The organism is Mesorhizobium sp. CNPSo 4671, assembly GCF_057784245.1.
The window spans coordinates 1-86,059 of record NZ_JBWLUW010000025.1 but is presented as its reverse complement, the minus strand read 5'-3'; the positions used below and the strand labels follow the sequence as shown (position 1 = coordinate 86,059).

Genomic DNA, 86,059 nt, shown 5'->3' with positions numbered 1-86,059 from the left:
TGTCAAACGCCATCCGGAACTGCCCCCTTTGCGTCATGAAGAACTGCCCCCACCATCGGGTTCATGATGTCGGTTGAAGGTTGGTTCCGCCGGTGACGGGCCGGAGGGAGGCGGAGCCGACCGGAGGCCTGTCACCGGCGGGCGGCCTGATGAGGCCGCTGTTTCGCTTGGCGCGGAGCCGGTAGCTGTCGCCGCGGATGGTCAGCACGTGGCTGTGGTGCAAGAGCCGGTCGAGGATCGCGGTCGCGACCACCGGATCGGCGAACACGGTGCCCCATTCGGCAACGCTGCGGTTCGACGTGATCAGCATGGCGCCGGTTTCATAGCGCCGGCTGACCAGCTGGAAGAACAGGTGCGCCGCGTCGGGCTCCAGCGGCAAGTAGCCGAGCTCGTCGACGATCAGCAGCTTTGGTTTCGACAGCGCCAGCAGTTTCTCGTCTAGGCGCCGCTCGCCGTGCGCCTTGGCGAGGCCAGCGACCAGCGTCGTCGCCGTCGTGAACTGCGCTGTATATCCAGCCAGGATCGCCTCTCGCCCGAGCGCGATCGCCAAGTGCGTCTTGCCGACGCCCGGCGGGCCAAGCAGCAGCACGTTCTCGCCGTTGGCGATCCAGCGGGACGCGGCCAGGTCGCGGATCTGCTTGGGATCGATCGACGGCTGTGCCTCGAAGTCGAAGCCCGCAAGCTCCTTCACGGCCGGGAAGTGTGCGAGCTTCAGCGCCATCTCGATGCGGCGGTGATCCTTGCGCGCGATCTCACGCTCACACAGCAGGATCAGCGTCTCGCGCGTCGACAGGTTCGCGCGCGCCGCCTCGTCGAGCAAGCTGTCGAGCTGATCGCGGATGCCGAAGAGCTGCAATCGCGCCAGCATAGCGTCGAGCGGATCGATCGGTGCTTCGGTTGCTTTGTTTGTGCGCGCCATCAGAAGCCCCCTCCGATCGCTGCTTCGTATTCGGCAAGAGGACGCAACAACGAGGGCGCTTGCGACGACGCCGGCACCGCCGATGCCGCAATCTCCGCTCGGCAGACAGCGCCATTGCGACCGGCAACCCCGTCGAGGTGGGTGGCATCGACAATCCGCAGACGGCGGCCCTGCGATTGCCTGTGGACCGCAACCTCGCGCATGCCATGGCGGATGCGCACCTCGCCAGCCGCGACCGTCACTGCGACGCGCTCGCCGATCAACCGCCACGGCACCGAGTAGCTGTTGGTATCGACCTCGACGGCGCAATCGTTGCCGACGATGCGGCTCAGTTCGCGCAACAATCCGAACGACGGCCGCCCGCTGAGCGGCTTCAGACGGTGCGCCTCGTCACGCTCGAAGCGAGCCATCGGCGCCTCGCCGGTCGTGCCGTGGATACGCGCGTTCGCCACCTCGCGCTCCCACTTGGCAAGATGCGCCTCGAATGCCTCCCAGCTTGTGAAGGAATGACCCGCGATCGCGTTCTTCTTCACATAGCCGACGCCGCTCTCGGTCTTGCCCTTCGTGCGCGCCCGATACGGCGCGCAGGCGCGAGGACGGAAGCCCCAATGCTTTGCGAACGCGATGAGCTTGTCGTTGAACTCAACCGACCGGCTCGCCGCGTCGTGGCGCACGACGAGCGCGCGCGGATTGTCCATCAGAACTTCCTCCGGCACGCCGCCGAAGGTCGTGAACGCGCTCTCGATCCCGGCGAACCAGTGCTCCTGCTTCTCGGCCCGGAACGCACGCACATGCAGCCGTCGCGAATGCCCGAGCGTCGCCACGAACACGAATGCCTTGACCTTCGCGCCGCCGATCTCGACCAGACGCTCGCCGAAGTCGATCTGCAGCTGTCGCCCCGGCGGCGTCTCGAACCGCGTTGTCGCCAGCGCCTCGGCCCTCAGCGCCTGACGATAGGGCTGCACGGCGCGTTGCAGTGTTCGCCGGCTGACCGCCACGCCCTTCTCGGCCAGCAGGTCCTGGCGCACCACATCCGCATTGCCGCGATGCCGAATGAACCGCTCGCGCAGCCAACCCTCAAGGCCATCGAGCCGTTTCGGCCGCTCCGGCGACTTGAACGGCTTCACGCCGTCCGCCGCCACGTAGACCTTAACCGTGTGATGGCTCCGGCGTCTTCATCACCTGCCCCCGTGGATCAATCCACGACGGGCTTTCCGTGATTCGTTGTTCGTTCATTTGCTCTCTCCTCAGCTATCCACTGAGGGGGCAATTCCTCGTGGCGCCGAGGGGGCAATTTTCCATGACGCGCGACACGCCCCTCTATCTATTCTACCGATGCTTGTGGCACCCAAACTCTCCATGATCCGTTGATGGTTTCACGCGGAAGCTCAACAAGCAGGTTCGAATCATGGCTATTTATCGGATAGCCAATCTCTAATTTATTGTCCTTAAGTGAACGTTGATTCACAACCAAATGTTCAGCGCCGGTAGTGGTATCCACAGAAACCACTACCTCACTAGGGTGCGTAGCAGGACCCACGTGCCTAACCCGAACCTTCATTGATTTAACCTCCTCAGCCAGGCTGCATATGATTTTTGAACCCAAGTTGAGCTAGGGCGGCTGATTTGCCCTATCCATCGCACTTGTTTTCAACAGTTTCCCTGCATCAGGCTTGCGCCGGAACAAAGCGAGAACAACATGCCAGTTTTTGGCCAACTGGTCGAATCACGTTTTGTTCTGAGTGTCGAAGGACGGGCGTTAACAACCCGTTGACCCAATGCGAACGGCCCACCTTGTGGAGGGGCGGGCCGCTCTTGGGTTCTATGTTTTCAGCTTGTTTTCTATGGAGTGCCAATGTCTCTATGAGACTACATGTTGACCCGATATCGGTGTCAGGCACAAGCGCTACGCCCGTTCGTCGGGTTTGTCAAATATAGTCGCCCCCGGCTGGGAGCCGTCGCGAGGGCTGCGGCCGGAAATTAACGCGCAAGTATTCTGCACTGTTTTTCCCACTCGTTAAGGCCCGCTACGAGGGCGCCAAGATTCTCACTTCAAAATCGCGGCTTTCCCTGGGGCGAGGTCTTCGGCGCACTTATCGTCGCAACCCCACTTCTCGATCTGCTGCTTCGCCACGTGGTTGTCGTCCAGATCGAAGGATCGAGCTATCGCTCCGCCATCGAGCCGAGTTCATGACCCAACACCTGCGATAAAAAGCTTCCATCAGCTGCCGACAATAAATCCACGATCGCGGCCGTGCAGGTTCTAGGTCAGGCTTACGTCAGGTGCAGGGGGTATTTTTGGTGTCGAAGCGCGCAATGCTGTGGTTACGGCGGACTGGTTCCTCGCCGGCGCAGCTGAGGAGTTCCGCCCTGCTGTGTCGAAACAAAGCGGTTTCGGCCGTCGCGGCGGGACCGTGTGTGCCAAGCGTTGTAACCGGCATTGTCGCCTACAGAGGAGACGAATCTTGACGGGAGTTGGCCGACGTTTGAATGCGCCCAGCGGATCAGGCGCGCACTGGTCCCGTGCTGAATCAGATCGGGGCAGTGGAAGGGATGGCTCGGCGTTCGGTTCTGTCGTGCAGGGCTTGCGCCCCCACGATAGAGAGTCAGGATCGTCCTCCGCTCAACGGCCGCCTTCGGCCACCGATGTCGGGCGCCGCACGTCAGCCGATTCTTCCGTTAGCGCGCGTGATGGCCGGCCAGTCGACTTGCCGCAACGGGACGCGACAAGTCGGGAAGAAAGTTCGGCGCGTTGGAGTGCCGAGGGCCGCAGTGCCGACCCGTCTAGGAGTTCACAACTACGTGTTCCTTCGTCGCGCAGGCAACCCGTATCCGGCCTGGAGCGCAGACCTAAACGGCGGCGCCTGGATGATGTCGCCATGCAGGGCGAGCAAACTGCAATCTCAGAGGCACAATCTAACGAAGCTCTGCACGCGATTTACTACGCTCACGACATCGTGGGATTCTCATGCGCAGTGGTGGAGCATGACAGACGGCTGCAGGACGCGGGCGACGAGATCCATGCAGCCTTCCTGCAAAAGGCCGCCGCACAGTTCAGAAATCAATTCGTCCCTCGCTTCGACGATGATATCCGCCGCGGGAAATCGTGGGGCTACGCCACCGCATGCAACGCGGTGAGTCGCGAGACCGGAGGTCAGGAAGGTATCGAAGCTTGCAAGGCGATGGCAGCTCGGGTGTCGCAGCTTCGCAATGCATCATTACGTGAAGTCGACCCCAAGGCCCTTTCGCTCTTGGCGGCATCATTTAGTCGGAATCCGCAGTCGAGAACATGCCGCAACGGGACAATCAGAATCGCCGAATTTTGCCGCGATGATGGCAGGGCACTAGGCGCGCTGAATAGTCAAAGTCTATCGTTGCTGGTGAACGGTTTCAGCAAGTGGCCGGAATGTCCGGAAACTCGTGCCGGCACTGAAGCTGTGGCCGGTGAGGTCCGTCGCCGCACCGACCGGCGTTTCCGGCTCGCTGATTTTAAGCAGCAGCATCTTGCGAACCTCGTGAACGGTTTTAGCAAGTGGCCGGAAGAGGAGTGGTCTCGCCAGGCCTCCGGAGCGATTGCCGGTGAGGTTGTTCGCCGCACTCGCGATGACTTCGGGCTCTCTGCTTTTAATCACCAGGACTTGGCGAACCTCGTGAACGGTTTCGGCAAGTGCCCTGAACAGGAGGTCTTTTGTAAAGCCACAGTTGACATCGCGGGCGAGGTTCTTCGCCGCGACCGCCGTGCCGGGCTCTCTGAATTCACCAACCAGGAACTGGCGAACCTGGTGCAGGGTTTCAGCAAGTGGCCAGAAGAGGCGGCTTCTCGCCAAGCCGCAGGCGCGATAGCCGGCGATGTCCTGCGTCGTGACCACCGTGCCCGGCTGTCTGATTTTACTCCGCAGCATCTTGCGCTCTTTGTGAACGGTTTCAGCAAGTGGCCGGAAGAGCAGTGGTCTCGCCAAGCCATCGGAGCGATCGCCGGTGAGGTCGGCCGCGCCGCCGCCCAAGGCGGGTCCGGGCTCTCTGCCTTTAATCACCAGGACCTGGCGAACCTGGTGAACGGTTTTAGCAAATGGCCGGAAGGGGATGTCTATCGCCAAGCCACAGTCGCAATCTCTACAGAACTCTCTCGCCGCGCCGGCGGGCAAGGGCTCTCGCATTTTACCCCACAGGAGCTGGCCAACCTGGTGAACGGGTTCAGCAAAATCCCGCACGATGCGGACTATCGCCAAGCCACAGCCGCGATCGCCAGTGAGGTTGTTCGCCGCGCCGTCCAAATTTCTGATTTTAATCACCACGACTTGACCAACCTGGTGAACGGTTTCAGCAAGTGGCCACAACAGGCGGACTGTCGCGATGCAACACGCGCGATCGCAAGTGACGTGTTTCGCCGCGCCGACCAGTTGCCTCATCTTACTCAGCAGGCGCTGGCGACATTCGTGAACGGGTTCAGCAAGTGGCCGGAAGAGGCGGCGTCTCGCCAAGCCGCAGTCGCGATCGCCGGCGAGGTCAGTCGCCGCGCCGCGCGCGGGGAGTTCGCGCTCTCTGAGTCTGATCCCCAGGACCTGGTGCATCTGGTGAACGGCTTCAGCAAATGGCCGCAAGAGGCGGGCTGTGGCAGCGCCACTGCGGCAATCGCCGGTGAGGTCCGTCGCCGCCCCGACCGGCTCTCTGCTTTTGATCATCAGGGTCTGGCAAATCTTGTGAACGGCTTCAGCAAGTGGCCGCAAGAGGCGGCATCTCGCCGAGCCACCAGCGCGATCGCCGGCGAGGTCCTTCGCCGCGGCGCCCGACTCCGTGACTTTGCCCACCAGCACCTGGCAAATCTGGTCAATGGTTTCAGCAAGTGGCCGGAGCGGGCGGACTGTCGCGATGCAATGCGCGCGATCGCCGGTGAGGTCTTTCGCCGCGCCGACCAGTTCCCTCATCTTGCTCAGCAGGCGCTGGCGACATTGGTGAATGGTTTCAGCAAGTGGCCGGAAGAGGCCGCCTCTCGCCATGCCACAGTCGCGATCGCCGGCGAGGTTAGTCGTCGCGCCGCGCGCGGCGACGTCAGACTCGCTGATTTTAATCGCCAGGACTTGGTGCACCTGGCGAACGGTTTCAGCAAATGGCCGCAAGAGGCGGGCAATCAGCAAGCAACGGACGCGATAGCGCATGAGGTCCTTGCCCGCCGCGCCCGACTCTCTGATTCTACGCGCTCGCACCTGGCTAGTCTGGTGAACGCTTTCAGCAAGTGGCCGAACGGGGCGTATTGTCGCGAGGCGACAGCCGCAATCGCGGAGGAAATCCGCCAACACCAGGTCTCCGATTTTGCTCCGCACGAGCTGGCCAACCTAGTCAACGGTTTCAGCAAGTTGCCGGAAGTGGCGGCATCTCGCCAAGCCACTGCCGCGATCGCAAGCGAGGTCCTTCGCAGTCCCCGGCTAAGGGACTTTAATCAACAAGATCTGGCTAATTTGGTGAACGGTTTCAGCAAATGGCGGGAAGAGCCGAACTGTCGCGACGCCACGGTTGCGGTCGCCAACGAGGTCCGCCGCCGCCAGCTCTTTGACTTTGCTCCCCAGGGGCTAACGAACCTGGTGAACGGTTTCAGCAAATGGCCGGAGGCGCCGGACTGTCGGGATGCCACGGTCGCGGTCGCCAATGAGCTTGTTCGCCGCGGCGCCCAGCTCTCTGATTTTACCCATCAGCACTTGGCTAATCTGGCGAATGGATTCAGCAAATGGCCGGAGGCACCCGACTGTCGCGACGCCACCGTCGCAATCGGACGAGAAGTTCTTGACCGTGATATCCGGCTTTCTCCTTCGCAGGAGCTAGCGAACCTGGTGAACGCGTTCAGCAAGTGGCCAGATCAGGCGGAGTGCCAGCAAGCCACGATCGCGATCGCTCATGAGGTCTTTCTCCGCGGCTCTTTGTTCTCTGGGGTTGATCCACTGGAGTTGGCAAATCTGGTAAATGGCTTCAGCAAATGGCCTGAAGCGCCGGAATGCCGCGATGCCACGTTTGCGATTGCGGGTGAACTCCTTCGCCGCGGCGCCCAACTTTCCAATTTTGCCCACCAGCACTTGGCTAATCTGGTGAATGGTTTCAGTAAGTGGCCGGACGGGGCGAACTGTCGCGAAGCAACACGCGCGATTGCCGGCGAGGTCTCTCGCCGAGCCGAACTCTCTGATTTTTCCCCCCTGGGCCTGGCGAACCTGTTGAACGGCTTCAGCAAGTGGCCGGATGAAGAGGGCTGTCGCAAAGCCGCGATCGTGATCGCCGGGGAAGCGCGTAAGCGCCAGTTCGCCGATTTCGCTCCTCAGGTCGTGGCGACCTTGATGAACGGATTCACCAAGTGGCCGGAAGAGGAGGCGTGCCGGCAGTCCACGACGGACATTGCCCGCGCATTGGGCACGCGAGGGCAACGTTTCGGTGTGTTCACCACCCCCCAACTGACTATTCTCGCCAATGCTCTATCACGAATGATCATGAGGGCAGAGGACAGCGGGGACATTCCGGACGCTGCTCTGCCGAAGGATCGGTTACACAAGCTCGCCCACCACCTGCACTACGACAGTGATCGCCTGGCACAGGCTGGCGTTCTGCACATCACAACCATTTTCAAGGCGCTGGGTAAGGCTCGGCTGTCTGATGATTTCGGTTTGCTCGCACCGACAGGCTTGAACCGGCTCGCGGAATTGCGTCAAGCCCCTGAATTTACGGTCCAGAACGATCTGGAAACCATGGGTAATCTGTGTGCGGCTCTGCTGCCGCTGGCGCGCAGCCCACAAAAGGCGCTGCGCTGGCACCGCACGCAGGCTCTCAATCTGCTCAACGACCTCCAACCGGTGGTCGAGCAGAAGATCGAGGCGCATCTGAACGCAAGCGACGCGGAACGGACCCGCGGGCCGCTCGCCAGCAGATGCCCCGCCCTGTCGATCTATCAGACGCTCAAGGCCCGGGCGGTCCTGGAGAGATTGTTCAGGCCACCGTATGTCGAGGGCAAGAAGTCCGATTTGCGGGTGAGGCAGCAAGAGCTTGAGTTCAAGACCAAAGAGATCCTGGACAGCACGCGCGGCCTCATAGAAGGCGACCTTTCCAGCATGAGCTGGAACCTGATCGCGCAGATCGAGGCGGAAAGTCCAGTTGACGCGCTCGACTTGTTCATGGAGCAGGATGCGGCGGCGATCCAGGCCCAACATCCTGCGTCGGTGTTCGACGTGCATCAGGTCTTGCGAAGCATGGATCACGATCCCAGACCGCCGCGGGGTGAGGCGGGACTGATGCAGCTGCCGGTGGTGGACATGCAGGGCCGGCCTCTGGCCACGGACCCGGAGAAACGGTATTCGATTTTTCATCGCCTGACCTCGGGAGCTTTGCCGGTCGTTGCGGTGCAGCTGCCAGGAACCCCGAGCGCCTTCATGCTGGCGCGCACGGTGAACGTCAACGGTGTGCCATACCGCATGGACCTGTTCGGCGGCAGCAAGCTAAAGCCACCGCGATTGACCGTGTCTCAGATCGCAGCACGTGCTCCAGGCGACGCAGCAAAGCCTTCCGGGGGAAAGCTGCTGGCCATTCCCTATGCCGATACCGCACCGGGCACGGCCTTCGAACAGCTGTCGCGTGCCTGGGCTCCTTTCAAGGAGGCATATTATTACACTCAGCGCAGGGGTTTTGCCGCGCCGCCGGCAATCAAGGGCCTGGGGGTTCACGATTACGCGCTGGAAGGCGCCTTCAAACTGTCGCTGCTGCCGGATCGCCCCGCCAACCAGGAGCATCCCTTCAGGCTGACTGGGCCGGAGGGCCCGATCGCCTTGCGGCCGCATGACGGCTGCGGCTTCATCAGGGCCTCGCTGGCCGAGCGTATGCCGGCTGTTCGTCGTGCCGGCGAGCAGGAAGGTCCTGATCGCGTGCCTGCCTATGGTGAGGGAAGGAAATCATGCCTGCCAGTCTCGGCGCTGCAACATTATCCGCGCGGCGAGCAAGTGGCGGATGAGGCGCGAGAAAAAGCCCTGACCTGGCTCGAGAGCCGACAAGGCCAAGAGCTGTCGGCCGAAGATCTGTTTCGCACAGTGACCGCCGGACATATCGACGGTCCCGGTGCGGTTGCCGTACCCTCCAGTGATGAGAGTCTCCATGTGCCGACGCTCAAGAGCGACATGTTGGCGGGGACGAGCGGCGTGCTGATCGGGCGCTCGCCCTATGACAAGCCGAACCTGCGCCCGTTTGCGGCCGAAGGAGTCAAGTCGGCCGTCGAAGGGGATCCGACCGCTGTATTTCTCGACAACTGTACGGCCATCCAATACAGCTTCAACGTCGCTCAGAAGCAGGGGCACGAACTGGCGGCTGACGATCCGACCTTTTTTGCCAAAGGCATCCTGATCGTTGTGCCGGATAAGATGTGGCCGGCAGCCTACGCTGACCGTGGGCTGATCCTGTCCGCCGAGGACGTCAAGTGCCATTCGAGCTGGACCTCGGGCAAGGACCGCGTCAAGGAGGACACCCCGCTTGAGTGCCTCGGCATCCTGCAGGCGACCGAGGTGTTTGCCCCGGGCTCGCTCATTGCCGTGCCGACCGGTGAACAGAAAAAACTTGACGGTGACTTCGACGGAGACAGCCTCATCATCGTCGGCGAACGGCCGCAGCTTTACGAGCATGTCAGGCAATTCGACGAAGAGGAGCAGGCTCGCGGACTGCGCTCTCTCAAGCCGCCAAAGTCGCACACCCCGGCGATTGAAGACGGTCGCTACAAGTTCGGTCGCGCCAGCCAGATCCTGGCCGCCACGCGCAATGTTCTGGAAATCTATACCGGCCTGCAGCGAAACTTCCTGGCTCAATCGCATGAAGGCCGACACTGGTTTGCCGAGCGTGCCATATTCGGCACCTACGAAGGTCTTCACCAAGAACTCAAGCGCGACATCCGGGGCCTGTTGGAGCAGGAACAGGTCAGTGCTGAGGATCTCCAGGACAAGCTCGAGAGGGCGCAGCACGAGATAGAGGTGGCAGACCATCCAGTCGCACGCGAGATGGCCGAGTTGCTCCTCGCCGAGCTGGAGGCGTGGGCCGCGAAGCTGGATGAGCAAGTCGGCCCCGCGACAGCCGCCAGCGTGAGCGAACCACAGCTCGAAATGAGCCAATCGCTCTGCGAGCTGTTCCCGGAGCTGGCGGAGACCTATTCTGCAACACCTCGTCCCCGAGACCGCATCCAGCTCCTCGTCGACCGTTACCCTGCGCGCATCGACCCGCGGCCCGATGGTTACAATCCGCGTGACCTCGTGCAAAGCGCAAACAATCTCATGAGCCTGGGTATCAAGGTCGGAACTGACGCCTATAAGTCCGACACTGGCGCGCACATCTTTATGTTTAAGAGCAGGTACCTTGGGCGCCTGCTGCAACAGATACCAGGGTTGAAACCAGTGCCTTACACCAAGAGCATTGCGGCTGCCCTCAACCAGGGCCGGTTCGATGTCGACGCGACATTGCAGGATCTGAAGGACAATCCGACGCTGGCGGCTTCCGTCATGCAAGCCTCGATCCAACTTGTTTCCCAGCGAGGCATACTGCCTGAACCCTCGCGCCGGGGACTTGTTGGCGATGATTCCGTCATGACAATGACCTTGACTCGCGAGCAGGCCGTACTGCGTGCCCAAATGGAGGCTTCCCGCGCTCAAGCCGAAGAGAAAGACATCACCCCGACGGCAATCGCGGTTGCCGAGGCACTCAGGAGCGCCGATATCCCGGTGGAGATGCCCCACCTTGCTCAGCGTTTGAGATCGGAAAGCTCGATGACCGACCAACTCGTCGGCATGGAGGCCTCGTTTGAGACTGGCGCCCAGCTGATCAGCAACGCTGTACGCCACGTCTTCGAATTCCCTGATAAGGATTTTACACGTGCCTTCAAGAAGGCCATTTTGGCCTTCGACGAGAGCGGCTATGCCGAAGTCAGCACGACCAACTGGTTCAGGTCGCGATCGCCCACCTTCGTCGGCATCAAGACTGTTTTCGCCACGCCGGGCGGCTACCGGTTCGAGGTGGAGTTCCATACGGCAGACAGCTACAAGGCCAAAATCGACAATCACGACACCTACAAGGAGCTGCAGAAGCTGCAGGAGCTGCAGCGAGAAAGCCATGAGCCCCTGGATCAGTCTGTAGCCGAGCAACTCTTGGAGCGCGTGCGACAGGCCTGCAACAAGGTCGTCATCCCCGACGGAGCCCTAGCGATCCCTCACTGGGACGCCGACGCGGATAGCACAGTTGGTGCAAGCCTGGCTCGTCGGTTGCACGTAGCCCCGCAACGACGCGCGGACCACTCCCCGCTCGCAAAAGAGATTCTTGGCGCCCTGGATGCGCGATCGATCGTGCTCGTCGGCATGAAGGGCGCCGGGAAATCCAGTGTGGGCCGTGCACTCGCCAAACGACTAGGGCTGAGGTTTGTCGATTCCGATAGAGAAATCGAAGCGAAGACCGGCAAGTCCATAGCCAAGATTGTCGCTGAGGATGGCGAGGCGCATTTCAGAAATCTTGAGGTGAACCAGATCAGGCAGTCGCTCGAACAAGGGCCGGCTGTGCTCGCAACCGGTGGTGAAGCATTCATGGTCGACGAAATCCGGCATCATGTTGGCGAGAAGGCGGTCTCGATCTGGCTCAATACCAGCGAGGACGTGATCAAGCGGAACCTAAGACGCAAGGGTCCGAAGGTGCAAACCGCCGACCAAGACCAGACCATCACAAACCTGATGCACGCGAGCAATCCCGTCTATAAGCTCGCTGACCTCACGATTGCCCCGCAGCACCAGCGGGATCTCAAGAGCGCGAATTCTTGCCTGACCGCGCTCCACGCCCATCTTTGCGGTGAGGGCAGGCAGGCCCAACCTCGTTCCGGCTTGGAGGAAGCGGCACCATGATGGCCAGCCACTCGGTGCCGTTCAGCTTCTCCATCTCCTGCATCTGGCCGAATGACCGGATGCGATAAGGGCCGGTCCTGTCAGTGCGTCGCCTCGACGTCCTCTTGCAACGCCTCCCGCGAACTGATGTCAGTGCGCGAGCGGCCCGGAACCCCGTCGCTCGGCTTTGATATCATCGTCGAGAACGATGGGGATGAAGCAACGGCATCCCGGAACGGCATGCCGGTCAGATAGATGAGTGGACAGGATTGAGCGAGCCGCTCGGCTCCGTTTCAGAGCTCCTTTACAGCAGGCTGTTCGTCAGCGTCTCGACAGCTAGCCAGAGTAGCAGAAAGGCGCCGTGCATACCTGATTGTGAACGTAAGAGGCTTAACGTGGACCCGAGTCACTTCAATCCATTCAGTCCGATTGCTCCGCGACTTTGCTCGAAAGCTCTTCCCGGGCAAGAGGGGACCAAAAAGCGGTTGAGCATGCTTGAGCGCTGGCGTCAGAGCCAGGCGCAGGGTACTTGGCGAGCCAACAGAGCCAACTCTGGCCAGCCAGTGTATCAGCCGGCTGCGTCGCCAAAATCGAGTTTCGATCAAGACGAGATTTTGCGATTGCATGACGCGGAACAACCCGCCGCTGCGCCGCACAATGCCAAGGGACTTTGGGCAGGGGTGGATCAGAGGGCGCAGTTGTCGGCCGATAGTTGGAATACGGCGAACTTTCGGCGGGGCCTGGTTCACCCGCTCATTCGCCAGCGTCAACCGTCAATCAACCCAGCCGCATCCCCCTTCAAGCAAGCGCCTTGGGGATCGTTGTTGGGTCAGCCGGATCCACCAGCATACGCCCCGGAACTGGAATCGCGGCGACCGACGGACGTCCGTGGAGCTCATGCGCGGAATGGAGTGGCAGAACGTAGTGCCCAGCGTATCCACGGCCGCAGACAAATCTCACCGTCGAGGGCGTTCCCTACACGGCGGTGTTGGCGCGAAGGGCAGGCAAGATGCATGCAAGCCTACCGAGCCTGAACAGGTGGTTGCCGACCGGTATCGGGATACATCGAACGATCTGCGGTCGCGCCCACGATACGTTTCGCTGTCGCGGCTGCCGCCATGTTTTCCATCCGCGGGCTGCGTTCCTGCAGCCCTCGCCTCGTGACGCAACGCAAAGGATTTCCTAGCATGGGTACTCGAAATTTCATCGCAGCAGCGGCCTCCCTCGCCCTTATGGTGACGGTTTCGTCACCCTGCGAGGCCCGCGGCCCCTTTACCAACGACACGGCCTCGCGCACCGAGGCGCTGGCCCTTTTGGAAACCCTCAACGCTGACCTGCTCAGCCATCCCAGCGCCACGCTCACGCTGGAACGATGGTGTGGTGACCACGGGCTGGCGCCGGAAGCGAAGATCGTCGCCCGTCGCGTTAAGAGCGATGACAAACTGCTGCCGGAAAATGGCCGTGAGGCATTGGGCATTAGCGCCGACGAACCGGTTCGGTACCGCCATGTGCAGCTCGCCTGTGGCGCGGTAGTGCTCTCCGAAGCCGATAACTGGTACGTCCCGTCGCGGCTCACACCGCAGATGAACCAGATACTCGACACCACTGAACAGCCCTTCGGCAAGGTGGTCCAGCCGCTGCACTTTCGCCGACAGACCATTAGCGCCGAGCTGCTATGGTCGCCGCTGCCCAAGGGATGGGAGATGGAGGCGCCGCTGCCGGCGGAAGGGGAGGGCGTGCTGGCCATTCCCCACGAGGTGCTTCGGCACCGGGCCATCCTCTATAGCGGGGCGAACCAGCCCTTCAGCCTAGTGGTGGAGACCTACACAGCCGAAGTTCTGGCCTTCGGCCGCCGCTTGAAATTCACGAATTTTCACTTGCGGGCTGGTTGCCACTTATCCGAATCAGAACAGCAAGACGGCAGGGTGCGGTAGCTGCATCGCAAGGAGTGTTTGTGATGGAAATATCCGGCGCGGCCCAGGCGCCGAAACCATTTCGGCAGCGACGATAACGATCAAATCTATGCTGTGGGCAGTGACCCAGCCTTCGGCGGCGCGGGCCATGACTACGTCGACGGAGCCTTGCACTACTTTGGCAGTTTTTTAGTTCTGGGAGCGTTTTGAGGATTCCCAAGAGCGGTTTTGCTTGATTCATGAGAGGTCGGCTGTTGGAGGGGCCGACCATGAACAGGGATTGGCAACTCGATCTGGAGCGGTGGCTTGAGCCGTTCGTCTCGGCGTTGCGGCACAAGACGCGTACGCGGATGTGTCCGGCCTATATTGCTGGGCTGATTGGCCTTGGGGATCGCAAGAGCGTCCAACCGATGGCGGCGCGCGACGCAGGCGTCAACTATGACCAGCTGCACCACTTCATCGCGAGCGGCGTGTGGGATGCTGCGCCGCTGGAGAAGGGCTGCTGGCGGAGGCTGACAGACAAGTTGGCGGGAACGATGCGTGACTGATCGTGGACGACACCGCGCTCCCCAAGAAGGGGCGCCACTCGGTCGGCGTCGCGCCGCAATATGCCTCGGCGCTTGGCAAGAACGCCAACTGCCAGACGCTAGTGTCGCTGACGCTGGCCTCTGGCGAAGTGCCGCTCATGCTGGGGTTGCGGCTGTTTCTGCCCGAAAGCTGGACTTCCGATCCCGCCCGGCTCGACCGTGCCGGTGTGCCAGAGGACCATCGTGCTTACAGGACCAAGCCCGAAATCGCGCTGGCCGAGATCGACCGGGCTCGTGCAGCCGGCTTACGCTTTGGCTGCGTGCTCGCCGATGCCGGATATGGCTTGAGCGCGCCCTTCCGGCAGGCACTCACCGAGCGCGGTCTCGCCTGGGCGGTCGGCATCCCGTTCAAGCAGAAGGTCTATGCCGCCGACGTGGCGATGATCTTCCCCGTTGCCGGACGCGGCCGCCCGCGCCGCCGGCATATCCCCGATGTGAAGTCGATGACCGCGCAGGCGGCCTCTCGGCGCGCTTCGCCGCTGTCCGTGTCCGGGTTGCGGATGGCCACCCCAGCGCATCCGCGACATGGGCGCTCAACATCTGCCCGGCGAGGAGGTCTGGGTGATCGGCGAGCACCGCTCGACCGGCGAGCTCAAATACTACCTCTCCAACTTGCCCGCCGACACCCCGCTCGAGCAGATCGCAGGCGCCATCAAGGCGCGCTGGGTCTGCGAACAGGCGCATCAGCAGCTCAAGGAGGAACTTGGCCTCGACCACTTCGAGGGGCGCTCATGGACGGGCCTGCACCGCCACGCGCTGATGACGATGATCGCCTACGCCTTCCTGCAATCTCGCCGCCTCAAACAAGCGGGAGGGGGAAAAAGCATCCTCGGCCCGCCGCCTCAACCGAGCCTACCCGCCGTCAGGCAAGCCATCCTCACCGCGCTCGCGCAGCCGCCCCCAATCCGTTGTCCCCCCTGCCACAGAACCCTCTCCGCTAAAAAACTGCCAAAGTAGTGCTAGGTCAACGACACGTATCATCGTGGGACAATGACACGCTCCACGGCGGCTCGGCAACAATGTCCTCCACGTGGGTGACGGCAGGGACTGCTGGTCGGCGACGAAGACAATTACACTTTCGTGCTCCCGTCCCATAATCCAACGCCTGCGCCAGCTAACGAATTCCCGGCGACCTGAGGGCATTGCCGACGGACATGACCGGTATCCAGGATTTCGATCCGAAGCCTCTCGCCTTCGATGCTGCGCAAGGTCAGTTTCAACTTCGACTTCGTCAACAATGGTAGCAAACAACCTGGCTCCCGGCGTCTACAACTGTGCGGCTTCGGCTGCGAAGGCGAGCACGCTATGGTGATCACTGGCCAATCTTTCACCTCTGCCTCCGCCGCCGCGAGCGCGATCTGCGGCGAGACCCCCCGCAACATAATCGTATATTACGACACCCCCACCAAACTCGCGGGTTTGGCCTATGTCACCCAAAAGAACCACGCGCAGCACTTCATCTACCTGAACTAGCGTGGGTGCCCTGCGCCTCCCGCGTCGGACTTCACCTCGCCTGAACCGGAAAACCCATACAGACCAACACCCCGCCGCCAGCGCCTATTCCGCCACTTATGGGGCGCGTCAACGATGTGCCGATTCAAGCCGGACGCGGCAATTTTTCGCTTTTGCCTAGTCTAACACCGAAGTATTGGTATCAAGTCGGCCTGACCTATGGCCTGTCAATGTTGCAATTGTTACAAAGGAATACGCATATGGCGACTGGAACAGTGAAGTGGTTCAACAGCACCAAGGGGTTTGGATTTATCCAGCCCGACAATGGCGGTCAGGATGTTTTCGTCCACATTTCCGCCGTCGAACGCGCGGGACTTTCGACCCTCACCGACGGCCAGAAGATCAATTATGAGATCGAACAGGACCGTCGCACCGGCAAGTCCTCCGCTGGCAACCTCAGCAAAGTTGGGTGACTCCTCTCCAGCGGCCGGCAGGAACCTGCCGGACGCGCCACACCCCGGATGCGAACGAGACACGGGCTCGACCGCAGACCGGGGTAGCAGATTGTTGCCAGCCGCCGCGAATTATTGTGAGCCAAGGATGTTTGCGAGTGAAGCCGAGCTTGTCCCAGGCTGAACGAAAGCGCGAACTACATTTTGCCGATCCCTCTCAAAGCCAGCCCTCGGAGAAGAAGTGTGATCGCGACCGGGCGGTCCTCACCCGACATTGAGGAAACGCGCCGTTTCGCGCGCTGTCGAGAAGGGCAAAGTCCAGACAAAGGATCTACCGATATCGGTGTTTCTCGCAGTGCCTCGCCAGCTGGGGAGAAGGTTTGCTCCCCTCGGAAACCGACAGCTCAAGCTTGCCCACTCGGGCGACAAGGGAGCAGCCGTAAGAGCCTGAGTTTAGCCGAGCCGCTTAGGTTTGCGCCCGGTCTTCGAAGCGCACGCCTCGTCCATCTCGGCGTCGAGCACCTCCTGTATCGCCACACGATCAGTGCTTGAGGTCGACGCCTGGCAACTGCTGGCGCAAGTACGTCGCCACCGCGACCGTTATTAGGCACCGCTATTGATCAGCCCCGTGCTCTAGGCGTAACGCCGAGGCCGGAGCCATGGACCTTGGCCTCGTTCAAGGCTCAAGCCGCGATAAGCGAAATGATCCGTCGGGGACGGCAATCAAGGAAATGGACATGCCACGCTGCGGCACCAGCTCACGAACAAAGCGGCTTGCTGGGTACGCTGGCACTCCAAGCGCGAGCGCTCTCATTTCCCGGCATCATTGGTTCTGCTCATGATGCTTAGCTGCCAATGCCGCTTCCAAACTCGCGCCAGCAACCTGGTGGTGTAATGTCCCGAGGCTGGGCCCCCGACGAATGGCCGGGCGGTCGTCTCAGTCTAAGCCTGCCTCGACAGGCCTGCATGGAAGATGCAAACCGGCCTCTCGCTCAGATCGAAGTGGATGCGGCGGACATCATGATCGCATGCGAGTCTTCTGATTCGACTGTGGCGACAGTGTTGTCTTGCGTAGGCTCGGCGCAAGAGCTTGGCTCGCCTCCATGTTGACGCTCGGTGCGAAACTCGGCGCAGGTAAGGCTGCAACGCTGGCTTAGGCTTGTGTCCAGCTGTTGCAAAGGCATGCTTGGATCTAGTGCGACTGCCGGCCCCAGGCCCTGTTTCCAGACGAGATAAAGCACTGCCAACGAATATGCGACCTGCATGAGCAAAAAGCACAGACCGGCTTGCACAAACACGGCGATGAACGAGCCGGTCAGGCAATACGTCGCGATGGCAAAAACGGCCAACGTGCCGACCATGCCGCTAACAAACCGGGCTGCTGCCATTTGCTCAATCCCGTCTTTCGCTTGCCGAACCCTCGGCCGGTTCAGCGGCGTGTTTAAAGAGTACGAACAAATAGTCCCAGCTGGGGGCATTGCCCTGACATCGCAGGCGCAGCAGCTGAGACAGCTTCGGGTTCAACGTGGCTGTCGCGGGCTCGGCATTGGCGAAACGGCCCCGGTGTGGGCGCTTTGAATCGCGCCGCGATCCGGAAACCAGATGACCGTCCGGAGCAAACACGCGAACCAGATTTTCGATCGCTGTTCGCAGTTCCGCTCTGCACGGGACATGGCAAAGCACGTCGCCCAGGACGATGAGGTCGAACAACTCCCTGCCTGAGCTGCGTTGGTCGTCGTAGACCACCCGACCGATGCGCGAAAAATCCTGCACGCGCAGGCGCGTCAGGGAAAGCATTTGCGGCTCACGTCCATGACCGTGAGCCATTCGCAATGCGTCGCCAGCTGCTCCGTTAAAGCCTTGGTCCCCCACCCGGCCTGAAGCCGAGCGCTAGGGGACCTTCGCAAGATGCTACCCGCAACAACTGCCTGGTGGCATTGGCGCTCGAAGGCGCTGGCGTTGATCTGCCAGGGATTGCTTTCTGGCAATTCCAAACACAAGAGTTGATGATCGTCGTGCGACAATGATGAGCCCTTCGCCATTCTCAGAGACTTGTTCTCCAGATTGTCTTTTGCGGGGAGGAAGAGGCTGGATGGCCAAAAGATGGCCTGCGAGCCAGGGGTTTTGTCGGGCAGTGCGAACCGGAAGCGGAGTGCGCATTGTCCAATGGCGAGAGGAAGAGGAGCGAGATCTGCCCTGCCGCCCAGACGTCCTAATCCATCGCGCCTCAGAGCGCACGAACAGATCTCCTACGGCCACTTCCTGAAGCACGGGGTACGCTCTTTCGCTTGCCATCGATTGATCAGCAGATAATTGTAGCCGTCCCTAATTTATAACTGTCGATCGGAACAATGGATTGTTTGGATGCAACACATCGAAGCGGTAGATGTCTGAGCGGACTTGGATGACCAGCTCGCGATGGGCATTATCTCGTTTGAGCGAGCATTTCGGGGAGTTCACGCAAGGCCACGTAGCCATCCCACTTCGGAATCATGAGATTTCGGCTTCCGTGGCCCAACGGTCGCTAAAGCCGAGCTATGCCATGAGGCCCGCTCTCCGACGGTTGCGGCATCGTGGAGCCTCCGTGACCCGCAAACTTGCGGATCGCTCCGATGCGCAGCTCCTGCAAACCTTGTGCCGCCATGTCCCTCACGTACTCCAGATTGAACCTTCTGGGCCAATTCGCGACAAAGCCTGGTCCGAGTCATGCGCGCCTAGATATCTTCATAGCGGACCGCGTCTGTCGACGAACGAGTACGGCTCGGGACCTCACCACAGCAGTATCCCGAGTGACGACTTGTTCAGCTTCTTGCCCGCGGCTTTGTCGGCCTCAGTTCTGCGGCCATTGTTTCCCGGTGGTCAAATCGCGCAGGGCCTCGGGCCGGCAAGTCGGCGCTTTACCAGCGCCATCTCAGCACTTGCCGCGCGCAATCGTATTCGCCTGTGCTTCAGCAGATGCAGGCGATGCTGACGAGTGCCGCCAAGCCATCTCCATGAGGACACCGGCGACGGCACTCGCACCCCGCTCGCAGACGACCGGTTCGATGCCGCTCAAGTCTTCGCCCTTTAGCAATGACCAATCGTCATGCATGCTCTGCGGTGCGGCGGCCGGCCATGTCGACGGCCGGAGTTTCGCCCGCAAGGCAACGCGAGGATGCGGATCGCACCCATCCTCTGGCAAAATGGGGCAGGGACAGCTCTCGCGCGCTCGCGGTCGTTAGTCAGATTGTGGGCAACACGACAGTCTCAGCTCGAAACACGACAGTATCAGCTCCGCAACGAGCACGTCGGAAGCGAATGGTGCTGTTTTTCAATCTTCTTGCGGTTGGCACGACAAATGCGACGCTGCTGGCGAAGCTTCCGGAGAGCGCTGATGAACAATCGTCGCGCGCGCAAATGACGAAGCTACGGCGGTGTCAGACATCAGGAGAGAACATGATGACAAAAGTGCGGATGGCTGCGGCGCAGGTCGCTACAGCGTTCATCGTCCTTATGGCAATGAGCCAGCAGGCCTTGGCGGCAGACCCTGTGCAACCTTACATCGCAAAGGACCAAGGGCCGGTTGAGACGCCGAGTCCATGGCAGATCCGCGTCCGCGCGTTGGGAGTGAAGACCAACGATTCAGGTTACGTCGGCATGATTGCCGGTTCCAATCTCTCCTATTCAGACACCATAACCCCGGAATTCGACATCTCCTATTTCTTCACAGAAAACATCGCTGCCGAACTCATACTCGCCACCACCTCCGCCAAGGTCGACGGCGCCGGAGCGATCGGCGCGCTGGGGAACGTCGGCAAAGTCTGGGTGCTGCCACCCACACTCACGCTGCAGTATCATATTACCGAGTTCGGGACCTTCCGACCCTATGTTGGGGCCGGCCTGAACTACACCGTCTTCTACAATCAGAGTGTCGGCAGCGCCGATGCTCTTTATGTGAAGAACACCTTTGGCGCCGCGCTGCAGGTCGGCTTCGATTACATGCTGGACCCGCACTGGGGGGTCAACTTCGACGTCAAGAAGCTTTTCCTGGAACCAGATTTTACCGTCAAAGTGGCTGGCACCGATCTGAAGGGCAAGGCCAAGCTTGATCCGTGGCTAATTGGTGCGGGCCTCACATACCGCTTCTAATGGGTCGCCATGTGAATCTTCGGCACCGTTTTCGGACAGGTGAAAACACCCCGATGATGGAGCTGCGACGCTGACATTCTGGCGCTCTGGCGTGGGGACATGTCGCCAGCAAACGAGCCTATATGCAACCTTTTCAATGAGGCACCAAGTGCAAAGCCCTACGATGAATACCGATGTTTTCACGGCTTATGAATCTAACGTCAGAAGATTATCTCTCGAAATCGCGGCTATCACGGCTCCGGGCTCGTAACCGGCAGCCTGACTGGCCTTCCGTTCTTTCATCAATTTTTCGACCTTCCGCTCAATCTGGTGCGTCATACGACAACGCCGCACCACTATCGCCAAGCCCGGGACGGCGAAAGCGAGGAAGCGTTCTCCAAGCGCTGTGCCGATGACCTCGAAGCCTTGGTCCTCGCCGAGGGCCCTGAGACGGTTGCGGCCTTCATTGGGGAGCCGGTACTCGGAACTGGCGGCATCGTTCCGCCTCCTAAGGGGTATTGGGCCGCTATTCAAGCGGTGCTCGACAAATATGACATCTTGCTTATCGCGGATGAGGTCGTCTGCGGCTTCGCGCGGACAGGCGAGAAATTCGGCTCTCACCTCTATGGCATGCGGCCGGACTTCGTGACGATCGCCAAGGGTGTGAGTTCAGCCTACCTGCCCATCTTCGGTTCGATCATCGGCGATCGTGTCTGGTCGGTTTTGGAAGAAGGAACGGAAAAGCACGGTCCGCTGGGCCATGGCTGGACATATTCTGGACACACGCTCTGCGCGGCGGCCGCCCTTGCCAACATTCAGGTGCTTAAGCAAAGAAACATCTTGGAGCATGTCCAGGATGTCGGCCCCTACTGGCTTTCGCGCATGAAAGCGGAACTGGAGGGACATCCTATTGTCGGCGAAGTTCGCGGAGTTGGAATTCTGTCCGCCGTGGAGTTGATGCGAGATCCCAAGGCGCGCGTGCCGTTCGAGCCCGAACTTCAGGTCGGCGTGCGGGCCGCTGCTGCCCTGCTCGAGAATGGTGTTAGCGGCCGTGCTATGCCGCATGCGGATATCCTTGGATACGCGCCACCTCTCATCATCACCAGGGAAGAGGCGGACATCATCGTCGACGCGACGGCGAAATCGATCGAAACTACCTACCGAGCGCTCAAAACTGAGGGCGCAATATGATCCTGGCGGTAGCCGTCACGCCAGCAATGGCGAAGACCACGAGAGCAAAGCCCTAGGCTCAATAGATACCGGCGTCGATTTCCGGCCGACAGGTGAGGGTCGGCGACTAACGTTTTTTCGCAGCTCTGCCGCGGCGGTGCGGATCTCCCTGGATCGCTCTCTTTCCGCGCACGCCCTGCCGGTTTCCTCCCAACCGGCAGGGCGCCTTGTGTCGGCGTCGCCATGCCGGCGTGTTTGTCTCATTCCAATCGACGCGATGTCGGAAGGGGAGCCAGGGCGAAATTTGGAAATGCAGGAAGTTTTCGAGACATTCCTGGAGCGGCTGTCTGAAAGCGTGGATGAACCGAGAAAGCCGGCCGTCCGCGCCGTTATGCTTCCCAAGCGCCGCCAAACCGATTTCTACCTGTATGACTTCACAGCCTGTTTAGACCTCTCCAATGGCAGGGTCATTCTTCTCGACGAGGTCCACATGATCCTGCTTCTGATTGCACCCGAACGGTACGACGATTTCACCGATCACCTGCATGCCATGCACCGTCTGCGGCATCGCGTCTTCCAGGAGCGGCTCGACTGGGACGTGCGGACCAACGGTACGAGACCGATCGCTTCGATGCTCTGAAGCCCATTATCTATTGCTGCGAGGCGATGGCGTAAACGGCTGCGTTCGCCTGTTGCCGTCGACCGGACCGACCATGATTCGTGACGCGTTTCCGGTTCTGCTGGACGGGCAGCGGCGCCTCAAGATCCTCGTGTTTGGGAAAGCAGCCGCCTCGCGCTGGCCAGCCGCCGACCGCGCCAAAGCGGGCGAGCGGAATTGCCGTCGCCACGTACATGCTCTTCGCCGGCATGATCGAGTTCGGATAGTCGCGGCGCCTTCGCCAGATTGTCACCGTCACGGATTTGCGCATGGAGCGTGTCGCTTTTACTTCCCGATTTCAATTGAAACGCTAAGGTAAAGATCTTGCAATCTCCGACCGTGCCGTTGCGGCTTCATTTGGGGGTAGGGGCTTTCTCAGAGCCCCGTCGCCATGGTGAGGTTGGTGCGGAATCGATCGCGCCTCCGTTGATATTTGCGGGTCGTCTCGGCCGAGGCATGGCCAAGCTGCTGCTGGACGTAACGTCCTCGATGTCGGCCCAGGAGGCGGAGGCCGGCGCGCAGCGAGTGACCTGAGAACAGCAGCGCCCGTTTCCCTTACGGAAGATCGGAGCGGACGCCGGCGGCGAGCGCGGTCTGCTTGACCAGGCGGGCGACATGCTTGTCGCAGAGCCGTTCGACGTCGACGGTGTTGTTGTCCTTGAAGATGCGGCGGAAGAGCGGCCACGCGCGATGCGGCCGAAGCGGATCAGGCTCTCAAGGGCGGCGAGCGGCCAGGTCTGATCGGAAGCGCCGCGGCCGACCTCGACCTCGCGCCAGCCCGTCTTGCCGCGCAGCGTCACCGACGCGCCCTTGACCGGAAATTTCTCGATCCAGCCCTGGCCATCGCGCACGACGTCCGGACGACGATCTCGGAGCGCCGTAGGCCGCCGGCAAAGCCGAGCAGTAAGATCGCCCGGTCGCGCAAGCCCCGCAGATCACGGCCAAGCGTGTTGACCATGGCCTTGATGTCGTCGCCAAGCACGGCTTCCTTCTGCCGCGGCTTGCGCGGTCCGTAGGCCGGAGCCTCGAGCCTGCGCTCAATGTATTTGCGCACCGTCTTGCGGTCGATCCCGCTCTCCTTAGTGATCGCCGACACCGACAGGCCCTGGCGTCTCGCGTGTTTTCGGAATTGGCGTAGCCTGTGGCGGTCTCGACCAGGGCTTCCAGGCGCGACGGCGCCCATTGCCAGGACCAGGTCGACGATGTCCGGCAGCTCACCATCGAGGTGGTCTGCGAGCGGGAGGTCGATTTTCGCGGGTTTCGATGGGGAGCAGGCTATCGCATTCGTCCGATAAGGCAAGCTTACCGGACATAAAACAACACCGACAGGCGCGGCGGTTTGTCCCTGTGTTTGTTGCCAAAACCGCCGCAGGGATTCATCCTGCTCGCGATGATTCTGCGCCCCAAAATCCTCTCCGCGCCACCAGGCGCCGACCCTCGGAGCCACCGTGTCCGTCCCGGCAGTCGCGCTGCCGCGCTAGCTGCGTCGCGCCGTTCCTATCGCGCAAAGCCCTGCCGCTGAAGGGCTTGGGTCCAAATGCGCTTGAAGACATCGCGATCGCCGGCGGGCGCCGCCATCGGGGCGCTCGACGCGGTGGTCCGCCGGACAGGAGCGGCGGGCCGGCGCGTGGCGGCAGCGGTTGGCGCTCGGCGCGGCCGCAGTGACGACCAGACAGGCGGGGCGGGTGAGGACGAAGCCGCTCTGCGCGATGCCGTCCTGCTCACGCGTCCCGGGGACGACGTCGGCCCGGCGGGGAAGATGCTGTCGGCCTGGCGCCGGCTGGCGGCACGGCCCGCCGAGGAGCTGCTGACTGAGACGAGCACAGCCCGGCTGCTTGAAGCCCTGTCTCGCTCGGGATGACGAGACTGCGAACGACCTGGCAGACGAGCTTCGACAGCTTGCGGCGAGCGAAGGCGCCGTCGGAATGCTGATCGGCTTCTTCGCGGCCGCCGAGCGGCTCGACCTTCCACGCACGTGTATCCGGGCCGGGCCCCTTGACGTGATCTCGGCGGCAAGCGGTTCGGAGATGACGGCTATTCCCGCAGGAGCTGGTCGCCGTGCTGGGCGTCGCGTTCCTATGCCGACCTGGGGCTGCGCCTCGAGGATCGCGACGATCACGCCGCCTATATCGGCCACCGGCTGTCCGTGCTGAAGGACGACAAGCGCGCGATCTTCGCCGCCGCCGCGCACACGCAACGGGCCGCGGACTACCTGTCGCGCTTCAGCGTCTCCGAAGCCGCCGCCGCGGGAGCGGCGGCCTTCGAACCGAAGCGATACTTATGCGACAGCTGGCCATCGCTGCACGCCGAGTGTCACGTTACGCCTCGGCGTGGGTATCGGCGCGCAGGAGGACATCGTCAAAGATAACGCCGGCCTCATCATGGCTGACAGCGCGACTTGATAGCGCGCATACTCGCCGGGCGCGAATTCCACGCCGAACCGGTCGACTACATCCTTTTGGGAAAGCCTGAAGCCGTAGGTGCGTAGTGACCGGCGCCCGTTGGTATCGCGCGTCGAGACCGCAACCACTTTCCAAAAGACAAGAGGATACTGCACGACGCCGGTCCCAAAATCCTCAGACGGATCGTTCGCGTCCAAGATCGGTCCCGCGATGATGCAGGCGCGCGTGTCACCGGATTGCAAGTCGCGTTGAATGTGGTTTTCGAAACCGCCCCACAAGCCTTGAACTCCTGGCCATTGCTTTTCCGGTTGGGAGCGGTTGAAGGCCGCATGTTGCGGCGTGCAATTTGAGAAATGAAACGTGTCGGAATTGGCAAACTCGATTTCCGTCGGCGTATCACCCCAGGCATTGTCTTCCCTGCGCACGATATGGCCCCGGTCGATCTGTTTGGCGGGCGCGTAGATGTCGGGATCGCCCAATTGGAATTGCTGCGGAATTCGCGGGTCAAACACCCAACGATCCTGACCGAAGAAGGCGCGGCCGCTGGAGGTCCTTTTCGATGCATCGTAGTCGACATTGACCGCCGACCACATCTGCATGCGTCGGGAAGCGTTCATGGCCAGGCTGAAGTGATGGTATTTGAGCACGACGATCTGGCCATTTTCCTCATACATCTCCTGGTCCCGCCCCTGCGAAATGCGAGGCAGCGGCACGGTGATATCGTTTTCGAGGAAGTCAGGGTTGTAGCCTTCTCGATCGTCGTAATTGGGGTCGAAGCGCAGTGCTTTCTCGAGCGCCTCGTCTGCCGCGACCGCGGCTGTCGCCTGTGGAAGCTGAGATACCGGCACACCGCTACCAACGAAAATCGTCACTGGTCCGGAAAAATTCATGGTAACGCCGCCCATCACATTTCCTTTCGTGTTTGCGAAAATTTTGGAGGGATCAGATAGCAGAGGACTAAGCGCTTCTGGCGCGCGAGGCGTCGCCAGCTTCGCGACCTCATCGGTAGGATCGGTCGTGTTGGCCAGCAATTCGTCCAAAAGATGCTTGGAGGCAGGCGTGGTCGGTACAAGCCCGCCGAAGGCCTTGACCAACGCACTTATGCGCACACCCTCATTCGCGATCCAGTCTATCCCGTCATCCGGCTGGCCAGGTGACCATGCCGAACCGTCTTTGTTGAGAATTGTATTGCCCCGCATTTTTGGAATGGAGGCGTGGTGCAGCCCGACGACCTCCCACATTTCCGAATAGCACGCCGAGCCCGATGATCCTTCCTCGGTGTCGGTCTCGTACCGGAGGAAACCGTCGTCCCGCAGCTCAAGCAGCCGGCAATTCTGCATTGCATAGCGTTTTGGGCCGCCGTCAGGATATTCGATCATCCGGATCGGCATTCCGGGCAGGATCTTTGACCGCGACCCATTGATCGTCAGGAAGTTGACAGAGGAGAGAAGCTCTCCTGTGATCGACTTCGGCTTCACCGCTACGAGCGCGAAATCGAGATCCTCCGCCGAGAAGAAAAGCGCATCAGGATCGAACTCGAAAATGATGCCGCGGGCGACACCCGATGCCGTCTCATCATGAAGAAAGTTGGCGCCGGTTCCTCGTACCGAGCCGGAATCCGGAAACACATGCCAGTTGGTCAGAAGAACGTTAGGCGAAACCATGAACCCGGTCGCAAACCCGACCGGGTCGACCTTCGGATCGACATTGGCCACGATGCGCGCGACCGGCTGGCCAGCGGCCCGGGCAGCATCGTCTGGCGGCAAGCTGTACCAGTCAAGGGTAGGGCCCATCTTCCGCTCGACGAACACCGGAAGACGGCCTTATGCCTTCAGTTCGCTCGCCTGATCAAAGCTCGAACGGCGAGCGTCGTAGCGCGCCTGTTCCGATGGCGTCACTTGCGTCGTCGCAGGCGTTGGCGGCTGCGCTTTCCACCGTTTTGCCGCCGCAATCATTACCGCGCGGCGCCGTTCGTCGAACAAATTAGTCGCGGCCATCGTAGAGTCCTTCCTCCGGGGAACAGGGACAGTGTATGAGATTCTATTTGAAGAGAGCGATCGATAGATTGGAATTTAAACGATTTAATCTTCAGACAAGTGAATAGCTAAAGATCGAAATATTTAAACGGCTAACATATTTGAAAGCGCAGGCCTTTCCAGTTCGTCATTCCTCTATGCATTTCCAAAAAAATCCAAACCTCCTCTTACGTCACTATGCAACAAGGAGTAATGTGAGGTCAATGTGAAGAATAGAGTTCTCAACGAAGTTCCTAGGGCGGGATCGCTTGTTCGGTTGTCTTTGGCGGCAGGAGCTTCGGCCTGCCTGCGCATAGGAGGACCTGAAGGTCATTCGATCACGTAGAGATCACAAAGCGGTGACTTTCACTGCCGCCGCTTCAACGGGTGCAGAGCATTCTTGGGGGAGATGTCCATGACAGCGCTTACCAGACCGGACACGAAGTTGTGTGTCGCTCACTTTGCCGCCGCCGCCCGCCGGTTCGTTCCGGTCCTTCTCATTTTGCTAGGCGTTTCCGGTTGCGAAAAAAATCTCTTCCAGGCCCCGCCCCATGGTGGCACTGCCGATGTGCCTCCCGCACCTGTGTCGGACAGCGTTCTCACGCTGGTGGCGGAAATCCCGTATGTGACACTTGTGCAAGCAGCACAGTCGAAGATTCCCCAATCCGTACCAGTGCAGGGAGATGGTCACATCGGATGTGTCGGTATCCCTCATATCAATCCCGGACATGTGGGACATCATACTGAGTGCCGTTGGATCGGCGTCCGTGTTTGCGCTGAAGTGCCAGATATTACCGCTCCGAGCATTGGCACCACGGACCAATGCGCGGACTACCATTGGCATGCGGATATCAAAACGGATGGCCCTCTTGTCATGGCCCAGGCAGGCAGTGGCGTTCACGTCGAACAGCCGTTGTTTGTCAGCGGCCAGGCCGGCGTCGGCGGCGACCTCGCTAGACTGCTTTCGCTTTCCGGAAAGAACTTCGAGGCTCGGCTAGTCCCCGGCATCGATCTGCAGCTCGACATGAACGATAAGTGGTGCCCCGTACTCTCGGGAACCCCAACCGGCAGATGGGTGAGCAGTGCTTCGGTGGAAGTCGTGGCCAAAAACTGCCTCGGCTTTGATCTTGGAAACCTGGGGCACCCCCAGGTCTGCGCAGGGCCAATCAATCTGGGACTGGCTGACGTGTTGAACGGCCAGATCAATGACCACCGTGCCAAGATACAGGATGCCATCGCCAAAGCTCTGCCCTGTGATGCGCTTCGGTCAAAGGTGGAGGCCCAATGGCACGCCTTTTCGATCAAGATTGACCGGGCGGGCAGCACGCCCGTCTATCTCAACATCGTCCCCACAGCGGCGAGCTTTTCGGGCCTGGTCGGTGAAGCGCAAGGCATGAAGATGTCCGTGCGTGTCGCGGCAAAGACCAGTCTTGCCGCAGAGCCAATTGCTACGCAGTCCCAGCCTCTGCCCCCATTGGGCAAAACATCAGCCGATCGAAGTCAGGCCGATATCACGCTGCAAGCAACCGCACCCTATGGATTGCTGTTGGACGAGTTGTCAAAGAACCTTAAGGGTCGCGATTTCCAGCAGCAGACGCCAGCAGGCGCCGTCGATGTGAAGGTCGAAGATGTTGACCTCTATCCCAGCGCTGGCTCCGTCGTGGTTGGCTTGAAGGTACAGGCAAAGCTGCCGGGAGAGTTCTTGAACACGACCGGCTGGGTTTACCTCTCAGGGCAACCCCGCGTCGAGAAAACTGGAACAGCGATCTCGATCAACCAATTGCATTTCGCGACCGTCCTGGACAACGCATTCTGGAAGGCTGCACAATCCCTGTTCGAAACCCAGATCCTCGCAGATTTAGAGGCTCATTCACGAGTTGATCTCAACAAGCAGATCAACGACGCATCGGATGAGATTTTGAAGGCCGTTCACAATACCAATGTTCCGGGATTGAAGATTTCCGCTGACACTCCGTCGATCGAACTCCTCGACATCACCGTCGGGCCAAAAAATCTGATTGCCAGTGCCCGGCTCAAAATGAATTTCGATATCGCGCTATCAGCTGATTCAGTAGGTCAGTAGCCCGCCTGCCATATGAGCCGTGACCACCCATACGAACAAGAGGTGCAAATGACGCAATCGCAGCTTAGCAAGGTTTGGTTTGTGGTCGGTGCGCTCCTTCTCTACTACGCCCTGAATTCTTGGGTGGTAGCGCAAGGCGGGGAAGAGATATTCGGTGCAAAGCTGGTCATGAAGGCGAGGGTGCCTGCAGTAATGACCGCAATCCCGATATGTTCGATTTTGCTCGCACTAACCTCACTCGTTGGACGCGTCTATGCCCTACGCGGCGGCCCGCACTGGCATGCGCGGATACCGGTTGTCGGCTTCGACGCAATCGAGACGGGCTCGCGAGAGGGTCGTATATATCAAGCTGTGATGGTTGTGGTCTTCTCCGTGCTGCCCGCGATCGCGCTGGTCTATTTCTGGTGTACGTTTATGTCCGCGACGGTAATGCTGAACGACGGCAAGAAGGACCCAGGCGCCAGCCTTTGGGATTGGTCGCAGCTGCGGACGCTGAACGATCCCGCTCGTGTCTGCACTGAATTTCACAAGGAACTGGCCGATCCGTGTATCGGTAATGCGGCCGTGCTGCCGGGCCTTGAGCCAACAATCTTTGGCGCGCTAACCCTGGCGGGCATTATTGCGCTCGCGCTGCACTGGCGTGCCGTGCCGGGGGGGGGCCAACGGCATGAGGCCCCACCGATAACGGCCCGCGGCAGGTAAGCGTCAGGCGAAATGCGACTGCCAGTCAGTTGCTGGCGTTCGGTACAAGCCATCCGCTACTAAGCGACGCGCCCAACCTACGCGCGAGCACGGCATCGGCATTAGGCAGTTGCCGCCACTGCGCACCGCTCCCGCCAATCACATCATAGCCTTGAAGTAACGGCGGTTGTCTTGCGCACGGCGGCAGCCCCTTTCGCTTCGGTCGCGCGAGCGCGGCAGGTCAACATTGATCGGTCGCTCCGAGCCGTCTGCACGAGTTCTCCGGTGGCCAGCGCCAGCGCATCTGCATCGCGCGCGCGCTCGCGCTTGAGCCGCAGCTCATTGTGGCAGACGAGGCCGTCTCGGCGCTCGATGTTTCGGTGAAGGCGCAAGTCGTCAACCTGATGCTGGATCTGCAGGGGTACCTGGTCGCGGAATCCTGACCGAAAGGGTCGGAAAACGTCGGTAATCCGACAACTGCTGTCGGGTACATCGAGGTCGCGACACGACAGCACTAGACCCGATGTCCTGCTGTACACCATTCAAGCCATTGAATGATTTGCGGATAATTTGTTCTGAGGCTCTCTCGACGCAGTTGGCACGATTGTTGAAGCTCCCAAGTCGCGACGCTCGACAAAATGAGATCGGCCACGCTCCCGCCGCCTGCCGCCCGGGCCTCTTCACCGCCAAGCGTCTCACCTAAACCGCAGACCGGTTGACGGAAAACTGCAATGGAGATGTCTACGATGCAGACTCTAATGCCGACGCTGTCCGGTCGGCGCCGGCCGTTACGTTTTGGCGACGACAACATATGCGATGTTATCGCCAAAACTTTGGAGAAATTTGCGTCCAACACGGCTGTGCGTACGAACGAGAGCGGCGACGTGAGCTATCGGGAGTTGGGCATGTCCGCGTCCAATCTTATGGGGCGCTTCGAGGCCATCGGCATCCGCCCTGGTGATGCGGTTATTGTCAAGCTCCCTCGATCTGTTGATCTTGTCACGGTCATTCTTGCTACCCAAATGCTGGGCGTTGCCTTCGTGCCCGTTGATCCCTCGGATTCCGACCACCGGTTGGACCAAATAATCCGCAACACGAACGCCAAAGCGATCGCTAGTTCGGATCCAAGGGGTTCGATACGCCTCGAGCGTCTTCCGACACGCGGAGGCATTAATCCGGCGTTCTCGGACATAGCCTATATTATGCACACCTCCGGGAGCACGGGGATCCCGAAAGGGGTACCGGTCTCCCAGGCAGCTCTCCTGAATTTGGTCGATTGGTATATCGACATGATCGATTTCTCAGAGGGCACCAGCATTTCGCAACTTACGCGACCAGCATTCGATGTTTCAATCCCGGAGTTCTTCGTACCCTTTGCGACCGGGGGCACAATTGTCTTGCCGACTACGCAACTGCAAGCACAGATCATTCAGACGATTGAGTTCCTGGCTCAAAGCGGCACGAACATCCTTCAGATGGTTCCAACACTGCTGCGACGCTTCCTTGGAACTCTTGAACGTCTCCCTTATGTGGCGGAGCGGTTCACGAGTCTCAAATATGTGGTCTGCAATGGTGAATCCTTGCCGGACTCGGTTAGGCGGCGATTTTACTCGATCCTTCCCAACGCTACGCTCGTAAACAGCTACGGTCCAACCGAGTGCTGTGTTGCCGTTAGCTACCACTATTGTCGTCGTGGCGAAGTAGAGCTCCCCATGTTCATCGGCAAACCGGCATGCAACGTCGATTTCTATATCCTTGACGAAAGCAACTCCAACGTTGGCTTTGAAGTCGATGGCGAACTCTGGGTGGGAGGCGTGCAAACGTCCCAACGCTACGTGGCGGACGAAGCACAGTCGAACCTTCGCTTCGTGCCATTCTTGACGGCTAACGGTAAACAAGTGCTGTACCGCACTGGGGACTATGTCGTGGCATCGGAAGAAAATGGATTGCGGTTTCTCGGAAGAAACGACGATCAGATAAAGTATCGAGGAACCCGACTGGAGAAAGGGGAGATTACCAGCGTCATTGATAAGACGCGCCTGTGCACGGATTCGGCGGTAGTTGTGGTGGATAAAGACGACGACAACGGACAAGATCTGGTCTGCATGGTGACGCCCGCGGACGCCGACGTGGTGAAAGTTCATCGGCGACTGTCGGATGTCCTGCCGAATGATCGTGTTCCGAGGGTCGTTGTCCCTCTTGTCGGGCTTCCTTTCACTGCCAATGGAAAACTCGACCAGCGGGCCCTTGAGAGAATTGCCAAAGAGGCGCTCAGGGCGAACATGCACCATCCCACACCTCAGACGGAACATTCGGCGGGGTCGCCGTTAGATCACTTGCTGGAAGCGGTACACGCCGCCAAGGGAAGATGGGTATTCCCCAGCCTAACAGCTCGGGAGTGCGACATAGATTCACTGAACTTCCTCGATATCCAACTCAAGTTGGCCGAAGCGGGCCTCATGTTTGGCGAGGACGTCTATAAAGAGCAAGACCTGTCGCTGGGGGAGTGGGCAAAGCGAATTCAACCGGTGGATCGCAGCGATTCTCAGGCGAGCACCACAGGCAAAAGCGGACAGGGTGCCGAATTTAGGGACGAGTTGGCGCAAATTGTTGAATACATTGAAAGTCAGGCCCCCAGCACGATTGTACTGCATTCATCCCTTGTAGCTTTAAGGAATGTGACTGCCAAGGAGGTAACGACCATTCTTCTTGAAGGGATAGAGCGCGTCTCCGCGTCGTCTACCGTTATTCTCCCTGCGTTCACTTTGAGCTACTGCAGTACGCAGCGTTTTCATTGGTCGGAGAGCAAGTCCGAAGCGGGCGTTTTGGCAGATATTGTGATGCGAGAGCTTCCTGCTGGCCGCACCAAACATCCCGCTTATTCGATGGTCGTGACCGGCCCGAGAACGCAGGAATTATGCAAAGCCGATTGGTGGAAATGCAGTCCGTTCGGTGACGACTCGATTTTTGGATTGATCAGCCGGCTCGGAGGCTTTGTCATGGGTCTCGGTACATCGGTTGCTACCCATGTGCACCGCTGCGAACTGTTGGCGCATGTGCCGTACATGAAGACGACCGATATCGAGGGTATCGTTGATTTCGGGACGGGGCAGCTTAACGCCTCATCACCGATCTATGTTCGCGATGTCGTGGGTAGGCCCGAGTATAGTTTTCTTGCGCGTGATGTCGCTCGCGACGATCATGAATTGAAGGGTGTCATGCGTGACTTCGCGCTGGGTGGAACCTACGCAAGACTCGTCAACGTGAAAGACATGGAGTCCATATTGGTCCGCGCCATGCGCAAGGAGCCATATGGTTTCCTTAGGGAAGAAGGCAGGAACGAAGCAAAACGCGCATATCCCATAGAGGAAGTCGCATAGAGAGCTGTCTAACTTGTTAGTGAGCTAATTCGGAGGCTAGAAAATGACAACGCGGATATTGGGTGTGGTCCAGCTCGACCAAAGGCGACTGGCAGACGATTTGGCCGTCTTGGCAAAGTCCAAGTTCTCGAGCGAATATTCGGATTTCGCGTGCGGGCGGTGGGAATTTTGCATGCTCCGCAATCGGTCGGGGCAGCAGGAGGAGCAGAGAGTGGTCGTCCACGAGACCCCAGCGGTGGCAACACCTCTGGGCCAATCGTTACCCTATCTCAATGAATTGTTGGAAAATCACTTTGATAGGGACTCTATACGTTACGCGCGGATCATCCGCATATCAGAAAACGCATGTATAATACCTCACCGCGATTACTTGGAGCTAGACGGGAAATTTGCCAGAGTGCACCTAGTTCTAGATACGAATGAGAGGTGTGCCAATACAGAAGAGAATCGTATATTCCACATGGGACTTGGTGAAATCTGGTTTCTTGACGCAAGCCTGCCGCATAGTGCGGGATGTTTCTCATCAACGCCACGGTTACATCTTGTGGTCGACATCGAGGGGACTCGTCTCGTGGATGAAATTGCACGCAATGTCCAACAGCCATCGGCAAGGAATGCTGTTGTCGATACCCGCAAGGAGTGGACCAATGAAGCGCTCGAGTCCGTTCTGGGATTTTCTGAGGTTATCAGCGAGGCCAATTATCGAGAGATCGTCGCGATTCTGGCGAAGCTCCACTTTTTCTACAAAGTTCACTGCGAGGATATGTATGGCTGGCTGACGGAAATCTGTCGACGTCGTGGCGACCCGGCACTCCTAGAAAAGGCCAACTCGCTCGAGCGATTTTATCTCATTGATCGTGCTGCTGGCGAAGTCATGACATATTGATCGGTGTGATTGAGTTAGCCCATCCTAGGCCAATGGTTCGTTTTCCCCAGAGAAGCATTCTATTCGTCAATAATGCGCACTTCTCAAAAGCATGGCCTTTGCGACCCTGAACGAATCATTTGGTGTTTTGTCAGGAAACCCGAGGAGGCGATTGGGCGTGACTCTGCATTACAAGTCTATCCTGGAGCCGGCCGGAGCGGTTTCGCCACCCGAATCGAGGAGGAGCGTTATCGCCGCCTACCCACAGCCGTGAGCTTGGCCGCCTGCCGCTATCAGCGCTTCCAACCACGGGCCAAGCCCGCTTGCCGCCCCGGCGCACATTAACCGATCACTGCGGTAGAGCCCGCCACCAGCACACGTCGTAACATTTCATCCCCGCCCTTGTGGTCACGCCGAGCCGGTTCTTGCCCGCCGTCGAACGGTTCTTCGGCGTCAGCCAAGCCAAGCGGCAAAATCCCGCCCCGATTGCAACCATGTGTATCCACCACCTTGATCGCCAGCAGCGTCGCCCCAAATGGAACGATGCTTGGAACGGCGGCCAGGCGTCGGTTCATTGAATTTTCCCCGGCGCGGCGGTGGCGACGTTCTGCTGATGTCGGGCTCTTGGTAGAGCGGGCGCCAGGACGTGCCCAGAGTTCACTTGCGTAGCCCGGCCCGAAGACCGACGCGCAGCCAACGGTTCTCGCCGTGGGCGTCTTGCAGGTCAATAGTTCCGACCATCTGCTCGCGCTTGCCCGGCGCGACAAGCATCGTGTCCGAACCGGTCGCTCGAACCTCGATGCCGAACTGCGAAACGGCGGGCGGATGTATAGCGGCGAGCCACTCCTCAGCAGGATAGTATCGCAGAAGAAAGATTCCATCGACGCCGTGATGTCGCGAGGCTAGGGCCCTCGGGGGGCGACTGGCGACGCCTGGTGGGGCTGCGCCGCAGAACCGTTGAGCCCACGCTCTTCGGGCTCGCTCTTCCCGGCCCGGGCCGCTGCTTGTAGGGCAGGGATTGCCACTGTGGACCGGACGAGAACAGTGGCTGATCGACGCGGAACGTCGCGCCGAGTAGGACCGTCGCCGAACTCTTGCGGGCCGCACGGGCCGCAAAAGTCCAGCAGTTATAGACGCTTCCTCTTTAGAGAGAAGCGGGCCACAGAAAAAGGCTCCATATTCAGGCATGGTTGTCGTCCGAACAGGAGGCCCCCGATGATTTTGCCAGTTGTTGGGCCCTGCGTCAGGCCAAGATGACCGTGACCGAACGCATAAATTATGTGCGGACTCGGACCAGAGCGGCCTATGACTGGAAGGCTATCTGGCGTGGCAGGGCGGTGACCGCTCCACTCCACGCCTCCCTCTTCCTTGAAACCCGGAAGATAGAGCTTGGCAAGCGTCAGGAGAGCTTTCGAGCGGTCGAAGTTCGGTGGAGCCTTCATTCCGCCGAACTCGGCTGCTCCGCCAATCCGCAAGCCGATCGAGAGCGGCGTCGCCACAAATTTCCGGTCTGCAAATATCACTTCGCGTTCAAGGGCGACGCCCGACGAGGCGATCGTGGTGTTGTATCCTCGCTCGCTCTCGAGAAGCACGCGGTCCCCCAGCTGCCTGGCAAGTTGTGCCGACCACACGCCCGCTGCGATGACGATCTTTTCTGCCCAAATGGTCCTGCCGCCGTCAAGCGTGATCGCCGCCCCAGCCAGTCCAGGAGTCAAACGGTCAACCTGGCCTCTGAAGATTTCCGCGCCGTTTGCGGCAAGCCAATTGCGCAAAACATCCACCACCTTCTTCGGATCCGAGACATGCGACCATTGAGGCATGAATACCCCATTTTTCACTATGGAACCGAGAGCCGGTTCCATGTCCCTGACCTGCGACGCCGACAGCTCTTGCGTCTCAACGCCGAGCGCACGCTTTGCATCCCATTCCGGCTTGTCGCGTTTCAGACCGTTCTCGCTCTCGTAGACCGTTAGCGCGCCCTTACAAAACAGATCGTTCGCAAGGCCTACCTTGTTGAAGAGCGGCACGAGATCGTCATAGACGCGGCTGTTGATCTCCGCGAGCACGCCGGAAATCCGTCGCACTTCGGATGCTGAGCCCGCTTTTGCGAACCGCCAAAGCCACGGGAATAACTGAGGCGTATGTCTGACCCGGACCGCTAGTGGGCCGAGCGGATCCAAAGCCCAGAAGGGCACTTTCTTCCACAATCCCGGGACAGACAGGGGTATCACTTCGGTCACGGCGATGCCGCCGGCGTTGCCGAATGACGCTTTGTCGCCCTCAGGGTCTCTGTCGATGATTGTGACCGCCGCTCCGCTCTGTAGCGCCTCGTAGGCAACACTCAGTCCGACAATGCCGGCGCCGACGACAATGACACTCATCCCAGCCAACTAATTTTCTCTCTTCTGAATACCCGATATGCATATTGGCAACTGTATCCAATCTACAACGCCTTGACAATTCTGGATCCAAGTGACATGGATTGATCTGCCTCGTTGGCCGGCTAGCAAACTTTCTGGGAGGAATGGCTTGGACGCCGAAAGAATCCACCGCGATGCGGTCATAATCGATGCTGTGGCCCCGCTTCTTGAGCAGAAGAAATATGTGGAGTCCTACAAAGCTGGCGGCGTTACTTGCGCAGCTCCGACTGTCAACGTAGGCGATGGTTCTCCTGTCACGGCGTTAAAGGAGATCGGCAGTTGGCTGCACTCTATACGCTCCAGAAAAGACCTAAGGCTGGTGCGAAAGGCATCTGACATCGAAGCGGCGAAGCGCGATGGCCAGATCGGAATCCTGTTCCATTTTCAGGGCACAGGGCCGTTCGAGACAGAGCTTAATCTGGTCGAGGCCTTTCACACGTTGGGCTTGCGGATGGTGCAACTGACCTACAACAGGAAAGATTACGTCGGAGACGGATGCGAAGAAGAGATCGACGGCGGGCTTAGCAGGTTCGGCAAGGCTCTTGTTCAGAGGCTGAATGAGAACAGGATTGTCGTCGACTGCACCCATACTGGCTACAAGACGACGATGGATGCCCTTTCGTTGACGACGAGACCTGCGGTCTTCTCTCATTCCAATTCTGCCGCGGTCTTTCCCAGCAAGAGAAACATCCGGAACGACCAAGCGAAGGCAGCAGCGGCCACAGGGGGGCTTGTCGGCATCACCGCTGTCCCGCAGTTCGTTGTGCCTGCCAACGGCGCCGCGGCGCGCCCGTCGCTTGACGACCTGATAGCGCATATCGATCATTTCGTCGCGCTCATAGGCATCGACCATGTCGGCCTGGGACTAGATTACTGGTGGGGAACTCTTCCGTTCTCCGACCTCGACACAGTGATCAGCCAGTGGGAGCAGGCTGTTCTCGGGGGGTCTTGGAACCCGGACGCCTACCCACGCCCACCTCATTACAACCCACCGGAAATTGAAACGCCCGAAATGTTCCTAGGAATGACGGAGGGGCTTATTCGCCGCGGGTACAAGGAAGACGACGTACGCAAGATCCTGGGATTGAACTGGCTGCGTGTCTTCCATGAAGTCTGGGGAGAGTGATCCTGTGGCTTTCAACCTGAAAGACCTCCGGAGGTCTGGACCTAAACTTCTTGGGGTGCCTAAACAGCAGATGACTCCTCCCATCCTTTCAGTTTCTCATTTGGTCACCTCCTTCCGAGTGGGAGGGCGCTGGAATCCTGTTGTGAATGACGTGTCGTTCGAGATCGGCGAGAGAGAGACTGTCGCCGTCGTCGGCGAATCCGGATCCGGCAAGAGCGTGACTGCGCTCTCGATCATGCGGCTCAACTCCGAGCGCTCAAGCGAGGTCAAAGGGTCAATTAAGCTCGAGGGCAAGGAACTGCTCAGCCTGCCGGATGCCGAGATGCGCCGTATCCGCGGTAACGAAATTGCCATGATCTTCCAGGAACCAATGACTTCACTGAATCCGGTGTTGACCATTGGCTTTCAAATTGCCGAAGCGCTGATCCTGCATCGCAGCTTATCACGGTCCGAGGCGGAGAGGGAGACCATTCGGCTCTTGGAGAAGGTGCGCATCCCCGGCGCGAAGGCGCGCTTGTACGAATATCCAGACCGCTTCTCTGGCGGCATGCGCCAACGCGTGATGATCGCGATGGCACTAGCCTGTCAGCCGAAGCTCCTGATCGCTGACGAGCCGACGACGGCGCTTGACGTGACAATTCAGGCGCAGATCCTGGAGTTGATCAAGGAGTTGCAGGAGGAGGAGGGCATGTCGGTCCTCTTCATTACGCACGATATGGGCGTCGTCGCCGAGATCGCCGACCGCACGGTGGTCATGTATAACGGCCAGGTGGTCGAGGCTGCGCCGACTGAGGACATCTTCGACAGTCCCGAACACCCCTATACGCGATCGCTGCTTGCGGCCGTTCCGAAACTCGGCTCGATGAAAGGCCGTAGGCGGCCGATGCGCTTCCCGGTTGTCGACCGCGCGACTGGCCAATCCGACGTGCCGGCCGAGGTGCCGGACACCATCAAGGAGACAGAGCGCCCCGTGCTAGAGGTCGCCGGGTTGACCAAACGCTTCGAAATCCGTTCGGGTCTGTTTTCTTCGATCAAGGGGAGGGTCTACGCGGTTGAGAATGTCTCGTTCAGCGTCAAGAGAGGCGAAACCTTGGCACTCGTCGGCGAGTCGGGTTGTGGCAAGTCGACGACCGGCCGCGCGGTGATGCGGTTGACCGAGCCCCTCTCAGGCTCGATTTTGCTCGACGGCGTCGATCTTCCTAATCTTAGCCAACACGAATTGCGCAAGCAGCGTAATCGCATGCAGATGATCTTCCAGGATCCGTTGCACGAGTTCTCCGGTGGCCAGCGCCAGCGCATCTGCATCGCGCGCGCGCTCGCGCTTGAGCCGCAGCTCATTGTGGCAGACGAGGCCGTCTCGGCGCTCGATGTTTCGGTGAAGGCGCAAGTCGTCAACCTGATGCTGGATCTGCAGGCCCGCATGGGGCTCGCCTATCTCTTCATCTCGCATGACATGGCGGTGGTCGAGCGCGTCAGCCACCGCGTCGCTGTCATGTATCTCGGAGAGATCGTTGAGATCGGCCCGCGCGAAGCGATCTTCCAGAATCCGCAGCATCCATATACCAAACGGCTGCTCGCGGCAGTGCCGATCGCTGATCCAGCGCGGCGCCTGCAGAAGCGTCTGCTCACCAATGACGAGATTAAGAGCCCAATACGACCTGCGGACTATGTGCCGCCCGTGCGCCAGTATCGCGAGGTCTCGCCCGGCCACACCGTGATGATCTGGGACCCGGAATGGGACAAGAAGGAAGCGCCGGCCGTCGCTGCCTGACGTTGTTGTGAATGGCCAGAAAAAGGGGAAATGAAAATGAGGATAAGCGCTAACAGTAGCAAGAGCGTGGCTAAGAGGATAATGCTCTCGTCGTTATTTGCTGGGGCCTTTTTCGCCGGCACGGCAATGGCGGATACGCTTCGCGTAATTGCTGACACAGATCTCAAAACCGTAGACCCCATAGTGACGACGTCGGGCACGACCTTGGTTCATGCCTATCTGATCTACGACAAATTATTCGAGTTCGACAAAGACGGCATCGCCCGTCCCCAGTTGGCTGATAAAGTCGATACTAGTGCCGACAACAAGAGCTACACGATCACGCTTCGGAAAGGTCTGAAATTTTCCGATGGAGGTCCAATTACGACGGACGACGTACTTCAGTCCCTGAAGCGCTGGGCTTCCCGGGACCAGACCGGGCAGTTGTTGGCTGCCAGACTCAAGGAGATGTCAAAAGTCGATGATCTGACGTTTCGCATTGAGCTGAGCCAGCCGTTCGACGTTCCCGCTGCGCTTGCCGGCATCACCGGGAATCCTGCTTTCATCATGCCCAAGCGGGTTGCTTCCTTGCCGCCAACAGACCAGCTCACCGATACCACCGGCTCTGGACCTTATCAATTTGACTATTCGTCATGGAAGCCAGGGCAGACGCGCATCTATACCAAAAATCCCAATTACGTTCCGAGGAATGATCCGCCGAGCTTCTTTGCGGGCAAGAAAGAGGCAACTTTCGACAAGATCGAAATGTCTTACGTGCCGGATGCAAACACCGCGATGGCGGAGATGCTGACAGGGCAACAAGACATCTGGCCAGGTCCTCCAATGGATAATGCGCTTGCCTTGAAAGGCAATCCGGACCTCGTGGTAGCGAAAGGATTCTTCACGCAAGGCCTGTACGTCATAAACCACGTGGTGCCTCCGTTCGATAACGTCAAGGCGCGTGAGGCCCTTACCTATCTGATTGACCAAGCCGAGATCAATCGCGCAGCGGTGGGTGACCAGGAATTCTGGCATACCTGCTATGCGTTTCTGACCTGCGAAGGGACGTACGGCGACGAGTCCGCTTATAGTGGCCATAGAGGGGCAGCCGATTTCGAGAAGGCGAAAAAGCTCCTGGAAGAAGCCGGCTACGACGGAAAGCCGATCGTGGTTCTCGACCCGACAGATTGGTCTGAAGCCCATGCAAGGGCGCTGTACATGGCGCAGCAGCTGAGAAAGGCCGGTGCTCAGGTTGACCTGCAAGCGATGGATTGGTCGACCCTGACGTCGCGCCGTACGTCTAAGGCGCCGGCTTCGGAAGGCGGCTGGAACCTCTTCCCCAACATCATGGAAGGTCAGCCCGCCTCCTCTCCGCTGACACATCTCATGCTTGCCTCTAACTGTGACAAGGCCTGGTTCGGTTGGCCCTGCGACAAGAAGATCGAGGACTTCCGTGCAGCATTCATTAGCGCAGCCGACCATAATGAGAAGAAGAAGATCGCCAGTGAACTCCAGGCCCGTGCATCTACCTATCTGCCCTTCATCATGACCGGAGAGAACACTGCGGCCGTGGTCTACAGAGCTGATATTGAAGGATTCAACCCCGAAACAGCTGAGGTGTATTTTTGGAATATTCGGCGAAAGGGTAAGTAGCGCGCCACATCTGCGACCGTGAGGGTATTATGATCAGATATCTCATCACCAGAATGCTTTCCATCGTACCGGTGATGGGGGTCGTAACCGCCGTTGTATTCGGGCTGACTTATTTGAGCCCTGGGGATGCGGCGGTTGTGCTGGCGGGCGACTATGCGTCGCCCGCTCAGATCGCTGCTATCCGAGAGCGGCTTCACCTAGATGCTCCAATTGTACCCCAGTACTTTCATTGGCTGTGGAACGTCCTGCGGGGTGATCTCGGAAATTCGATCTTTTCTGAACAGCCGGTACTGAATCTCATTCTCTCGCGAGTCGAACCGACAGTCATTCTAGCAATCTCAGCAACTCTGGTCTCAGTTATTATTGCTGTGCCATTGGGACTGCTGGCTGCGCGAAAGAGGGGCGGCCTTGCCGATCAACTGGTATCGTTCTTCGGTATCGCTGGGACGGCGATACCGGCCTTCTTGATTGGGTATTTGCTGATCTTTACGTTCGGGGTGTATTTTGGATCAATGCCCATATCGGGTTTCCCAGGACTTGAAAGCGGGACATGGGAAGTCTTAAAGCACGTGGTTCTTCCGGCGACCATGTTGGGATTCGCGCAAACCGCGCTGATCACGCGGATCACGAGAGCGAGTGCGATCGAGATTCTAGACCAGGACTTCATTCGGGTCGCACGAGCGAAGGGCCTCGATGAGCGCACCATTATCATGCGGCACTGCCTTAGGCTCATCGCCGTGCCTCTCGTCACAATAGTTGGAATGTCATTTGCCTATATGCTCGGTGGCGTGGTGATAACGGAGACAGTGTTTGCAATCCCCGGGGTTGGACGTCTCCTGGTCGATGCCATCCAACACAAGGATGTGCCGGTGATCCAGGGTGTCTTGCTGATAAGCTCGTTTGTATATGTTCTTATAAATTTACTCGTCGACCTATCATATCTGTTTATCGACCCGCGAATTAAATATACCTAGGGAAGGTTTGGCGATGGCGTTTTCTCTCTCGTGGCGACATAAAAAGCGTATGCCAACTCCTTTGCTGGCGGCCTCAGTTTTTATGGTCGTGGTCGTATTGGTCTCTTTTTTAGCGCCGATCCTGACCAGCGTTAACCCCTTGTCCATGGCCGCGGATGCAAGGCTCAAGCCACCTAGCTACGGTCATTTACTGGGGACTGATATGTTCGGGCGAGATATTCTGGCGCGTGTGCTTTACGGGGGGCAGATTTCGCTCGTGATCGGATTGGCTACAGCGGCCCTGGCGACAATGATCGGAACGATACTGGGCCTCGTCGCGGGAGCCGGGCAACTCTCGGACAAGATCTTGATGAGGATCATGGACGGCATGATGGCTATACCTGGAATCCTGCTTGCGATTGCCTTGGCGACGATCTTTGGTGGCGGGGTCTTGACTGTGATCGTAGCTTTGGCGATCCCGGAAGTGCCGGGTGTCGCGCGACTGGCTCGGAGCTTAACGCTGACACTCCGTGAGCAAGTTTTCGTAGAGGCCGCTCGGTCCTACGGCGCTGGGCCTCTGCGTATTCTGTTCAAATACATCCTGCCGAACGCGTTGGCGCCGATCGCTGTGCAGGCCACATATATCTGCGGGGTGGCTATTCTCTATGAGGCTTACCTGAGCTTTGTGGGTGTTGGCGTTCCGCCCGAACATCCGAGTTGGGGCAACATTGTTGCCGAGGGGCGGTCCTTTGCCTTGATCGCCCCACATATGATCCTCTATCCAAGCGTGCTTATTGCGGTTGTCGTGCTCGCAATCAATTTGATAGGCGATGGGGCACGGGACATGCTCGATCCGCGATTCGCCTTGCCTGATTGAGCTTCTGGGGAGGGAGAGGGATGCCAACACCTCCGTGAGGCGCGATCAAACCGCAGTATCGCTCACTCGGCGCTTGTTGAGCGCATCCAGAAGGTTATGACCAGCCCGGATTATGTGCCCTCGCATAAACTCCACGACTTGTTGGTCGCGTTCTTTGCACATGCTCAGAATTTGGCGATGTTCGCGCTCTGCTTCTTCGAAGCCCGAAGTCAAAAGTAGCTGAATCCTTATATATCGATCAATCTGGACATTGATGCCTTGGAGAATGGCGAGTGTCTGGACGCGTCCCGCGGGTCGATAAAGACTGCGGTGAAACTCCCAGTTCAAAGCTCCTACCCGGGCAATGTCCCGCTTGTGATATGCCTCCTCAAGTCGCTTGAGGATTTGCGCGGAGTGAGCCAAGTCTTCGTCGGAGAGATGCTCTAGGGAGCGGCTCAGAATATCGCACTCCAGCGTTGCCCGAAGTTCGAACAATTCCATGATCTGTTCCGATGGCAATGTCGAAACAATTGCACCCTTGTGAATCTTGGAAACAATCAATCCGGCTGCTTCCAACTGACGAAATGCCTCGCGCACAGGCATTCGGCTGCATTCGTATTCCGCTGCGATCGCTTCTTGTATGAGCGGGTCGCCCTCTTTGAACTCGCCACTGAGAATTCGTTCCCGCAAAGACTCCGACAGCGCCTCTGGTAGGCTCTGCCTCTGAAGACGGTATTTCGAGCGCTGCTTCTTCTGTTCCAGCATCTTATCCATCGTTTTTTGGATCCCAAAACCCAAATTTGAAAAGCTGGCTTTTCGCCGATGCGAATGGTCGCCTGTAGCAAGGTAACCCAAAAAAGAGCAACATCAAAGGGTGGACACGTCATTTGTCATCATGTAGATTGGATCCAGTTAGAGCGCAGATGGATGGAGAACCATGGTAAAATGGGCTGGTGTATTCCCCGCAGTGACGACAAAGCTAACAAGGGATGGCGAGGTTGACCTTCGGGCGACGAACGACAGCCTTGACCGCCTCGTTAAAGCAGGCGTTTCCGGTGTCATTGTGCTACCTATGCTCGGCGAAAACGCTTCGATGTCGCTGAAGGATCGTGAAGACATTATCCGCGGAGCTGTTGAAGTGGTAGCCGGACGTGTTCCGGTTCTCTCCGGCCTTGCCGAAATCACACTCGATAACGCGAAGGCGAACGCGAAGCTCTACGAATCCTTCGGCGCCCAGGGCTTAATGGTGTTCCCAAGCCTCGGCTACAAGACCGACGATCGCGAAACGGTCGAGTGGTACAAGGGTGTCGCCAGTGCTTCGTCGCTGCCGATCATGATCTATAACAACCCTATCGCCTACGGCGTCGACTGCACGGTCCACGTTCTCAAGCATCTCGTCGACACTCCGGAAATCGTCTGCGTTAAGGAAGAAACCGGTGACATTCGTCGCGTCACCGATATGTATGTCGAGCTCGGCGACCGCTTCAGCGTCTTCTGCGGCGTTGACGATCTGATCGTCGAAAGCTGCGCGCTTGGCGTCACCGGTTGGGTTTCGGGCATGACCAACGTTTGGCCGTCAGAATGCGTCGAGCTCTTCAGCCTCTGCACCCAAAACAAGTACGAGGAGGCGCGCGCGCTTTACCGCATCCTGACGCCGTCCTTCCATCTCGACACCCACGTCAAGCTGGTTCAGTACATCAAGCTCGCCGAGAACCTGGTCTACGGGGCCCCTGAATGGACCAGGGCACCGCGCTTGCCGCTCGTCGGCGAAGAGCGTGACATCGTCATATCGACGATTCAGCTAGCTATCGAGACATTGGGCAAGCGGGTGAAGAAGGCCGCCTGATTTAGGATCGGCAGGAAACCGGTGCCGCCATGGCGCGATCGAGCATTAGGACTCGGGTTGTTCGCTTCGGGTCGGGAGGTTCGTGTGTGTAATCAATTGCCAGGAGCCTAGGGCAGCAGGAAATACTGTTCCCGGACGTTGCCGAGCAAGCCCCCATTCGTGATTAAACGAGGCAAGTCTCGTTCGGCATGCCGTTACCGGGGCACCAGTTAGAGGATCATGACGTCCGCTCGTGGCCGCTCGTTTGGAACACAGCAACTGGAAGTTCAAAGGTCAAGATATGGTTCAGTCAACGCCGACAACCTTCGCCAGCGCTAGATCGGGCCGCCTCCGCGTAGCCATCGCTGGTTTTCAACACGAAACCAATACGTTTGCTCCGTTCGGTGCCCCTTTTGACGATTTCGTTCGGGGCGGCGGCTGGCCTGCTCTGACTACCGGTGCGGCCATTCTCGATCTCTTTCCGCCGATTGAAATTCCCATCGGGGGGTTCATCAGCTCTGCGAAAGATACGTATGAGTTGATACCCTTGGTCTGGGCCGCTGCGGAACCAACTAGCTTCGTCTCAGATGACGCCTTTGAGCGTATTGCAGGAATGATCTGTGATGGGACCGCCCGCGCAGGTGTTCTCGACGCGATCTATCTAGACCTGCATGGCGCGATGGTCGTCGAATCTTATCAGGACGGGGAAGGGGAGTTGCTAAGGCGCGTGCGAGAAATCGCCGGGCAAGATATTCCAATCGTGATCAGTTTGGATTTTCATGCCAATGTTACCGATGCCATGGTCGACCTATGCGACGGCATTACTATTTTCCGCACTTACCCTCACATAGACCTGGCTGATACTGGCAGGCGCGCCTTCAATTTACTGGAGCAGCGCCTTCGCCACGGGAGACCCTTCTTCAAAGCGTTCCGGAAGACGCCATTCCTGATCCCGCTGCCTGCCCAGTGTACTGATCTAGAGCCATGCCTATCGCTCTATGCGGGGCTGCCGGAACGGGTCAGAGGAGCAGTTCTAAACGTCGACGTCGCGCTGGGCTTTCCGTTGGCTGATATTCGCGAGTGCGGGCCAGCAGTTGTCGCTTATGGAGTCGACGAGGCGGCAGTCGCAAAGGCGGCAGATATGCAACTGAACGATATCCTGGAGGCTGAAGAAAGGTTCCATATGTCCCTTCTGGATGTAAAGGAAGCTGTCGAACATGCTGCTCGCAACGGGCGCAAAGGTTCACTGATTGTCCTTGCCGATGTTCAGGACAACCCTGGCTGTGGAGGAACGTCGGATACGATCGGGCTTCTACAGGGTATGGTAGAGGGCGGCCTTAGAAATAGTGTGCTTGGCTTGCTTTGGGATTCAGAAACGGCTGAAAAAGCCCACACGGCAGGTCTGGGCGCTGAACTCAATGTTCGACTTGGTGGGCGCTATGACTACGATTCGGAACCATATCTGGCCAGGGTTCGTGTGGAAGCACTTTCCGACGGGGTGTTCACGGCTAATGGGCCATGCCTGGGCGGTGTGGAAGTAGATCTTGGGCGCATGGCACGCTTGCTCATCCTTGACCCTGGATCGAGCGTACAGGTCGTCGTAGCAAGTGTCCGCTTTCAGTGTCTCGATCAGGATCTGTTTAGGGCGGTTGGGATAGAGCCGAGCGAGCAGTCGGTTGTGGCAGTCAAAAGCGCAGTTCACTTCCGTGCCGACTTTGCACCAATCGCCGAAGAGATTCTTACGGTGGAATCCCCTGGAGCGCATTGGTGCCGGAATGACACTCTCGACTATAAGAACCTGCGCCACGACGTACGTAGGATGCCAATCTCGATGGCCAGTCAGCGGAGTGGGTTTCATGTTGCCGAGAGCCTGGAGTAACAACTTTGGATCCGGGCTCGCAAAATCAGTCTATTCCAGAGTAACCGACGAAACGGCGCTGTGGTCAGGCCGCAGCGTCGAACTCGCCCCATGCAGGGCGCTTTTCGAAAGCCCATGCAAACCTACACAGGGGCGCGCTTCTCGCCCTGCTTCTACAACAATGGATCCCACGCGCGATCCGCCGAAGCTGCCCATAGAGGGAGAGGTGCCGAGCCCGGCCAAATCCACCAATCCACCTGGTGGCTGCACCTTTCACCCACGCGGTCACGCGGTTGTCGCACCGAAGTTCCGCCGGCTATGTCCCATCAGGTAGTGTAGCCGCCCGCGAGCGCGCCGTTGGTGGCGAGTGAGCGGCGTGTCGTGAATATCGGCACTTTCCGTTGGGTTTGGTTTTTGAAGCCAACCCATTTCGGAAGGAGAGAACGAGAAGGCGCTGACCGCATTTCCAGGAAGCCTACGTGCAAGGCATCTCGATAAACGAGTAGGTTGACGACCTGGTCAAGGGTCACGGCCAAGGGGGGCATGAGCGGATCTCCAAGAGCCAGGTCTGTCGGCTGGCGAGGAGATCGACGTCTTCCTCGAGCGGTCGAGAGGGCTATTGGCCCACACCTGATGATCGACGCCACCTATCTGAAGGGCCGCCGCGGTTGTCGCCCGTCGGCGTCAATGCGGGCGCGAGGCCGAGCCGAACTGAGTTCATGCGCAAGGTGACACTTCGCGGCCTGCGCGACGTCAAGCCCAGGAAGGCATAGAGGCACTCGTTAGCAAAAGTGCAGTGCGCGACATGGCAGAGGGGCGGGTCCACTTGACGAGGAAGGTACCGGCCCATGCCGGCAAGAGCGGCCGCAGGGTTGTCTCAGCCATCATTGCCACCGTTTTCGCCCAGGATCCAGCACGCCGTATTAACTGCTGTTTACAATAAATTCACATAACTTCACGACCGCAAATCGCCGACGATGATATTTTCGCGACAGGTCTGAGACTAGGCGCGTCAAAAAGCCACGTCGACTCCGTTTTGGACTGAGGCACGGCATCCACACGGGATCAAAAGCTAATGGCCAAAAGAGTGCTTATCCTAGTTGAAGGCTCGAGGACAGGTCGGTTGTACATCCAGGCGGCCCAGCGTCTTGGCCTACATCCGATTACCCTGTCGGCTGATCCCGCTCAATACGACTATATTGCGGCGGAAGGGGCTGAGGCGATCCGTGTCGATACAGACGATCTCGATGCCTTGATCGGCGAATGTTCCCGGCTGGGTACGGCCAATGACGTTGCCGGAATTACGTGTGCCAAGGAGTCGGTCTATGCGACAGTTGGCAAGCTCTGCCGGTATTTCGATCTGCCGGGACCAAACCCTACATCGATTGAACGATGTTGCGACAAATTCACCCAACGTCAGCTCCTCGCGGAGGCCGGCGTTTCAATACCGTTTTATCGCTTGGCAACGAATGCGGTGGACATAGAAAGCTGTGCCGCTGAAATTGGGCTCCCGGTAATTCTTAAGCCAGCCGTAGGCGTCGGTAGCACCGGTGTCCGATTGTGCCGCAACGTCGATGAGTTGGCCGAACACACCACCTATCTGTTGGGCGGGAAGCACATTTGGCAATCTTCGCCGCGAATACTGGTCGAAGAATTCGCACAAGGCCCATACTATAGCACCGAGATAATGGGAGATGAGGTCATCGGGATTTGCGCCGGTGAGTTCGGCCCCGAACCGTATTTCGTGTTTCGTGAGTTCACCCTACCGGCCCTACTGACTGATGAAGAGCAAGAGCGGATAGTCGATGTCTCGCTGAGCTGTTTGCGGGCTCTCGGGCTTGGTTGGGGGCCAACCTGCATAGAATTCCGGTGGACGAAGCGTGGCCCGGTCGTCATTGAAGTTAATCCGCGTCTTGGTGGCGCGCCCGGTCCTCAGCTGGTTCAGCTGACTTACGGGCTCGATCTCGTCACCGAGCACATAAAGCTTGTCATAGGCGACCAATGGAGCCTGCGCAAAAGGCATTCGCAGGTTGCGGCTGCGCGAATCCTGGTTCCTGATCGCGATGGCACCCTTGATTGGATCGACGGCGACAATCGGGCAACTGCTGTACCAGGCGTCGCCGAGGTTGAATTCTATTTTGGACCCAATACGCCGATCGGCAGGAAAGGCGATCACCGGGACTGGATCGGACATGTTATCGCCGCCTCACCCAGCCGTGCTCTAACCGAAACGACACTTCAGCGTGCCGTTGATCTAATCGATTGGTCGATCGCACCATTTCCGACCCTTGGCGAATAGAAATAATCAGCCGCCCTCAACTTTCCGCACCAGGGGCAGGGCGGCGTCATATTGGTAAGTAATCGCCGTCCGAACGTTGATGCAATTGAGAACGAGAAAGACGTAAGTCGACGAGATGCCGGACTTTGTTCCTGACCGCTCGTGGAACTGAATGCTGTTAAATGCAAGAAGAGATTAGAGAGAAATGTCTTGCGACGAGGAGGGATCAATTGCTTTCAGCTCGTCGACTGATCGTGAAGATTGGCTCCGCAGTGGTTGCCGATATAGAGACCGGAGAGGTGCGCGGTCCTTGGCTTGAGACATTGATAAAGGATGTCGCACGACTTTTCGCACGCGGCCAACAGGTGATCATCGTCACCTCCGGTGCTGTCGCACTTGGATCATCCCACTTCAAGCAGTTGGATAGATCTTTGCGAATTGAGGAGAAGCAAGCAGCCGCTGCTATTGGTCAGATTCGACTGATGCTCGCTTATGAACAGAGTTTGAAACGCCATGGGTTTGGGCTGGGTCAAATTCTGTTGACCGGCGCAGATATAGACAACCGGCGTTGCCGCCTCAATGCGCGGTCGGCCCTTCAACAACTTCTCAAAGTTGGCGCCGTACCCGTCATCAACGAGAACGACGCGACCGCAACGGCCGAGATCTGTCTTGGCGACAATGATCGGCTGGCGGCACGGGTCGCGCAAATTGCGAAGGCCGACGTTCTCATTCTGCTTTCCGACGTAGATGGCCTCTTCACCGAAGACCCACACGACAACCCGTTGGCTCGTATCATCCCAGAGGTGCGGTGCATTACCCCGGAGATAGAAACCATGGCGGACCTTTCCCCCGGGCGCTACGGTTCTGGGGGCATGGTGACAAAGTTGATGGCAGCAAGGATACCCATGGACGCGGGCTGCAACGTGGTCATTGCGAAAGGAAACAAATCTTACCCGCTCGCCGCCATCGAGAACGGTGCGCCATCAACATGGTTTATTCCGCTCGGCAAGGAGACAGCAGCACGCGGAGGCCGTTGAAGAAACTCCCGCCGTTTGAATTGCTCGAGCGATCATCGTTTGGGAGAGCGCCTAGTGCTGAGAGGCAGCCATCTCCTGTAGTGACCACCGCCTTGGTGGCAATGGCCCAGTGGAGGTCGGTCCACTTGATACAACATGGAGTCAGGTCACCACTCATTTACACTTCAAACGATGTGATACCCATTCGAACTTCGAACGAAAGCATGCACGAAGAGGGACTGAGAGTTGGTAACTTCCATCAAGCCGAAAGCAAAAATTCCAATCAGACGACAAAGTGTACCTGAAATGCTCGTTGAGGCTTTGCGAGAGCGCATTCTTAGCGGTGAAATCCGGGACGGCGACTCCCTCGTGCAGGAGACTATTGCAGAAGATTATGAGGTGAGCCGAGTACCAGTTCGCGAGGCGCTCCGACAATTGGAGGCGCAAGGACTGGTCTCCTTCAGAACGCATAAAGGCGCCGTCGCCATTTCAGCGAAGCGCGAGACAGTTATCGAACTACTAGATCTCAGGATCCTTTTAGAGTGTGATATTCTATCACGTGCACTGTCACGTTATAAGAAATCAGACCTATCGGCCGCCTCGGAGGTTCTCGATGAAATTGAGCGGACTTGTCACGACAGCCCTAAACGCGGAGAGATGAATTGGAAGTTCCACAAATGCCTATACATTCCTTCTAACCGTTCTGAAACATTGTCGATTGTTGAGAAAATGCACCTACGCACTGGCCACCTCGTTCGAGTACCCGTAGTAGCGTCTGGTCGAATTCATGCTGACGACGAGCAGCATCGCGAGCTTCTACGACTGTGCGCTGAGCGCAATTCCGCCGCGGTAGACTATCTTCGTGGTCATATATATAGTGTTATCAAGTCGTTGGCCTAAACAACTATCGCCAGTCCACGGCACACGGCTCAGGTCCAACTTTGAACAGTTGGACGGGAACGAAGGCGAACGCTGTCCGTTAAGGTACTGAATTCACTTGCCTTGAATTTCCGGAGCGAAAATGTGTGGTAACAACATTTGTGCTGTTATTCCAATTTTATTTTATAGGATTTTACGGCATTTGTTCGCTAACTGGCATGTTTGTCGTTGAGAGAATCGCGCGCGGCCACTGCTATCTCTACCTTGTGGAAAGTGTCCGCGACGGGGGGCCAGCTCTCCTGGGTATTTTCGTTCTTCAATCTCCATTCATGCAATTAAAATGCCACGCAGAAGTTTTGGTAGAGAGCAAAACAATCTTATTCTTCGGCACTCTCCATCTCTCCATTTCTTGGCATCGCTCTGACAATCCCGACCCAGACCTGAACTGCGTCGGGGCGACCGCAGTGGTTCTCGACGGATGAGAAGGTCGCATGCCGCGCCTGGCTTGTCGTTGCCTCGCCGATCGGCGCCGGACGAGATCAGGTGAGCGTCTCCCTGCGGGCCGGGCTGCAGGACTTCGCTGAAGCCGGCCCGCGGTCGTCTTCACCCCTTCGGGCACGCATCCCTTCTGTAATCCGATCTTGCCCGTCAAGCACCATTATGCGGTTTCCCCTCACCGTCGGGCGCCTTTGGCACAAAAATTCTTTCTCTCCGCAGCGATGGCGCGAGGGGGAAAGCTGCCAATCTAGCCGTTGACGGTTCACGCTATTTCGCGACTGCAGAGCCTTTCTTGCCGGCAAATCGAGCGCCTCTTTGTTCGCGCAAGGCGACGCCGGTGCGATACTCTCTTTTGCTGAGAATGGCGCGGGCGCACGAATTAACCGATATGTCCGTGTTGCAGGTGGCAGTTGCTTGCGGTTTCGTCTCATCATCGCATTTTTCAAAATGTTTTCGTGACCACTTCGGTGAATCAACCAGCAGTCTGCGACGCGGCCAATTGGAATTAACTCGCCATTCGCGACCATACAATCGGGCGCTCGCAATTGATTGAGCGGTAAGGAAATCGAGATAGCTGCCTGTCGCTTGGTGATATCAGATGTGCGCTTTTTGTGCTTCCACAGTTGCGTAAAAAGGCAGTGTGGGACTGGATGCGGCAATCTTCGACAATCTTGGCAATGACCACACCTGGGTTCCAAAGCTCGGCAGCGCGCCTCGTCGCGCCACGCGCCATTCAAAGCGCACATCTCACTTCAGATCCGGGTGAGCCAAGGTGTTTCGTTGCCATAAGCTGCTTATTGAAGCCACAACCGTCTTTTCTGATCCTTTTTCATTAGAAGGCATCGTTAAAAGTCCTGCGAGTCTTCGGACGCAGAGACTTTGCTTTGTAGACCCGTCGGTCAGGTGGTCGGTTCCCTTAAATGATTGTATAAGTCTCATCATCGTCGTTAGGCGGGCGCGAATGTAGACTCGGTTCCGTTTCATGAAACACTATCCGTCCATTCAAGCGCTTCGCGTGCTCACCAGCTTCGCTCGGACAGGGTCAGTTGAAGAGACCGCGAACGAGCTTTTTCAAACGCGAAGCGCGGTGACTTACCAACTCCGCTTACTCGAGCGCGAGCTGAATTTTCCACTATTATCTAGGACCGGCACGCGTATGGCGTTGTCTGCGGAAGGCTTGGCCTATGCACATGATGTGCGCCAAGCGCTCAACACGATCTCGGGATCAGCGCAACGTTATGCTAACAAGAGCTTGAGCGGTAACCTCACCATTTGCAGCACCCCGGGTTTCGCTGGCGGATGGCTTTGCAGTCGCATAGCCAAGTTCAACGAAGCGTTCCCAGATGTAAAAATCATCCTTAAGACACAGACACTTCTGGAGAACGTCGCTAATGAGGACGTCGATGTATTTATCACCTTTGGAACCGGCCATTGGCCCGAGATGACCGTCTCCCACCTGGTCGACATCCGGATATCTCCGGTATGCAGCCCAGTTTTTCTCCATCAGCATGGAATGTTCAAAGATCCAAAGGATTTGAGCAGTGTGCCTCTATTAAATATCCTTGGCGATGAGACCGATTGGGAGATCTGGCTGACGGCAGCTGGGGTTGATCCGTTTCTGGCCCACAGGGGCATCACCTTCCACGACGGGAACCTCTGTTTCAACGCGGCTGTTTACTCACAGGGAGTGGCGCTCGGCGACCATTTCACATGCCGCGCCGCTTTGGAGAGTGGAATGCTCGTGATGCCCTTTGATCTCGTGCTTAGAGGCCGCCGATCTTATTATCTCGTTTCATCTCCGGCCAAGGCGGAAACGCCCACAGTGGCGGCGTTCAGTTCCTGGATCAAGGCTGAGATTATGGTCCGCTACACCGACGACCATGTAGCATGAGAGCTGATGTCGACAAAATTCTTTTGTCGAAAAGGCAAAAACTATGAATTTGACGAATGGCCTCCGTCGTTCCTAGGATCAAAAAAACGGGGAACGTCATACGGTAACTCGGCAATCCTTAAAGCCGCAAGACGCCGCTGACCCAACATAAGCGCGATATAAAATGAACGTAAGCAAAGGTTCGGGGACCTTTCGGACCCTGACGGCTCGCGATTGCCTCGAACTCTATAAAGCCGGCACGATCTCACCAGTAGAGGTCGTCCGGGATTGTCTTAACCGCATAGATGCGGTCAACGCCGATCTAAATGCATTTTGTCATATCGATGCCGATGGCGCCCTGACGGCAGCCCGGCGGTCTGAGGAGCGCTGGCACAAGGGGCGGCCGATCGGCGTGCTTGATGGCGTGCCAGCAACGATCAAAGACCTTACACTGACCCGCGGAATGCCGACCCGGCGAGGCTCCGCCGCAACCAGCGCGGTTGGACCGTGGGATCAGGATGCCCCCCTTGCTGCCCGCATGCGCGAAGCTGGAGCAATCATCCTCGGAAAAACAACGACACCGGAGTTTGGCTGGAAGGGAGCAACGGATAGTCCGCTGACCGGCATCACGCGCAACCCCTGGAATCCGAAGCTGACACCAGGGGGATCGTCCGGTGGTGCGGCCGTGGCAGCGGCTATGAATCTCGGCTTTCTTCACCAAGGTAGCGACGGCGGTGGCTCGATCCGAATCCCCGCGAGCTTTACCGGCATTTTTGGATTCAAGCCGACTTTCGGATACGTGCCTCAGTGGCCGCTCAGTGCCATGGGGGTTCTATCCCACATTGGACCGATGACACGTACGGTCGATGACGCGATGCTGATGATGGATGTTATTACCCGCCCCGACGCACGGGACGGCTATGGTGGCGTCATTTATAAGGCCGATGGTTCGGGCGACGCCGAGTTCCTGCAAGGAATTCGGATCGGGTATAGCCGTAATCTGGGCTACGCCGATGTAGCGCCGGACATACTGCGCGTCACCGATGCCGCTGTCGGACAGCTTCGAAGCCTTGGCGCAGATGTAGTGGAGATCGACCCTGGGTTTGCCAATCCTGTGGAGGTATTCGCCACGTTCTGGTTTGCAGGCGCCGCACGTCTGATTGCTCGCATGAGCGAAGCGCAGAAAAATCTGCTGGACCCCGGTTTTCTTGAATGTGCAATCCGGGGCGAGGGGATCACTCTCTGCGAATTCAAGGATGCCGAACAGGCGCGATTCGACTTGTCGGTAAAAATGGCCGATTTCCACGAGAGCTTTGACTTGCTCGTCACTCCGACTGTTGCGGTTCCACCTTTCCCGGTTGGCATGGACAAACCTGATGGGTTTAGCGGCTGGGTCGATTGGACGCCCTTCACGTTCCCTTTCAACCTGACGCAGCAGCCTGCGGCCTCGCTTCCAGCTGGGTTGGACGACGGCGGGCTCCCCGTGGGCCTTCAGCTCGTCGGACCTCGCTATCGCGACGCCAAGGTACTCGGCGCCGCCCGAGTGATTGAAAAGCGTTTGGGACGGCTAACGCCGCCAGCCGTGCAGATGACCAGCTGATAGACCCCCACAAGTTTCAACGTGCCATCTCACCATTTGGAGAGGTGCGTTCACCAACCAGGATTGAGGACCGATGTCCGCGCAAACGAACGACATGAAACAACATCCCAATGGCAAGGTCCTGACATTCGCACTGCGAGAGTTTGAAGACCGGATCAGCCGTCTTGACGCCATGCTACAGAAAGAAGAGGTCGATATCTATCTCGGTCATGCCCCAGAGAGCCTCAATTATTTCACAGGCTTCGATCCCCTCGGGATCTATTTGTATGAGTGCGTGTTTTTCCAGACTGGAGCGAAGGAGCCTTCGCTGCTCACTCATAAAGCTGAGAAAGAGCTCACCGTTTTCCAGTGCTGGATTTCGGAAGTTATCATCTGGACGCACGGTCACGATCCCGTCCAGCTGACAATCGACAAATTGCGCGCGCTTGGTGCAACAGCAGGCAAGAGGGTCGGCCTCGAAATGGCCAATTGGTATCTTCGGGCCGATCTCTACAAATCCCTGACAGTGGCATTTCCAGAAGTTGAATTCGTCGACGTGACGCAGAAGATCATGCAGCTGCGCACCATTAAATCACCGACCGAAATTGAATATATGCGGAAGGCAGCCGGGTTCTCCGACCTCGCTCTGGAGGCGATGGCCGAGATTCTTCGCCCGGCCATTAGCGAACTAGATGTGCTGGCAGCGGTACAGTCGAAATTGGCAGTTGCTGGCTCCGAATATCCCACGCTGCCTTTCATTATCGCTTCGGGGTGGCGTTCAGGCACATTCCACGCCGTCCCATCTTCGAAAATCATTGAAGCCGGTGATCCGATCCTCTTTGAGTTCACGGGATCCTGGAAACGCTACAATTCCAACCTCTGCCGAACCGTGGTGGCAGGTAAGGCGTCCGACCGGCTGCTCGACCTCTGGAAAATCAACTACGAATCGTTTTGGCGGCCTTTCGAGCTGATCCGGCCCGGCGCTTCGGCTTCGGACATCGACCGCCTGAGCAGAGAGATCAGGGGCGACTACGCCGATTATATCGTGGCCCGCGCCGGTTTTGGTATGGGCCTGTCTTACCCTCCGACCTTCGCGCAATTCCCGGATATTTTGGTGGGCGACGAAACCATTCTAGAGCCTGGGATGATCTTCTCCCTCGAGCCATCGATATCGCAGTTTGAAGGCGTCACCATCTCCTACGGATACAACATCTTGGTCACCGAGACCGGTGCTGAAATCCTGCATAACGCCCCTAAAGACCTTTTTGAAATCACTGCGTAGTCCGCGCCATGGCCATAGCGTCTCATGAAAGGACAACCGATGAACGCACACGAGACCGTCAGCTCGCATCCCTCCATGTCGGAAGCTCAGGGCGAAGCCCGGCGCGATCTTGCGGCCGCTCATCGCCTGGCAGTGAAGGACAACTTCATTGAAGGCATCGACAATCATTTCACACTCGCCGTGCCAGGCGAACTGGATCGGTTCTATCTCAACGCCTTTGGACTTCACTGGTCAGAGGTGAAGGCTTCGAACCTTATAGAAGTATCTTTCGATGGTGCTGTGGTCGCCGGCAACGGTATCGCGAACCTTTCTGCCGTTTGCATTCACGCGCCGATCCATCGCCGCGGTATCAAGTGCGTCCTGCACACGCACACGCACAAGCTTGCGGATGTGGTGCATTTTATCGCAGACGGAACCATCGTGGAATCCGGTCCCCCGGATCGCATATTTGACCATCCCGAAAGCAAGAGGCTCAGCGGATTTATCAAGTCGATTATCCGCTGATACGTTCACGACTGACACCAATCTCGGCCACCAACCACTGACGGTTCGGCCCCCTCCCATGCGCAGGAGATATCCTTGGAGAGGCATCGCACATGATGAACAGCTTCGGTTCAATCTGGCCAAAGGGGTCGAGCACGCCCTGCTCGCCGAAATCGGGCGAACAGGACGACCAGATGGCCTCTCGTGCTGGAGATGGTCTCCGGCATGCGCGCGTCATCGCCGAGATGCCGTCGCCTTTGCCGGTTTCCAAGGCGCGCAAGCCCTGCTGCGAGAGGGTGGAGGTGGGCCTCGTCCCAGATCCAAGCGGTAGCTCACCTTATCCTCGCCGCGGAACAACAATGCATTCTCGGGACCGTGCTCGGCCAGCAGAAATCCCAGACCGCCAATTAGACTAAATGTCAAACGGCTTCCAAAACTGACCCCCGATCGGCGTCTAATTTTGACCCCCTTATGTAATGCGCGGCGGTCAGCGTTCGCCCGGGCGGAGCTGGTCAGGGTTGCGCAGCCCGGGCGAGCGCGGACGACGCTTGGCAGCTTGATGGGGTTATCAGGCGCGGTTCTTGAAGCGCCAGGACTCGTTCCCGGTCTCGATGATCTCGCAATGATGGGTGAGACGGTCGAGGAGCGCTGTCGTCATCTTGGCGTCGCCGAAGACGGCGGGCCATTCTCCGAACGCCAGGTTCGTGGTGACGATGATCGAGGTCCGTTCGTAGAGCCTGCTGATCAGGTGGAAGGGCAATTGCCCGCCGGCCTGTGCGACGGGCAGCTAGTCGAGTTCATCGAGCACGACGAAGTCGAGCCGGGTGAGGTAGTCGGCGATACGGCCCTGTTTGCCGCTTCGGTGCTCGGTCTCGAGCCGGTTGACGAGATCGACGACGTTGAAGAAGCGGCCACGTGAGCCGTTGCGGATCAGGGCGCGGGCAATGGCGATTGCCAGATGCGACTTGCCGGTTCCGGTGCCGCCGATGAGCACGGCGTTGCGCTGGTCGGCGACGAAGGTGCCGTTGGCAAGGTCCCGGACCAGCACCTCATTGACCGGCGTGCCGTCGAAGTCGAACTCATCGATGTCCTTGGCGATCGGCAGCTTGGCGACGGTGAGCTGGTATTTGATGGAGCGGGCCTGCTTCTCGGCGATCTCGGCCGATAGCAGATCGCCGACGATCCTCGGCGGCTCGTGCTGGCGCTTGATGCCTGTCGCCATGACCTCGTCATAGGCGCCCCGCATCCCGTAGAGCTTCAGCGTGCCCATCAGTTCCAGAACCTGCGTGCGTTCCATCAGCTTGCCCTCCTGAGGCTGTCGTAGCGGGCGCAGTCGGCTTGCGGTTCGTGCTGCAGGCGAAGAGCGTCCGGGGTGAGAATGGTGACTGCCGGCGCCGGATCGCGCTGCCGCGCCAGGATGTTGATGATGACGGCGGATGAGCAGACATTCTGATCGAGCGCCTCCTGGCAGGCGGCTTCCACGGCATCGATGCCGTCGGTCAACACCGTGGCCAGGATCGACACCATCTGCCGATCGCCATCATGCGCCGCCTTCAATTTGCGTCGGATACGCTCCATGGCCGACGGCAGAACCCAGTCCTGGAACGGCGCGCCGTTACGCAGCGCTCCGGGCTTGCGGGCAAGCACAGGGACGTAATGCCAGGGATCGTAGACCGTCTCGTTCCGCCCGAAGGAGCGGGCATGTTCGGCGACGACCACGCCGTCCTGGCTGATGACGATCCTGTCGGCATAGGCATGGATCTCGACCGGGCGGCCGACGGCCGTCGACAGGACCGAGTATTTGTTGGTGTCGAAGCGAACCGTGCAGGTCTTCGACACCGAGGCCGGCACCGTGTGGAATCCGTCGAAGGGGCCGCGATACTCGACCAGTTTGCCGCGCTCTTCCTCGAACACGTTCCAGATTGTTCGTTCCGGTTGCTCGACGTGACGGTGCGCCTTGGCGTAGGCGACGCACTTGTCCTGCAGCCAGGCGTTCAGCTCCTCATAGGTCTTGAAGCGCAGCCTGGGCGTGAAGAACCGCTCGCGCACCAGCCCGACCTGGTTCTCGACCTGACCCTTCTCCCAGCCCGACGCTGGCGTGCAGGCGACCGGCTGCACCAGATAATGGCTACACATCTGCAGGAGGCGGCGATTGTATTGGCGGTCCTTGCCAACAAAGATCGTTTCCACCGCCGTCTTCATGTTGTCGTAGATGCCGCGCGTGCAGGCGCCGCCGAAGAAGGCAAAGGCCCTGTCATGGGCGTCGAACACCATCTCCTGCGTCTCGCGCGGATAGGCCCTGACGAACATCATCCGGCTGTGGCAGAGCCGGACATGGGCGACCTTCACGGTCACCGTCACGCCGTTGATCAGGACGATCTCGTGGCTCCAGTCGAACTGGTAGGCCTCGCCCGGCGCGAAGAACAGCGGCACATAGGCGTCCGCCGTCGCCGACCCCTGCGCCTTCGCCCAGCTCTTCGCGTAGCGGCGGACGGCGTCATAGCCACCCTCGTAACCGAGACTGCAAAGCTCTTCGTAAATCCGGATCAGTGTCAGTTGCTCGCGCGCCGCCTTGCCACGGTTGCCATTCAAGAACCCGTCAAGCTGATCCTGCCACGGACCGATCTTCGGCTTGGGCTGCCGCTCGCGTTCGTAGGAGAACGATGTCTCATTGGATCTGAGTATCTTGCGGACGGTGTTGCGCGACACATGCAGTTCGCGGCAAATCCGCTTGAGCGACCATCCCTGCACATGGAAGGCGCGCCGAACTCGGGCAATCGTATCCACCGACTTCATCCCCACACCATCCGCTCGCCACGACGAGCTGATGGTCGCAAATCAAAGCATCAGGGGGGTCAAAATTGGACGCCGATTCCCCGCCTTATGGGGTCAATTTTGCACGCCGATTCACAGACTAAAAGGGACCGGGACTGTCGTTCGACCATTGGTGGAAGGGGTCACGATTGGGCAGCGCTACCGCGTTCCTACCGCTCAAACGTTGCGAAAATTCGTTATGGTCGTTCTTCGATTCAAGGGGCGACGATATGTGGTCGCGGCATTTCATCTTTGATGACATAGTCCACGCCACCGCCGACGGACCAGCAGGATACAACCTCATCGAAGGCCTTGATTGCGCGATCAAACGGTCGAAATCCGCCTGGCGATGGTTGGAGAGGGTCACCTCCATCAGCACGGTTGCAACAGGGGCCATTCTCCTCAGATCGAGACGAGCATGGTAGCCAGTGATGATGCCGGCCCTTTCAAGCTTCTGCAGCCGCATCCAACAGGGTGTCGGCGACAGGCCAACCTTATCCGCGAGCGCGAGTTTGGTGATCCGGCCAACGCGCTGGATAGCATCAAGAATACCAAGATCGATAGCATCAAGCTTCACAACCATATCCGGCGAACCCCCGAACACGCTGAAGTTTTCCACATTTGCGCACCTTGGCTACGAGCTATGTCTCGCCGCCGTTCCAAGGTGCAGTTGCACCCTGCAAGGTCATTGTGTGACGGGATGTCCTTGCCCTTTAAAAGAACATCCACGCCGGCTCAGTACCCAAGATCGAGCCTCACTTCTCGCTTCATCAATGTGCCCGATACAAATTCAGCCAGATTCTGTGAGCCCCAGCGGATATTCCTCTCGAGCACGTCATCGGCATTTGCCGCCTGATCGTTCGATGTAATCACATTAGGCAATTTGTGGATTCCAAGGCGAGATCCCCAGCCAATCGGAAACGTTTGGCCGTAGTTGTACTGCCACCATACGTCGGTTGCGAAACCATGAAGGGTGCCCGAAGTGAGCGCTTCGAATAGTGGCTTCTCCTGGATCAACATGCCGCGCGAGATATTAATGAGAAACGCCGATCGTTTCATGGCGGCGAGTTGCGCGGCGCCGAAGAACTGATGCGTCTCTTTTGTGTCAGGCGTCGCCAGGACGACGTAGTCGCACTTCGGCAGAACATCGTGCAACTCGTCGACCCCGTGCACTGCATCGAAAAACTCGACCGGGGGGCCGCCTTTGCTTCGACGGACGCCGAGGGTCTCCATGTCGAACCCCTTGGCGTGTTTGGCGATTCGCCCGCCGATATTTCCAACTCCAATCACACCGATTGTGCGACCGTGTAGCATCCCCGACCGGTATTGGTCATCGTAAAGAGGGAATAGAAACCTGCCTTCTTCCGTCGCCCGGTGCTTGAGAAGAGTCTTTTTTGCAAGGGCTAGTACGAACATCATCGCTTGCTCCGCAACCGCAACCGCGTTCGCGCCGCGAATGTTTCCGAGCTTGACGCCACGCTGTTTGAAGAGATCCAGCGCGCCCATCAGGCCAAGATCGTCTACGCCTGAATGCAGCCAAGAGAACACCTTGAGCTTTTCCGCGATCTGTAGGATTCCTTCCGGAACGCTAAAAGCAATGATCGCATCGGCGTCGGGCGCCAGATGCTTCACGTCTGAGTAGTCGCAGTCGAAACGCGAGAGATATTCGCCTCTCGGTGCCACCACCTCGGTTCCCGGAGGCAGCACTTCTTTGATCAGGCTGATCTCAGCGTCCGTGGCGTACCACAAGCATAGAACTTTCATTCCTGGTCCTCCTGAATTCTGATAATGGGCCGATGCGCAAATAAGTCGCTTCAGACAGTGAGCAGCTTGCCGAATCCCGACAGTGGTTGTGTGTAGCCGGCAAGTCTCAGTGCATCCCAGAGCATCGCTTGGTGAGCGGTGATGACAGGCTTGCCAATGCGCGCTTCAAGGGGCTGTATGATTGTAGAGGTCCTCAGGCCAGTGCATGGTATGAACAAAGCTTCTGACCCATTGGAATTTAGTGCTTCGGCCGCCTCTATGATGCTCTCGGGCTTGATATTGATGATTTCATAATCGTTATCGATGTGAAATGAACCACACGAGACGACGGAAATGCCTTCCTCCTTCAAGCACTCGGTCATCGCCGACGTAACGTCGTCCGGATAGGGGGTCAAAAGATCGACCCTCCGAATCCCGAGCTTGCGAAAAGCCTTGTAGGCTCCTGTCATAGGCGATGTTAACTTCGCTCCTGGTGCAGTTCGATGCAGTTCTGCTTCCAGGGTCGTTTGCAGAATCAGCGCGGATCCAGACGTGCAGCCGTAGGCAAAGACATCCACCGACTCCCGGGGCACGAACAGCTCGGCGGCTTTGGCAATTTCATGCGCATGGCCGCGCAGATTTTCGATCGTAATTGGGTTTTTGGTCTCAATTCGGGTTGCTGAAATACTAACCCCATCCGTTGGAAGCATTCTCCGCAGCTCGTACTCAGTTACGACATCTGTCGAAAGAGCGATCAAGCCGATTACGACCTGGTTCGACATCCCTCCGTCCATGGCTGCTTCGAGATGTTTGATTGGTGACGTGATCATGCCGAGATGCCCGTGTTTGCTGAAACTTGAAGATTCCTCACAATTGCCCAGGCAGCTCGCGCCGCGCGCAACACGTCGTCATCGGAGACACCAAATTCCGCCGTGTGAACATGGGTAATGTTTCCAAGCGCTTCGTCGTAACAGCCAAACCAGAAATACACCGATGGGAGTTGTTCGGCGTAGAATCCGAAGTCGTCTGCCCCTGCGAGAGGTCTCGTCGGAACGAGGGCCTCGCTTCCATAGATTTCGGCAATCGCTTCGCGGGCCGTTTGACTGATGCCCGGGTCGTTTACGACGGCAGGCTCTCCCGGCACCAGCTCGAACTCTGCCTCTCCGCGATGCATCGCGGCAATCTGACGAGCCAGTTCTTGCAGACGGCGTCGAAGCCTTTGGCGGGCGTCTGGCGAACGTGTACGCAGCGTACCGTCGAGAACAACGCGATCGCAGATAATATTGGTTGCTTCCCCACCATGGAAGCGGCCTATTGAAATGACAGGAGCTTCATCGGTGTGGCTCTCGCGCGATACCAGCTTCTGCACCTCAGTGACGAATGTGGACGCAATCGTGATCGCATCAACCCCTAGCTCTGGCCACGCCGCGTGGCTCTTCTTGCCTTTGAACACTATCTGGAATTCATCGGATGACTTTGTTACCGGGCCCGTGAGGACCGCAAAAGTCCCGGAGGGTATTTCGGGGTTCACATGCATCCCAATCGCGCAGTCAAAACCGTCGAGCAGACCTTGTTCAGCGACAGACCGGCCGCCGAGGGGTTCTGCTTCCTCGGCCGGTTGAAACACAACGCGCACCGTTCCGGCGTAGTGCTGACGATGGGCAAGTGCCGCCAATACAACGCCCAATGCTGCAGATGCATGCGCATCATGGCCGCAAGCATGCATCTTTCCAGGGACACGGGACCTATATGGAATATCCGGGCGGGCCTCTTGGATGGGCAGCGCGTCGATGTCGCCACGAACCACCACGTTTATGGGAATTCCATTTCCCTCGCCGACAATGTCAACGAACAAGCCCGTGTGGTGAAAGATCTGAGGTGTTTGCAACCCCGCACCACCCATAAACTCCGCTATTTTTGCCCGGGTGTTGTGCTCCTCGTTTGATAGCTCCGGGTTCGCATGCATGTAGTGCCGAAGTGCAAGGATTTGCTCCTCGCATCCCGCTGGCAAATGGAATGCGTGACTGGCTCGTTTGAGGTCTATCTCGGATGCATTCATTGATCGATCACAATCAGCTGGCGTGGCGACTGTGCCAGGCACTCGGCCTGCTTGTCGGTGATAAGGATGCTTTCAGTGATTTCGATGCCCCAGTCGCCAAACCACAGGCCTGACATAAAGTGAAACGTCATTCCTGGCCGCAGTTCGGTGCGGTCCCCTGTGCGAAAGCTTGCGGAGTGCTCACCCCAATCCGGCGGATAAGCGAGACCGATCGAGTAGCCGCAACGGCTTGGCTTTTTCAGCCCATGACGCTCTATGGCAGTGTAGTAGGCTTGCGCGACGTCTTCGCAGGAATTTCCCGGGACCGCTTTCTCCAGGCCGGCCGCCATTCCCTCGAGCACGGCCTTCTCTGCGTCGACAAACTTTTGATCCGGCTTACCTAGATAAAATGTCCTTGAGAGAGGGCAATGATAGCGTTTGTGGACGCCGGCCAGTTCAAAAAAGATGCTTTCGCCAGAGCGAAGCTCACGATCTGACCAAGTCAGATGAGGCGCAGAGGCGTCGATGCCCGCCCCGATCATCGGAACGGCCGCTGGGTAGTCGCCCCAGAAGCCATCAACCCCACGAGTGGCGGTGTGGTAAATTTCCGCCACAATGTCCGATTGCTTGATGCCGGGTTTCAACACTTCGGCCACGCGCTGATGCATGGCCGTGACGATCTTGCCCGCGCCCCGCATATACTCGATTTCGCGGGGCGACTTGATGATCCGCAGCCATTTCACCAGCCTTGTCGTATCTTTGAAGCTTGCGTTCGGCAGCGTGGAGGACAATGCTTCAAACGCCGCGTGCGTAAAGTAGTAATTATCCTTTTCGATCCCGATCGAACCGGTGGACCAGCCGAGGTCCGTAACCAATTGGCCAAGCGCAGTCATTGGATGATGTTGGGAGGATTGGACGTAGTGATCCGCGTAGGACTTGATACGGCTCTCATCCATATAAATGGTTCGGCGAGCACCGTTGCCGTCCATTTCACGACCGAACCAGACCGGGTCTTCGTCCCCGTGAATGAGGACGCACTGGTGAACGTAGAAGGACCAGCCGTCATAACCGGTAAGCCAGGCCATGTTCGCGGGGTCTGTGACGATTAGAAGATCAATGCCTTCCTGCTGCATTGCTTTGTGGGTGCCCTCGAGCCGGGCTTTGTACTCGGAAATTTCAAAGCGTAGTGTCGGTGCAGTCATGGTTGAGTCCTCAGTTCGGCTGCTCAGGCAGTCCGAAGTTTCAGATAGTTTTCCAAAAGCCGAATAAGGGCCGCGGAGCAAAGGCTGACGAACAGGAAGCCCAGGGCGACGAGAGTGATTGGTTCGAGATAGCGGTAGCTGAAGTTGGCCTTGGCTAGCGCTTCGCCCATAAGGTCGAGGACGGTAATCGCTGATAGTATTGGCGTCTCCTTGAACATCGCGATCACATAATTCCCCAAGGGTGGGATCATCGGGGGGATGGCTTGCGGCAGCACGATTTCCGTCCACGTCTGCCTTTTTGTCAGGTTACAAGCCCGCGCAGCTTCCCATTGCCCGGCTGGAACATTGATGATCCCGGCGCGATAGACCTCTGACACGTAAGTGCCGTAGTGGAGACCGAGGCCAATCGTCCCGGCGACCATGGGAGACAGAACAATTCCGATGTCTGGCAGGACATAGAATAGAAAGTACAGCTGAACCAACAACGGCGTTCTTCTAATGGCCTCTGTCACAAGGACCGCAGAACGGCTAACGAGATTGTTTGAAGACATCTTGGCGATGGCGAAGCATAGACCGATGCTCAAAGCCACAACCGACGAGATCAATGTTATCTTGACTGTGACCACGAGCCCTTTGAGCAAATCGGGCGTGATCTCAGAGACAAATTCCCAACTCCAGATCATGTCCGACCTCAGGTGCTTACGCTTGTGATGCCACGGCCAAAGCGTCTTTCAAGCCACCGCACGAAGCTCGTCAGTACAGACGCGATTAGAAGATAAGTGACCATGATGAGTAGAAAGGGCATGGCGGTGTCGCCCGTTTGGCCTCGTACCACCTGCGCCTGGAACGTCAGCTCCGAGACGGTTATAAGGGACGCAACCGCAGTGCCTTTCATGAGCTCGATTGCAAGATTTCCAAAGCTCGGCAGCATGAACACGACCGCCTGGGGAAGGATCACCCACCAGAGCGCCTGCCACCGCGTCAGGTTTAACGCGACAGTTGCCTCCCGCTGATCGCGACCGACGGCGTTGAGTGCTGCTCGAACGACTTCAGCGCCATAAGCGCCCCCATTTAATCCCAGCGCCAGGACACCGGACTGCAATGGAGATAGAGAAACGCCCACAAATGGCAGAACGAAATAGGCCGCGAACAGTTGGACAAACACCGAGGTGCCGCGGAAGATCTCCACATAGGTTCGCGTCACGGCACGCACGAAGATATTGTCCGCAGTAAGAGCAATACCGGCTAGCATTGCCAGCATCAAAGCGAGCAGGCAGCTCAAGAGCGTAAGTTCGACGGTAGCGAGAGCCCCCGTGAGTACGAACCAACTGTATCCTATTGCAGATTCAAAACTATTCACTTGATGACCTACTTGCCTTGACCGACCGACTTAAACGCGATGGCCTGCGGCGATTATCTTGCGAAGGAAGCTTTTCGTGCGCTCGTGGTGAGGCGACTGAAAGATTTCCGACGGCGGCCCTTCTTCAACGATCTTGCCGCGCTCGAAGAACAGCACTCGATCGGCAAAATCCTTGGCGAAACCCATCTCGTGGGTAACGAGGAGCATCGTCATGTCGGTCTCGTTTCGGAGATTTGTGATGACGTTTAGGACCTCTTCCACCAGTTCCGGATCGAGGGCGGAGGTGATCTCGTCGAGAAGCAGAATCTTTGGCTGCAAAGCCAGAGCACGAGCAATCGCGACACGTTGTTTTTGGCCGCCAGATAATCGTGACGGATACTCATTCGCTTTGTCGACGAGCCCGACGTTTTCCAACATTTGCAGCGCACGTTCTTTGGCTGCCGCCTTCGATAGGCTTCCAGTCAGCACCGGGGCGAGGGCGACGTTCTGAAGAGCGGTTTTATGCGGAAAGAGGTTGAAATGTTGGAATACCATTCCGAAGGCAGCACGCATTTTGCGTAGATGCGCCTCCGACGAAGGCATTTGTTTACCGCCTCTTTGCTCGTGGTTTAGGCAAACGCCATTGACGATCACATCTCCAGCCGTAACCGACTCGAGCGTCATCAAAATTCTAAGGATCGTCGTTTTCCCCGAACCCGATGGACCAATCAGCGCAAGATGCTCACCAGCATTCACTGAGAACGAGAGTTGTTCCAGCACCTTGAGAGAACCATAGCTCTTCTCAACATCCCGGAATTCGATGATGGGCGGGCAATCTGGGGCCTTCGATGCGACATGCAATCCCATTGCGCTGTCTCCTTTCGTGCGATGGCAGCCCAGCAGCACTTTGCTGCTGGGCGTCATCACCTGGAGTGAATTACGGATTGCACATCTCAGCTGCTGACTTGGCATTAGCCAGAATCTTGTAGTTCGTTTGAAGACCATATTTCGCCATGATCTTCTCGAACTCGCCACTGTCCTTCAGCTTTTTCAGGCCTACATTGTAGGCGTCGCGCAGCGCCTTATCCTCTTTATTGAAGGCTGCGGCGGCACAATCGATAGGAGTGTTGGCGATCGGTATGATGGTCTGCAAAGTATCATCACCCGACCGTGCCTTCATATCTATGACACCCGCATCATTGAGGGCGATGGCATCGACGCGCTTGTCTTGCAGCATCTTCACCGCACTGGTGTTGTCGGGATAGGGAACCAGGTTCTCCTGTTTCACTCCGGCTGAGAGCGCATCCCGGGCCTGCAAAGTTCCGGCGCCCACCGCCAGCTTGAGGCCCAGGTCGGCAATTTCCTTATAGCTTTTGAACTTGCCACTCATGTCGGAGCGGATCAGGAAAGCTTGCGCAGTGCAGATGGCCGGTTCAGCGAAATCAACCACGGCGCACCGTTCGGGGCGAATGTTGAGAGAGCCGGCTGAGAGAATTCTTACGCGTTTTGCCTGCAGGGCGGGTATCATAGCCCCGTACTGTATCAGCTCGCCTTTGAAGTTCTTGAACCCGGAAAGCGCCAAGGCGCCTCGATCGATGTCGGGGCCAGCGCCACTCAATGTACCGTCGGGCTTCAACTCCGTATAGGGCGGCTCACCGCCGATGGCGATCGAAATCTCTTGGTTGACGTCGAGATCCTCCGCGATCGCAGCGCTCCCCGCTGTGATTGCCAGGATTGCGGTCAGCACAGTTGCGAGCCCGCGAGGAGCAAAAGAAGACCGCCGTTTTATGTTTGATGCCATTGTTGTTCCCTTTCTGATGGCTCTTCTAGATCGCCGCGCCAGGACATCGATCGGAATTTCCCGCTCCGATGCTCGCTGCTCTTGCCACATACCTAGGAGCGATCCAGCAGGTACATGACGAGAGCTTCGTCTCGACCTAGGGCAGACTGCTGTTTTCGCCGCTGCCGGTAACAAACATGACAATCGGGCAATGTGAAGTCAATTGACTAAATTGTACAATGACATTACGTTCCATCATCTGCTTCCTCTGGTTGCGCCATTCGAAATGGTACAATTTTTGCACATCAAAGGGAGTCGACAACAGGAAGCCAGGGCATGACAATATGGACGCCACTCAACGAACGTCTCACGCCGCCGTATTTTCTCTCGATTGCGGATCGGATCGCCGGAGCCGTCTCTTCTGGGGCTTTGAAGCCAGGCGAGCAGCTTCCGCCGCAAAGGCAGCTTGCCTATAAGCTCGGGGTCTCGTTACCTACTGTGTCTCGAGCGTATGAAGAACTCGCTCGTCGCGGTCTCGTCGCTGGGGAAATTGGACGCGGCACATTTATCAAAGGTCCTAGCGTCAATTCTGAAGCTGTCACGCCATACGCCCCCCTGCGCACTTCCGGATTGATTGACCTGTCGATACTGAAGCCCGTCTCTGACATTCTGCACCTCGAACGTATGAAGGAGACACTTGGGGCGTTAGCTGTCGACTTGCCGCCAAGCACTGTGTTCGGCTCTCGCCCAGGAACTCTTTTCGCGCGTCATCGCTCGATTGCAACTGAATGGCTGAAATATTGCGGTGTCGTTACACATGAGAGGACAGTACATTTGACGAATGGCGGAACGCCCGCCTTGACAGTAGCTTTCATGTCCACCTGTCAGCCCGGCATGACGATCGCTACCGAGGCGACAGGGCTCCACGTGATGCTGCCATTGGCTTCGTATCTTGGTCTAAAGGTTCAGGGTGTCCCCATTGACGAGGAGGGATTGATCCCCGATGCGCTCGAAAGCGTCTGCCAGCAACACGTCATTCGCGCGCTCTTCATGATGCCCAATGCTCTTGGTCCAACCGCATTCATTATGGGCGAACGGCGGCGCAATGCGATTGTGGAGATCGCTCGAAAATATGACTTGCAGATCATTGAGGATGACGCTTTGGGGCCGCTCGTAGACAACAGGCCGCCAACTTTTCAGGCTCTGGCGCCCGAGCGGACCATTTATATCACAAGCTTCACGAAACCCATCATGTCCGGCCTGCGCACGGGTTATCTCGTCGCGCCGGAACGCCTCCTCCCTGCAGTCGAAAATCGTCAAAACGTCACCAGTTGGAGCGCCACACCGCTGATCGCTGAAATCGCAGCAAGGTGGGTCGAGGATGGAACCTGCCAACAATTCGTGGAATGGCAACGCGCAACACTTCTTGAGCGGCACGAGCTGGTTGCCTCTGTTCTCAAAGGTGTTCGGTACAATTCTAACCATGCAAGTCTCCACATATGGCTCCCCCTCGGTGACCGGTTTCCAGAAGATGAGTTTGTCTCACACGCTCGCATGCAGGGCGTGGTCTTGGCGCGCGGCTCAGCATTTGCGATTTCGGAAAATCATCCGGCTGTCCGCGTTTCAGTCGGGTCGACCACGAAAGAGGAACTTCACCGCGGATTGGACGTCATTCATAATTTGCTACACAGCGAACCTGAACCAGTTCTGCTCTGAACTATGTCAAGCCGGTTCTGATGGAATCTGGTCGGCCTGCGTCAGGGTTTACCTGCGAAGCCAATTACAAGGCGACAACAGCGAGACTGTGCCTTGGTGATGGCGCGGTCTGAGTCCGTGATCCTGACAGCAGGCCTCCGCCCGCATCACTCGCGCATTGGGCGCAGGAGGTGCAGGAAATCCCACCCGCCCCGATCTGTGAGGGCGAAAGCCGAATGGCCGAGCTATTCGACCACGACCAAGGTAGCAGGCCCGCGCCAACAGCACCTGGGCGACGTCGGCTGGATAAACATCGCGAAGGAATCATCCGACTTCCCCGGGTGACATCGAAAACCGACACAGCTGTCGGGTTATCAAGATTCCGACACGACCGCGTTATATTAGAAGGGATCCTGCTGTGCGAAAACTTAACCTGAAAGATTGCCAAAATATTTGCTCTGACGTTTCTGTCGGTGCAGTTGGCACGATTGTTGAAGGTCAAAGTCACGACCTGCCTCAGTTTAGCGTGGGAGCAGACGGCAAAAATGGACGCCCATTTGGACGACCAGAGGTTACCGTCGTCGGCTAGAGGTTTTGGAAGGCCCAAGGGCGTCGGACACGATCAGTGGCCGAGAGCCGGATCGGGGGACCGGTGGCGGCGGTCGCTCGCAAGCACGGCGCGAGCGCCTGGCAGGTCTGCGATTGGCGCCGGCGCCTTCGTCAGGGCCAACTGGCGTGCCGGAAAGCATGGCGTTGCTGCCGTTGATGATGGAGGAAAGATCTGCGCGCCCGCGGCGAAGGCTTCGAAACCGGTGCCTGGAGCGGCCACAAGGACAGTGGCCGCTCATCCGTGCAGGGGGTAGCTGCATCTGTCTGACCGAGCGTATTCAAAGGAAAAAATATGACTGTCGCTCCACTACGTTTTGAGGTCTCCGAGTATAAGAGCCGGCTTAAGGCGACCAGAAAGGCAATGGAGCACGAGGGCGTTGATCTTCTTATCGTCACAGATCCCGCAAATATGGCGTGGCTGACCGGTTACGACGGCTGGTCGTTCTATGTGCACCAGTGTGTGCTCGTCCGTCAGGACGAAGATCCCCTCTGGTTCGGGCGGGAGATGGACGCCAACGGCGCCCGTCGTACCATCTACATGGATGAGAGCCGAATAAGATCGTATGCTGATCACTACGTACAATCTTCTCAATATCACCCAATGACCGCACTTGGCTCGCTGATCAAGGATCAGGGTTGGTCCACTGGCGTCATCGGGATTGAAAAGGACAACTACTATTTCACCCATGCAGCCTTCGAGGCGCTTTCTTCGGTGCTTCCGAACGCCGCATTCAAGGACACTACCCGTCTGGTCAGATGGCAGCGGATCGTCAAGTCGGCGCGAGAGATCGAGTACATGCAGACAGCGGGCAAGATCGTAACGGCGATGCACCAACGCGTGGCCGAAGTGCTCCGGCCTGGCGTCAAGCAGTCTGACGTGGTTGCTGAGATCTACGGCACCGCCACTCGTGGCGTTGATGGCTTCTGGGGCGACTACCCAGCGGCAGTTCCAATGATCGGCGCCGGCGTCGACGCCTCCGCACCGCATCTGACCTGGTCCGACCGCACTCTTCGCTCTGGTGAAAGCATTTTCTTCGAACTAGCAGGTGTCCATAAGCGCTACCATTGCCCTCTCTCAAGAACGTTTTACCTTGGAAAGCCGGACCAGAAGTTCGTCGACGCTGAAAAGGCCGTGCTCGAGGGAATGGCGGCCGGCCTTGAGAAGGCCGAACCGGGCAATACCTGTGAAGATGTTGCGGAGGCCTATTACCGCATTGTCGAACGCTATGGATTTAAGAAGCCGAGCCGTACGGGCTACTCGATTGGTCTTGCTTACCCTCCCGACTGGGGTGAACATTCGGCAAGCTTCCGCTTTGGTGACCATACCCAACTGCGCCCTGGAATGACTTTCCACTTCATGTCAGGCCTTTGGTTTGGTGACTGGGGGATAGAGATCACTGAAAGCATTCTGGTCACCGACAAACTGGCGGAATGCTTGGCAAGCTATCCGCGTCAACTGATAGTGATCGAATGATGGGCACACCCATGGGCACGAGCCGCGCCTCGGCAATATTGACCTGCCGGCAGGAAGCGACGATGGGGAGCTCTTCGCTCTCCGCCATGTCCGCCGCTCCGCTAAACACGGGGGCTGCGCGGCGGACACGCCAACGTCACCGCTGAATGCAACGCCATTTTTTGCAGAACTTGACGCACGCAACTCACCCGACCGGCTGTGGCTCGGTCCAACAGAAATCGAAGACCGTCGAGATGCACTGTTTTTTTCGCGGTTGGAAGGCAAGACACGGACTGCTGAGCCAGTCATCGAGCATTGTACGCCGATAGGGGAACCACACCTGTGGATTGTCAGCGTTCGGCAGAGGGAAATTGAATCGAGACCGTGTTAGTCGGCTGACCCCAAGCCTGCAAGATAACCCGCCTTCATTGGTTCGGTCGCCATGTCTGACTATGAACAGATCACCATGTCCCGAATCTGCCATCAGATCCAGAATCTTGTGCGCTTTGCGAGAATATTTGGTTCTTACTTCACGAATTGAGGACAGTATTTTGGCAAATCAATCACTTAGCCCAACGACTTCGTCGGTTGGCACATCCCTTGCGGCGATGTGAACATATACGTCAAAACTCAATCGGAGGAGCCCATAATGTCGCGTCAGATGAAGTTCGTAGCGTTTCTCATGGCGGGGCCCACTTCCCATCACCATGCCATGTGGCGCCATCCGCAAACAGAGAACAGGTTTCTCGACCCAGCGTTCTGGGAAACACTGGCGCGAACGCTCGAGGCCGGCAGATTTGATGCATTCTTCTTCGCCGATGTTCTGTCTTTTTATAACGAAACCGTCATGGCGCGGGGCGGTCAGATGTCGCTGCTCGATCCTGTCCCGCTTGTCGCGGTGATGGCACGGGCAACGTCGCGCATCGGACTCGGTGTGACAATATCGACAAGTTTCCACGAACCCTATGCGATAGCCCGGGTGCTTTCCTCGCTCGATGTCCTCAGCGGCGGTCGCATCGCTTGGAATATCGTGACTTCCGCAATCGAAAGGGAGGCGCACATTCTTGGCAAGGACGCGCTCCTGCCGCGTAGTGAACGCTACGACCGTGCCGAGGAGGTCCTGAAAGCCTGTCTCGACTTGTGGACGGGGTGGCCCGACGGTGCGCTCGTCCTCGACAAGGAAAGCGGCGACTTTATTGATGAGGTAAAGATGCGCCGCACCGAAATCACCGGGAAATATGTCGGGGCAAGGGGCGTGTTCACCGTCCCGCCGAGCCCTCAGGGCTACCCGGTCATTATGCAGGCCGGATCGTCACCGCGCGGCCGCGATTTTGCCGCGAGCCACGCCGAGCTTGTCTTTACGCTTCAACATTCGTTGCCGGACATGCAGGAATTCTATGCCGACCTGAAGGGTCGCGTCGATAAGGCGGGGCGGAATCCCGACGATTGCGCCATTCTCGTTTCGGTAGATCCGATCATCGGCGAAACAGAATCCATTGCCCGCGAGAAACAAGCTTATGTGAATGACTTGGTCGACCCTCGCCTCGGCATCCCTTTCATGTCGACCCATACCGGGCTCGATTTGTCGCAGTATCCGATTGACAAGCCGATTAGCGATATCCCGGCAGAAGCCGGCTCTCGCGGCTCCTTCGATGTCATCCTTCAAGGCACCAAAGCCAGCAATCTCACGCTCGGCGAAGCGGCAAAGCGTTTTGCCACAAGCGAACTTTGCCCGCAAGTCATCGGCACGCCCGAGAACGTGGCCGATCAGCTCCAAGAATTCTTCGACAATAACGGCTGCGATGGCTTCATCGTGACGCCCACAGAAATGCCGGGCTCCTTCGAGGCCTTCACGCGATCGGTCGTGCCAATCCTTCAGAAGCGCGGTTTGTTTCGTAAGGAGTATCCGGGCTCAAGTCTGCGGGAAACGATCAAGGCATAATCAGTGCGGTATCTTTCTTTCACACCAAAGCTGGGGATGAATCCGAACACCCCGCTCATCATCGAACCGCTTGTTGCAGCCCGCGACCACCCGATATCATTTTCGCTCGACCGAGAGCAACGCCTATGCGCGTCATATGCGATGAATACCGACTGCCCCAAAGCGGCCTGAGCTAGTTTCTTTTCAACTTTCGAGGGGATTCAAATGCGCCGACGAAAAATAGTAGCTCTACTACCGGTGGCATTTGACCAGAGTTCTACATTCTTGAGCGAGGCTGATAACTTCGCAGATGTAGTCATCACTCAAAGTGCGAACGAAGCAATACGAGAGTTACAGGATGCTGAAGGATTCTTGCTCTGGGACATTTTTAACCCAGTAATCCGCAACAATCCATTACCTCCAAAACTCAAATGGATCCATATCGCTGGCGTGGGGGTTGATGCCGCCCTGTCGAGTGATCTAGCGTCTGCGGAGATCGTGGTAACCAATACGCGCGGGGTTTTTGAATATCCGATAGCAGAATATGTTCTTGGATTACTGCTGATGGGGGCAAAAGATTTTCGAAACACCATAAAATTTCAGCATGCCAAGGAATGGAAAAGGAGAGAGGCCCTGCCGCTTCGAGGGCAAACTGTGGTCTTGATCGGGCCAGGCGCGATTGGCTTGGAAATTTTTAACCTACTAAGCGCGGTAGGGGTGAATGTAATTGCGGTCGGGCGTCGCCAAGTGATGAATGACCCTCTCTTCGGGCGCAGGCACTCCATGGAGGAACTAGAATATCTCCTTCCTGAAGCAGACGCGGTCATTCTATCTTTGCCGCTAACTTCGGAGACTGCGGGAGTTATGAGCACGACGCGGTTTTCACAAATGAAGCCCGGCTCCTCTTTCATTAACATCGGCCGTGGCGGCTTGGTGGACGAGGACGCATTGCTTGACGCACTCAAAGATGGTCGGATAAGGAGCGCTTTGCTTGATGTCTTTGCCGTGGAACCGCTACCCAAGGGTCATCCTTTCTGGAGTATGGATCAGGTGTTTGTGTCACCTCATATGTCGGCGGACCTCCGTGGCTGGCGAGTCCATGTCGTAGCAAAGTTCATCGAAAATCTTGAGCGCTGGGTGGCAGGACAGCCGCTGGAGAATGTGAACGACAAAACTAGTCGCTTTAGCTGAATAGCAATTGTCCACTCCTATTACTACTGCGGAGTGCTGGTGCCTGTTTCAAATTGTGCGATTCTAAGCAGTGTTCTTCAATCCAAGAAGTCGGGCATATATGGTGACGATGTACAGAACTTACCCCCGATCATGGGCGTGGCAAGGTCATCCCTTATTGATGCTGCGGTAGCCGAAATGACTGTTTTGCGTTTTGTCCTCGCATTGCAAACAGCGTCCGTGGCTGGATTGGCCCTGCTGTCCCCGCTCCTGTGGTCAAACGCGGTAGTCCGTCGGTAGAGCTAAATAATTTGCGCCTGCGCGCGACTGACGGCCGACAAGGCCATTGCCGAACTAATCAACCGGGCAGGAAAGCGAACAGGTCGAGCGGATGGATGGTCGCAGTCACGTGTGCGAGGCTTCCGCAACACGCACGGCATCGCGATCTACAGGGATGGCGAATGGGCCGAGCGCGGCGAAGTCACGTTGGCTGAAGCCGCCTCAATCCGAGCTCCGCGACGGTCCATCGCTGGCTTGCCGCCGTCTGTCATTCCTGCCGAGCAGTAGTGCGAATTGACTTCCATGACCGCAATCAAAGAAGGCACTCAGAAAGGCTAAACTCGACAGTAAAACTGCGCTCAAGAAATCCGCTCGACCGTTTCAGTCGCCGAGCATTTGATTAGCTGGGATAACTCGCCTCGAGTTAGCCAAATGAGCCAGTCATCATCTTCGATGTCTCGATCAGGTAAAGTCAAGACGGACCCATGTGCTTCTTTGTGAAGATAGCCGTATTGATCGGCGATTCCCTTTTGGATAAGCCAAGTAGGCACAAGAGCATAGATGAAATCGGGGGACCATTTCGCCCATGCCAGCCCAAAAGCGACTCCTGCAAGCGTGGGTGCTAAGCCCAGCCCTCTAAGGTCACGCCGGAGCCATAAATCACCGTGATACGCTACGATCCCGCTTATGATCCGAGCAGTCGGCGCGACACAAACACACGACGAACCCGGGCCGGCATGCCTTGCAGGATCCACATAGCAGGCTTTCAGTGACTCGAGATGGTCCGCCAAGTTCGTAGGCGTCAGATCATCCACACGAAGCGCCTGGACGTGCGCTACTTTCCCGAATTTATCTTCTCCAACGACCCAAAACGCCTGGCCGGGCCTATGCTGTGAACAATCCGGGCGGAAGTTCGGAAAGGTAGGATATTTCCCGGCAAGCTTACTTGTAATTGAAAGGTACTCCTCAAAATCTTCCCCCATCCTGAATTGCACGCCCGCTTTGCGGGCCTTTCGGTCAAGCGAACAGAGATATGTTGATACCTCAAGGGTCGTTGCGTCGTCATGCATTGCAGGTACTCTTACCGTTGGATTGATAATGCACTGAACATCAGGGCCAATTGTCGCGAGCTTCTCGTTTCGCAATGTCGTAGACATGCGAGCCACCGGACAGCCAGCCACGGGAGATCCATCGAATGACGGGCCGCCATACCTTTCTGGTTGCGGCTGGGCTCCTGTAGGGTCAGTGTAATGCGGCTAGAATGGTGACCGACGGCGGAGGCGAAGGACCCGTATCTCGCTGCCGACGTAGATTGAGCACCCTGGAGCGACTTGAGGTCGCCGGTCGCATCATGCACCTCGCGCCCCCCAACTGCACGCTTTCCCCGTCGTCTGAACCCGCCGGGCTGTCAGATTCTCCTTATTGAAATCCCTTACAATCATGATTCACCTCTTATGCTGCCGTGGCCGCTGTGTGGCCGATCACGCTGTCGATAGCGTCCTCAAGGATGTCGAGACCTTGGCTAAGTTGATCCTTCCCAATGACGAGAGGTGGCAGACACTTCACGACCTCGTCTTTCGGACCAGCGGTCTCGACAATGAGGCCATTCTGAAAGGCAGTGCTGATGACCTGACTGGCAACCTCGCCAAACTTCAGATCAATGCCTCGCATCATGCCACGACCCTTGGCTGACGCTCGGCCTGGGTCGTACTTCTGCGCGATCTGCTCGAGTCGGCTTTTCAGCAGATTGCCTTTCTCCTCGACCGACGTCGCAAAGCTGTCTGTCCGCCAGAAGTGCTCAAGGGCCGCCCGGGCGGTCACGAAAGCATGGCAATTGCCGCGGAATGTGCCGTTGTGCTCTCCCGGCCCCCACCTGTCGAGTTGTCGGTCGATAAGAACGAGAGCCATAGGCAGGCCATAGCCCGATATCGATTTGGCCATCGTGACAATGTCCGGGCGGAGACCGGCCGCCTCGAAGCTGAAGAACGCATCGGTCCGGCCAACGCCGACCTGGATGTCATCGACGATCAGCAGAGCTCCGTGCTTGCGCGCAATGGCCGCCACCTTGCGCAGCCACTCCGTACCGGCGACATTCAGGCCGCCTTCGCCCTGAACTGTCTCGACAATCACCGCCGCCGGCGTGTCCACGCCGCTGGAGGGATCCGAAAGCAGGTGATCAAGGTAATCGGCGGTGTCTACAGCGGACCCAAGATAGCCGTCATAGGGTAGCCGCGTGACGCCGCCGAGCAGCTGGCCGGCGGCAGCCCGGTGGTATCGGTTGCCGGTGCAGGAGAGAGCGCCAAGGCTCACACCATGAAAGCCGTTGGTGAAGGCTATAATGTTGGACCGACCAGTGATCTTGCGCGCCAGCTTGAGCGCAGCCTCGACCGCGTTAGCGCCGGTTGGACCGGGAAACTGAACGACGTAGTCCAGTTGCCGGGGCTTGAGGATCGTCTCGTGGAATTCTCGCAGAAAAGATCCCTTGGCTTCGTTATACAGATCGAGGCCATGGGTGATGCCGTCGCCCGCAATGTAGTCTACGAGCGCGGACTTCAGCTCGGGGGGATTGTGCCCATAGTTTAGACTCGAGCAGCCCATGAGAAAGTCGAGATAGGCTGTCCCATCGCGCGCAAACAGCTGAGCCCCTCGCGCCGTCGCGAAAACGACGGGAAAGCTGCGGGCGTAGCTGCGCACTTCGGACTCGAGATGGTTGAAGATCGCAAATTCCTGCTCGCCATCTGGTGGACTTCGGTCAGTCATCGTTGCCTCCTTATTTAAGTATTGGCTTGGCAGGTCGGCGGGAATGCCTAGTTCGCGGTCGAACCAGGGAGCTTGCCGGATTGGTGCACCCAGGTCCTGAGCCACAGCTGCGAAGAACAACTTAGACGAACACAAGTGCCGCGCCTCGCGTCGCGTTTCACGAAGAGGACTTCTCAAGAGTCATGCCAATTGCCGAGGGAGCGTTAGAAATATTTTTCTGAGTTGTTGTTCAATGATTTGACCCCGAGTGCAGCAGGCAACCGGGGCGAAAACAATGTGTCGCGGGTTCGACAAACACGACAGTAGGTGTCGGTCGCCCGGCGTTTTCTCAGGAATGACGTTTAAAAAGCGGGACCGGTAGCGGATCATCTTGCGACTGAGAACGGAGCAGGTCCGCCGCTCCGACAGGCGTTCAGCTTTATCGTCGATCAGCGGGCCGCGCCGACGAGCTTCACCGCGGACATTGACGAAAACGGCAAGGGACGATGCTCTGGCCAATCGCCGGCAAAAAAAGATCGGATGGTTGGGGCTCCGGCGGCCTGCCTGCATGGGAGTAGCGGGAGGTCGGTCTTCCAGGCAGGCTCCAACGGTTCAACCGGTCAGGAGGTCTGCCATGGGCCTGTTCGTCGGTCTTGATGTTTCCGTTCGCGCCACCAGCGTCTGCGTAATGGACACGGGTGGCAAACTCATTCGAGAGAGCAAGGTGGAGACCGAGCCGGAGGCGATCGGCGCCCTGCTTCGCGCGATTGGCGGCCCCTACAAGCGCGTCGGCCTTGAGGCCGGTCCACTCTCGCAATGGCTCTACAGTGGCCTGTCGGCCGCAGGCTATCCGGTGATCTGCGTCGAGACGCGGCACATAAAGGCCGCGCTCTCGGCTCAGGGTCTGGCTACATCCAGGCAGAGATATTTGAGGTCCGTAAAGGCTTCGAGCCCGTGGCGCGAGCCCTCGCGGCCGATGCCGGACTGCTTGACGCCGCCGAAGGGTATCGGTGCGCCGGTGATCTTGACGCGGTTGATGGCGACCATGCCGTAGTCCAGCGCGCGGCCCATGCGCTGCTGGCGGGCGCCGTTCTCGGTCACGACATAGGCGACGAGGCCATATTCAGTGGCATTGGCACGGGCGATGACCTCGTCCTCGCTGTCGAACGGCGTCACCGCGGCGACCGGCCCAAAAGTCTCCTCGCGCATGATCAGCGCCTCATCGGGCACATCGACAAGCAGCGTCGGCTGGTAGAACAGCGATCCTGCCGCGTGAAGTCTTCCGCCGACAAGGCAGCGCGCGCCATGGCTCTGCGCGTCAGCAACCTGTTCCTCAACCTTTTTGACGGCTCGCTCGTGCATCAGCGGTCCGATGTCAGTTTCGTCGGCAAGCCCGTTGCCGACGCGCAAGGTCTCTACGCGACGCGCGAAAGCGGCGCAGAACCGATCATAGATTGGCCGCTGAACGTAGATGCGGTTGGCGGCGAGGCAGTCCTGGCCGGAAGTGGCGAATTTGGCGTCGATGGCGATGCTCACGGCCTTGTCGAGGTCGGCGTCGGCAAAGACGATCAGCGGCGCGTGGCCGCCGAGCTCCATCACTAGGCGCTTCATCGTCGGCGCGCTCTGCGCCGCGATCAATCGGCCGATCTCCGTCGAGCCGGTGAAGCTCATGGCGCGTAGGCGCGGGTCCTCGCACATCCGTGCGACAATGATAGATGCGTTTCCAGTGACGACGTTGAAGACGCCGGCCGGCAGTCCCGCGCGCTCGCCGAGCTCGGCCAGCGCCAGTGCCGACAGTGGCGTTTCCGAAGACGGGTGGGCGACGATGGTGCACCCGGCCGCTAGTGCGGCAGCCGCCTTGCGGGTCAGCATCGCCGAGGGAAAGTTCCACGGCGTGACGACGCCGACGACGCCGAGCGGCTCGCGCAGCACCATCATTCCCGCGTTCGGCAGATGGCTGGTGACGCTTTCGGCGTTGAGGCGTTTGGCTTCCTCGGCGTACCACTCGACAAAGGACGCGGCGTAGTCGATTTCGCCCAGCGATTCCTTGAGCGGCTTGCCCTGCTCGAGTGTCATCAGTAGCGCCAAATCGTCCCTGGCGGTGATGATCAGCTCGAACCATTTTCGCAATATCCTCGAGCGCTCTTGCGGCAGCAGAGCTCGCCAGACCGGAAAGGCGCGCGAGGCGGCCTCGATCGCCTTTGTTGTCTGTCCGGCATCGAGCGCCGCGACAAAGGCGACAGTCGCACCGCTGGCCGGATCGGTGACTTCAAAACTTTCGGCGGCCTCGCTCGCCGTCCACTGGCCATCGACATAAGCGAGCTCGCGCAGCAGCCGGCGGTCGCAGAGGCGGTCGAGCGCGTCATGGCGGATCGTGCGAGCAAAGTGCGCGGACATTGTCGAAGCCTCCCGGGTCGGGCTGATACGGGAAGATTATTCGACATGGGCAGACAGAGAGGCTGTTTGGATGGCTGCCCGTAGAGAGATTCTCTCTATTGTACGTTATCGCAGGAGGATATCTCTGGAGGTCCGGCTACCATTGCGCGGGCAGCAAGTCGGCCAAGGGCAAGACGGTCTCATCCTTGACCGTCTTGGTAACAATGTAGGTGAAGTAACGATCGATGCCGATCTCGCGCTCGAGCAAGCTATCGACCAGCCGCTGATAGGCGTCGATGTCGCGCGCTATTACCTTAAGCACATAGTCCACACCGCCGCCCACGGACCAGCAGGCCACGATCTCACAGATGTCGCGGATGACGCGCTCGAAGCGATCGAAATCGGTCTGGCGGTGGTTGGCCAGCGTCACCTCCATCAGCACGGTGGCGACAGGCGCGACCACGCGCATGGCGATACGGGCGTGATAGCCAGAGACGATGCCGGCCTTTTCCAGCTTGCGCAGTCGCATCCAGCAAGGGGTCGGCGACAGACCGACCTTGTCGGCCAGCGCCAGCTTGGTGATGCGCCCGTCGCGCTGTATGGCGTCGAGGATTTTGAGATCGATCGGATCGAGTTTAAGGAACGTCATGCTAAGTATCCATTCGGCGCACTTATATCAGTTCAATTTCCGGCCTGTAGCATGCTTCGTCGTCAGCGCCGATCGGAATGTGATGCGCTCCAGTCGCGCGTTGTTAAACTCCTTCTCCATTCTTAAGAAAACACCGGGCAACCGACACCTACTGTCGTGTTTGTTGGATCCGCGACACATTGTTTCGCCTTGGTTGCCTGCGGCACTCGGGTCAAATCTTTGAACAAACCTCAGTAAACTATTTCTAAGGCGCCTTCGGCGCAATTGGCATGACTTTTGAGACGTCCTCTTCGTGAAACGCTATGCCGGGCGGCACCGATGTTCGTCCAAGTTGAGCTGTGGCTCGGACCAGCGCCAATCCGGCAAGCTCCCTGGTTCGACCGCGAACTAGGCATCCCCGCCGGTCTATACCCAAATAGGGAGGCAACGATGACTGACAAAAGTAAACCGGATCGCGAGTAGGAATTTGCGATCTTCCACCATCTGGAGTCCGAAGTGCGCAGCTATGGATGGCCGCTGGTGCTGCGAGTTGAGACAACTCACCGAAAGGATTTTGAGGTGAAAACTCTTGCCTAACCGCGAGCCTAGCGCCCACACTGTCGAGAAGATCGGAGGCACGTCGATCTCCAACACCGCTGCCGTACTCAAGAACGTCCTAATCGGAGGACGCAAGGGGAGCGCACTCTACAACCGGATATTCGTCGTATCCGCTTATAGTGGAATGACCGATCTGCTCCTCGTGCACAAGAAAACTGGCAAGCCCGGCGCCTATGCGCGTTTGCGGGCGACAGATCGAGATCGGCTTTGGTCGAAGCGATCGCAGAGGTCCATCGTGAGATGAGGAGGATCAATGCGGAAGTCTTCGGCCGCTCGCCGGAAAGGCACGTCGCCGATGATTTCGTTCGCGACCGCATCGAAGGAGTGCGCGGCTGCCTGTTGGATCTGCAGCGGCTTTGCTCAAATGGCCCCTTCAGGCTCGAAGAGCACTTGAATACCGTGCGCGAGGTTCTCGCCGCGCAGGGCGAAGCCCACAGTTCCCACAACACGGCACTCCTCCTCAGGACACTTGGCGTGGAGGCGGTCTTCGTGGACATGACGGGCTGGCGTGACGAAACCGAGACAAGCCTTGACGAGCGCATCGAGACGGCGCTATCCGCGATCGACCTCGGCAAGCAGCTGCCGATCATCACGGGCTACAGCCGATGCCCAGCTGGTCTGGTGCAGCTCTATGGCCGTGGCTACACCGAGTTTACATTCGCCCGGATCGCCGTACTCACAGGCGCCAAGGAGGCAATAATCCACAAGGAGTACCCTCTTTCGACAGCCGACCCCAAGATTGTCGGCATTGAACGGGTCCGCACCATCGGAGCGTGGAGCGCTAAGGCTGAGCCGATGATTGACTTGCACAGCGTCACCACCGGCATCGTGGAACCTCGAGCATGTCGCAGACTCCCGGTTGCGCGAAAATCGCCGTGACGGCTGGTAAAACATCGGCCCTGGTCGATCGCGGGATCGTCGTTTCCTAAGAGACCGTCTGGAGGGGCCTTGATGCGGCACCGGCTGAAAGCGCGGCCGAGCAGCCTCATAAACGGACCCGACGCCTTGGCGGCTGCCCAAGCAAAGCGGTGAAGCGTTCGTCCCTCCCGGCTCCATCACTGGTCGAACCTACCGTTGGCCGTTCGCTCTACGCTTGGAAAATTATTTTCAGAGTTTCGCTATTTGTGCAAATGGAAAAAAATGTTTGGCATTGCGGTACTGCGTCGGCGGATCGAAGGCGAGGGAGTGGGTTCCTTTCGTAGATGTCGACTGCCTAGTCGATCCGAGCCGATTCATGAATGCCTGCGGGTGGTCTCCAGCGGCACCGCTGGAGCAACGTTCGGTGACGTTTTATAGACGCTCGAGAGCCGTGGCGCACTGGGCAGAAGACGGCTGGAAACCTCTGACCTCGCATCGACCTTGAGGAAACCCTTCCCTGGAATTGGATACCTGTCAGCTCACCTAACCGAGGCCGCTTTATGGCGACAATAACCCACGTTTTCACGATCGACTACGTTTCCCAGATGATTGAGGAGGATCTCGAACTCCTTCAAGCGATCGTCAGCAACGATGACAATCTCAGCTATGGCAGCATCATCAGTGTCCATGACGGTAGGGAGGAGGCGATAACCGCTCTCACCGACGACGGCATTGACGAGCTAAGACAGATGCTTGCCGATGCTCGCCGTTCGGCCGAAAAGTGGAACGACTTCCTTGATGACTGCGTCCTAGGATCCGGCATCATCGCGCGCATCCAGGCGAAGTCTCGGGCGTAAGGCCGACCGGCTGCGGCATAGTTGAGGACAAGCCGATCAGTATGGTTACCTTTGCCGCCACCTCGTCCAGAGTAGCGGTAAGCCGGTTTATCTGCGAGGCGGTTGCAGCCAGCTCCGGGCCGTAACGGGTCACGAGATATTCCCGGTTCTGGCTAAGGGAGTGAAGATGTTTGGCGGTTTTTGCGCGAAGGCGCAGCCCCGCTTCCAAGGCGAGCCCCGTGCGCGCCGACAGGTCATGCTGCATTTTGCGGATCTGATTGGGGCTGTGCCCACGGTGAAGCAATAGCGCGGTCAAATAGAGTTCGATCGCATGGATCGCCGACAACCTGAACGGCGCTCGAGTGAGCGGTTTGCCTGGCCGGCCGAGCTGAAGCAGCATGGTTGCCGCCTTGCGGTACTCTTCCGCAAGTTCGTGGACCTGCAGCGAGGAGGCCAGCTCTCCTGGGTATTTTCGTTCTTCAATCTCCATTCATGCAATCTCCATTCATGCAATTAAAATGCCACACAGAAATTTTGGTAAAGAGCAAAACAATCTTATTCTTCGGCACTCTCCATTTCTTGGCGTCGCTATCGTAATCCGAGCAAGACCCGCCGCGGTGTGGTCTGGGATCGAGGCGACCGTAGTGGTTCTCGACGGATGAAAGGGCACATGCCTCGCATGGCTTGTCGTTGCCTCGCCGATCGGCGCCGGAAGAGATCAGGCAAATGGCCGATGGCATCATCGCTCGCGTTTTCCTCTTGAAGGGTCATCGCGCCGACAACACATTGTGCGACGATTGGCGGGGTCGATGGGGCCCCGCCTTACGTGAACTGACGGTTCAGCAGGTCGGGAGGAACAAATGAAGGCCGAGGCTTTCGACAGCCCCATTTTCGTGAAGCGCTCCAACTACATCGTACAAGAGATTGCAAGTCTTGGGCGGCGAAAACTCCCGACCGACTCTTCGCCCGTCCCGCAGGCGCTCCCGCTCGAAATTGCGGGCCATCGCAGAAGGCCGCCCGATCATGACGGCGACCGTCGCGAACAGCACGACCGAGCGTGCGCACGTTGGGCTCGGAGCCAAAGCTTGTTCTTTGGTCACGCGCTGGCCTGGCAACCGAAGCGTTACGGTCGACTTCGAGGGCGGCCAGTTGGCGGCGACAAGGCAGCTGCGGAAGCCGGTTTTGGGTCGGTCCAGCAACCCTAACGCTTCAGCCGCAATTCTCGCCTGATCATGACCGCTATCGTGGTGGACGTAGCAAAGGCATAGACGACCAACTGCACCGCTGTACCGACGCCAGTTCCTAACAGCCAAGCCAAGGCCATTACCAGAACACTTATCGCGCCTGCCGAAGTCAAGAAAATCACGAACGCCTCGATGATCGGTGCGAGATAGTCGAGGAAGGTATCGTTCCGGTCCATGACCTGCCCTTTCACCGGATGCCTTGGCTCTTGCAATAGGAAATGATGGCGGCGCCGTCGGTTTCCGCGCCGGCTATTTCTCTAAGAACAAACTCGGCCTGCGCTGTCTGCCTATAAGTGGCCAGAACGCCCACAAACGGCGTCTCGCCGGCGTAACCGCCGAAACCGTTCTTCGCGTTGACCAAGCCGCAAGCCAGAACAACTCCCTCCTGGACACCGGGATAAGGAACCGCTTTGATTGGCCCAAACTTCGCGCTGTCGGGGTCTTTCAGTTGGACGCTCACGCTGCGTTTGATCGCGGCCAGCTCAATCTCGTTCAGCTCATAGGCTTCTTGAGCCACTGCCGCCGATGCAAAGGCAACGGAAGCGGCGAAGACCGCGGCTTTGAAAGTGATCATGAGATTGCCCCCGTGGTAAAGGAAGATGCCGTGTTTCTGGACCCGGCGCAATGCTTATGCGCACCGGGCTCAGTGGTTCTCCTTCGAGTATTTCGATGGTATCGTCGCCGCCTTTGAATTGATGGGGGAAGCATCGCATGCGCTATGGCTGGGTTCTGGTGGCAATGCTCATCGTCACCGGGTGTAACAGCAGTTCGGACCAGTGGAAGGCGACGTCACCGTCTTTCCAAAATCGGTTCGAGCAGGCGAAGGCAATCTGCAGGGGAAGATCAGCAAACAACTTCGCCAGCGCAAATGGGGGCCTCTTGACCCGGGCAATTACCTCGGACGAGGTGTTTCGGGGCTGTATGGCCGAACAGGGTTTTGTCTCTAAATAGACTTCATCGAACCGAGTCCGAGGGCAGCGCGCCTGACCGATAATTCGCGCAGGCATCGGCCGGACAATCGCGTACCTTCCTCAGCCGCGATCAGAAGGCGGCGGCACCAGAGGCTCTCGCCGTTACCATCGCCGCACGAAGCCGCTGGCAGCTGTGGATGGCATCGACGGTGACGTTTCCACTGGCCAAGAAATGTATCGCATCGTTTATCACGACATGATTGGCCCGGCCTGACCAGTCCTGACAGACAATAAGATCAAAGCCAGAACAGCGGCGCTTGTGGCATAGCAGAACAGGGATCGTGCCGGAACATGGCGGGAACATTTTTGGCCCAGCGCATTAGCGTTCCCGTGCGCGATGTCGCCACGATGTTAATCGGGTGCAAAGCCGTTAACGGGGTCATCCGGAGCACGAGGGAATCCTGGGCGAAAACATTGATTTCGTCGTTCCGCGAGCCCGATCCAGGCGGGCGGACAGATCGAGCATAGGAAGGATATTCCGAAGGTCGACAATTGAAGACGGCTCAGAGAGCCGTTGATCAAAGCCGCCATGTCACAGCTGATGGCCGGTCGATTTGAGGGAAACTATCTATTGCATCAGAACTCGATAAACCCTGATCTTCGATAATGGTTATGTGGCTGGGACAACATGGCTGAGAATGACTATGACACGTTTGCAGCGGCTTATGAGGTTGATAACGAGAACAACGCTTGGAATGCATACTACGAACGGCCGGCCATCCTTTCGATGGTGGGTAACGTCGAGGGGCTTCGGGTGCTCGATGCTGGATGCGGCGGCGGTGCCCATGCCAAGGCACTTGTCGACCGAGGGGCAATCCTGACCGGTATCGACTCGAGTACGGGTTTGCTCGAAATCGCCCACCGTCGCCTTGAGAGCCGGGCACGTTTGTTGGTCGCTGATCTGAACGAACCGCTGCCCTTCGACGACGGTGCCTTCGATTTGATCCTCGCCTCGCTCGTCATGCACTATTTGCCTGACTGGTCACGACCGCTTTCGGAATTCAACCGTTTGCTGCCCCCAAGGCGGCCGGCTGTTTTGTCCACACACCATCCTTTCATTGATCACCAGCTGGCGGGTCGCGAGAACTATTTCGAGACCTATAGCTTCACCGAAACCTGGCAGCGCGGCGGCAAGCCGATGACGATGCGCTTCTGACATCGCCCACTTCACGTCATGTTCGAATCCTGAGGCCCGCTCATGCTTTCCGGCGGCATATCAGGACCTCACGACCAAGCCGCGATTTCTCTTCTTCTCGGCGGCGAAAGCATGGGTGCCGCTGCGTTCGATGGCAGCTCAGGTTCCCCCTAACGGGGTCGTCAACCGGCATGCACCATACATATCGAGACTTTTAAACCGAGGTTCACTAATGATCCGCTAGGATATGGCGTGAGCAGCAGGGGCGAACGTGCTGCTAGCGGGGTCATCCATTGGGCATTCTGCAAAATGCACGTCGGACGCGGGTTTATATTCCCAGCGAAGGTCCGACGAGTTGGCAAGCATTCCTCGCCGAACCTGAGAGGCAATGGCGAACCGGCTACTCGGCAAAGACGCTTGCTCATTGTTGGGAAAGTGCTGACGGCTTGCCGGCTGAAGTCGCGCAGATGTTCGATGGCCCGGCCGAGCTACTGCTGGCCTTGCCCGAGCACAGGGTGCCACTCGAGGGCGGCAACCGTGACAGCCACAAACAGATGGGCGATGCTTGCGAGATGATCGTTGCCGCGGAGCTCACGCTCGCCGGCATCCCTGCTTTGAAAGTTCCCGACAACTGGCCCGGTTACGATGTGATCGCGCAGCCATTCGACCGGCCAGCGCAACGCGTTTCGGTAAAGTCGCGGACATTCAAGCGCGGTGCCGCCTATGTCGGCTACAA

At 58.1% G+C, this 86,059-nt stretch carries 58 protein-coding genes and 13 pseudogenes; 42 read left to right on the top strand and 29 right to left on the bottom strand.

Annotated elements, in window-relative coordinates; translation table 11 throughout:
- Positions 1-61 precede the first annotated feature (61 nt).
- Together istB (AC04SF_RS35190) and istA (AC04SF_RS35185) are read right to left on the bottom strand one after the other, a co-directional pair.
- The gene (gene istB, locus AC04SF_RS35190; RefSeq protein ID WP_488481521.1) at positions 62-919 is read right to left on the bottom strand and encodes an IS21-like element helper ATPase IstB; all 858 of its coding nucleotides are present in this window, start codon (positions 917-919) and stop codon (positions 62-64) included.
- Positions 919-2,046, bottom strand: a complete 1,128-nt coding sequence (gene istA, locus AC04SF_RS35185; RefSeq protein ID WP_488481520.1) for an IS21 family transposase — start codon at positions 2,044-2,046, stop codon at positions 919-921. The genes istB (AC04SF_RS35190) and istA (AC04SF_RS35185) overlap by 1 nt, the downstream gene beginning before the upstream one ends.
- 874 nt (positions 2,047-2,920) lie before the next feature.
- Between istA (AC04SF_RS35185) and AC04SF_RS35180 the strand changes: the two are divergent.
- The 8 genes and pseudogenes from AC04SF_RS35180 to AC04SF_RS35145 form a co-directional block, all read left to right on the top strand.
- Positions 2,921-3,127: pseudogene (locus tag AC04SF_RS35180) on the top strand (ATP-binding protein); the annotation flags it as partial.
- Between the two features lie 671 nt (positions 3,128-3,798).
- Positions 3,799-11,805: a XopAD/skwp family type III secretion system effector gene (xopAD, locus tag AC04SF_RS35175; protein WP_488481519.1), complete on the top strand. Its 8,007-nt coding sequence runs from the start codon at positions 3,799-3,801 to the stop codon at positions 11,803-11,805.
- Positions 11,806-12,971: 1,166 nt separating this feature from the next.
- Complete coding sequence (locus tag AC04SF_RS35170; RefSeq protein WP_488481518.1) at positions 12,972-13,718, top strand: hypothetical protein; 747 nt, start codon at positions 12,972-12,974, stop codon at positions 13,716-13,718.
- A 248-nt stretch (positions 13,719-13,966) separates the two neighbouring features.
- Positions 13,967-14,245: a transposase gene (locus AC04SF_RS35165; RefSeq protein WP_488481517.1), complete on the top strand. Its 279-nt coding sequence runs from the start codon at positions 13,967-13,969 to the stop codon at positions 14,243-14,245.
- 2 nt (positions 14,246-14,247) lie between these two features.
- Positions 14,248-14,784: pseudogene (locus tag AC04SF_RS35160) on the top strand (IS701 family transposase); the annotation flags it as partial.
- 25 nt (positions 14,785-14,809) lie between these two features.
- Positions 14,810-15,241, top strand: coding sequence for a transposase (locus AC04SF_RS35155; protein WP_488481516.1), 432 nt, complete (start codon positions 14,810-14,812; stop codon positions 15,239-15,241).
- Positions 15,242-15,481: 240 nt separating this feature from the next.
- Positions 15,482-15,757 carry a hypothetical protein gene (locus AC04SF_RS35150; protein WP_488481515.1) on the top strand — a complete coding sequence of 92 codons (276 nt, stop codon included), beginning with the start codon at positions 15,482-15,484 and terminating at the stop codon, positions 15,755-15,757.
- Between the two features lie 239 nt (positions 15,758-15,996).
- Positions 15,997-16,209: a cold-shock protein gene (locus tag AC04SF_RS35145; protein WP_488481525.1), complete on the top strand. Its 213-nt coding sequence runs from the start codon at positions 15,997-15,999 to the stop codon at positions 16,207-16,209.
- Between the two features lie 971 nt (positions 16,210-17,180).
- Here the strand turns inward: AC04SF_RS35145 and AC04SF_RS35140 are convergent.
- Both AC04SF_RS35140 and AC04SF_RS35135 read right to left on the bottom strand, forming a co-directional pair.
- Positions 17,181-17,576: an exopolysaccharide production repressor protein gene (locus tag AC04SF_RS35140; RefSeq protein WP_488481514.1), complete on the bottom strand. Its 396-nt coding sequence runs from the start codon at positions 17,574-17,576 to the stop codon at positions 17,181-17,183.
- A 4-nt stretch (positions 17,577-17,580) separates the two neighbouring features.
- A pseudogene (locus AC04SF_RS35135) lies at positions 17,581-18,230 on the bottom strand (SAM-dependent methyltransferase).
- 1,396 nt (positions 18,231-19,626) lie between these two features.
- Between AC04SF_RS35135 and AC04SF_RS35130 the strand changes: the two are divergent.
- From AC04SF_RS35130 to AC04SF_RS35120, 3 genes and pseudogenes are all read left to right on the top strand, one after another.
- Positions 19,627-20,316 (top strand): OmpW/AlkL family protein, encoded by a 690-nt coding sequence (locus AC04SF_RS35130; RefSeq protein WP_488481524.1) that lies wholly within the window; start codon positions 19,627-19,629, stop codon positions 20,314-20,316.
- A 198-nt stretch (positions 20,317-20,514) separates the two neighbouring features.
- Positions 20,515-21,486, top strand: a pseudogene (locus AC04SF_RS35125) (aminotransferase class III-fold pyridoxal phosphate-dependent enzyme); the annotation flags it as partial.
- Positions 21,487-21,769: 283 nt separating this feature from the next.
- Positions 21,770-22,105: a hypothetical protein gene (locus AC04SF_RS35120; RefSeq protein ID WP_488481513.1), complete on the top strand. Its 336-nt coding sequence runs from the start codon at positions 21,770-21,772 to the stop codon at positions 22,103-22,105.
- A 10-nt stretch (positions 22,106-22,115) separates the two neighbouring features.
- Here the strand turns inward: AC04SF_RS35120 and AC04SF_RS35115 are convergent, their stop codons facing one another.
- A complete protein-coding gene (locus tag AC04SF_RS35115) occupies positions 22,116-22,394 on the bottom strand; it encodes a hypothetical protein (protein ID WP_488481512.1) in 279 nt (92 codons plus the stop codon).
- A gap of 104 nt (positions 22,395-22,498) precedes the next feature.
- Positions 22,499-23,129: pseudogene (locus AC04SF_RS35110) on the bottom strand (site-specific integrase); the annotation flags it as partial.
- A 531-nt stretch (positions 23,130-23,660) separates the two neighbouring features.
- Here AC04SF_RS35110 and AC04SF_RS35105 point away from each other — a divergent pair.
- Complete coding sequence (locus tag AC04SF_RS35105) at positions 23,661-23,984, top strand: DUF1403 family protein (RefSeq protein ID WP_488481511.1); 324 nt, start codon at positions 23,661-23,663, stop codon at positions 23,982-23,984.
- A gap of 201 nt (positions 23,985-24,185) precedes the next feature.
- A pseudogene (locus AC04SF_RS35100) lies at positions 24,186-24,491 on the top strand (zincin-like metallopeptidase domain-containing protein); the annotation flags it as partial.
- Here the strand turns inward: AC04SF_RS35100 and AC04SF_RS35095 are convergent.
- Positions 24,402-26,318, bottom strand: a complete 1,917-nt coding sequence (locus tag AC04SF_RS35095) for a DNA/RNA non-specific endonuclease (protein ID WP_488481510.1) — start codon at positions 26,316-26,318, stop codon at positions 24,402-24,404. The pseudogene AC04SF_RS35100 and the gene AC04SF_RS35095 overlap by 90 nt on opposite strands.
- Positions 26,319-26,955: 637 nt before the next feature.
- On the opposite strand from AC04SF_RS35095, the gene AC04SF_RS35090 reads away from it, so the two are divergent.
- The 5 genes and pseudogenes from AC04SF_RS35090 (at position 26,956) to AC04SF_RS35070 (ending at position 33,570) form a co-directional block, all read left to right on the top strand.
- Entirely contained in the window at positions 26,956-28,623 is a 1,668-nt protein-coding gene (locus AC04SF_RS35090) for a DUF4403 family protein (protein ID WP_488481509.1), read from the top strand.
- Between the two features lie 48 nt (positions 28,624-28,671).
- Complete coding sequence (locus AC04SF_RS35085; protein WP_488481508.1) at positions 28,672-29,325, top strand: hypothetical protein; 654 nt, start codon at positions 28,672-28,674, stop codon at positions 29,323-29,325.
- A 251-nt stretch (positions 29,326-29,576) separates the two neighbouring features.
- Positions 29,577-29,723: pseudogene (locus AC04SF_RS35080) on the top strand (ATP-binding cassette domain-containing protein); the annotation flags it as partial.
- A 312-nt stretch (positions 29,724-30,035) separates the two neighbouring features.
- A complete protein-coding gene (locus AC04SF_RS35075) occupies positions 30,036-32,684 on the top strand; it encodes an AMP-binding protein (RefSeq protein WP_488481507.1) in 2,649 nt (882 codons plus the stop codon).
- A 43-nt stretch (positions 32,685-32,727) separates the two neighbouring features.
- Positions 32,728-33,570 (top strand): aspartyl/asparaginyl beta-hydroxylase domain-containing protein, encoded by an 843-nt coding sequence (locus tag AC04SF_RS35070; protein ID WP_488481506.1) that lies wholly within the window; start codon positions 32,728-32,730, stop codon positions 33,568-33,570.
- Between the two features lie 320 nt (positions 33,571-33,890).
- On the opposite strand, the gene AC04SF_RS35065 is transcribed toward AC04SF_RS35070, so the two are convergent.
- The gene (locus AC04SF_RS35065) at positions 33,891-34,124 is read right to left on the bottom strand and encodes a hypothetical protein (RefSeq protein WP_488481505.1); all 234 of its coding nucleotides are present in this window, start codon (positions 34,122-34,124) and stop codon (positions 33,891-33,893) included.
- Positions 34,125-34,676: 552 nt separating this feature from the next.
- Entirely contained in the window at positions 34,677-35,930 is a 1,254-nt protein-coding gene (locus AC04SF_RS35060; RefSeq protein ID WP_488481504.1) for an NAD(P)/FAD-dependent oxidoreductase, read from the bottom strand.
- A gap of 148 nt (positions 35,931-36,078) precedes the next feature.
- Between AC04SF_RS35060 and AC04SF_RS35055 the strand changes: the two genes are divergently transcribed.
- The 5 genes from AC04SF_RS35055 to AC04SF_RS35035 all read left to right on the top strand — a co-directional run bounded on the left by AC04SF_RS35055 (position 36,079) and on the right by AC04SF_RS35035 (position 42,328).
- Positions 36,079-37,095: a dipeptidase gene (locus AC04SF_RS35055; protein WP_488481503.1), complete on the top strand. Its 1,017-nt coding sequence runs from the start codon at positions 36,079-36,081 to the stop codon at positions 37,093-37,095.
- A gap of 70 nt (positions 37,096-37,165) precedes the next feature.
- Positions 37,166-38,866 (top strand): ABC transporter ATP-binding protein, encoded by a 1,701-nt coding sequence (locus AC04SF_RS35050; RefSeq protein ID WP_488481523.1) that lies wholly within the window; start codon positions 37,166-37,168, stop codon positions 38,864-38,866.
- Between the two features lie 81 nt (positions 38,867-38,947).
- Complete coding sequence (locus tag AC04SF_RS35045) at positions 38,948-40,498, top strand: ABC transporter substrate-binding protein (RefSeq protein WP_488481502.1); 1,551 nt, start codon at positions 38,948-38,950, stop codon at positions 40,496-40,498.
- A gap of 29 nt (positions 40,499-40,527) precedes the next feature.
- Positions 40,528-41,472 (top strand): ABC transporter permease, encoded by a 945-nt coding sequence (locus AC04SF_RS35040; RefSeq protein WP_488481501.1) that lies wholly within the window; start codon positions 40,528-40,530, stop codon positions 41,470-41,472.
- 13 nt (positions 41,473-41,485) lie between these two features.
- The gene (locus AC04SF_RS35035; RefSeq protein ID WP_488481500.1) at positions 41,486-42,328 is read left to right on the top strand and encodes an ABC transporter permease; all 843 of its coding nucleotides are present in this window, start codon (positions 41,486-41,488) and stop codon (positions 42,326-42,328) included.
- A 45-nt stretch (positions 42,329-42,373) separates the two neighbouring features.
- Here the strand turns inward: AC04SF_RS35035 and AC04SF_RS35030 are convergent, their stop codons facing one another.
- Positions 42,374-43,081, bottom strand: coding sequence for a GntR family transcriptional regulator (locus AC04SF_RS35030; protein ID WP_488481499.1), 708 nt, complete (start codon positions 43,079-43,081; stop codon positions 42,374-42,376).
- A 163-nt stretch (positions 43,082-43,244) separates the two neighbouring features.
- Between AC04SF_RS35030 and AC04SF_RS35025 the strand changes: the two genes are divergently transcribed.
- The 11 genes and pseudogenes from AC04SF_RS35025 to AC04SF_RS34975 all read left to right on the top strand — a co-directional run bounded on the left by AC04SF_RS35025 (position 43,245) and on the right by AC04SF_RS34975 (position 55,896).
- A complete protein-coding gene (locus tag AC04SF_RS35025) occupies positions 43,245-44,153 on the top strand; it encodes a dihydrodipicolinate synthase family protein (protein ID WP_488481498.1) in 909 nt (302 codons plus the stop codon).
- A 244-nt stretch (positions 44,154-44,397) separates the two neighbouring features.
- Complete coding sequence (locus AC04SF_RS35020) at positions 44,398-46,011, top strand: M81 family metallopeptidase (RefSeq protein ID WP_488481497.1); 1,614 nt, start codon at positions 44,398-44,400, stop codon at positions 46,009-46,011.
- Between the two features lie 656 nt (positions 46,012-46,667).
- Positions 46,668-46,906: pseudogene (locus tag AC04SF_RS35015) on the top strand (IS256 family transposase); the annotation flags it as partial.
- A gap of 159 nt (positions 46,907-47,065) precedes the next feature.
- Positions 47,066-48,289, top strand: a complete 1,224-nt coding sequence (locus tag AC04SF_RS35010) for an ATP-grasp domain-containing protein (protein WP_488481496.1) — start codon at positions 47,066-47,068, stop codon at positions 48,287-48,289.
- A 209-nt stretch (positions 48,290-48,498) separates the two neighbouring features.
- Positions 48,499-49,305, top strand: coding sequence for a glutamate 5-kinase (proB, locus tag AC04SF_RS35005; protein WP_488481495.1), 807 nt, complete (start codon positions 48,499-48,501; stop codon positions 49,303-49,305).
- A 225-nt stretch (positions 49,306-49,530) separates the two neighbouring features.
- On the top strand, positions 49,531-50,184 hold the full coding sequence (locus AC04SF_RS35000; RefSeq protein WP_488481494.1) for a GntR family transcriptional regulator: 654 nt from the start codon (positions 49,531-49,533) through the stop codon (positions 50,182-50,184).
- Positions 50,185-50,998: 814 nt separating this feature from the next.
- On the top strand, positions 50,999-51,214 hold the full coding sequence (locus AC04SF_RS34995; protein ID WP_488481493.1) for a helix-turn-helix domain-containing protein: 216 nt from the start codon (positions 50,999-51,001) through the stop codon (positions 51,212-51,214).
- A 429-nt stretch (positions 51,215-51,643) separates the two neighbouring features.
- Complete coding sequence (locus AC04SF_RS34990) at positions 51,644-52,552, top strand: LysR substrate-binding domain-containing protein (RefSeq protein ID WP_488481492.1); 909 nt, start codon at positions 51,644-51,646, stop codon at positions 52,550-52,552.
- A 163-nt stretch (positions 52,553-52,715) separates the two neighbouring features.
- Positions 52,716-54,131, top strand: a complete 1,416-nt coding sequence (locus AC04SF_RS34985; RefSeq protein ID WP_488481491.1) for an amidase — start codon at positions 52,716-52,718, stop codon at positions 54,129-54,131.
- A 73-nt stretch (positions 54,132-54,204) separates the two neighbouring features.
- Positions 54,205-55,392 carry a M24 family metallopeptidase gene (locus tag AC04SF_RS34980; RefSeq protein ID WP_488481490.1) on the top strand — a complete coding sequence of 396 codons (1,188 nt, stop codon included), beginning with the start codon at positions 54,205-54,207 and terminating at the stop codon, positions 55,390-55,392.
- A gap of 39 nt (positions 55,393-55,431) precedes the next feature.
- Complete coding sequence (locus AC04SF_RS34975; RefSeq protein ID WP_488481489.1) at positions 55,432-55,896, top strand: class II aldolase/adducin family protein; 465 nt, start codon at positions 55,432-55,434, stop codon at positions 55,894-55,896.
- 82 nt (positions 55,897-55,978) lie between these two features.
- Here the strand turns inward: AC04SF_RS34975 and AC04SF_RS34970 are convergent.
- The 12 genes and pseudogenes from AC04SF_RS34970 to ehuB form a co-directional block, all read right to left on the bottom strand.
- Positions 55,979-56,265: pseudogene (locus tag AC04SF_RS34970) on the bottom strand (acetoacetate--CoA ligase); the annotation flags it as partial.
- Between the two features lie 178 nt (positions 56,266-56,443).
- Positions 56,444-57,172: pseudogene (gene istB, locus AC04SF_RS34965) on the bottom strand (IS21-like element helper ATPase IstB).
- Positions 57,105-58,671 (bottom strand): annotated as a pseudogene (gene istA, locus AC04SF_RS34960) (IS21 family transposase). Before istA (AC04SF_RS34960) ends, istB (AC04SF_RS34965) begins: the two co-directional pseudogenes overlap by 68 nt.
- Before the next feature lie 269 nt (positions 58,672-58,940).
- A pseudogene (locus AC04SF_RS34955) lies at positions 58,941-59,266 on the bottom strand (Lrp/AsnC family transcriptional regulator); the annotation flags it as partial.
- Positions 59,267-59,424: 158 nt separating this feature from the next.
- On the bottom strand, positions 59,425-60,453 hold the full coding sequence (locus AC04SF_RS34950; RefSeq protein WP_488481488.1) for an NAD(P)-dependent oxidoreductase: 1,029 nt from the start codon (positions 60,451-60,453) through the stop codon (positions 59,425-59,427).
- Between the two features lie 50 nt (positions 60,454-60,503).
- Positions 60,504-61,262, bottom strand: a complete 759-nt coding sequence (locus tag AC04SF_RS34945; RefSeq protein WP_488481487.1) for a maleate cis-trans isomerase family protein — start codon at positions 61,260-61,262, stop codon at positions 60,504-60,506.
- Positions 61,259-62,491, bottom strand: a complete 1,233-nt coding sequence (locus AC04SF_RS34940; RefSeq protein ID WP_488481486.1) for a M20 metallopeptidase family protein — start codon at positions 62,489-62,491, stop codon at positions 61,259-61,261. Before AC04SF_RS34940 ends, AC04SF_RS34945 begins: the two co-directional genes overlap by 4 nt.
- Positions 62,488-63,672: a M24 family metallopeptidase gene (locus AC04SF_RS34935; RefSeq protein WP_488481485.1), complete on the bottom strand. Its 1,185-nt coding sequence runs from the start codon at positions 63,670-63,672 to the stop codon at positions 62,488-62,490. The genes AC04SF_RS34940 and AC04SF_RS34935 overlap by 4 nt, the downstream gene beginning before the upstream one ends.
- Positions 63,673-63,695: 23 nt before the next feature.
- Positions 63,696-64,355: an ectoine/hydroxyectoine ABC transporter permease subunit EhuD gene (ehuD, locus tag AC04SF_RS34930; RefSeq protein WP_488481484.1), complete on the bottom strand. Its 660-nt coding sequence runs from the start codon at positions 64,353-64,355 to the stop codon at positions 63,696-63,698.
- An 8-nt stretch (positions 64,356-64,363) separates the two neighbouring features.
- Positions 64,364-65,011, bottom strand: a complete 648-nt coding sequence (gene ehuC, locus AC04SF_RS34925; RefSeq protein ID WP_488481522.1) for an ectoine/hydroxyectoine ABC transporter permease subunit EhuC — start codon at positions 65,009-65,011, stop codon at positions 64,364-64,366.
- A 51-nt stretch (positions 65,012-65,062) separates the two neighbouring features.
- Complete coding sequence (ehuA, locus tag AC04SF_RS34920) at positions 65,063-65,878, bottom strand: ectoine/hydroxyectoine ABC transporter ATP-binding protein EhuA (RefSeq protein ID WP_488481483.1); 816 nt, start codon at positions 65,876-65,878, stop codon at positions 65,063-65,065.
- 70 nt (positions 65,879-65,948) lie between these two features.
- Entirely contained in the window at positions 65,949-66,812 is an 864-nt protein-coding gene (ehuB, locus tag AC04SF_RS34915; RefSeq protein WP_488481482.1) for an ectoine/hydroxyectoine ABC transporter substrate-binding protein EhuB, read from the bottom strand.
- A 315-nt stretch (positions 66,813-67,127) separates the two neighbouring features.
- On the opposite strand from ehuB, the gene ehuR reads away from it, so the two are divergent.
- From ehuR to AC04SF_RS34895, 4 genes are all read left to right on the top strand, one after another.
- Positions 67,128-68,507, top strand: coding sequence for a MocR-like ectoine utilization transcription factor EhuR (gene ehuR, locus AC04SF_RS34910; RefSeq protein ID WP_488481481.1), 1,380 nt, complete (start codon positions 67,128-67,130; stop codon positions 68,505-68,507).
- An 880-nt stretch (positions 68,508-69,387) separates the two neighbouring features.
- The gene (locus tag AC04SF_RS34905; protein ID WP_488481480.1) at positions 69,388-70,569 is read left to right on the top strand and encodes a M24 family metallopeptidase; all 1,182 of its coding nucleotides are present in this window, start codon (positions 69,388-69,390) and stop codon (positions 70,567-70,569) included.
- Between the two features lie 628 nt (positions 70,570-71,197).
- Complete coding sequence (locus tag AC04SF_RS34900; RefSeq protein WP_488481479.1) at positions 71,198-72,490, top strand: LLM class flavin-dependent oxidoreductase; 1,293 nt, start codon at positions 71,198-71,200, stop codon at positions 72,488-72,490.
- Between the two features lie 264 nt (positions 72,491-72,754).
- The gene (locus AC04SF_RS34895) at positions 72,755-73,660 is read left to right on the top strand and encodes a D-2-hydroxyacid dehydrogenase (RefSeq protein WP_488481478.1); all 906 of its coding nucleotides are present in this window, start codon (positions 72,755-72,757) and stop codon (positions 73,658-73,660) included.
- Positions 73,661-74,277: 617 nt separating this feature from the next.
- Here AC04SF_RS34895 and AC04SF_RS34890 read toward each other — a convergent pair.
- The 4 genes from AC04SF_RS34890 to AC04SF_RS34875 all read right to left on the bottom strand — a co-directional run bounded on the left by AC04SF_RS34890 (position 74,278) and on the right by AC04SF_RS34875 (position 79,682).
- Positions 74,278-74,988, bottom strand: a complete 711-nt coding sequence (locus AC04SF_RS34890; protein WP_488481477.1) for a hypothetical protein — start codon at positions 74,986-74,988, stop codon at positions 74,278-74,280.
- A gap of 382 nt (positions 74,989-75,370) precedes the next feature.
- Positions 75,371-76,678: a diaminobutyrate--2-oxoglutarate transaminase gene (ectB, locus tag AC04SF_RS34885; RefSeq protein WP_488481476.1), complete on the bottom strand. Its 1,308-nt coding sequence runs from the start codon at positions 76,676-76,678 to the stop codon at positions 75,371-75,373.
- Between the two features lie 876 nt (positions 76,679-77,554).
- Positions 77,555-79,054, bottom strand: a complete 1,500-nt coding sequence (locus AC04SF_RS34880) for an NAD-dependent succinate-semialdehyde dehydrogenase (RefSeq protein ID WP_488481475.1) — start codon at positions 79,052-79,054, stop codon at positions 77,555-77,557.
- A gap of 136 nt (positions 79,055-79,190) precedes the next feature.
- The gene (locus AC04SF_RS34875; RefSeq protein ID WP_488481474.1) at positions 79,191-79,682 is read right to left on the bottom strand and encodes an Lrp/AsnC family transcriptional regulator; all 492 of its coding nucleotides are present in this window, start codon (positions 79,680-79,682) and stop codon (positions 79,191-79,193) included.
- An 804-nt stretch (positions 79,683-80,486) separates the two neighbouring features.
- On the opposite strand from AC04SF_RS34875, the gene AC04SF_RS34870 reads away from it, so the two are divergent.
- Together AC04SF_RS34870 and AC04SF_RS34865 are read left to right on the top strand one after the other, a co-directional pair.
- The gene (locus AC04SF_RS34870) at positions 80,487-81,158 is read left to right on the top strand and encodes an amino acid kinase family protein (RefSeq protein ID WP_488481473.1); all 672 of its coding nucleotides are present in this window, start codon (positions 80,487-80,489) and stop codon (positions 81,156-81,158) included.
- 539 nt (positions 81,159-81,697) lie between these two features.
- On the top strand, positions 81,698-81,994 hold the full coding sequence (locus AC04SF_RS34865; protein WP_488481472.1) for a protein-tyrosine phosphatase family protein: 297 nt from the start codon (positions 81,698-81,700) through the stop codon (positions 81,992-81,994).
- On the opposite strand, the gene AC04SF_RS34860 is transcribed toward AC04SF_RS34865, so the two are convergent.
- From AC04SF_RS34860 to AC04SF_RS34850, 3 genes are all read right to left on the bottom strand, one after another.
- Positions 81,960-82,463: a HEPN domain-containing protein gene (locus AC04SF_RS34860; protein ID WP_488481471.1), complete on the bottom strand. Its 504-nt coding sequence runs from the start codon at positions 82,461-82,463 to the stop codon at positions 81,960-81,962. The genes AC04SF_RS34865 and AC04SF_RS34860 overlap by 35 nt on opposite strands.
- A gap of 711 nt (positions 82,464-83,174) precedes the next feature.
- Entirely contained in the window at positions 83,175-83,393 is a 219-nt protein-coding gene (locus AC04SF_RS34855) for a hypothetical protein (RefSeq protein ID WP_488481470.1), read from the bottom strand.
- Between the two features lie 11 nt (positions 83,394-83,404).
- Positions 83,405-83,791: a hypothetical protein gene (locus AC04SF_RS34850; RefSeq protein ID WP_488481469.1), complete on the bottom strand. Its 387-nt coding sequence runs from the start codon at positions 83,789-83,791 to the stop codon at positions 83,405-83,407.
- Between the two features lie 1,025 nt (positions 83,792-84,816).
- On the opposite strand from AC04SF_RS34850, the pseudogene AC04SF_RS34845 reads away from it, so the two are divergent.
- Both AC04SF_RS34845 and AC04SF_RS34840 read left to right on the top strand, forming a co-directional pair.
- Positions 84,817-85,456: pseudogene (locus AC04SF_RS34845) on the top strand (class I SAM-dependent methyltransferase); the annotation flags it as partial.
- 160 nt (positions 85,457-85,616) lie between these two features.
- Positions 85,617-86,059 (top strand): DUF6946 family protein (locus AC04SF_RS34840; protein ID WP_488481468.1); only part of this gene is annotated, 443 nt, incomplete at its 3' end.

Bases quoted from the DNA above. Each gene is read 5' to 3' on its own strand.
- istB (WP_488481521.1), bottom strand. From the start codon at position 919: ATGGCGCGCACAAACAAAGCAACCGAAGCACCGATCGATCCGCTCGAC.
- xopAD (WP_488481519.1), top strand. From the start codon at position 3,799: ATGCAGGGCGAGCAAACTGCAATCTCAGAGGCACAATCTAACGAAGCT.
- AC04SF_RS35170 (WP_488481518.1), top strand. From the start codon at position 12,972: ATGGGTACTCGAAATTTCATCGCAGCAGCGGCCTCCCTCGCCCTTATG.
- AC04SF_RS35165 (WP_488481517.1), top strand. From the start codon at position 13,967: ATGAACAGGGATTGGCAACTCGATCTGGAGCGGTGGCTTGAGCCGTTC.
- AC04SF_RS35155 (WP_488481516.1), top strand. From the start codon at position 14,810: ATGGGCGCTCAACATCTGCCCGGCGAGGAGGTCTGGGTGATCGGCGAG.
- AC04SF_RS35150 (WP_488481515.1), top strand. From the start codon at position 15,482: ATGCTGCGCAAGGTCAGTTTCAACTTCGACTTCGTCAACAATGGTAGC.
- AC04SF_RS35145 (WP_488481525.1), top strand. From the start codon at position 15,997: ATGGCGACTGGAACAGTGAAGTGGTTCAACAGCACCAAGGGGTTTGGA.
- AC04SF_RS35140 (WP_488481514.1), bottom strand. From the start codon at position 17,576: ATGGCAGCAGCCCGGTTTGTTAGCGGCATGGTCGGCACGTTGGCCGTT.
- AC04SF_RS35130 (WP_488481524.1), top strand. From the start codon at position 19,627: ATGACAAAAGTGCGGATGGCTGCGGCGCAGGTCGCTACAGCGTTCATC.
- AC04SF_RS35115 (WP_488481512.1), bottom strand. From the start codon at position 22,394: ATGCGCAAATCCGTGACGGTGACAATCTGGCGAAGGCGCCGCGACTAT.
- AC04SF_RS35105 (WP_488481511.1), top strand. From the start codon at position 23,661: ATGCGCTTGAAGACATCGCGATCGCCGGCGGGCGCCGCCATCGGGGCG.
- AC04SF_RS35095 (WP_488481510.1), bottom strand. From the start codon at position 26,318: ATGGGCCCTACCCTTGACTGGTACAGCTTGCCGCCAGACGATGCTGCC.
- AC04SF_RS35090 (WP_488481509.1), top strand. From the start codon at position 26,956: ATGACAGCGCTTACCAGACCGGACACGAAGTTGTGTGTCGCTCACTTT.
- AC04SF_RS35085 (WP_488481508.1), top strand. From the start codon at position 28,672: ATGACGCAATCGCAGCTTAGCAAGGTTTGGTTTGTGGTCGGTGCGCTC.
- AC04SF_RS35075 (WP_488481507.1), top strand. From the start codon at position 30,036: ATGGAGATGTCTACGATGCAGACTCTAATGCCGACGCTGTCCGGTCGG.
- AC04SF_RS35070 (WP_488481506.1), top strand. From the start codon at position 32,728: ATGACAACGCGGATATTGGGTGTGGTCCAGCTCGACCAAAGGCGACTG.
- AC04SF_RS35065 (WP_488481505.1), bottom strand. From the start codon at position 34,124: ATGAACCGACGCCTGGCCGCCGTTCCAAGCATCGTTCCATTTGGGGCG.
- AC04SF_RS35060 (WP_488481504.1), bottom strand. From the start codon at position 35,930: ATGAGTGTCATTGTCGTCGGCGCCGGCATTGTCGGACTGAGTGTTGCC.
- AC04SF_RS35050 (WP_488481523.1), top strand. From the start codon at position 37,166: ATGACTCCTCCCATCCTTTCAGTTTCTCATTTGGTCACCTCCTTCCGA.
- AC04SF_RS35045 (WP_488481502.1), top strand. From the start codon at position 38,948: ATGCTCTCGTCGTTATTTGCTGGGGCCTTTTTCGCCGGCACGGCAATG.
- AC04SF_RS35040 (WP_488481501.1), top strand. From the start codon at position 40,528: ATGATCAGATATCTCATCACCAGAATGCTTTCCATCGTACCGGTGATG.
- AC04SF_RS35035 (WP_488481500.1), top strand. From the start codon at position 41,486: ATGGCGTTTTCTCTCTCGTGGCGACATAAAAAGCGTATGCCAACTCCT.
- AC04SF_RS35030 (WP_488481499.1), bottom strand. From the start codon at position 43,081: ATGGATAAGATGCTGGAACAGAAGAAGCAGCGCTCGAAATACCGTCTT.
- AC04SF_RS35025 (WP_488481498.1), top strand. From the start codon at position 43,245: ATGGTAAAATGGGCTGGTGTATTCCCCGCAGTGACGACAAAGCTAACA.
- AC04SF_RS35010 (WP_488481496.1), top strand. From the start codon at position 47,066: ATGGCCAAAAGAGTGCTTATCCTAGTTGAAGGCTCGAGGACAGGTCGG.
- AC04SF_RS34990 (WP_488481492.1), top strand. From the start codon at position 51,644: ATGAAACACTATCCGTCCATTCAAGCGCTTCGCGTGCTCACCAGCTTC.
- AC04SF_RS34985 (WP_488481491.1), top strand. From the start codon at position 52,716: ATGAACGTAAGCAAAGGTTCGGGGACCTTTCGGACCCTGACGGCTCGC.
- AC04SF_RS34980 (WP_488481490.1), top strand. From the start codon at position 54,205: ATGTCCGCGCAAACGAACGACATGAAACAACATCCCAATGGCAAGGTC.
- AC04SF_RS34975 (WP_488481489.1), top strand. From the start codon at position 55,432: ATGAACGCACACGAGACCGTCAGCTCGCATCCCTCCATGTCGGAAGCT.
- AC04SF_RS34950 (WP_488481488.1), bottom strand. From the start codon at position 60,453: ATGAAAGTTCTATGCTTGTGGTACGCCACGGACGCTGAGATCAGCCTG.
- AC04SF_RS34945 (WP_488481487.1), bottom strand. From the start codon at position 61,262: ATGATCACGTCACCAATCAAACATCTCGAAGCAGCCATGGACGGAGGG.
- AC04SF_RS34940 (WP_488481486.1), bottom strand. From the start codon at position 62,491: ATGAATGCATCCGAGATAGACCTCAAACGAGCCAGTCACGCATTCCAT.
- AC04SF_RS34935 (WP_488481485.1), bottom strand. From the start codon at position 63,672: ATGACTGCACCGACACTACGCTTTGAAATTTCCGAGTACAAAGCCCGG.
- ehuD (WP_488481484.1), bottom strand. From the start codon at position 64,355: ATGATCTGGAGTTGGGAATTTGTCTCTGAGATCACGCCCGATTTGCTC.
- ehuA (WP_488481483.1), bottom strand. From the start codon at position 65,878: ATGGGATTGCATGTCGCATCGAAGGCCCCAGATTGCCCGCCCATCATC.
- ehuB (WP_488481482.1), bottom strand. From the start codon at position 66,812: ATGGCATCAAACATAAAACGGCGGTCTTCTTTTGCTCCTCGCGGGCTC.
- ehuR (WP_488481481.1), top strand. From the start codon at position 67,128: ATGACAATATGGACGCCACTCAACGAACGTCTCACGCCGCCGTATTTT.
- AC04SF_RS34905 (WP_488481480.1), top strand. From the start codon at position 69,388: ATGACTGTCGCTCCACTACGTTTTGAGGTCTCCGAGTATAAGAGCCGG.
- AC04SF_RS34900 (WP_488481479.1), top strand. From the start codon at position 71,198: ATGTCGCGTCAGATGAAGTTCGTAGCGTTTCTCATGGCGGGGCCCACT.
- AC04SF_RS34890 (WP_488481477.1), bottom strand. From the start codon at position 74,988: ATGCATGACGACGCAACGACCCTTGAGGTATCAACATATCTCTGTTCG.
- ectB (WP_488481476.1), bottom strand. From the start codon at position 76,678: ATGACTGACCGAAGTCCACCAGATGGCGAGCAGGAATTTGCGATCTTC.
- AC04SF_RS34880 (WP_488481475.1), bottom strand. From the start codon at position 79,054: ATGTCCGCGCACTTTGCTCGCACGATCCGCCATGACGCGCTCGACCGC.
- AC04SF_RS34875 (WP_488481474.1), bottom strand. From the start codon at position 79,682: ATGACGTTCCTTAAACTCGATCCGATCGATCTCAAAATCCTCGACGCC.
- AC04SF_RS34865 (WP_488481472.1), top strand. From the start codon at position 81,698: ATGGCGACAATAACCCACGTTTTCACGATCGACTACGTTTCCCAGATG.
- AC04SF_RS34860 (WP_488481471.1), bottom strand. From the start codon at position 82,463: ATGGAGATTGAAGAACGAAAATACCCAGGAGAGCTGGCCTCCTCGCTG.
- AC04SF_RS34855 (WP_488481470.1), bottom strand. From the start codon at position 83,393: ATGGACCGGAACGATACCTTCCTCGACTATCTCGCACCGATCATCGAG.
- AC04SF_RS34850 (WP_488481469.1), bottom strand. From the start codon at position 83,791: ATGATCACTTTCAAAGCCGCGGTCTTCGCCGCTTCCGTTGCCTTTGCA.